The 86,338-nt window shown below is 61.1% G+C and carries 73 protein-coding genes and 2 other RNA genes (1 of these 75 running past the window's edge); 53 read left to right on the top strand and 22 right to left on the bottom strand.

The window, feature by feature from the left end; all coding sequences use genetic code 11:
• The 4 genes from ASD32_RS14760 to ASD32_RS14775 all read right to left on the bottom strand — a co-directional run.
• Positions 1-830: the 5' portion of a lytic murein transglycosylase gene (locus ASD32_RS14760; RefSeq protein ID WP_060638792.1), read on the bottom strand. Its footprint begins 388 nt before the window's first position; 830 of the gene's 1,218 nt are visible here — the first part of the coding sequence; it begins with the start codon at positions 828-830; its stop codon lies beyond the left edge, outside the window.
• Between the two features lie 132 nt (positions 831-962).
• Positions 963-1,763, bottom strand: coding sequence for a GH25 family lysozyme (locus ASD32_RS14765; RefSeq protein WP_060638793.1), 801 nt, complete (start codon positions 1,761-1,763; stop codon positions 963-965).
• Between the two features lie 219 nt (positions 1,764-1,982).
• Entirely contained in the window at positions 1,983-2,651 is a 669-nt protein-coding gene (locus ASD32_RS14770; RefSeq protein ID WP_060638794.1) for a class I SAM-dependent methyltransferase, read from the bottom strand.
• Complete coding sequence (locus ASD32_RS14775; protein ID WP_060638795.1) at positions 2,648-3,898, bottom strand: DUF3419 family protein; 1,251 nt, start codon at positions 3,896-3,898, stop codon at positions 2,648-2,650. The genes ASD32_RS14770 and ASD32_RS14775 overlap by 4 nt, the downstream gene beginning before the upstream one ends.
• A gap of 248 nt (positions 3,899-4,146) precedes the next feature.
• Here ASD32_RS14775 and ASD32_RS14780 point away from each other — a divergent pair, with 248 nt between their 5' ends.
• Positions 4,147-5,622, top strand: a complete 1,476-nt coding sequence (locus ASD32_RS14780; protein ID WP_162252670.1) for a bifunctional diguanylate cyclase/phosphodiesterase — start codon at positions 4,147-4,149, stop codon at positions 5,620-5,622.
• Positions 5,623-5,741: 119 nt separating this feature from the next.
• Complete coding sequence (locus tag ASD32_RS14785; protein WP_156383188.1) at positions 5,742-7,094, top strand: serine hydrolase; 1,353 nt, start codon at positions 5,742-5,744, stop codon at positions 7,092-7,094.
• Between the two features lie 56 nt (positions 7,095-7,150).
• Here the strand turns inward: ASD32_RS14785 and ASD32_RS14790 are convergent, their stop codons facing one another.
• The 3 genes from ASD32_RS14790 to ASD32_RS14800 form a co-directional block, all read right to left on the bottom strand.
• Positions 7,151-8,113, bottom strand: a complete 963-nt coding sequence (locus tag ASD32_RS14790) for a lytic transglycosylase domain-containing protein (RefSeq protein ID WP_060638798.1) — start codon at positions 8,111-8,113, stop codon at positions 7,151-7,153.
• A gap of 117 nt (positions 8,114-8,230) precedes the next feature.
• Positions 8,231-8,866 (bottom strand): LysE family translocator, encoded by a 636-nt coding sequence (locus ASD32_RS14795; RefSeq protein ID WP_060638799.1) that lies wholly within the window; start codon positions 8,864-8,866, stop codon positions 8,231-8,233.
• Between the two features lie 84 nt (positions 8,867-8,950).
• On the bottom strand, positions 8,951-10,165 hold the full coding sequence (locus ASD32_RS14800) for a pyrophosphate--fructose-6-phosphate 1-phosphotransferase (RefSeq protein ID WP_060638800.1): 1,215 nt from the start codon (positions 10,163-10,165) through the stop codon (positions 8,951-8,953).
• A gap of 470 nt (positions 10,166-10,635) precedes the next feature.
• Between ASD32_RS14800 and ASD32_RS14805 the strand changes: the two genes are divergently transcribed.
• The 17 genes from ASD32_RS14805 (at position 10,636) to murB (ending at position 29,003) form a co-directional block, all read left to right on the top strand.
• The gene (locus ASD32_RS14805; protein ID WP_060638898.1) at positions 10,636-11,343 is read left to right on the top strand and encodes a DnaJ family molecular chaperone; all 708 of its coding nucleotides are present in this window, start codon (positions 10,636-10,638) and stop codon (positions 11,341-11,343) included.
• Entirely contained in the window at positions 11,340-12,104 is a 765-nt protein-coding gene (locus ASD32_RS14810; RefSeq protein ID WP_060638801.1) for an N-acetylmuramoyl-L-alanine amidase, read from the top strand. Before ASD32_RS14805 ends, ASD32_RS14810 begins: the two co-directional genes overlap by 4 nt.
• Positions 12,105-12,332: 228 nt before the next feature.
• The gene (locus ASD32_RS14815) at positions 12,333-12,863 is read left to right on the top strand and encodes a lytic transglycosylase domain-containing protein (RefSeq protein WP_060638802.1); all 531 of its coding nucleotides are present in this window, start codon (positions 12,333-12,335) and stop codon (positions 12,861-12,863) included.
• A gap of 90 nt (positions 12,864-12,953) precedes the next feature.
• Positions 12,954-14,144: an FAD-dependent oxidoreductase gene (locus ASD32_RS14820; RefSeq protein WP_060638803.1), complete on the top strand. Its 1,191-nt coding sequence runs from the start codon at positions 12,954-12,956 to the stop codon at positions 14,142-14,144.
• A gap of 70 nt (positions 14,145-14,214) precedes the next feature.
• Positions 14,215-14,611: RNase P RNA component class A (rnpB, locus tag ASD32_RS14825), an RNA gene on the top strand.
• A 422-nt stretch (positions 14,612-15,033) separates the two neighbouring features.
• Positions 15,034-15,474, top strand: coding sequence for a division/cell wall cluster transcriptional repressor MraZ (gene mraZ / locus ASD32_RS14830; protein WP_060638804.1), 441 nt, complete (start codon positions 15,034-15,036; stop codon positions 15,472-15,474).
• Positions 15,475-15,488: 14 nt separating this feature from the next.
• On the top strand, positions 15,489-16,514 hold the full coding sequence (gene rsmH, locus ASD32_RS14835) for a 16S rRNA (cytosine(1402)-N(4))-methyltransferase RsmH (protein WP_060638805.1): 1,026 nt from the start codon (positions 15,489-15,491) through the stop codon (positions 16,512-16,514).
• Positions 16,515-16,517: 3 nt separating this feature from the next.
• A complete protein-coding gene (locus ASD32_RS14840; protein ID WP_060638806.1) occupies positions 16,518-16,934 on the top strand; it encodes a hypothetical protein in 417 nt (138 codons plus the stop codon).
• Positions 16,934-18,679, top strand: coding sequence for a penicillin-binding protein 2 (locus ASD32_RS14845; protein WP_060638807.1), 1,746 nt, complete (start codon positions 16,934-16,936; stop codon positions 18,677-18,679). The genes ASD32_RS14840 and ASD32_RS14845 overlap by 1 nt, the downstream gene beginning before the upstream one ends.
• Positions 18,680-18,742: 63 nt before the next feature.
• A complete protein-coding gene (locus tag ASD32_RS14850; protein WP_060638808.1) occupies positions 18,743-20,203 on the top strand; it encodes a UDP-N-acetylmuramoyl-L-alanyl-D-glutamate--2,6-diaminopimelate ligase in 1,461 nt (486 codons plus the stop codon).
• Between the two features lies 1 nt (position 20,204).
• A complete protein-coding gene (locus tag ASD32_RS14855) occupies positions 20,205-21,638 on the top strand; it encodes a UDP-N-acetylmuramoylalanyl-D-glutamyl-2,6-diaminopimelate--D-alanyl-D-alanine ligase (protein WP_060638809.1) in 1,434 nt (477 codons plus the stop codon).
• Positions 21,639-21,760: 122 nt separating this feature from the next.
• On the top strand, positions 21,761-22,861 hold the full coding sequence (gene mraY, locus ASD32_RS14860; RefSeq protein WP_060638810.1) for a phospho-N-acetylmuramoyl-pentapeptide-transferase: 1,101 nt from the start codon (positions 21,761-21,763) through the stop codon (positions 22,859-22,861).
• 6 nt (positions 22,862-22,867) lie between these two features.
• Positions 22,868-24,259: a UDP-N-acetylmuramoyl-L-alanine--D-glutamate ligase gene (gene murD / locus ASD32_RS14865; RefSeq protein ID WP_060638811.1), complete on the top strand. Its 1,392-nt coding sequence runs from the start codon at positions 22,868-22,870 to the stop codon at positions 24,257-24,259.
• A gap of 60 nt (positions 24,260-24,319) precedes the next feature.
• Complete coding sequence (gene ftsW, locus ASD32_RS14870) at positions 24,320-25,474, top strand: putative lipid II flippase FtsW (RefSeq protein WP_060638812.1); 1,155 nt, start codon at positions 24,320-24,322, stop codon at positions 25,472-25,474.
• Positions 25,475-25,495: 21 nt separating this feature from the next.
• Positions 25,496-26,620, top strand: a complete 1,125-nt coding sequence (murG, locus tag ASD32_RS14875; RefSeq protein WP_060638813.1) for an undecaprenyldiphospho-muramoylpentapeptide beta-N-acetylglucosaminyltransferase — start codon at positions 25,496-25,498, stop codon at positions 26,618-26,620.
• The gene (gene murC, locus ASD32_RS14880) at positions 26,617-28,032 is read left to right on the top strand and encodes a UDP-N-acetylmuramate--L-alanine ligase (protein WP_060638814.1); all 1,416 of its coding nucleotides are present in this window, start codon (positions 26,617-26,619) and stop codon (positions 28,030-28,032) included. Before murG ends, murC begins: the two co-directional genes overlap by 4 nt.
• A complete protein-coding gene (gene murB / locus ASD32_RS14885; RefSeq protein WP_060638815.1) occupies positions 28,029-29,003 on the top strand; it encodes a UDP-N-acetylmuramate dehydrogenase in 975 nt (324 codons plus the stop codon). The genes murC and murB overlap by 4 nt, the downstream gene beginning before the upstream one ends.
• Positions 29,004-29,080: 77 nt before the next feature.
• Here the strand turns inward: murB and ASD32_RS14890 are convergent, their stop codons facing one another.
• A complete protein-coding gene (locus ASD32_RS14890; protein WP_060638816.1) occupies positions 29,081-30,382 on the bottom strand; it encodes an MFS transporter in 1,302 nt (433 codons plus the stop codon).
• Between the two features lie 379 nt (positions 30,383-30,761).
• On the opposite strand from ASD32_RS14890, the gene aqpZ reads away from it, so the two are divergent.
• The 11 genes from aqpZ to ASD32_RS14945 all read left to right on the top strand — a co-directional run bounded on the left by aqpZ (position 30,762) and on the right by ASD32_RS14945 (position 44,954).
• On the top strand, positions 30,762-31,448 hold the full coding sequence (gene aqpZ / locus ASD32_RS14895) for an aquaporin Z (protein WP_060638817.1): 687 nt from the start codon (positions 30,762-30,764) through the stop codon (positions 31,446-31,448).
• A 315-nt stretch (positions 31,449-31,763) separates the two neighbouring features.
• Positions 31,764-32,690: a D-alanine--D-alanine ligase gene (locus tag ASD32_RS14900; RefSeq protein WP_156383194.1), complete on the top strand. Its 927-nt coding sequence runs from the start codon at positions 31,764-31,766 to the stop codon at positions 32,688-32,690.
• A complete protein-coding gene (locus tag ASD32_RS14905) occupies positions 32,678-33,610 on the top strand; it encodes a cell division protein FtsQ/DivIB (protein WP_060638818.1) in 933 nt (310 codons plus the stop codon). The genes ASD32_RS14900 and ASD32_RS14905 overlap by 13 nt, the downstream gene beginning before the upstream one ends.
• Positions 33,607-34,938 carry a cell division protein FtsA gene (ftsA, locus tag ASD32_RS14910; RefSeq protein WP_060638819.1) on the top strand — a complete coding sequence of 444 codons (1,332 nt, stop codon included), beginning with the start codon at positions 33,607-33,609 and terminating at the stop codon, positions 34,936-34,938. The genes ASD32_RS14905 and ftsA overlap by 4 nt, the downstream gene beginning before the upstream one ends.
• Positions 34,939-35,031: 93 nt before the next feature.
• A complete protein-coding gene (gene ftsZ / locus ASD32_RS14915; protein ID WP_060638820.1) occupies positions 35,032-36,807 on the top strand; it encodes a cell division protein FtsZ in 1,776 nt (591 codons plus the stop codon).
• Positions 36,808-37,152: 345 nt separating this feature from the next.
• On the top strand, positions 37,153-38,085 hold the full coding sequence (gene lpxC, locus ASD32_RS14920; RefSeq protein ID WP_060638900.1) for a UDP-3-O-acyl-N-acetylglucosamine deacetylase: 933 nt from the start codon (positions 37,153-37,155) through the stop codon (positions 38,083-38,085).
• Positions 38,086-38,286: 201 nt separating this feature from the next.
• Positions 38,287-39,153 carry an outer membrane protein assembly factor BamD gene (locus ASD32_RS14925; RefSeq protein ID WP_060638821.1) on the top strand — a complete coding sequence of 289 codons (867 nt, stop codon included), beginning with the start codon at positions 38,287-38,289 and terminating at the stop codon, positions 39,151-39,153.
• Positions 39,154-39,186: 33 nt separating this feature from the next.
• On the top strand, positions 39,187-40,860 hold the full coding sequence (gene recN / locus ASD32_RS14930) for a DNA repair protein RecN (protein ID WP_060638822.1): 1,674 nt from the start codon (positions 39,187-39,189) through the stop codon (positions 40,858-40,860).
• A gap of 182 nt (positions 40,861-41,042) precedes the next feature.
• Positions 41,043-43,202 carry an NAD-dependent DNA ligase LigA gene (gene ligA, locus ASD32_RS14935; protein WP_060638823.1) on the top strand — a complete coding sequence of 720 codons (2,160 nt, stop codon included), beginning with the start codon at positions 41,043-41,045 and terminating at the stop codon, positions 43,200-43,202.
• 106 nt (positions 43,203-43,308) lie between these two features.
• Entirely contained in the window at positions 43,309-43,953 is a 645-nt protein-coding gene (locus tag ASD32_RS14940) for a DUF47 family protein (protein ID WP_060638824.1), read from the top strand.
• Positions 43,953-44,954: an inorganic phosphate transporter gene (locus ASD32_RS14945; RefSeq protein ID WP_060638825.1), complete on the top strand. Its 1,002-nt coding sequence runs from the start codon at positions 43,953-43,955 to the stop codon at positions 44,952-44,954. Before ASD32_RS14940 ends, ASD32_RS14945 begins: the two co-directional genes overlap by 1 nt.
• Before the next feature lie 51 nt (positions 44,955-45,005).
• Here ASD32_RS14945 and ASD32_RS14950 read toward each other — a convergent pair whose 3' ends face one another.
• Positions 45,006-47,204 (bottom strand): EAL domain-containing protein, encoded by a 2,199-nt coding sequence (locus ASD32_RS14950; RefSeq protein ID WP_060638826.1) that lies wholly within the window; start codon positions 47,202-47,204, stop codon positions 45,006-45,008.
• Positions 47,205-47,600: 396 nt separating this feature from the next.
• Between ASD32_RS14950 and ASD32_RS14955 the strand changes: the two genes are divergently transcribed.
• The 5 genes from ASD32_RS14955 to ASD32_RS14975 all read left to right on the top strand — a co-directional run bounded on the left by ASD32_RS14955 (position 47,601) and on the right by ASD32_RS14975 (position 51,438).
• Positions 47,601-48,347, top strand: a complete 747-nt coding sequence (locus ASD32_RS14955) for a fumarylacetoacetate hydrolase family protein (protein WP_060638827.1) — start codon at positions 47,601-47,603, stop codon at positions 48,345-48,347.
• Between the two features lie 186 nt (positions 48,348-48,533).
• Positions 48,534-49,409, top strand: a complete 876-nt coding sequence (gene panC / locus ASD32_RS14960) for a pantoate--beta-alanine ligase (protein WP_060638828.1) — start codon at positions 48,534-48,536, stop codon at positions 49,407-49,409.
• Positions 49,410-49,411: 2 nt separating this feature from the next.
• Positions 49,412-50,239: a 3-methyl-2-oxobutanoate hydroxymethyltransferase gene (gene panB / locus ASD32_RS14965; protein WP_060638829.1), complete on the top strand. Its 828-nt coding sequence runs from the start codon at positions 49,412-49,414 to the stop codon at positions 50,237-50,239.
• A 168-nt stretch (positions 50,240-50,407) separates the two neighbouring features.
• The gene (locus ASD32_RS14970; protein WP_060638830.1) at positions 50,408-51,124 is read left to right on the top strand and encodes an AzlC family ABC transporter permease; all 717 of its coding nucleotides are present in this window, start codon (positions 50,408-50,410) and stop codon (positions 51,122-51,124) included.
• 2 nt (positions 51,125-51,126) lie between these two features.
• Complete coding sequence (locus tag ASD32_RS14975) at positions 51,127-51,438, top strand: AzlD family protein (protein ID WP_060638831.1); 312 nt, start codon at positions 51,127-51,129, stop codon at positions 51,436-51,438.
• Positions 51,439-51,474: 36 nt separating this feature from the next.
• Here the strand turns inward: ASD32_RS14975 and ASD32_RS14980 are convergent, their stop codons facing one another.
• The 5 genes from ASD32_RS14980 to ASD32_RS30280 form a co-directional block, all read right to left on the bottom strand.
• Positions 51,475-53,310, bottom strand: coding sequence for an aminopeptidase P family protein (locus tag ASD32_RS14980; RefSeq protein WP_060638832.1), 1,836 nt, complete (start codon positions 53,308-53,310; stop codon positions 51,475-51,477).
• Positions 53,311-53,818: 508 nt separating this feature from the next.
• A complete protein-coding gene (locus ASD32_RS14985; RefSeq protein ID WP_060638833.1) occupies positions 53,819-54,697 on the bottom strand; it encodes a 50S ribosomal protein L11 methyltransferase in 879 nt (292 codons plus the stop codon).
• A 74-nt stretch (positions 54,698-54,771) separates the two neighbouring features.
• Positions 54,772-55,902, bottom strand: a complete 1,131-nt coding sequence (locus tag ASD32_RS14990; RefSeq protein WP_060638834.1) for an NAD(P)/FAD-dependent oxidoreductase — start codon at positions 55,900-55,902, stop codon at positions 54,772-54,774.
• A gap of 20 nt (positions 55,903-55,922) precedes the next feature.
• Entirely contained in the window at positions 55,923-56,522 is a 600-nt protein-coding gene (locus ASD32_RS14995) for an SCO family protein (protein ID WP_060638835.1), read from the bottom strand.
• 104 nt (positions 56,523-56,626) lie between these two features.
• The gene (locus ASD32_RS30280) at positions 56,627-56,785 is read right to left on the bottom strand and encodes a hypothetical protein (protein ID WP_200953603.1); all 159 of its coding nucleotides are present in this window, start codon (positions 56,783-56,785) and stop codon (positions 56,627-56,629) included.
• A 229-nt stretch (positions 56,786-57,014) separates the two neighbouring features.
• Between ASD32_RS30280 and ASD32_RS15000 the strand changes: the two genes are divergently transcribed.
• Both ASD32_RS15000 and pncA read left to right on the top strand, forming a co-directional pair.
• A complete protein-coding gene (locus ASD32_RS15000) occupies positions 57,015-57,479 on the top strand; it encodes a chemotaxis protein CheW (RefSeq protein WP_060638836.1) in 465 nt (154 codons plus the stop codon).
• A 153-nt stretch (positions 57,480-57,632) separates the two neighbouring features.
• A complete protein-coding gene (pncA, locus tag ASD32_RS15005) occupies positions 57,633-58,301 on the top strand; it encodes a bifunctional nicotinamidase/pyrazinamidase (protein WP_060638837.1) in 669 nt (222 codons plus the stop codon).
• On the opposite strand, the gene ASD32_RS15010 is transcribed toward pncA, so the two are convergent.
• Entirely contained in the window at positions 58,273-58,770 is a 498-nt protein-coding gene (locus ASD32_RS15010; protein WP_060638838.1) for a CreA family protein, read from the bottom strand. The two genes, pncA and ASD32_RS15010, sit on opposite strands and share 29 nt — an antisense overlap.
• A gap of 82 nt (positions 58,771-58,852) precedes the next feature.
• Positions 58,853-60,094: a GGDEF domain-containing protein gene (locus tag ASD32_RS15015; RefSeq protein WP_060638839.1), complete on the bottom strand. Its 1,242-nt coding sequence runs from the start codon at positions 60,092-60,094 to the stop codon at positions 58,853-58,855.
• An 854-nt stretch (positions 60,095-60,948) separates the two neighbouring features.
• Here ASD32_RS15015 and ASD32_RS15020 point away from each other — a divergent pair.
• The 4 genes from ASD32_RS15020 (at position 60,949) to ASD32_RS15035 (ending at position 64,735) form a co-directional block, all read left to right on the top strand.
• Positions 60,949-62,028, top strand: a complete 1,080-nt coding sequence (locus tag ASD32_RS15020) for a DUF2778 domain-containing protein (protein WP_060638840.1) — start codon at positions 60,949-60,951, stop codon at positions 62,026-62,028.
• Positions 62,029-62,232: 204 nt separating this feature from the next.
• Positions 62,233-64,029 carry a diguanylate cyclase gene (locus ASD32_RS15025; protein WP_060638841.1) on the top strand — a complete coding sequence of 599 codons (1,797 nt, stop codon included), beginning with the start codon at positions 62,233-62,235 and terminating at the stop codon, positions 64,027-64,029.
• A 149-nt stretch (positions 64,030-64,178) separates the two neighbouring features.
• Positions 64,179-64,457 (top strand): CopG family ribbon-helix-helix protein, encoded by a 279-nt coding sequence (locus ASD32_RS15030; protein ID WP_060638901.1) that lies wholly within the window; start codon positions 64,179-64,181, stop codon positions 64,455-64,457.
• Entirely contained in the window at positions 64,445-64,735 is a 291-nt protein-coding gene (locus tag ASD32_RS15035) for a type II toxin-antitoxin system RelE/ParE family toxin (protein WP_060638842.1), read from the top strand. The genes ASD32_RS15030 and ASD32_RS15035 overlap by 13 nt, the downstream gene beginning before the upstream one ends.
• A gap of 27 nt (positions 64,736-64,762) precedes the next feature.
• Here ASD32_RS15035 and ASD32_RS15040 read toward each other — a convergent pair whose 3' ends face one another.
• Positions 64,763-67,234, bottom strand: a complete 2,472-nt coding sequence (locus ASD32_RS15040) for a UvrD-helicase domain-containing protein (RefSeq protein WP_060638902.1) — start codon at positions 67,232-67,234, stop codon at positions 64,763-64,765.
• Between the two features lie 103 nt (positions 67,235-67,337).
• A complete protein-coding gene (locus ASD32_RS15045) occupies positions 67,338-67,748 on the bottom strand; it encodes a carboxymuconolactone decarboxylase family protein (RefSeq protein ID WP_060638843.1) in 411 nt (136 codons plus the stop codon).
• 215 nt (positions 67,749-67,963) lie between these two features.
• Between ASD32_RS15045 and ASD32_RS15050 the strand changes: the two genes are divergently transcribed.
• From ASD32_RS15050 to ASD32_RS15065, 4 genes are all read left to right on the top strand, one after another.
• Complete coding sequence (locus ASD32_RS15050) at positions 67,964-69,178, top strand: efflux RND transporter periplasmic adaptor subunit (RefSeq protein ID WP_060638844.1); 1,215 nt, start codon at positions 67,964-67,966, stop codon at positions 69,176-69,178.
• The gene (locus ASD32_RS15055; protein WP_060638845.1) at positions 69,175-72,312 is read left to right on the top strand and encodes an efflux RND transporter permease subunit; all 3,138 of its coding nucleotides are present in this window, start codon (positions 69,175-69,177) and stop codon (positions 72,310-72,312) included. Before ASD32_RS15050 ends, ASD32_RS15055 begins: the two co-directional genes overlap by 4 nt.
• Before the next feature lie 222 nt (positions 72,313-72,534).
• A complete protein-coding gene (locus ASD32_RS15060; protein ID WP_060638846.1) occupies positions 72,535-73,944 on the top strand; it encodes an FAD-linked oxidase C-terminal domain-containing protein in 1,410 nt (469 codons plus the stop codon).
• 81 nt (positions 73,945-74,025) lie between these two features.
• Complete coding sequence (locus tag ASD32_RS15065; protein ID WP_082546779.1) at positions 74,026-77,835, top strand: AsmA-like C-terminal region-containing protein; 3,810 nt, start codon at positions 74,026-74,028, stop codon at positions 77,833-77,835.
• Between the two features lie 50 nt (positions 77,836-77,885).
• On the opposite strand, the gene ASD32_RS15070 is transcribed toward ASD32_RS15065, so the two are convergent.
• The 4 genes from ASD32_RS15070 to ssrA all read right to left on the bottom strand — a co-directional run bounded on the left by ASD32_RS15070 (position 77,886) and on the right by ssrA (position 79,496).
• A complete protein-coding gene (locus ASD32_RS15070) occupies positions 77,886-78,101 on the bottom strand; it encodes a ribbon-helix-helix domain-containing protein (RefSeq protein ID WP_060638847.1) in 216 nt (71 codons plus the stop codon).
• 104 nt (positions 78,102-78,205) lie between these two features.
• Positions 78,206-78,409: a DUF4169 family protein gene (locus ASD32_RS15075; RefSeq protein WP_060638848.1), complete on the bottom strand. Its 204-nt coding sequence runs from the start codon at positions 78,407-78,409 to the stop codon at positions 78,206-78,208.
• 25 nt (positions 78,410-78,434) lie between these two features.
• Entirely contained in the window at positions 78,435-78,965 is a 531-nt protein-coding gene (locus ASD32_RS15080) for an SspB family protein (RefSeq protein WP_060638849.1), read from the bottom strand.
• Between the two features lie 153 nt (positions 78,966-79,118).
• Positions 79,119-79,496, bottom strand: a transfer-messenger RNA (tmRNA) gene (gene ssrA, locus ASD32_RS15085).
• 196 nt (positions 79,497-79,692) lie between these two features.
• On the opposite strand from ssrA, the gene ASD32_RS15090 reads away from it, so the two are divergent.
• The 8 genes from ASD32_RS15090 to ASD32_RS15125 all read left to right on the top strand — a co-directional run bounded on the left by ASD32_RS15090 (position 79,693) and on the right by ASD32_RS15125 (position 86,154).
• The gene (locus tag ASD32_RS15090; protein ID WP_060638850.1) at positions 79,693-80,487 is read left to right on the top strand and encodes a thymidylate synthase; all 795 of its coding nucleotides are present in this window, start codon (positions 79,693-79,695) and stop codon (positions 80,485-80,487) included.
• Between the two features lie 62 nt (positions 80,488-80,549).
• Positions 80,550-81,155, top strand: coding sequence for a glutathione S-transferase family protein (locus ASD32_RS15095; RefSeq protein WP_060638851.1), 606 nt, complete (start codon positions 80,550-80,552; stop codon positions 81,153-81,155).
• Positions 81,148-81,663 carry a dihydrofolate reductase gene (locus ASD32_RS15100; RefSeq protein WP_060638904.1) on the top strand — a complete coding sequence of 172 codons (516 nt, stop codon included), beginning with the start codon at positions 81,148-81,150 and terminating at the stop codon, positions 81,661-81,663. Before ASD32_RS15095 ends, ASD32_RS15100 begins: the two co-directional genes overlap by 8 nt.
• Before the next feature lie 151 nt (positions 81,664-81,814).
• Positions 81,815-82,933, top strand: a complete 1,119-nt coding sequence (gene hflK / locus ASD32_RS15105; RefSeq protein WP_060638852.1) for an FtsH protease activity modulator HflK — start codon at positions 81,815-81,817, stop codon at positions 82,931-82,933.
• Positions 82,933-83,850, top strand: coding sequence for a protease modulator HflC (locus ASD32_RS15110; protein WP_060638853.1), 918 nt, complete (start codon positions 82,933-82,935; stop codon positions 83,848-83,850). Before hflK ends, ASD32_RS15110 begins: the two co-directional genes overlap by 1 nt.
• Positions 83,851-83,858: 8 nt before the next feature.
• Positions 83,859-84,044, top strand: coding sequence for a DUF2065 domain-containing protein (locus tag ASD32_RS15115; RefSeq protein ID WP_060638854.1), 186 nt, complete (start codon positions 83,859-83,861; stop codon positions 84,042-84,044).
• A gap of 3 nt (positions 84,045-84,047) precedes the next feature.
• Positions 84,048-84,434, top strand: coding sequence for an ACT domain-containing protein (locus ASD32_RS15120; RefSeq protein ID WP_060638855.1), 387 nt, complete (start codon positions 84,048-84,050; stop codon positions 84,432-84,434).
• 190 nt (positions 84,435-84,624) lie between these two features.
• The gene (locus ASD32_RS15125; RefSeq protein WP_060638905.1) at positions 84,625-86,154 is read left to right on the top strand and encodes a DegQ family serine endoprotease; all 1,530 of its coding nucleotides are present in this window, start codon (positions 84,625-84,627) and stop codon (positions 86,152-86,154) included.
• Positions 86,155-86,338: the final 184 nt, after the last annotated feature.

Raw genomic sequence — 86,338 nt, forward strand, 5'->3', positions numbered from 1 at the left:
ACGCCAAGCTTGAACCAGTCGCCTGCAGTCATGCCGGTCTGCAGGCCGGTCTTTTCCCAGGGCAGGTTTTCCGGCAGGTTGACTTCCTGGATCCAGGGCTGGCCGGCGGTGAAGCCGAGGCTCTTGATGAACTTGGCGGCTGTCAGGATGGCATCCGGCGCGCTCTGCTTCAGGTTGACGTGACCGTCGCCATCGCCGTCCATGCCCTGCGCGATAATGTCTTCCGGCAGCATCTGCACCTGGCCGATTTCGCCGGCCCATGCACCGGTCGTCGTTTCCGGATCGAGGTCGCCATGCTGGACCATCTCGATGGCCGAGATCAGCTGCGGGCGGAACATTTCCGGGCGGCGGCAATCATGCGCCAGCGTCACCAGGGCGTTGCGGGTGTTGAAATCGCCCTGAACGGCGCCGAAGTCGGTTTCCATCGCCCAGAAGGCGGTGATCACCGGAGCTGGAACGCCGAATTCCTTGTCGGCCCGATCAAAGATCGCGGCATATTCCTTCATCTTCTTTGCGCCGATATCCAGCCGCGCCTTGCTGACAGTGCGCTGCGAGAATTCGGTAAAACTCTGCTTGAAGACACCCTGGGCGCGGTCGCGGCTCAGCACTTTTTCGGAAATCGCAGCACCGGCAAGGGCGCGATCCGCCACATCGGCCGGGATGCCCTTGGCAACAGCCTCAGCCTTGACGCCCTGCAGGAAGGTGGCGAGATCGCCGCCGCAGGCTTGTGCCGGTGTGGCTGGTGCCGCCGCCTGCTGCGCAAGCGCCGTTGAGGTCAAAAGGGTGAGGAAGCCGATCGAAAGAACGGAGCGCAGTGTGCTGCGTGTCATCGCAAGTCCTTGTTGTAAGGCCGGAAACCGGCTGAAAGCAGCGGAAATACGGCTGCTCGTATCTGGCGGAAAATATGGCAGCGTCTTTCGCACGGCAATGGGGCGGAAAGAAGAAATGACGCTGCGTTTCTATCAGTTTTGCGCCATTGCCTTGGGCTTGGAAACGGCCGCCACCCAGCTCTTCCAGTTCTTGTGCGAGCCGGCAAACACATTGATATCGGTATTGCCGCTGATGCCGGGGATGACGCCGGTGCTGGTATATTGCCAGAAGGCCCAGCGGCGCTCGGTGTAGATTTCCGTCGGGTGGGCTGCGACCGAGCGGACCCAGAAATGATAGTCCTTGAACTGGCCGACGAGATTGTCGCGGTGGAAATCGACCGAGGTATAGATGATCGGGCGCTTGCCGTAATAGGCTTCCAGCCGGTCCATGAAGCGCTTCATTTCGCTTTGCACGGTCAGGGCCGAGGGCCTGTAGCGGCACGTCTTGGATTCGCCGTTCCATTCGACATCGAGAACCGGAGGCAGGTAGACGGCGCTCTTGGGCACATTGGCGATGAACCAATCGGCCTGCTGGTCGGCTGTCGAACAGAAATAGTAGAAATGATAGGGCGCATAGGGCAGGCCGGCGGCACGCGCCTCTTGCCAGTATTCGTTGAACTTGGCGTCGATCCGGTCCTTGCCTTCGGTCGCCTTGATGAAGGCGAAGGAGACGCCGGAGGTCTTCACCTTGGCCCAGTCGATATCGCCCTGCCATTTCGAGACGTCGATGCCGTGGACCGTGTGATGCTGCGGCGTCTTTGCGCCAAAATCCTGCGGGTCCTTGTCCTGGAACTTGGGCGGGATCGATGCCGTGGAGACGAGATCGTAATCTGTCGATGTGCAGGCGGAAAGAAGCGAGACAATAGGCAGAAGAGCCAGGAATAGCCGGCGCATGAGGTTTCCGTTCTGAAACGATCGACGTTGCTGCCTCACGCGATGATATCCGCTGATGTGAATCCCCCAGGAGGCATGAACCTCATTTTCACCATATCATCGTAAAAATTGAGTTAGTTTCAAGCGGCAATTGCGAAAGCGGCCCGGCTAACCGTTAACACGGCCTGTTTACCGGTGACAAATCATGAAGCACGATGATGTCGCGGGGCTTGTGCCGGATCAGCTGCCGGTGCGCCGATAGGTGAATAGCCAGGCGTAGCCGCGTCCGATGGGGCGGAATTCCAAAGTGTCGCCGCGGTCTGCAGCAATGCCTCTGAGCACGCTCTCCATCGACGGGCGCGGCGTGACGTGAAAGCGGCGCAGCCAGGCCTGCAATCCGCGTTTGAAGAATACTGGCAGGCGTTCCTGCTGGCCGAAATCGGCGATATGCAGCGATCCGCCGGGATTGAGTGCTGCGATGGCTGCGCCGATCGCCTTTTCCCAGTCCGGGATCATCGACAGGGCATAGGATATGACGATCCGGTCGAAACCGGCTTCTCCGAATTCGGCTGCCTTAAAATCGGAGGCATCGGCGACGCGCAGCACCGTCCCGGTACGGCCGGGCCTGCTCAATTTCGCTTCGGCGGACACCAGCATTTCTGCTGAGATATCCAGCCCGAACAGCCGCGCATGCGGGAAACGATTGCCGATCAGCGCCAGATTGCGGCCGGTGCCGCAGCCGACTTCCAGAACGCTGGCGCCAGCTGGAACGTCCAGCTCGCGGATCAGCGTGTCGCGGCCGAACAGATAATATTTGCGGGTCAGGTCGTAGAAATGCCGCTGGGTGCGATACATCCGGTCCATGCGCTCGGCATGGCTGCCGCCTGCACCGGTCTCGATCGCCGTCATGCCGTCTTCCTGTAGATGTGGAAGCCGCCATAGATGGCCGAGCGGTCCTTGAGATTGAGCGCCTGCGACTGCTCGCCATCATACTGCCATTGGCCAAGCACGTTTTCGGAGACGCGGCCCTCCAGAATGCTGGCTTCGGCGGCCGTGCGGAAGATGACCATGGCGCCCTCCGCCGATGTGCGGGTGATTTCGCTCCACAGGTCGTTCAGCTGCCGGTCGTTCATCCAGTCCTGCGCATCGAGCAGCACGTAGCGATCGACGGAGCCGGCGGCTTTCCTGGCCAGGAGTTCGGTGAAGCTTTCGTGATGAACATGCACGCGCCCGGCATTGTTGCGGATGGTCTCGTGGCGGCCGGCGTGCAGATAGTCCGGCAGGTCGCCTTCATGCGGCAGCGGGTAACGGCGGGCGAAGGCCTGCCAGGCGAAGTAGTTGTCCTTCAGCGGAAAATGGCAGCAGAGCTTTTCCAGCCGGTGGCGCAGGACGCCGGCGAGTGATTTTTCCGCGCTGAGGCTTGCCAGTTCGTCGAACTGCTGCGGCGGAATGCCAAGGCCGAACAGCGAGCTCTTGCGGCTGGTGATCCAGCGGATGACCGGGCGGTCGAACAGCGGGGAAAGCCGTTCGTCGAAGAACTGGCGCTGCTCGCGCATCGAGCGGGCATTGGCAAGTTCGCTCGGATCGACGCCGTGCAGGCGCGCCAGGAGATGACCAAGGCCGATGAAGCGGCCGAGCAGGCCGGTGCGGTAAATGTTCTTCCCAAAGACAGTGATGCGGCGCTGGCCGGTCAGGCTGCGGGCATTCCAGTATTGGCGGGTTGCATTGTCGAGCTTCGGCGCAATGAAGAGATCATAGGCCTGGACGTTGCTGGCATTATCATGCCGGGCGAGGAAGCGGACGATATCCGCATGGCCCGGAAGATGGCGGAACGCGGCGAGCTTCAAGCGGTTCAGCGCCACGTGATGCCGGTTGAGATCGACCACATCAATGCGCTCGGGGGCTGCCGAGAGATAGGCGAGCATGTTGCAGCCGCCCGATCCGATGGTGACGATATGATGTTCCGGGCGTAGCTGCATCGCCGCCATATCGACGGCCGGATCCTCCCAGATCTGGGGGTAGACGAGGCCGGTGAAGAGCAGGCCGAACAGACGTTCCGACAGGCCTTCCAAACTCAGCGCCTTGTGCTGGATCAGCGCGGTTTTCAGCTTGCGGTTCCGTTTGCCGTAGCCTGCATCGGGTGCGAGATCGGTCATGTCTGCCTGCCATCCGTTGACGTTGGATGGAGCTTCTAAGACGAGTCCGCTACATTTTGATGACGGCAAATTTCTATGAATTCTTACCCGTAAGAATTGATTAAACCTGTCTATGTTAGGTAGAATAAGTTTTTCGGGGCGCTAACATGATGTTAAAGGCTTTTCTGCCGAAGTCCGAGCAGCGGTATGCTGTGATGGGCGCGGCGATCGGGGCATTGTTTCCGGCAGTTGGTATTATTTATGATAGCATGAGCGGCAATGCTCACGGATTTTTGGGCAGCGGCACGCTGGCCGCATCGCATGTTTCACTCGTCCTGATGCCGCTTGTCTGCGGTCTGTTCTTTTACCAGCGCGGGCGCACGCAAAGCCGGCTGTTGGACGAGCTTGAGCTGCGCCGCAAGACGGAAGAAAACCTGTCGCATATCGTCCACACCGATCAGCTGACCGGCATGGCCAACCGGGTGGCGCTGGAGCGCGATCTTCGCGACATTCTTGCCACCGGGCCGGTGCCTGCGGGCCGTACCGCTCTTTTGATGCTGGACCTCGACCGTTTCAAATTCGTCAATGATTCCATGGGGCATGATGCCGGAGACGCCTTGCTCGTGGCGCTCGGCAGGCGGCTGATCCAGGCGATGTCGGGGATTGCTTCGGTCTACCGGATGGGGGGCGACGAGTTTGTCATCGTCGTCGCAGGGTCTCCCTCCGACGGCAAGCTTGACGATATCTGCGTGACCATCAAGGGGCTGTTTGCCGAACCGTTCCAGCTTGCGTCCGCGCAGTTCTGGACGGGCGGCAGCATCGGCGTTGCCTATGTGGAACCGGACGACCCGTCGATTTCCGCAGTGCTCAAACGCGCCGATCTCGCGCTCTACAAGGCCAAGGAAATTGCCGGCAACAGCCACGTGGTCTACGCGCCCGATATGGCCGAGGAGGCAACACGCAAGGGTGAGATCGAGTACGACCTGTCCCGCGCTCTGGCGGCCGGTGAATTCTACCTGGAGTATCAGCCGATCGTCGGGATCGAAAGCCGGGCTATCCGCGCCTTTGAAGCACTGATTCGCTGGCGCCACCCCGACAAGGGCATCATTCCGCCCGATCATTTCATCGCTTCTGCCGAAAAGACCGGGCTTATCTTGCCGATCGGCAACTGGGTTCTGCGGACCGCCTGCCTGGAGGCGGCGCGGTGGCCGGCCCCGACCGGCATTGCTGTCAATGTCGCCGGCGACCAGTTCAAGGATCGGGCTTTCGTTCCGCATGTGAAGGCATGCCTCGCTGAGGCGGGACTTGCGCCCGGCCGCCTGACCATCGAGGTCACCGAATCGATCTTTTACGTCGATGCGGCCATTATCAGCGACAGCCTGACGGAGCTTCGGGCGCACGGCGTGCGCATTGCGCTTGACGATTTCGGCATCGGCTTTTCGTCGATCAACAATCTCCGGCGCTTCCCGCTCGACCAGCTCAAGGTCGATCGCTCGTTCACGCAGGCAATGCTTGGCAATCAGCGGGATGCCGAAATCGTCGATATCATCCTGCAGCTGGGAAACACGTTCCAGGTCTCCACCACCATAGAGGGTATCGAAACCGAGGGGCAGATGGAATTCGTGCGCGCGCTCGGTGCTTCGGAAGCGCAGGGCTATCTGATTTCGCGGCCTGTGTCGGCGGAGGGGGCGATGGCCATCCTGAAGCGCGAACCGGAGCAGCTGGCGGCACGATCCATCGGTTAGGGCCTCATTTCCTGTATGAGGCTTCAGAAACATGTTTAGCGTCAATGTGATTGCCACAAAGCCTTCCTAAATGCGTGAAATCCTGTTTCTGTAAAATTAGCGAAGCAGGGGCGATGCGCATGCGGAAAAACAGGTGGTTCTGGCTCGCGGGCTCGGTCTCGGCAGCGTTGGCTGCCGTGGCGGGCTGGCTTGTCGTCGCCCCGCCGGACCTTCTGCGGATCGGTGACGGTTATGCGGCCAAGATTGTGTGCTCGAACGTTTTCATCGCAGACAGGGACGCCAATGCCGTTCTTGCCGATGATGTCCAGGCGCCGGGACACCCGCTTTTGCGGCTGGTGCGGATTTCCGTCGATGATACCCGAAAGACAGTGACGGCGCGCCTGTTCGGTTTTGCAGCGCCCGGCCGGGCGATCTATCGCGAGGGGCTCGGCTGCACCAATGTGACCGAGGGCGAATTTGCAGCCTTTCCGGGCAACAGGCAGCTGCGCCGCCGGCCGTCGCAATCGGACGAGGGCAAGCCCTGGCCGGATGGGAGCGGCACGGCGATCAACCCGGCAGTCCAGACACTTTTGACCGATCCGCAGCTGGTCGGCCCCGGCATGCGCGCCGTCGTCGTCGTCAAGGATGGCAGGATCGTTGCGGAAAATTACGGCGAAGGCTTCAACAGCGCGACGCCTTTGCTTGGCTGGTCGATGACCAAGTCGGTGACGGCTGCGCTGATTGGCCTTCGAATCCGCGACGGCCAGATGGCGCTTGATCGTACCGAGCTTCTGCCGCAATGGCGAAACGATCCGCGCAGCCAGATCAAGCTGGCCGATCTGATGGCCATGCAGAGCGGGCTTCAATTCAACGAGGGCTATGGCGACGTCGCCGACGTCACGCGCATGCTCTATCTGGAAGGCGACATGGCCAGTTTCTCGGCGTCCAAGCCGCTGGAGGCAAAGCCGGGCGAACGCTTCAGCTATTCCAGCGGCACGACCACCATCCTGTCGCGGCTCTGGATGGACACGTTCGGCAGCGTGCGCGAGGCGCTGACCTTTCCGCGCGCCGCGCTCTTCAGGCCGCTCGGCATGAACAGTGCGGTGTTGGAGCCGGACGCGCACGGAACCTTCGTCGGCTCTTCCTATATGTATGCGACGGCGCGTGACTGGGCGCGCTTCGGCCTCTTCCTGCTTCAGAATGGCAGCTGGAACGGTGAGCAATTGCTGCCGCAGGATTTCGTCAGCTATATGCGCACGCCGACCCAGGCCTCCGGCGGCCGCTATGGGGCAGGGCAGGTCTGGACCAAGTTCGGAAATGACGGCGGCCCGCCCTTGCCCGGCGATGCCTATTGGATGCAGGGGCATGACGGCCAAAGCGTCATGCTGGTACCCTCACATGGTCTTGCGGTCGTGCGTCTGGGATTGACGCCGTCCCGCAGCGGCTATGACGTGCGCCAGCTGCAGGCCAAAATAATAGAGGCGGTCAACTGACCGCCCCTGAAGTTAAAATTTCGAATTGAAATTCAAAAGACGAAGGCTTTGCGGCCTTACCGCATGCCGAGCGTGTCAAGCAGGCCCTTGCGCTTGGCGTGGTAATAATAGCCGCTGGCATAGAGCTTGACTGCGCCGTCGTTCTGGTTGTCGGCCACCATCCAGGCGCCGGCCAGATATTTCGTGGCATATTTCAGATTGGTTTCGGCATCGAACAGGCCTTCAGCCGGGCCTTCATAACCAAGACCCTTGGCCGTGTTGTAGCGGATCTGCATCAGGCCGTAATTGCCGGAGTGATAGGCGCGCGGATTGTAGGTGCTTTCGCGCTTCACGACGCGGTGAACCAGGTCTTCCGGGATATTGTTGAGCTTGGCGTAATAGGTGATGAGACGATCGAGTTCCGGGCGCGAGCTGGTCGGCTTCTGCGTGATGCCGAGGGACGCGGGGATCGATTTGGCCATGGCATAGGCGCTGGCACCAATCGACGGCTTGGCAACGGGAACGATCATGCGCTTGGCGACCAATGTTTCCAGGCCCATGGGTTCGCCGGTATCGAAATCCGATTCCATCGCGGCCATCATCATGCCTTCGGGAATCTGCGGCACGCGATCGGATTTTGCCGATGCTTGTGCGTTTGCGGTTTCCGGCACAATGGCAGCCGAAGCGGCCTGCGCGGCTGCGGATGTCTGGGGCGCCACCAGTGCATTGGCGGCCACCGCGGGAACCGCAGCCGGGTTGGCAGCCGCAGTAGTCTGTGCCGGTGCTGTTTCGCCGGGCTTCATCATCGCTGTTTCAGCTGCAAGCGCTGCCGCTGTGGCCGATGCTGCGCCGTCCGGGGCCGGCAAAGCGTAGGCCGTCATTTCCGTTCCGGGTTTTGGCAGCGGGGTGACCGTCTGCACTGCCATCAGCTGTTCCATCGGCGTTCGCTCGACGCTCGAACAACCGGTAACCAGCGATACCGAGATCAGGGCGCAGGCTGTAACAGCCGGTTTTGAAACGGAAAAACGGAAATTCGCCATGCTGTCACTTTCGTGCTGTCAGGCCCCACAGCCCTATGCAAATCAGCAGCCAGAGGCCACCATGCGCTGGATGTCATTAACCTATGAGACGCTGCACCGCAAGCGTGGGACGCTTTTTCAGGTGCCGGCGCGCCGCAAACCGGCCGTCAGAAGGCCCGCGCCGATCAAAAGCGACCCGCCCGCGCGGTTGACGATGGCCTGAACTTTGGGCTTTCGAATCGTCTGGCGCGCCGCCGAAGCCATCAGTGCGTAGAGCGTCGCATTCAGGGTCGCGAGCACCAGGAACGTGGTCTCGAAGATCATCATCTGGTTGAACAGTGGGCGGCTGAGATCGAGGAACTGCGGCAGGAAGGCCACGAAAAACACGATGCTTTTCGGGTTGAGCGCCGTGACCACGTAGGTGTGCAGGAAGATGCGCAAGGGGCGCTCTGCCGGGACCGACATCGTGCCGTCGGCAGCCTCGGTTGCGATCGACGCGCGCCAGAGCTTGATGCCGAGCCAGATGAGATAGGCGGCGCCCACCCATTTCAGGACGGTGAAAACCGCAGCCGATGTGGCGAGCAGCGCGCCAAGGCCGAGCATCGAGGCGGTCATTGCGGTGAAATCACCGAGGGCTACGCCGGCGACCGTGGCGGTCGCTACCTTGCGGCCGTGACCGAGCGCATAGGAGATGACGAGCAGGATCGTCGGGCCGGGAATGGCAAGCAGGATGGCGGAGGCGGCAACGAAGGCCAGCCAGTGTTCGATCGACATGAAAACGGCTCCGTTTGGGTGTGGCGTCCGATCGAGGAAGCCATGCGCAAACGAAGCCGTCAATAGGCGTTTATGAGCCAGATATCAGTTCGCCGGCAACCATTTTTGGCCGATCACGTCCATGACCTCGCCAAACCATTTGACCGAGGTGTCGAAGTGCTTGCCGCCGCGGATGCGCGGGAATTCGATCGTGCGCAGTTTGCCGCCCTGGTCCTCGTCGTGACCGGTGACGCCGGAGATCTTGTTCAACGCGCTTTCGACCGCGAGATCGACCATGCCCTGAATGAGGCGCAGGTCGTCGGCATTGGCCGGTGCCGAACGGGCATAGTAGCCGGACTTCTGCACCATCGAGCGTTCGGCACCCAGGAGCGCTGCGAACTGCTTGGAGAACCAGCCGCCGACATTGATCGTGTCGATCTTCACATGGCCGAAGGCGTCGCGCTTGACGGATTCACCGGCTGCTTCGCGCTCGGCAACGACGGCATCGAGGCAGGCGCCTTCCGAAACGAACAGCGTGACGAAGCCCGTCTTGTCCATGATGGCGCGCAGACGCTGGGATTCGGCTTCCAGATTGAACGCGGTCTCGGGCAGGTAGAGGCCGTCGATATTCTTCATCTGCCGGTTCATCATGAAGCCATCGACAAATTCGCGGTCGTCGATGTGCTGGATATAGGAGCGGGCGGTGGCCGCAGTCAGCCAGCCGCAATGGCGGCCCATGACTTCATGCACGACGAGCGTGCGCGGTGCGGCACTCTGTTCGTTGCTGACATTGTCGAAGAACTTGGCGCCGTATTCGGCTGCCGTCCAGGCGCCGAGCGACTGGCGGATCGGCACGACGTCGTTATCGACGGTCTTGGGCAGGCCGACGACGGTGAGGTCGTACCCGTTGGCGCCGAGATAGGCGGCAAGGTCTGCGGCAGTCGTGTTGGTGTCGTCGCCGCCGATCGTGTGCAGGATGGTGATGCCGTCGGCAGCCAGCCGTTCGGCCGCGACGCGCAACGGGTTCTGGCCTTCCTTGACCAGGCCACGCTTGATGCAATCGGCGGTGTTGGTGAGCTTTACCCGGCTGTTGCCGATCGGCGAGCCGCCATGGCGGTGCAGGATATGCGCCTTTTCGCGCATGTCGCGGGTGATTTCGATGCGGTCGGCCAGCAGAAGGCCCTGATAGCCGGAACGGTAGGCAACCAGTTCGATATCCGGCGCGATGTCGGTATAGCGCTCGATCAGGCCACCCACGGCGGAGGACAGACACGGCGCGAGCCCGCCTGCGGTCAGCATTGCAACTTTCTGTTTGGCCATGGAGTCCTCCTTGGAGATTGCGGCACGATCGTTCGCGGTTTCTCTAGCGCAATTCCCATGGAAGTTAAATGACATGCTGCAGGTATCACGGTGGATGGTGCAGCCAGGCCGGAAGATCAGGGCCGGGCGATTGCCTTTGGGCAAAAAAACGAACCGGAAACTTCAGCGGAACGGCCGGTCATCTACCCATGATAGGACCGGTTCTGCGTAAAATGTGTCGATGGGAATGGACGGTCACGGCAGCGCCTGCTACAATAATGAGGTGCCATCACAAATTCGTCATTTCGGCCAAATGCGCGGGTTTGCCGCCTTGCAATATGCCGCAACATCTGGTCATGCTGTTTGGTGAGCTGCACGAATACCGTGGCGGCACAGCCGTGCGAGCCACCCTGCATTTGCGCATGGACGCGCTGCCCGTGCCATACCACCGCAACGACGTGGATCAGCCAACAATGGGAAAGAACGTGCCTATGTCATTCTGGGATAGCATCCTCAGCATCGTCACCGCGACGGGCAATGCGCTCGCCGGTGTCATCGAAGCTGTGCGGACGCTGTTTGAAGGTGATCCGGAAACCCGCCGCAAGGTGGCGTTTTCCGTCGCCATGATCGCGCTGTCCGCCAAGATGGCAAAAGCCGACGGCATCGTCACCGAGGCTGAAGTGTCGGCGTTCCGCGATATTTTCAAGTTTCCCGATGACCAGGCGCAGAACGTCGCCCGGCTTTACAATCTCGCCCGTCAGGACGTTGCGGGCTATGAGGCCTATGCCGAAAAACTGGCGTCGCTTTGCGTGTCCTGCGATCAGAATTGCCCGGTGCTCGAAGATATTATCGACGGGCTCTTCCATATCGCCAAGTCCGACGGCGCTGTGCATGAGAAGGAATTGAACTTCCTGACGCGGGTTGCCGAGATTTTCCACATCAAGGAAGAGCGTTTCCAGGAGATCATGGCCCGCCACGTCCACAGCGCCGGTGCCGATCCCTACAAGATCCTCGGCGTTTCGCCGAAGGACGATTTCTCGATCATCCGCAAGCGGTACCGCGTGCTGGTATCGGAGAACCACCCCGACGTCTTGGTCGCCCGGGGCGTTCCCCAGGAATTGCAGGCGATCGCCAACGATCGCATGGCAGAATTGAACGCCGCCTATGAGGCGATCGAGAAAGAACGCCGCGCCGCATGACGGACTTCGCCTGTGACTATCCCGCCGCACGCTTCGTGCCGTCGCCCAACCATGGCGAAAGGGCAGGCGGGCTGAAGCCCGACATGATCATCCTGCATTATACCGGCATGCCGACAGCGGCGGCAGCGCTCGACTGGCTCTGCCGAGAGGAAAGCCAGGTCTCCAGCCACTATTTCGTTCACGAGGACGGACGCGTCGATCAGCTGGTCCCTGAGGACCGCCGCGCCTGGCATGCGGGCAAGAGCATCTGGAAGGGCGAGACCGACATCAATTCGCACTCGATCGGCATCGAAATCGCCAATGCCGGCCATCCCGGCGGGCTGCCTGATTTCCCGTCCGTGCAGATCGATGTGGTCGTCGAACTGTGTCGAAACTGCGGCAAACGCTGGTCGATCGCCCCTGAGCGGGTGCTGGCCCACAGCGATATCGCCCCTATTCGCAAGGTTGATCCGGGAGAAAAATTTCCCTGGGAACGGCTGCATGCCGGCGGTGTCGGGCATTGGGTTCCACCGGCGCCGATCGGCGGCGGCAGATTTTTCCAGCGCGGCGACCAGGGCCAGCCCGTCGAGGCCGTGCAGACGATGCTCTCGCTCTACGGCTACGGAATTGAAGTGACAGGTGTTTTCTGCGAGAAAACCGAGGGTGCTGTGGCGGCATTCCAGCGCCATTTCCGCCCTTCTCAGGTCGATGGCATCGCCGATATTTCGACGCTCGACACGCTGCACAGACTGCTGTCCGGCCTGCCGGATTTTAGCCGCTGACCCTCGCGTCCCGGCAGTGATTCCGCTGTCCGTTTCATGCCGTCTCCAGACTAATTTTGTGCACTGCCACATCATCACCATGATGCCGGGGTCTTTTGCGGCCGTACCGAACCGCAGGTAATTCTGGCCTCCAGCCCTTCCTGTTGATGACGAAAATCGGGATGCGAGACGGCAGGGCGGGGTGCGCCCTGAAAGCCGCGGCGCCTGAAAGTGGAGACTTCAAACTAAATGAGAATATCGCATCTTGCTGCGGCTGCGGCATGCTTCTGCATGCTGTTTTCCGGGGTTGAAACGTCGTATGCCGGGGGCACCGACAAGACCATCACATCCTCCATCAAGCCTGTCACCCGTACAACCGGTTATCCCGCACCGGGCGTCACCTCGCTCAAGACCTCCGCCTATAGCGGCCTGATCCAGACATATGCCAAGCAATATGGCGTGCCCGTCGATCTCGCCCATGCGGTGATCAAGGTCGAGAGCAATTTCAATCCGAAGGCACGCGGAAGTGCTGGTGAGGTGGGTCTCATGCAGATCAAGCCCGCCACGGCCCGGATGATGGGGTATTCCGGCGGCAAGCGCGGCCTGTTCGATCCCGAGACCAACATCAAGTTCGGCATGAAATATCTCGCCATGGCGCATGAACTGTCCGGCGGTTTCACCTGCGGCACGATCCTGCGCTACAATGCCGGGCACGGTGCCAAGAAGATGAACCCGGTGTCGCGCCGCTATTGCGGCAAGGTGCAGGCGATCATCGACTGAACTCTCCAAGACCGGAATTTTTTCCAGTTCGCGGGTGCCAGCCGGCCGATGCCATGATATTGCGCAAGGACCATTTTCCAAGGGTGCGATATGGCAGACACATTCGATTTCATCATTGTTGGCAAGGGCATGATGGGGGCAGCGGCTGCCCGGCACCTGGCACGCAGCGGCGCCAAGATCGCATTGATCGGGCCGGACGAGCCGGAAGACTGGGCAAGCCATGGCGGTGTCTTCAGCAGTCACTACGACAATGGCCGCATCACCCGCACGATCGATCCGGACCCGGTCTGGGCGCTTCTGGCGCAGCGGTCCATCGAACGCTACGCCGAGATCGCGGCAGAGAGCGGTGTCGAATTCTACAGCGAGGCCGGCTGCCTGATCGCCGCGCCCTTGCCGGGTGGGGCGGACCATACGCTCGACCATGTGATTGCCGCCCGCAACCGTCTCGGGGTGGAGGCGCCCTTCGTCAGCGAGCGGGATCTTGAAGGGCAGTTTCCCTGGTTCCGGTTTCCGGCGGGCTATGGCGGCGTGTTCGAGCCGCGCAATGCCGGCCACATCAATCCGCGCGCGCTGGTCAAGGCGCAGGTCATCCTGGCGGAAAAAGCCGGTGTGACGGTCGTGCGCTCCGAGGTTTCGGCCGTTGCCCGTGTCGGCAGCGCCGTCAATGTCGCGACGGTGGATGGCGCCATCTTCAGGGGTGGCCGCGCGATCATCGCTGCCGGGGGATTTTCGATTTCCGGGCCGCTTCTCGCCCGGCCGCTGGATCTGACCGTCAAGGCGCGCACCGTGCTGTTTGCCGAGGTGGGGGAGGCCGATCTGCAGCGGTTTGCGGCAATGCCGTCGCTGATCGGCTCGGCGCTCGAGCAGGACGAGAGCTATTATCTCCTGCCGCCGATTCTTTATCCCGACGGCAAGCATTATATCAAGATCGGTGGCGATCCCAGCGACGTCCATATCGGCTCCGAGCCTGAGGTTCGCGCCTGGTTCAGGGGCGAGGCCAACCGGTCCGCAGCCGATCATATGGCTGCCTTGCTGTCGCGCGTCATGCCGTCGTTTGTGCCGGCGTCGCTGAAGTGGAGCCCTTGCGTCACCACGTTCACGCGCCACGGTTATCCCTATATCGGCTTTGCCGATACGGATCGCATCGCCGTGTTGACCGGCGGCAACGGGACGGCGGCCAAGAGTTCGGACGAGATCGGCCGGCTCGGGGCGTCGCTGCTTCTCAATGGCGTGCTTGATGCCAGCGAATACGATAGCGATTTTGCCGTCTGCTTCCGGTAGGATGACGCCGTTGCCAGCTTTTTGCTTTTGCCGCTTTCAATTGGCTGGCACCTCGGCTATGCACCGCGTGCCAGTTGGCCGGGCAGCCGCGCTCCGCTAGGACCGAAAGGTTGCGGGGGGAGGAAAGTCCGGGCTCCACGGAAAAACGGTGCCGGATAACGTCCGGCGGGGGCGACCCCAGGGAAAGTGCCACAGAGAGAATACCGCCTGCCTTGGCAGGTAAGGGTGAAAGGGTGGGGTAAGAGCCCACCGCACGCATGGCAACATGGGTGGCAAGGCAAACCCCACCGGGAGCAAAACCGAATAGGGATGACGTGGTTCGCGCAAGCGTTCCGGCCTTTTCCGGGTCAGTCATCCGGGTGGGTTGCAGGAGGCAGCGCGCAAGCGTTGTCCCAGATGAATGGCTGCCACGTTCCGGCTTTCGGGCCGGAGCCATACAGAACCCGGCTTACAGGCCAACTGGCAATTTCCCTTATTTTTCAAGTTTACGGATGGCGGTTTTCAAAATCGCTTATCTGCTTGAATAGCCATATCAATTATAAATTACTTAAATAATATATATGGAATCACTGAAGCGGAATTCGCCGGTGAATCCAAAGTCTTGACTGTGCATTTGTAACCATTTGTTAAACTTAACAGACTATCAATATTTGCTGACGACGCGTGCCCAAATAGACCAATTCCCATTGACGCCCATATGGTCCCATGTTATCCCAGTCATGCACTGCACACGGGCTGATTCAAGCCTACTCACCGCAAGTTTCGGAGGTGCTCCGCAAGGGGTTTTCGAACGGGCATGTCGCCCGGCTGTGGGGTGTTGCGCGTCCTTTTGATGGTGTGTGTGGGCTGTTGGGGCTGGCGTGCCCACCGGGAACGGCTGTATCGTGTCATGAACCGCTTCCTTTCGCATGCGACAAACCGGATCGATTCCAAGGGGCGGGTTTCTGTTCCCTCGATGTTTCGTTCCGTCTTGTCGGCGCTCGATATCCGGGAGCTTTACTGCTTTCAGGATTTCGTCTTTCCGGCTATCAGCGCCGGCGGTCCGGATTTGCTGGACCGGTTCGAAAGGCAAATCAGCAGCGAGGATCCGTTCTCGCCGCAGGCCAATCAGATGTCGCTCCTGGTTCATGGGGGCGGGGTCTTCATGAAGCTCGACCAGGAAGGCCGGTTGATGGTCACGGATTTTATCCGCGATTTCACCGGCATCGACACGGAAGTCACTTTCGTGGGGCGGGCGGATCATTTTCAGCTGTGGGCGCCGCATGTTTTTGCGCAAACGCAGGCAGCGGCACGGGAAGAGCACAGATTGCGAGGTCTGCGTTCGGGCTAGAGTGGAGAGGCGGAATGATGACGGATCAAGGCACAGGTTTTACTGATGCCGAAGGCGGACCGGTCCGTCACATTCCGGTTCTTCTCCCCGAGGTTCTCGCCAGTCTGGATATTGCTCCAGGCAAGATCATTCTTGATGGCACGTTTGGCGCTGGCGGCTATACGTCGGCGATCCTTGCTGCCGGTGCCGATGTGATCGCGCTTGACCGCGATCCGGCCGCCATTCTCGGCGGTCAGCCGCTGGCGGAAGCCAGTGCCGGGCGCCTGACGCTTGTTCAGTCGCAGTTTTCCGATCTGGCGCAGCACGCCCCGGCCGATGGCCTGGATGGCATCGTGCTCGATATCGGCGTTTCCTCGATGCAGATCGACGAGGCGGATCGCGGTTTTTCCTTTCAGCGCAAGGGCCCGCTCGACATGCGCATGTCGTCTTCCGGTGTCTCTGCCGCCGATGTCGTCAACAGGGCCAAGGTCACCGATCTCACCCGGATTTTCGGCTTTCTCGGCGAGGAGCCGCAGTCGGGCCGCATCGCGCGCGCCATCGAAAAGCGGCGTCTCGAAGAGCCGTTCGTCACGACCCGTGATCTTGCCGGGCTGATCGAAGTGGTCACGCCGCGCAAGGCCAAGGACAAGATCCATCCCGCCACGCGCGTCTTCCAGGCGCTGCGCATCTTCGTGAATGACGAACTTGGTGAACTGGCCGGAGCGCTGTTTGCGGCCGAACGTGCGCTGAAGCCCGGCGGACGGCTGACGGTTGTCACGTTCCACTCGCTGGAAGACCGGATCGTCAAGAAATTCTTTCAGGACCGCGCCGGCAAGGCATCGGGCTCGCGGCATCTGCCGATTGCCCATGAACGCGCGGCAACCTTCGCACCAGTTGGCAAGTCTATGGTGGCGGCAAGCGAAGAAGAAGCGTCGCGCAATCCGCGCGCCCGGTCCGCCAAGATGCGGGTCGGTGCGCGTACAGAGGCCCCGCCCGAGGCAGATGACCTATCCATTTTCGATTTGCCGAACCTTGCAAGCCTTGGAAAGATGGGGGGCTGAGAGATGTTGCGTAGTTTTGACATCGTCCTGATCGTCGTCATGACAGCCGCTGCCACGGTCACCTACACGATCAAGCATCAGGCCGAAAACAAGCTTGAGGAAGTGCGCAAGCTCGAAGCAGGCATTAAGCTTGAGGAAGACACGATCGATCTCCTGCGGGCAGACTGGGCGCTGCTGACGCAGCCGAACCGGCTGGAGAAGCTGGTCGGCGTCTACCAGCAGGACCTGCAGCTTTCGCCCACCGATCCGACCCAGCTTTCCCGGCCCGAGGAATTGCCGATGCTGAGGGCGGACCTGCCGCCCCCGGCCGATGTTCTGGAGGCGATGGGGCTGGCGAAGGCCAAGACCAAGGGCAATGCCAAATCGAAGAAGCCGGTGGCTGACACCGACGATATCGCAACAGGTTCGGTGGAGCGCTGATGTCCTTTCTCTCCCGCATCATGGTCGTCAAGAGCAAGGCGCACTTCTCCGCTGGCGGCAACAATCATCCGGGCGATCTCGGCCGGCCGTTCGAGGGAACGCGCAAGCGGACCAGTAACCAGGCGAAAAGCCGCGTCGCCATCGTGATCGCCAGCTTCACGGCCGTCTACTGCATCATCGGCGGCCGCCTCGTGCAATATGGCTTGGCCCAGCCGGAGATGGTCTCCAGCATTGGCCGTGCCGATAATCTGATGGCATCGCGCCCGGATATTCTCGATCGCAACGGGGAAATCCTGGCGACCGATATCCGCACCGTGTCGCTCTATGCGGAGCCGCACAAGATTGTCGATGCCGACGAGGCCGTCGAGCAGCTTTCCACCGTTCTGCCGAGCCTCAACGTCGCTGATATCTACAACAAGCTGAAATCCCCATCGCGCTTCCAGTGGCTTCGCCGCCAGTTGACGCCGAAGCAGCAGAGCGAAATTCTGGCGCTCGGCATTCCCGGCATCGGCTTCCGGCCGGAAAAGCGCCGCTTCTATCCGGGCGGCGCCACCGCCTCGCATATTGTCGGCCATGTCAATGTCGACAATCGCGGCATTGCCGGCATGGAGCGCTGGATCGACAACCAGGGGCTTGCCGATCTCGCCGCCATCGGCATGACCAGCGATGCCAAGCTCGAGCCGGTCAAGCTGTCGATCGACCTGCGCGTCCAGAACATCCTGCGCGATGTCGTCGTCGATGCGATGACCAAGTTCCGCTCGATTGCCGCCGGTGGCGTGGTGATGGATGTGACAACCGGCGAAATTCTCGCCATGGTTTCCTATCCCGATTACGATCCGAACAAGCCGGCCGATGGCGCCAAGGAAGGCTGGATGAACCGCATGTCGAACGGCACGTTCGAGATGGGATCGACGTTCAAGTCGTTTACGACGGCGATGGCGCTTGATTCGGGTAAGGTAAAGCTGACCGATAGCTTCGATGCGACCAACCCGATCCGCATCGGCGGCTTCACCATCAAGGACTTCCACGGCAAGCGCCGGGTCCTGACTGTGCCGGAAATCTTCCAGTATTCGTCCAATATCGGCACCGCCAAGATGGCCGACCTTGTCGGCATCGAAGGTCACAAGGAATTCCTGACCCGTATCGGGCTGCTGACCAGAATGCAGACGGAACTGCCGGAAGTGAAGATGCCGAGCCAGCCGCGCGAATGGAAGAAGATCAATTCGATCACCATCTCGTTCGGCCACGGCGTCTCCACCACGCCGCTGCAAACGGCCGTGGCCGGGGCAGCGCTGCTGAACGGTGGCAATCTGATCGAGCCGACCTTCCTGCCGCGTACGCCCGAGCAGGCGCAGGCGGCCTCCACCAAGGTCATCAAGCAATCCACCAGCGACGACATGCGCTTCCTGTTCCGCTGGAACGGCGTCAACGGTTCGGGCCGCAATGCCCGCGTGCCCGGCTTCAATGTCGGCGGCAAGACCGGGACGGCCGACAAGGTCGTCAACGGCCGCTATTCGAACGATGCCAACTTCAACGCATTTCTCGCCGGCTTTCCGATCGACAAGCCGCGCTATGTGGTGCTGACCTTTATCGACGAGCCGAAGACCGACAAGGGCAATGGTGCGGCACTGGCAGGCAATACGGCAGCGCCGATGGTGCATGACATCATCAGCCGGTCGGCGCCGCTTCTCGGCGTAGAGCCGAAATTCGGCGAAGACGGTTCTGCCTTGCTTGTGTCTTATTGACCATGGAATGACAATCTTGAGGATTCGCCGCCCGGCGGGTCGGTATAACTGAAAAGTGCATCCATGAAGATCAAAGACCTGATCGGGAAGGATTTCCCGGAAATTGCGGCACAGCTGGACAATGCGGCCGGTGATATCGATATCGCCGCGATCACCGCCGACAGCCGGCAGGTTGCGCCGGGGTCTTTGTTCGTGGCCGTTGCAGGCAGCAAGGCCGACGGCAAGGGCTTTATCGACGAGGCGATCAGCCGGGGCGCCGCAGCCGTCGTCACAGGCGTGAAATCTGCGGGTGACACGCCGGTTCCGGTTCTCTCCGCCTTCACGCCGCGCCGCGTGCTCGCGATTGCCGCCGCCAACTTTTACAGCCGCCAGCCCGATACGATGGTTGCCGTCACCGGTACGGCGGGCAAGACCTCGGTTGCGTCCTTTGCCCGGCAGATCTGGGCGCATGCGGGTTTTGCAGCCGCGATGATCGGCACCACCGGCGTGATCGCGCCGGGCCGCAACGATTATGGCTCGCTGACGACGCCCGATCCTGTCTCCCTGCACAAGCTTCTGGCCGAACTTGCCGATTCAGGCGTCACCCATGCGGCGATGGAAGCCTCCAGCCATGGATTGGACCAGAACCGCCTCGATGGCGTACGCCTTGCCGCCGCCGGGTTCACCAACCTTGGCCGCGATCACATGGATTACCATCCGACCATCGAGGACTACATGGCCGCCAAGATGCGGCTGTTCGACGGAGTCCTGCCCAAGGGCTCGCCGGCCGTCATCTTTTCCGACGATGCCTGGTCGGGGCAGGCGATTGCTGCGGCACGGGCTGCCGGGCATCTGGTGCTGACCGTCGGCCGCAAGGGCGACTACCTGTCGCTGAAACGCGTCGAGCATTTCCGTCACAAGCAGATTGCCGAGATCCATGTCGGCGACGAAATTTTCGAAGTGCATGTGCCGCTGGCCGGCGATTTCCAGATCTCGAATGCTTTGGTTGCGGCCGGGCTTGCCATGTCGACCGGCGTCAGCGCCAGGGCGACCATGGCGGCGCTTGAAAAGCTGCAGGGTGCGTCCGGCCGCCTTGAACTGGTCGGGCACACCAAGGAGGGCGCGCTTGCCTATGTGGACTATGCCCACAAGCCGGACGCGCTGGAAAACGTCCTGACCTCGGTTCGCCCATTCACCACCGGCCGCGTCATCGTGGTGTTCGGCTGTGGCGGCGACCGGGACAAGGGAAAGCGCCCGATCATGGGCGAGATCGCCACGCGGCTGGCCGACGTCGTGATCGTGACCGACGACAATCCGCGCTCGGAAGTGCCATCCGTCATACGCAGTGAAATCATGGCTGCGGCCAAGGGCGCCACCGAGATCGCCGACCGCGCCGAAGCCATCCAGGCTGCCGTCGATATGCTGAAATCGGGCGACACGCTGATCGTTGCGGGCAAGGGACATGAGGAGGGGCAGACCATCGGCTCCGTCACCTTGCCGTTCTCCGATCACGCCGAACTGCGCAAGGCATTGGGAGGTCATTGATTTGAACTTTCTGTGGACCACAAGCGATCTGATGGCGGCCATGCATGGCCGTCCGATGGGCAATCTGCCTGCGGGCATCACCGGCATTTCCATCGACAGCCGGTCCATCGGCAAGGGCGAGGCCTTTTTCGCCATCAAGGGCGACCGGGTCGATGGTCATGACTATGCGGGTATCGCGATGGCCAATGGCGCAACGCTGCTGGTTGTCAGCGAAGCCAAGCTTCCGGCGCTCGGGCGGCTCAACGCGCCGATGATCGTCGTCGATGATGTGCTGGATGCCATGGTGCGGCTCGGTTGTGCTGCGCGCGATCGCAGTGCGGCCAAGATCATCGCCGTCACCGGATCGGTCGGCAAAACCACGACCAAGGAGATGCTGCGGCACATGCTGCAGCCATCCGGCCGGGTTCACGCCTCCGTCGCCTCGTTCAACAATCACTGGGGTGTGCCGCTCACCCTGTCGCGCATGCCGGAAAATACCGATTTCGGCATTTTCGAAATCGGCATGAACCATGCCGACGAAATCCGGCCGCTGGTCAAGATGGTGCGCCCGCATGTGGCCATCATCACCACGATCGCAGCCGCCCATCTCGGCAATTTCAAGGACCTTGAGGAAATCGCCGCAGCCAAGGCTGAAATCATGGAAGGCCTTGTCGATGACGGCCATGTGATCCTCAATCGCGACAACGATCAGTTTGCAGCACTCGAGAAAACCGCCAACGCGCTGGGCGTTGCCCATGTCCATAGTTTCGGCAGCAGCGCGAAAGCCGATTTCCGCATGGTCGAATATGCGGGCGGTTCCGAAGGTGGCGTGTTGTGGGCGGCGCTGGATGGCAGGACGCTGGAAATCCAGATGGGGGCTCCCGGGCGCCATATTGCCGAAAATGCCCTGGCGGCGCTTGGGGCTGTCAGCCTCGTCGGCGCGGATATGAATGCAGCACTTGCCGCGCTGACAACGCTTCAGCCTGAGAAAGGCCGCGGCGCCCGTCATCGGCTGTCCATCGGGCAGGGGACATTTGTCCTGATCGACGAAAGCTACAATGCCAATCCCGCCTCGATGCGGGCTGCGATCTCGCTTCTGCAGGATGCGGCTCTGCCGGACGGTGGCCGCAGGATCGCCATTCTCGGCGACATGCTGGAAATGGGCGCCTCTTCCAGTGCCGTTCATGCCGGGCTTGCCGCGCCGCTGGTCGAGGCCGGCATTACCGATATCTGGCTTGCGGGCGAAGACATGGCGCATCTGCGCGATGCTTTGCCCGAAGGCATGCGGGTCGAATACCGCCAGGCGGTCGATGAGTTGAAGGAATTTGCGCTTGACGCCATCGCCGCCGGGGATGTGGTGATGATCAAATCGTCGAAGGGTACGGGCTGCGGCAGGATCGTTTCGGCTCTTCTTGAGACATATCCGGCCTCTGCAAGTCCGGATCGCGCTGAATAAAGGCAGGACAAGGCATTCTTCGCCGCTGTTCTATGCTGACACTTTTGATAGGACGCAGTTATCCTTCCATCAGGTGATTCTGATGGATGAATCTGCAACGAACCTTTGGGGAAAGGTCCCTCATGCTCATCTGGCTTGTCGAACTGGCGGACCATTTTCAATTCTTCAACCTGTTCCGCTACATCACGTTCCGGACCGGCGCCGCCCTGTTCACCTCGGCATTGATCGTATTCCTGTTCGGACCGCGGATGATTTCGTCATTGCGCGTGCGCCAGGGACGCGGACAGCCGATCCGCGCGGATGGCCCGCAGACCCATTTCAAGAAGGCAGGCACGCCGACCATGGGCGGCCTGATGATCCTTGCGGGTATCGTCGGTAGCTCGCTGCTCTGGGCCGATCTTTCCAGCGTCTACGTCGTCTCGACGCTCCTGGTGACGCTCGGTTTCGGCGCCATCGGCTTTTACGACGATTATCTGAAGGTGACGAAACAGTCCGACAAGGGCTTTTCCGGCAAGGCGCGGCTCGGGATCGAATTCCTGGTCGCGGGCATCGCCGTGTACTTCATGATGCGCACGGCGCTTTCGGCCGGTGTCTCGGGCTCGACCTTCGGCTCATCGCTGACATTCCCGTTCCTGAAGGATTTCACGCTCAACCTCGGCTATTTCTTCATCCTGTTCGGCGGTTTCGTGATTGTCGGCGCCGGCAATGCCGTCAACCTGACCGACGGTCTCGACGGGCTTGCCATCGTGCCGGTGATGATCGCTGCCGCGTCCTTCGGCGTGATTGCCTATCTCGCCGGTAACGCCGTGTTTGCAAACTACCTGCAGATTCATTTCGTGCCGGGGACCGGTGAGCTCGCCGTGATTCTTGGGGCTGTCATCGGGGCCGGGCTTGGTTTCCTGTGGTTCAACGCACCGCCCGCCGCCATCTTCATGGGCGATACCGGTTCGCTGGCGCTCGGCGGCCTGATCGGTGCCGTGGCCGTCGCCACCAAGCATGAAATCGTCATGGTCATCATCGGCGGCCTGTTCGTGATGGAAACCCTGTCGGTGATCATCCAGGTCTTCTGGTTCAAGCGCACGGGAAAGCGCGTCTTCCTGATGGCGCCGATTCATCACCATTTCGAAAAGCTTGGCTGGACCGAAAGCCAGGTGGTGATCCGGTTCTGGATCATCGCGGTCATTCTGGCCATGGTCGGCCTTTCGACCCTGAAGCTGCGGTAAGAGACGATGATACCTGTCACCACATTCAGCGGCAAAAAGGTCGCCCTGTTCGGGCTCGGCGGTTCGGGCCTTGCGACCGCGCAGGCGCTGGTGGCCGGTGGCGCCGATGTCACGGCCTGGGACGACAATCCAGACAGCGTCGCCAAGGCATCTGCCGCCGGGATCGGCACTGGCGATCTCCGTCAGGCGAACTGGGCGGATTTCTCCGCCTTCGTTCTGTCGCCGGGCGTTCCCCTGACGCATCCGAAACCGCATTGGACCGCCGATCTCGCCCATTCCGCCGGTGTCGAGATCATCGGCGATGTGGAACTGTTCGTGCGCGAGCGGCGGGCGCATGCACCGGATTGCCCGTTCATCGCCATCACCGGCACCAACGGCAAATCGACCACCACGGCGCTGATTGCACATATCCTCAAATCCAGCGGCCGCGACACGCAGCTTGGCGGCAATATCGGCACTGCGGTTCTGACGCTCGATCCGCCGGCGGCTGACCGGTTCTATGTGGTCGAGTGCTCGTCCTACCAGATCGACCTTGCCCCCTCGCTCAACCCGTCTGCCGGCATCCTGCTCAACCTGACGCCCGATCATCTCGACCGGCACGGCAGCATGGAGCATTATGCAGACATCAAGGAACGGTTGATTGCAGGCAGCGATACGGCGATCGTTGGTGTCGATGACGTCTATACCGAGGCCATCGCCGACCGGGCGACGCTTTCCGGGCACCGCGTCATCCGCATCGCCCGCCATCGCGCCCTTGGCGAAGGACTTTATGCCGACGGCACGCGCGTCATGCGCGCCGAGGGTGGCCTGGCGTCAGCCGTTGCCGATCTCGACGGTATCGCGACCTTGCGCGGCAATCACAATGCGCAGAATGCGGCCGCCGCGATTGCGGCCTGCCTGTCGGTCGGCGTTTCCGAACGCGAAATTCTGGCCGGACTGTCGTCTTTTCCGGGATTGAAACACCGGATGCAGCCGGTTGGCCGCAAGGGCAATGTCGTCTTCGTCAATGACAGCAAGGCGACCAATGCCGATGCTGCGGCACCCGCCTTGTCGAGCTACGACCGCATCTACTGGATTGCCGGCGGCCTGCCCAAGGAGGGCGGGATCGCGTCGCTTGCGCCGTTCTTTGCAAGGATCGCCAAGGCCTACCTGATCGGCGAGGCCGCACCGGCTTTCGCAGCCACGCTTGGAAAAACTGTTCCCTTCGAAATTTCCGGGACTCTGGAGCGGGCGGTGGCCCATGCCGCAACGGACGCGGCCAGCGACGAGGCATCGCAATCGGCCGTCCTGTTGTCCCCGGCTTGCGCAAGCTTCGACCAGTATAAGAATTTTGAAGTGCGCGGCGATGCGTTCGTGAGCCATGTGGCTGCGATCGATGGCGTGACGATGCTGATTTGAGGGCGATGACCCTGACTTTGCGATAGTGGCGCCGGACGCGCCGTTGAAGGGGACGAAGAAATGGTAAGCCGTGCCGAACGTGGCCCCGTGGCCGACTGGTTCTGGACGATCGACAGGTTCTTCCTGGCGACCTTCATTCTGTTGATGGGCATCGGTTTCATGTTGTCCTTCGCGGCAAGCCCGGCTGTGGCCGAGCGGCTCAATCTCGACAGCTTCCATTTCGTCAAGCGGCATGCGGCCTTCCTTTTGCCGTCGCTCGCCGTGATGATCGGCATTTCCTTCATGTCGCCGCGCCAGGTGCGCCGCACCGCGATGATCCTGCTTCTGGCGTCGCTCGCCATGATGGTTCTGGCGCTGTTTTTCGGAGCGGAGGTCAAGGGATCGCGGCGCTGGATCTCGCTAGCCGGATTGTCGGTGCAGCCGTCGGAATTCATGAAGCCGGCCTTCGTCGTCGTCTGTGCCTGGCTGTTTTCCGAGCATGCCCGCCAACCGGAAATTCCCGGCAACCTGTTTGCCATCCTGCTGTTCGGCATTGTCGCCGCACTTCTGGTCGCGCAGCCCGACCTTGGCCAGACGATCCTCACCACCGCCGTCTGGGGCGGCATGTTCTTCATGGCCGGCATGCCGTGGCTGTGGATCGTGGTGCTCGGCGGCTCGGCTGTCGGCGGCCTGGTCGTTGCCTATACGGTTCTGCCGCACGTGGCTGGCCGTATCGACCGGTTCATGACCGGCGAGGGCGATACGTTTCAGGTGGATACGGCGCTGCAGGCGATCATCCGGGGCGACTGGTTCGGCCAGGGGCCGGGCGAGGGCATTGTCAAGCGGATCATACCCGACAGCCATACCGACTTCATCTTCTCGGTTGCGGCCGAGGAATTCGGCATCGTCTTTTGCATGGTCATCGTGCTGATCTTCGCGTTTCTCGTCATGCGGGGCCTCAGCCACGCCTTTCGCGAGCGCAACGATTTCAACCGTTTTGCCGTGGCTGGGCTTGTCCTGCAGATTGGCATCCAGTCGATGATCAATATCGGCGTCAATCTGCAGTTGCTGCCGGCCAAGGGCATGACCCTGCCGTTGATCTCCTACGGCGGTTCGTCCATGGTGGCGATCTGCGTGACGGCGGGGTTCATCCTGGCGTTGACCCGCCATCGTCCGGAAAAGCGCGCTGTCGAGCGCAGCCTGTTTCGCTCCGGCATGGGCGTTCCGGCCGAATAGGCCGGAGATTAAGGACTGAACATGACCAAAGGCATTATCATGCTCGCCGCCGGTGGTACCGGCGGCCATCTGTTTCCGGCGGAGGCGTTGGCGCACGAGTTGAAGGCGCTCGGCTATTCCATCCATCTGGTCACGGACAGCCGGGCGGAGCGCTTCGCCGGCAAGTTTCCGGCCGATGAAATCCATGTCGTGCCCTCAGCGACGATCGGCTCGAAGAACCCGCTGAAGGTGGCGTCGTCGCTGTGGATGCTCTGGTCCGGCATCCGTGTTGCCGGCCGTCTCATGAAAAAGGTGCGGCCGAAGGTGGTTGTCGGCTTCGGCGGTTATCCGACCATTCCGCCGCTGCTTGCGGCAGTGCGCGCCGGCATTCCCTCGATGATCCATGAGCAGAACGCCGTCATGGGCCGCGCCAACAAGGCGCTGGCCAACCGCGTCCGGGCAATTGCCGGCGGCTTTCTGCCGGAAACCAACGGCCCCTATGCGGCGAAGACTGTGACGACCGGCAATCCGGTGCGGCCGGCGGTTCTGGAGGCGGCAAAGGTGCCCTACCAGCCATCCGGCGAGGGTGAGGAATTCCGCCTTGTCGTGTTCGGCGGCAGCCAGGGCGCGCAATATTTCTCCAAGACCGTGCCAACAGCGATCAGCCTTCTCGACGACAGTTTGAGACGGCGCCTGAAGATCACACAGCAGGCGCGCGCCGAAGACATGCCGATGGTCGAGGGCTGCGTCGCCAGGCTTGAGATGAATGCCGATATCGCGCCGTTCTTTACCGATATGGCCGAGCGGATCGCGAGAGCCCATCTGGTCATCTGCCGTTCCGGCGCGTCCACGGTTTCGGAAATCGCCGTGATCGGCCGGCCGGCGGTCCTGGTGCCTTATCCCTATGCGCTCGATCATGATCAGGCGGCCAATGCCGCAGCGCTGGCGGCAACCGGGGGCGCCAAGGTGATCGTCCAGTCGGAATTGTCTGCGGAGAAACTCAGCAAGATCCTCACGGGCGCGATGACCAACCCGGAGAAGCTCGCCACGATGGCGGCCAATGCCAAACAGGCGGGTAAACCGGATGCGGCCCGCTTGCTTGCCGCCATGGTTGAAGCTATTGCCAGCGGTTCGACGATTGCACAGTTCAAGGAAACACGCTCATGAAAATGCCGCAGACGATCGGCCTGGTTCATTTCATCGGTATCGGTGGTATCGGCATGAGCGGTATTGCCGAGGTGCTGCACAATCTCGGTCATAAGGTCCAGGGTTCCGACCAGGCCGATAGCGCCAACGTCCAGCGCCTGCGCGACAAAGGCATCGAGGTCTTTGTCGGCCACAAGGCGGAGAATATCGGCGAGGCCGAAGTGGTCGTGGTGTCGACTGCCATCAAGAAGAGCAATCCGGAACTGATCGCGGCGCGTGAAAAGCTGCTGCCGGTGGTCCGCCGCGCCGAAATGCTCGCAGAACTTATGCGCTTCCGCAATGCGATCGCCATTGGCGGCACGCACGGCAAGACGACGACGACCTCGATGGTTGCCACACTTCTGGAAGCCGGTGGTCTCGATCCGACCGTCATCAATGGCGGCATCATCAATGCCTATGGCACCAATGCCCGCATGGGTGAGGGCGAGTGGATGGTGGTGGAGGCCGACGAATCCGACGGCACTTTCCTGAAACTGCCGGCCGACGTTGCCGTCGTCACCAATATCGATCCTGAACATCTCGATCACTACGGCAATTTCGATGCCGTGCGCGCCGCGTTCCGTCAGTTTGTCGAGAATGTGCCGTTCTACGGTTTCGGCGTCATGTGCCTCGATCATCCGGAAGTCCAGACGATGGTCTCCAAGATCGAAGACCGCAAGGTCATCACTTACGGCGAAAACCCGCAGGCCGACGTGCGCTTTTCCAACATCCGCATGGATGGCGCCACCTCCGTGTTCGATGTGGAGATCCGCCGCCGCCGCACCGGCAAGGTGATCCAGATGAAGGACCTGCGCCTGCCGATGCCGGGCCGCCACAATGTGTCCAATGCGACCGCCGCAATCGCCGTTGCCCAGCGCCTGGGCATTTCGCCGGAGGATATCGCCAAGGGACTGGCCGCCTTTGCCGGCGTCAAGCGCCGCTTCACCTTTACCGGCGAATGGAACAATGTCCGCGTCTACGACGACTATGGACATCACCCCGTCGAGATCAAGGCCGTGCTGAAAGCGGCGCGCGAAGCCTGCCAGGGCCGGGTCATCGCGGTGCACCAGCCGCACCGGTTCTCACGCCTGCACAGCCTGTTTGAGGATTTTTCCGCCTGCTTCAACGAGGCCGATACGATCCTTCTGGCGCCGGTCTATTCGGCCGGCGAAGATCCGATCGAGGGCATCAATTCACAGGAACTCGTTTCCCGCATCAAGGCCGGTGGCCATCGCGACGCGCGGTTCATCGAAGGTCCGGAAGCAATCGCTCCGATTGTATCAGCCATTGCACAACCGGGTGACTTTGTGGTTCTCTTGGGGGCTGGCAGCATCACCTATTGGGCTGCCGCACTTCCGAAGGAACTCGCAGGCATTTCAGGACATTCCGCATGAAACAGGTAAATGGTGAAAAGCTACTGGCCTCGCTCGGGGACAGCGTCAAGGAGTTGCGCGGACGTCTGACGCCGGATGCGCCGATGGACCGGGTGACCTGGTTTCGTGCCGGTGGTCTGGCCGAGCTGATGTTCCAGCCGCATGACGCCGGCGATCTCGTCGCCTTCCTGAAATTGCTGCCGGAAGACGTCCCCGTCATGGTCGCCGGTGTCGGCTCCAACCTCCTGGTGCGCGATGGCGGCATTCCGGGCGTTGTCATCCGGCTGTCTGCCAAGGGTTTTGGCGATGTGGAACTGATTTCAGAGACGCGCGTGAAAGCCGGAGCGATCTGCCCGGACAAGAATCTGGCGGCGATGACGCTCGATCACGGCATTGGCGGGTTTGCGTTCTACTACGGCATTCCCGGCACGATCGGCGGCGCGCTGCGTATGAACGCCGGGGCCAATGGCGGCGAGACGCGCGAGCGGGTCGTCGAGGTTCACGCGGTCGACCGCAGGGGCAATACGCATGTGCTGTCGAATGCGGACATGGGGTACAGCTACCGCCATTCCTCGGCGCCGAAGGACCTGATCTTCACCCATGCCGTTTTCGAGGGCTATCTCGAAGACAAGGCCAAGATCCGCGCCGACATGGATGCGGTGCGCCAGCATCGCGAGACCGTGCAGCCGATCCGCGAAAAGACCGGCGGCTCGACTTTCAAGAACCCGGACGGCCATTCCGCCTGGAAGCTGATCGACGAGGCCGGTTGCCGCGGCATGATGATCGGCGGCGCGCAGATGTCGCCGATGCATTGCAATTTCATGATCAATACCGGCCAGGCGAGCGGCTACGAACTCGAATATCTCGGCGAGACCGTGCGCCAGCGCGTGTTCGAGACCTCGGGCATTTCGCTCGAATGGGAAATCAAGCGCATCGGCACGTTCATGCCGGGCTACGAGGTCAAGGAATTCCTGGGTGAACTGACGGCATGAGCTGTCAATGCTCTGATATAACAAAGCCGCTGCGGAGCGATCCGCAGCGGCTTTTTGTGTTTGAGGCGTGCTGAAGCTTAGACTTCGTCCTTGCCGGAGAGCAGGATGCAGATCAGCGTGATGACGGCGGCGGCGCCGAGATAGTAGCCGACATAGGCCATGCCGTAGTTCACCTGCAGCCAGGTCGCTGCATAAGGTGCAAGCGAAGCTCCGAAAATACCTGCGAGGTTGAAGGTGATCGACGAGCCGGTGTAGCGCACGTTGGTCGGGAAGGGGGCGGCGAGCGCCGTGCCGATCAGGCCGTAGGTCATGCCCATCAGCGCCATGGCAATGATTGCAAAGACGAAGATTGCACCTTCGCCCGATGTCATCAGGACGTTCAGGAAGAACGAGAAGATGCCGATCAGGACTGTCGTTGCAATCAGCACCTCGCGGCGGCCGAAGCGTTCGGCCAGCTTGCCGGCGATCGGGATGAAGATGCCGAACAGGATCGAGCCGACGATCTGGATTTCCAGCGCATCGAGGAACGGGATGTTCAGGACCTTGACGTTGTAGGACAAAAGATAGGCCGAGCCGATATAGAACAGCACGAAGGTTGCCAGCGCAACGAACGTGCCGAGGAAGAGGCTGCGCTTGTGATGGCGAAACAGTTCCATCACCGGAACCTCGACGCGCTCGTGCTTGTCGATGGCCTTCTGGAAGGCCGGCGTTTCGGTGATCGACAGGCGAACCCAAAGGCCGACGGCAATGAGGACGATCGAGGCAACGAAGGGGATGCGCCAGCCCCAGCTGAGCAACTGCTCCTGGGTCATCAGATGGAGAAGCAGCCAGAAGGCGCCCGAGGAGAGGAACAGGCCGACGGGCGCGCCGAGCTGCGGGAACATGCCGTACCAGCTGCGCTTGCCTTCCGGCGCATTTTCCGTGGCCAGAAGGACGGCACCGCCCCATTCGCCGCCGAGACCAAAACCCTGGCCGAACCGGCACAGCGCCAGCAGCAGCGGTGCGATGACGCCGATCTGCTCGTAGGTTGGCAGCAGGCCGATGATGACGGTCGAGACGCCCATGGTCAAAAGAGCCGCAACCAGCGTGGTCTTGCGGCCGATGCGGTCGCCGAAATGGCCGAACACCACGGCACCGAGCGGGCGCGCGAAAAAGGCGATCGAGAAGGTGGCAAAGGAGGCCAGAAGTGCGGTGGTCGGATCGGTGTTCGGGAAGAACAGCACCGGGAACACCAGCACGGCGGCGGTGGCGTAGACGTAGAAGTCAAAGAATTCGATGGTCGTGCCGACCAGGCTTGCAAGCAGAACGCGGGCCGGCGAATTGAGCGGGCCCTTGTTCAACGGCGCTGCCGTCGGCGACTTGGAAACTGTGTCGCTCATTATCATGTATCCGTATTGGAATGGGTGTTGCCGTCTTGGATGGCAGCGGCCCGGCTTTAACGCAGACGCTGCAGCAATAAAACCCTTCATGCGCAACTATCGGCAAGTATTCGGGGTGATTCGATCACAAAACTGTCGCCAAAACAGCGATATCGCCTTTCATTTCAGCAGATTGACCAAAAATGCCACTTAAAGGCGTAGATTTTCGCGCAATCCTTGACCAGACTCAAATTGTGGCAAATCTTGAGTTGTGTATCCGGCGACCGGGTGCGGCAAACAGGCTGGGATGCGCATGCGTTTCCTTCAGGGGGTCTGATGGAGGCGCTGATCATGCGCATCAGGCACTTTAGGGGCATTTGCTTCGTGCGAAGGGGAAATCATGTTCAAGAAGCTTTCTGCTGAATTTTTAGGAACGTTCTGGCTGGTGTTTGGCGGTTGCGGCAGCGCGGTGCTGGCGGCAGCCTTTCCGGACGTTGGTATCGGCCTTCTCGGGGTCTCGTTTGCCTTTGGCCTGACGGTGCTGACCATGGCCTATGCCGTCGGCGGCATTTCGGGCGGCCATTTCAATCCGGCGGTGTCGGTGGGACTGACGGTTGCCGGCAAGTTTCCGGCCGCCTCGCTGCCGGGCTACATCATTGCGCAGGTGTTGGGCGGCATCGCTGCAGCGGCAGCCCTCTATCTGGTTGCAAGCGGCAAGGCTGATTTCCAGCTCGGCGGTTTTGCCGCCAATGGTTACGGCGAGCATTCGCCGGGCGGCTATTCGCTGACATCGGCTCTGGTCATCGAAGTGCTTTTGACCGGCTTCTTCATCTTCGTCATTCTGGGCGCCACCCATGGCCGCGTGCCTGTCGGCTTTGCGCCGATCGCCATCGGTCTCACCCTGACGCTCATTCACCTGATCTCGATCCCGGTCACCAATACGTCGGTCAATCCGGCCCGCTCCACCGGCCAGGCGCTGTTTGTGGGCGGTTGGGCGCTGCAGCAGTTGTGGCTGTTCTGGCTTGCCCCGATCGCCGGCGCCGCCATTGGCGCGATCGTCTGGAAAGTGGTCGGCGAAGACGACTAGGACACTGCCATTTGCCAGGCTTTTACGTTCGAAGGCCCTGCGCGGACAGCGCGGGGCCTTTGCCATTTTATCGGCCCCGTCACCGGCCTTTTTTCTTGCGCCGCAATTAACACTCTGATTCTAAGAGATGAATCGAAGCGCAATTTTGAGTCGGTGCGAAATATTTTACCGATCTCTTGGATAGAGTTAACCAAAGTAAACGGTTCATTAACCATAATGACGCTCTAGTGGGGATGTGCCTGACGGACGCGACTCGCGCCGGAAACAAGCTAGGCGCAAGCGGCGATTTGTAAGGCTGGCGTAATGTCGGGGGTTTTGATGAGCAAGCATGTGGCTGTCCTTATGGGCGGATTTTCTTCGGAGCGGCCGGTCAGCCTGTCTTCGGGGACTGCGTGCGCCGATGCGCTGGAAGCCGAAGGCTACCGCGTCACCCGAATCGATGTCGATCGTGATGTTGCGTCCGTTCTTTCGGCCCTGCGCCCGGATGTCGCCTTCAATGCCCTGCATGGCCCTTTCGGCGAGGATGGCACGATCCAGGGCATCCTCGAATATCTGCAAATTCCCTATACCCATTCCGGCGTGCTTGCCTCGGCGCTCGCCATGGACAAGGCGCAGGCCAAGCTTGTCGCCAGTGCCGCCGGCATTCCGGTGGCCGAGGCGCGCGTCATGGACCGCCATGATTTCGGCTCCGATCATCCGATGAAGCCGCCTTATGTGGTCAAGCCGGTTCGTGAGGGCTCCAGCTTCGGTGTGGTGATGGTCAAGGAAGACCAGTCGCATCCGCCGCAGATCGTCACCTCCAGCGAGTGGCGCTATGGCGACAGGGTGATGGTCGAGCGCTACGTCTATGGCCGCGAGTTCACCTGCGGCGTGATGGGCGATACGGCGCTTGGCGTCACGGAAGTGATACCCCAGGGACACGCCTTTTACGATTACGATTCAAAGTATGTGAAAGGCGGTTCAAAACACGTCATCCCGGCGGATATTTTACCGAATATTTACCAAAAAATACAAACACTCTCAGTCATGGCGCATCAGGCGATTGGATGCCGCGGCGTAAGCCGCTCCGACTTCCGCTTCGACGACCGTTTCTCTGCAGAAGGAGAGCTCATCTGGCTGGAGGTCAATACCCAGCCAGGCATGACTCCTACCTCTCTGGTTCCTGAAATGGCTGTTCATGCTGGCCATACGTTTGGTGAATTCCTCAAGTGGATCGTGGAGGACGCGTCGTGTTTGCGTTGAAGGGCAGGAAAGCAGGTCGAGGACGGGCTCCGCTGGAAGCGGCTGATCTTGATGGTCAGCGCGTTTTGCCGCGGCCGCTGCGCCGCGTCGTGCGTTTCCTCGTCAGCCTCGGAACGGGCCGCATTCACTTCGTGCCCCATACCGGAACGGCGTCCGCGCTGGCATTTTTTGCAGCGACCGGTTTCTATGGCATGTCGCTCGGCGGCCATAGCCAGGATTTTGCCCAGACCACCACGTCGGCCGTCGGCTTTGCGATCGAGGACGTCAAGGTGTCCGGCAATGACCAGACCTCGGAAATCGACATCCTGCAGCAGCTGGGCCTTGACGGCGCGACCTCGCTGGTTGCGCTTGATATCGGCATGGCGCGCAAGCTGATCAGCGAAATGCCCTGGGTCGAGGATGTTGCCGTGCGCAAGGTCTATCCGGGCACGATCGAGGTCAATCTCAAGGAGCGCAAGGCATTCGGCATCTGGCAGCACGGTTCCGACCTGTCGCTGATCGAAGCCAGCGGCAGCGTGATTGCGCCGCTGCGCGACAATAAATTCTCCGAGCTGCCGCTGTTCGTCGGCCGCGATGCCGAGACTACGGCTGCCGGTTTCTATGCCCGCTTCGAGCAATGGCCGGAAATCAGCAAGCGGGTCAAAGCCTATGTCCGCGTTGCTGGCCGCCGCTGGGACCTGATCCTCGACAACGGCATCAACATCAAGCTGCCCGAGCACGATCTCGACCGTGCCATGCAGGTGCTGTCGACGATGGAAGAGGGCCAGCAATTGCTCGAGCGTGATATTGCCGCGGTCGATCTGAGGCTGGAGGACCGCACCACGATCCAGTTGACCCCCGAAGCCGCGGCCCGCCGCCAGACCGTTCTGGAAGCCCGCACGAAGATGTTGAAGAAGCAGGAAAAGGAAGGCCGTACATGAGCATCTTCGGCTCCTCTAATTTTGGGCTGCCGCGTCTGAAGCCGCTTTCTTCGAAGCGGTCGCATGTCGTTTCCGTGCTCGATATCGGTTCTACCAAGGTTGTCTGCATGATCGGCCGGCTGACGCCGAAGGCCGAAAGCGCCATCCTGCCGGGCCGCACCCATTCGATCGAGATCATCGGCATCGGCCATCACAAGTCGCGCGGCATGAAGAACGGCGTGATCGCTGATCTCGATGCGGCCGAAAGTGTCGTCCGTCTCGCGGTCGATGCCGCCGAGCGTATGGCTGGGCTTACCATCGACAGCCTGATCGTCAATATTTCCGCCGGCCGTCTGCAGAGTGATATCTACACGGCCTCGATCGATCTGGGTGGCCAGGAAGTCGATGCCGCCGATCTGAAGAAGGTTCTGGCGGCTGCCGGTCAGCAGTCGCTGCGCCAGGACCGTGTCATCCTGCATTCGCTGCCAACGGGGTTTTCGCTCGACGGCGAGCGCGGCATCCGCGATCCGCTGGCGATGTTCGGCGATGCGCTTGGCGTCGATATGCATGTGCTGACGGCGGAACGCGCTGCCCTGAAAAACCTCGAACTGTGCATCAACCGCGCTCATCTGTCGGTCGAAGGCATCGTGGCGACACCGTATGCAAGCGGTCTTGCGGCGCTGGTCGATGACGAAGTCGAACTCGGTTGCGCCGCCATCGACATGGGCGGCGGCACCACGACGATCTCGGTCTTTGCCGAGGGCAAGCTGGTTCACGCAGACGCCATCAGCCTCGGCGGCCATCATGTCACCACGGATCTGGCGCGTGGTCTTTCGACCCGCATCGAGGATGCGGAGCGCCTGAAGGTCGTTCACGGCTCTGCACTGCCCAACAGCGCCGACGAGCGCGACATCGTATCTGTTCCGCCGATCGGCGAGGACGACCGCGATCAGCCGACGCATGTGCCGCGCGCGCTCGTTTCGCGCATCGTGCGGGCCCGCATCGAGGAAACACTGGAACTGATCCGCGACCGCATCCAGCGGTCCGGCTTCTCGCCGATCGTCGGCAAACGCGTCGTTCTGACGGGTGGGGCGGCCCAGCTGACCGGCCTGCCGGAATCGGCGCGCCGGATTCTGGCCCGCAACGTGCGCATCGGCCGTCCGCTCGGCGTCTCCGGACTGCCGGCGGCAGCCAAGGGCCCGGCCTTTTCGACGGCTGTCGGCCTGATGATCTATCCGCAGGTCGCGGACATGGAAACACATGCGGCGCAGGGCGGTCTGCTCTCGTCGCTTGCAGGAAACAACAGCCGTATCGCCCGCATGGGTCAATGGCTGAAGGAAAGCTTTTGAGCCCTTCGGCATCGTGCTGAACGGGTGCAATACGGGATTTAGTGATTTGGCCGGCTCGGCAAGGCGGCCAGAAACCAGGAAGGAACGGGTACAATGACGATCAACTTGCAAAAGCCGGATATCACCGAGCTGAAGCCCCGCATCACCGTCTTCGGTGTCGGCGGCGGCGGCGGCAATGCTGTCAACAACATGATCACCGCAGGCCTCGAAGGCGTCGATTTCGTCGTCGCCAATACCGATGCCCAGGCGCTGACCATGACCAAGGCGTCGCGCATCATCCAGATGGGTGTTGCCGTGACCGAAGGCCTGGGCGCCGGTTCGCAGCCGGAAGTCGGCCGCGCAGCCGCCGAAGAGTGCATCGATGAAATCATCGATCACCTCAACGGCACGCATATGTGCTTCGTCACCGCCGGCATGGGCGGCGGTACCGGTACCGGTGCTGCTCCAGTCGTTGCCCAGGCTGCCCGCAACAAGGGCATCCTGACGGTCGGCGTCGTCACCAAGCCGTTCCATTTTGAAGGCCAGCGCCGCATGCGCCTCGCCGACATGGGCATCCAGGAACTGCAGAAGTCCGTCGATACCCTGATCGTCATTCCGAACCAGAACCTGTTCCGGATCGCCAATGACCGCACCACGTTCGCCGATGCGTTCGCGATGGCCGACCAGGTTCTCTACTCCGGCGTTGCCTGCATCACCGACCTGATGGTCAAGGAAGGCCTGATCAATCTCGACTTCGCGGACGTTCGCTCCGTGATGCGCGAAATGGGCCGCGCCATGATGGGCACCGGCGAAGCATCCGGCGAAGGCCGCGCAATGGCTGCAGCCGAAGCTGCGATCGCCAACCCGCTGCTCGACGAAACCTCGATGAAGGGCGCGCAGGGCCTGCTGATCTCGATCACCGGTGGCCGCGACCTGACGCTGTTCGAAGTTGACGAAGCTGCGACCCGCATCCGCGAGGAAGTGGATCCGGACGCCAACATCATCCTCGGCGCAACGTTCGACGAAGAACTCGAAGGTCTCATCCGCGTTTCGGTCGTGGCAACGGGTATCGATCGCACAGCTGCGGAGGTGGCCGGCCGCAATGCTGACTTTCGTCCGGTAGCTGCCAAGCCGATCGTTCGTCCGTCCATCGCCATCCCGGCAGCGCCGGTGCAGCAGACGGTTGCCGTTCAGCAGCCGGCTCCGGTTGCCCAGCAGCCGGTAGTCCAGCCGCAGGCCGCCCAGCCGGTCCAGCAGACCAGCGATTCGATCGCCGAAGCCATCCGTGCCGCCGAACTGGAACGCGAACTGTTCCTGTCGATGCCGCGCGGTGGTGCACCGGCACCGGTTCAGCAGGCTCAGGACGATTTCCGTCCGCAGAGCAAGCTGTTTGCAGGTGCAGCACCGGCCGAACAGCAGCCGATCGTTCAGGCGGCTCCGGTTCAGCGCGCTGTCGAAGCGCCGGTCTACCAGCAGCCGGTCGCTCAGGCACCGGTTCGCCAGGAACCCGTCGCTCCGGTGATCCGTCAGCAGGCCGAACAGGTCCGCATGCCACGCGTCGAAGACTTCCCGCCGATGGTCAAGGCCGAAGCTGAGCACCGTGCACAGCCGGTCCAGCACGAAGAGCGCGGCCCGATGGGCCTGCTCAAGCGAATCACCAATTCGCTCGGCCGCCGCGAAGAAGAAAGCCATGATGTGGCTGCCGACATGACCGCCGGTGCGCCGGCTGCATCCTCGCAGCAGCGCCGTCCGTTGTCGCCCGAAGCCAGCGTTTACGCGCCGCGCCGGGCAGCTCCCCTCGATGACCGTGCCCGCGCTGCTTCGCAGCCGCGTGCCCATGAAGACGATCAGCTCGAAATCCCGGCGTTCCTGCGCCGTCAGTCGAACTGATTTTTTTGCCCACCTTCCTCCTTGCCGAAATGCCCGGGTTTGCGCCCGGGCATTTTTTATGAATTCCTGAATTTTTTCAAGGGCTAAGCACCCTGTGTGCAGTGCGTAACAAAGCGAAAGAAACAGTGATTTGGAATGACGGCCCACTGCAATTATCTTCACCATCAAGACTGATGGGTCAGCATTGCGATTCTAACCGCGAAAGCCTTGCAGATTGGACCGGATGGCGACGGCAAGCGTTGCTCTCCGACTGTGTAGTTTACGGCTTTTGACAGACGCGCGGCTTAGGCCCTAACGACATTCGGCGGCAACGCCACGTAGCATTTGAAGGCGATAAGCATGGGACTGGGAATTGGACTGCTGGGGTTTCAGACAACGATTGCACATTCTGTAACTCTGAGCGGCACGGGCGTACATTCTGGCGCCGAAGTAGCAATCACCTTTCATCCGGCGGAAGCAGATAGCGGCATCGTTTTCCAGCGTGTCGTCGGCGAGCAGACGATCAGCGAATTCAAGGCTGTTTCCTCGCAGGTCGGCAATACCGATCTCTGCACCATCCTCGGTTTTTCGCCAGCCACCTCGATCGCCACGATCGAGCATGTGATGGCGGCGATCTATGCGCTTGGCCTGGACAACCTCCTGATCGAAGTGCACGGCGCCGAAATGCCGATCATGGACGGCAGCTCCGCGCCGTTCATCGAGGCGATCGAGCAGACCGGCATCAAGGCGCTGTCCGTCAAGCGCCGCTCTATCCGTATCCTCAAGCCCGTCCGGATCGAATCGGGCGCTTCCTGGTCGGAATTTACGCCTTACGACGGCATGCGCTTCGAGGTGGAGATCGATTTCGATAGCCCGCTGATCGGCCGCCAGTCCTGGAAGGGCGATATCACGCCTTCGGTTTTCAAGACGGAATTGTCGCGTGCCCGGACGTTCGGCTTCATGCGCGATGTCGAGCGCATGTGGGCGGCCGGCCGTGGTCTCGGGTCGTCGCTGGAAAATTCGGTCGTTATTGCCGATGACAATACCGTCATCAACATGGAAGGCCTGCGTTACAAGGACGAGTTCGTTCGCCACAAGACGTTGGACGCCGTGGGTGACCTGGCGCTGGCCGGTGCGCCATTCATCGGCTGCTACCGTTCCTACCGGGGCGGACACAAGATGAACGCCAATGCGCTGAAGGCGCTGATGAGCGATCCGACGGCCTATGAAATCGTCGAAAGTGCACCGCAGCGCCAGCGCTCTGCACCCCGCGAAATGATTGCCGTCAACGCGCCGTGATCTGCAGCCTTTTGTTCCTGAAAGGGAAAATCTGGTCTGATGTTTGATGAGAGCCGGTCTTTTGACCGGCTTTTTCATGATAAGACTGCCACAAAATTGCGTTAATCAATCATCATGACATTGCGGTCTTGTTGCATCTTGATCTAAAACGCGGTTCATAGGCGGCGGTATTCTTACCGGCGCGGGAGTTGGGATTTACGAATGGTAATTGCAGGCCAGTTTGAATTGAAGAAGATGGCACGTGTTGTTGCCATTACGCTTGTGGCTACCGCGACCAGTGTGCTGGTGACCGCCTGCCAGAACGATCCCGACATCGATATCACCAAGCTGAGCGCTGAGACCGATCCACCGGAAGTGCTCTACAATCAGGGTCTCGCCAATCTGAACGCCGGCAAGACCACGGAAGCGGCGCGCAAGTTCGACGCGATCGACCAGCAGCATCCGTTCTCCGAATATGCCCGCAAGGCGCTGGTGATGCGCTCCTTCGTCAATTACCGCAACGGCCAGTATCAGGAAGCCATCAACGGCGCGACCCGGTACCTCAACCTCTATCCCGAATCCGAAGACGCAGCCTATGCGCAATACATTGTCGGTCTTGCCTATTCCAAGCAGATCCCGGCGGTGACGCAGGACCAGAAGCCGGCCTTCAAGACCATCGAGGCAATGCAGGCGGTCATTTCCAAATATCCCGATTCCGAATATGTCGAGGATGCGCAGGCCAAGATGCGGTTTGCCAAGGACCAGCTCGCCGGCAAGGAAATGCAGGTCGGCCGCTACTATCTGGAGCGCAAGGAATATCTGGCCGCGATCACACGCTTCCGCTCTGTGGTCGAAACCTATCCGAACACCAACCAGGTCGAAGAAGCGCTCGCACGTCTGGTCGAGACCTATTTCGCAATGGGCATCACCTCGGAAGCGCAGACGGCTGCCGCTGTTCTCGGGCATAACTATCCTGACAGCCAGTGGTATGCCGACAGCTACAAGCTCCTGCAGACCGGTGGTCTTGAGCCGCGTGAAAACGGTGGCTCCTGGATCTCGCGCGCCGGCAAGAAGCTTTTGGGCGCCTAGAATCAGGACCAAGACGAAGAGATTTGAACCGGGATGCTTTCACAGATTTCGATCCGCGATATCGTCCTGATCGAACGGCTTGATCTGTCCTTTGATGCCGGCCTGTCTGTGCTCACGGGGGAAACGGGTGCCGGAAAATCCATCCTGCTCGACAGTCTGTCGCTGGCGCTGGGTGGCCGGGGCGACGGTTCGCTGGTGCGCCACGGTGGCGACAAGGGGCAGGTGACGGCGGTTTTCGATGTCGGCATGGCCCATCCGGCCCGGCTGCTGGTGCGCGAAAACGGCATCGACGACGATGGCGATCTGATTTTCCGCCGGGTGCAGTCGGCCGATGGCCGCACCAAGGCCTATGTCAACGACCAGCCTGTTTCCGTTCAGCTGATGCGTCAGGCAGGCCAGCTCTTGGTCGAGATCCATGGCCAGCACGATGACCGCGCCCTGGTCGATACCCATGCCCATCGCACCCTTCTTGATGCCTTCGGTGGTCTGGCCGAGGAGGCGCAGTCTGTTTCCGGCCTTTACCGGATCTGGAAGGATGCCGAGCGGACGCTGAAAAAGCACCGCGACAAGGTCGAGGCCGCCGCCCGCGAGGCCGATTATCTGCGCGCCTCGGTCGAGGAACTGGAGGCTCTATCGCCGCAGGACGGCGAGGAAGACGATCTGGCAGAGCGCCGTTCGCGGATGATGAAGGCGGAGCGCATCGCCGTCGATATCAACGAGGCAAGCGAGTTCCTCAACGGCAACGGTTCGCCGGTGCCCCTGATAGCCTCGATGGTCCGGCGCTTGGAGCGCAAGAGCCATGAGGCGCCCGGTCTTCTCGAAGAGACCGTGGAACTGCTCGACGCCGCGCTCAACCAGCTGTCCGACGCACAGATGGCGGTCGAAGCGGCCTTGCGGAAAACCGAGTATGATCCGAAGGAGCTGGAACGGACGGAGGAGCGGCTGTTTGCGCTGCGTGCCGCCGCCCGCAAATATTCCGTCCCGGTGACGACGCTGCCGGCGCTGGCGGTCCGGATGATCTCCGATCTTGCCGATCTGGATGCGGGCGAAGAAAAGCTGAAACAGCTGGAAGCGCAGCTTGGCCTGACCAAGGGCGCCTTCGATGCGGCGGCGGTGGCGCTTTCGGCCAAGCGCCACAATACCGCAACGGCTCTGTCGCAAGCGGTCATGGCCGAACTCCCGGCGCTGAAGCTGGAACGTGCCCGCTTCATGGTCGAAGTGACCTCCGATGCGCAGGCCGCTGCTGCCGAAGGTATCGACATCGTCGAATTCCATGTCCAGACCAATCCCGGCACGCGGCCGGGCCCGATCATGAAGGTGGCGTCGGGGGGCGAGCTGTCGCGCTTCCTTCTGGCGCTGAAAGTGGCGCTTGCCGATCGCGGCTCGGCGCCGACGCTGGTTTTCGACGAAATCGACACCGGGGTCGGCGGCGCCGTTGCCGATGCCATCGGCCAGCGTCTCAAGCGGTTGTCAAAGACCGTCCAGGTTCTGTCCGTCACCCACGCGCCGCAGGTGGCAGCGCGCGCTGCAACGCATCTGTTGATTTCCAAGGGCCCTTCTGCGGAAAAATCCGAAACGATCGCCACCCGCGTCGCCCGCATGGACGACAAGGCCCGCACCGAAGAGATCGCCCGCATGCTCGCCGGTGCCTCCGTAACCGACGAGGCGAGGGCGGCTGCAGCGCGTCTGCTGGCGGGAAACGTCTAGTTTCTACCCTCCCCTTGAGGGGGAGGGTCGGCACGCAGTGCCGGGGTGGGGTGATCCCTATACACACCTGACGTCACCCCACCCGCGCGTTCCGCGCGGCCTCCCCCTCAAGGGGAGGTGGATACCCATCTTCCCATTCTTCGAAAATTCTCTAAAACGACTCTCAAAATCAGGAGTCCCGCATGTCGACCTTATCCGTTGCCGTTGAAGATCTGACGCTTGAAGATGCGGTTGTGGAGCTGGAACGGCTGGCTGGCGAACTGGCGCATCATGATGCGCTTTATCACGGCAAGGATCAGCCGGAGATCTCGGATGCCGACTATGATGCGCTGAAGCGGCGCAACGAGGAGATCGAGGCCCGGTTTCCGGAACTCGTGCGGTCCGACAGTCCCTCGCGCAAGGTCGGTGCGGCACCCTCCGGTATCTTCCAGCAGATCACCCATGCCCGGCCGATGCTGTCGCTCGACAACGTCTTTTCCGACGCGGACGTGCAGGACTTCATCGGCAGCGTCTATCGCTTCCTAGGCCTGTTGCCGGACAATTCGATCGCCTTTACGGCCGAGCCGAAGATCGACGGTCTGTCGATGTCGCTGCGCTATGAAAACGGCAAGCTTGTCAGCGCTGCGACCCGCGGGGACGGCACGACCGGCGAAAACGTCACGGCCAATATCCGCACGATCCAGGAAATCCCGCAGACCTTGCCGTCCGATGCCCCGGATGTCGTCGAGGTGCGTGGCGAGGTCTATATGGCCAAGAGCGACTTTTTGGCGCTGAACGCGCAGATGCTCGCTGAGGGCAGGCAGACCTATGTCAATCCACGCAACACTGCGGCCGGGTCGCTGCGCCAGCTCGATGCGGCGATCACGGCCAGCCGCAAGCTGAAATTCTTCGCCTATGCCTGGGGTGAGATTTCGCAAATGCCTGCCGATACCCAGTTCGGCATGGTCGAGGTCTTCAAGCGCTGGGGTTTTCCGGTCAATCCGCTGATGCAGCGGCTGTCGTCGATCGATGCGATCCTCGCGCACTACAACGCAATCGGCCTCAAGCGTCCCGATCTCGATTACGATATTGACGGCGTGGTCTACAAGGTGGACCGTCTCGACCTGCAGCAGCGCCTGGGCTTTCGCTCGCGTTCGCCGCGCTGGGCAACCGCGCACAAGTTTCCGGCCGAGCAGGCATTCACGACAGTCGAACATATCGACATCCAGGTTGGCCGCACCGGCGCGCTGACGCCGGTGGCGCGGCTGACGCCGGTCACGGTCGGAGGCGTCGTTGTGACCAATGCGACGCTGCACAATGCCGATTATATCGAAGGCATCGGCAATGGCGGCGAGCGCATCCGTGAGGAAGAACACGATATCCGCATCGGCGATACCGTTATCGTCCAGCGGGCAGGGGATGTGATCCCGCAGGTGCTGGATGTGGTGATGGAGAAGCGCTCGGCAACGGCTGAGCGCTATCCGTTCCCCAAAATATGCCCGGTCTGCGGCAGCCACGCGGTGCGGGAAAGAAATGAGAAGACGGGCAAGCTTGATTCCGTCACCCGCTGCACCGGCGGCTTCGTCTGCCGGGCGCAGGCGGTCGAGCATCTCAAGCACTTCGTCTCGCGCAATGCCTTCGACATCGAGGGGCTGGGGTCCAAGCAGATCGACTTCTTCTTCGAGGCCGAAGACCCGTCGCTGTCGATCAAGACGGCGCCCGATATTTTCACGCTGGAAAAGCGGCAGAATGCATCCACGCTCACCAAGCTCGAAAATATCGACGGCTTCGGCAAGGTCAGCGTCCGCAAGCTTTACGACGCGATCAACGACCGGCGCCAAGTCGCGCTGCACCGGCTGATCTACGCGCTCGGCATCCGCCATGTCGGCGAAACCACGGCCAAACTTCTGGCGCGCTCCTACGGAAGTTATAGCGCCTTTGCGGAAGCCATGAAGGCCGCCAGCGATATCACCTCGGAAGCCTGGAGCGACCTCAACACGATCGACGGCATCGGCGATGTCGTGGCCCGCGCGATCGTCGAGTTCTTCAAGGAACCGCGCAACATGGATGTGGTCTCGCGCCTCCTGGACGAGGTCACGCCGCAGGACGCGCAAGCGCCTGTCGCCAGCTCGAGCCCCGTCGCCGGCAAGACCGTCGTCTTCACCGGTTCGCTGGAAAAGATGACGCGCGACGAAGCCAAGGCCATGGCAGAGCGGCTGGGCGCGAAGGTTGCGGGCTCGGTGTCGAAGAAGACCGATCTTCTGGTTGCAGGCCCCGGCGCCGGCTCCAAACTGGAAAAAGCGCGCGAACTCGGCGTCGAAACCACCGACGAGGACGGCTGGTTTGTCCTAATCGGTGGGTAAGAGCCATTCCTTCGCCTTAAAAGCTTTCCCCGTTCCCCTGTCTTCTCTATGACGGCTGCCAGATTTGTGACAGTTTCGTGACAACGCGAAGATAGGTGGATGAACAATGCTGGGTTGGTTTCGCAAGCTTTTGCCGCGCGAAGACAAGTTCTTTGAGCTTTTCGAGGCGCATTCGCGCACGGTCGTCGGTGCGGCCGATGAATTGAAGGCGCTGCTTGCAGCAGAGGGCGATCTCGATGCACATTGCGACCGCATCGTCGCACTCGAAGACCAGGCCGACGCGATTACCCGCGACGTGCTGCAGGCGGTGCGCCTCAGCTTCATCACGCCGTTCGATCGCGGCGATATCAAGGACCTGATCCAGTCGATGGATGATGCCATCGACATGATGCACAAGACGGTCAAGACGATCCGCCTGTTCGAGCAGAAGAGTTTCGATCCCGGCATGCGCGAGATGGGCGTTCTTATCGCCGATTCCGCCAAGCTGGTGGCAGAAGCGATCCCGTTGCTCGACCGGATCGGCGCCAATGTGCCGCGCCTGACCGCGATTGCTGAAGCGGTCAACCGGCTGGAGGAGCGCTCCGACCAGTTGCACGACGAGGGCCTCCAGGATCTGTTCCTGCGCCACGGCAGCTCGAACCCGATGGCCTATATCATCGGCAGCGAGATCTATGGCGAACTCGAGAAGGTGGTCGACCGTTTCGAGGACGTCGTCAATGAAATCAGCGGCATCCTGATCGAGAACGTCTGATGGACGCGACACTCGCTTTGCCGCTGCTCATCGCCCTTATCGGCGTCGCGCTGTTCTTCGACTTTCTCAACGGCCTGCACGATGCCGCCAATTCGATCGCCACGATCGTCTCGACGCGGGTCCTGCGGCCGCAATATGCCGTCATGTGGGCGGCGTTCTTCAATTTCATCGCCTTCCTGTTCTTCGGCCTGCATGTGGCCGAGACGCTTGGGACCGGCATTATCGATCCCTCCATCGTCACGCCGCAGGTGATCTTTGCCGCCCTGATGGGAGCGATCATCTGGAACATCGTCACCTGGATTTTCGGCATCCCGTCAAGTTCGTCGCATGCGCTGGTGGGCGGACTGGTCGGGGCAGGGCTTGCCAAGACCGGCGGCGACGCCATCGTGCTGAGCGGCCTTTTGAAAACCGTGGCCGCGATCTTCATGTCGCCGATGATCGGTTTCATGCTGGCGCTGCTGCTCGTGCTGATCGTCTCCTGGGTTTGCCTGCGCCAGACGCCGTTTGCCGTCGATCGCAGCTTTCGCGGACTGCAGTTCATCTCGGCCTCGCTCTATTCGCTCGGCCATGGCGGCAATGACGCGCAAAAGACCATGGGCATCATCGCCGTGCTCCTGTTCAGCCAGGGCTATCTCGGAGAAACGTTCTACGTGCCGTTCTGGGTGGTCATCACCTGCCAGTCGGCCATGGCGCTCGGCACCCTGTTCGGCGGCTGGCGTATCGTGCACACGATGGGATCGAAGATCACCAAGCTCAATCCGATGCAGGGTTTCTGTGCCGAAACCGGCGGAGCGATCACGCTGTTTGCGGCGACGTGGCTCGGCATTCCCGTCTCGACCACACACACCATTACCGGCGCGATTATCGGCGTTGGCGCGGCACGGCGTGTCTCGGCCGTGCGCTGGGGGCTGGCGGGCAATATCCTGATCGCCTGGGTGGTGACGCTCCCGGCGGCAGCGCTGATCTCCGCTCTGTTCTATTTCGCGGCGGGACTGCTTTAGGCTCTAAAAACGTGAGGCGCGGCGAACTGCTCGAAACGGTTTTGCCGCGCCTCAATGCATCCGGATGGGGATCTGCCCGGCGAAGCCTCTCGCCAGGAGCACGGCGGTCTGCTCCGGCGGCAGCGCCTTGCCGTAGCGATAACCTTGGCCCGCCTGGCATCCAAGCCGCCGCAAGCTGATTTCCTGCTCCTCGGTCTCGATGCCTTCGGCGATGGTCTCCAGACCGAGTTCGTTGCTCATCATCAACATCGCCCTGGTGATGGCCGCATCATGCGGGTTTTCGGTCATCTCGGAGATGAATGCCCGGTCGATCTTCAATGTTGTCAGCGGAAACCGTTGCAGCGAGCTCAAGGACGCAAAGCCCGTCCCGAAATCGTCGAAGGCAATGCCGACGCCGAGATCGCGCAGGTGGTGCACGGCTTCAAAAGCGTTGTCGTCGTTGAGAAGCGCAATCGTTTCCGTCACCTCAAGGCCAAGTGCTGATGGGGGCAGGTTATGATCGGAAAGCGCGCTGGTGACATGCTGGACGAGCGTGGAGGCGCGATACTGGGCGGCGAAGAGATTGACGCTGACCTTGATCGGCGGCAGGCCGCTTGCCCGCCATTGCGCCGCCTGCCGGCAGGCCTCGCGCAGCACCCACCAGCCGACCGGCAGGGCGAGGGCACTTGATTCCAGCGCCGGCAGGAAATCGCCGGGATAGAGCAGGCCGTGCTGCGGATGCTGCCAGCGGATGAGCGCTTCCACGCCCAGAATATGCCCGTCATCGAGCGAGACCTGCGGCTGATAGTAGAGCACCAGTTCGCTATTCTTCAGAGCGCGCAGAAGCTCATCCTGGGTGGCGCGCCTCGCCAGCGAATCGTTGCGCATGTCAGGCTCGAACATCAGCATTTTACTGCCGCCGGCCTTTTTGGCGCGGTAGAGCGCAAAGTCTGCGCTGGCGAGCAGTTCCTCGGCATCGGTGCCATGCAGCGGCGCCAGCGCGACGCCAATGGTTGCCGCCAGCTGGAAAACATGGCCGCCGACATCGAACGGCGCCTCGAAGCCGGACAGAACCGCGCCTATGGCGGTCATCGCCTCGTCAGGTTGTAGGGTCCCAGGCAACAGGATGGCAAATTCATCGCCGCCGAACCGGGCCACCGTGACATCGGCCGACAGCACGGAGGGCAGCCGGACGGCGACGGCCTGCAGCAGGGCATCCCCGACCGCGTGTCCAAGGCTGTCGTTGACATCCTTGAAACCGTCGAGGTCGATGAGGGCGACGGTCACTGTCTTGTTCTCCGACAGTTCCTCCTGCAGCAGGTTTTCAAAGCGGTGACGGTTGCTCAATCCCGTCAGGGTGTCCTGGTTTGCCATCCGCAGCAGGCGCGCATCGCGCTCACGCCGTTCGGTAATGTCACGGATGACCGCTCCCATGCCGACCCCGCGCTCGTCGTTCCAGATGGACAGCGAAATTTCGATCGGTACCTCGGTCTGGTCGCGTTTGCGGGCGACCACTTCGACGGTCTTGCCGATCAGCCTCGTCGTGCCTCCTGCCAGAACCCGCGCAAGGCCCGCATGATGGGCGCCGCGAAACCGGTCGGGAATGATGATGTCGATCAGCTGGCCGATCATCTCGTCCTGTTGATAGCCGAACAGGGTCAAAGCGGCGCGATTGACGAATTCGATCCGCCCATTGGCGTCGATCGCGAAGAAGGCCAGCTCCGTTGCATCGGAAAAGTTCATCACCGTCGAGCGGATGATTTCGGTCCGGCGCAAGCGCATCTGTTCCATGACCAGAGCGCCGAGGCGTTCGAGCGTCTTGCGTTGTTCGTCGCCAAAGTCGTTACGCGGCACGGTGTCGAGAATGCACAGCGCTCCGATGCGCAAGCCTTCGTCGGTCGTCAGGGGCGTGCCGGCATAAAAGCGAAGAAAAGGTGCTCCGGTGACCAGCGGATTGCCGGCAAAGCGCGGATCTTCCAGCATATCATCGATGACCAGAACCGCGCCGCTTTCGATTGTATGGGTACAGACCGACATGCAACGGGGGATGTCCGGGAAATCGGCACCATGCATCGCCTTGAAGCGCTGCATATCCTTTTCAACCAGCGTGACGAAGGCCATCGGGGTGTGAAAAAGCTCTGCGGCAAGCTGCACGATCGTGTCGAACCGAGGCTCCGGCGGGGTGCCGGAAATCCATAAGTTCGCCAATGCCTGCAAACGGTTGCCTTCGGTATCGCCGTCCGTATCCGCTTCAGCCGTTTGCGTGTTCATTCGAAATCCCGATCTGGCCTTAAGGGTAGCCGCAGTATCTTTGCAGACAATGTCATGTTGCCACCCAGGATTTCCTCAAAATATTTGCAACCCGTTATCAAGCGCTGAAGAAAAGCTGTGAAATCTATTAGATATTACTTTTACGTGTGCAGGTCTACGGCGCCAGCCGGCGGCTTTCAACCTTCATCGGCTGCGGGGCGTCCGGCAATTGCACACGAAGCGAGTATCGGCCATGCTTGCTGAATGCAGAACGGGATATGGCCGATTTTGATGCACCCGGCGCTTCCCGCCCGCCCTGATAAATTCGGCGCGACACCTGCCGCCAAATAGTATCCTATGGGGGCAGGCGGTCAAAGAACTGCCGGTGTCAACCAGAACCCGAGGAACACGCAAGCGATGAAACTGGCTACTCTGAAAGACAGTACCCGCGACGGCAAACTCGTCGTCGTCTCCAAGGATCTGACCCGCTGCTCGGAAGTCGGCCATATTGCCCGCACGCTTCAGGCCGCGCTCGACGACTGGGCCCATGCCGGGCCGCGTCTCGCCCGTGTTGCCATCGGCGTCGAGACCGGTTCGCAGCCGACCATGCGGTTTCACGAGCATGATGCCGCGTCGCCGCTGCCGCGCGCCTTTTTCTGGGCTGGCGGCTCCGGCGGTTTTGCGGGTCCCCGCGATCCCATCTCGCTTTCGGGCGATGTTTCGGATGTGACAGCGACGGCCCAACTGGCTGTGATCGCCGATGATCTCGACGCGCAGGCAGGCGCCGACGCGGCAAGTAACGCGGTGCTGCTCGTTCTTCTCGCCAATGACGTCTCGGCGGATGGAGACGGTCTTGCTTCGTCCTTCTCTCCGGTCGCAGTCACGCCGGACGAGCTGGATGGTCTGTCGGGCCTCTCTCTGCTTGTTCGCCGTAACGGCAATCCGGTCGAGGGTGGCAAGGGTGCTGCGGTGGATAGCGCGAAAGCGGTGGCTGCTGCTGCGGACAAGCGTTCGCTTGTCGCCGGCAGTCTCGTCGCAACCGGTTCGTGCCGGGTGACCACGGCTCTTTCCTTGGGCGACGTGGTTCGCGTCGAGCTGAACGACGGCACAGGACATTCCATTTTTGGCGCGATCGAACAGACTGTGGAAACCCGCAGCAGGTGACGAGGCCGGGTTGCGGGGAAACCCGGAACCCGTTTCTCACACGGACAATTCCTGCCTTCAATTCTTGAATTGTCTTTTTGCACTGCACACGTTAGGACACTGCGCCGGGCGGATGCTTGCCGGAAAGCCCGGCGAGGCCAGCCGCCGTGGACAGGGCGGCATGCTTGCGGATTGGAGGATCCCGAGATGGAAACAATCACCACCATTGCCTTATTGCGCGCGCGGCTGAGCGCCCATCGCCGCGCCGGAAAGACCATCGGTCTCGTTCCGACCATGGGCTATCTGCATGTCGGCCATATGGAGCTGGTCGCCCGCGCGCGGGCGGCAAACGATATCGTTGTCGTCAGCCTGTTTGTGAACCCCTTGCAGTTCGGCGCCAACGAGGATCTGACGAAATATCCGCGCGATCTGGCCCGCGACCAGGCAATGCTGATCGAGGGCGGTGCCGACTATCTCTTTGCGCCTGGCGTTGACGATATGTATCCACGGCCGATGGAAACGGTGGTCGATGTGCCAACGCTCGGCAGCGAGCTTGAGGGCTCGGTGCGGCCCGGTCATTTCGCCGGGGTGGCGACCGTCGTTACCAAGCTGTTCAACATCGTCCAGCCGGACCGCGCCTATTTCGGAGAGAAGGATTTCCAGCAGTTGCAGATCATCCGCCGCATGGTGGAGGACATGGCACAGCCGGTCGATGTGGTCGGTGTCGCAACGGTGCGCGAAGCCGACGGGCTCGCCTGCTCGTCGCGCAATGTCTATCTGAGCGCTGCCGAGCGGTCGGCTGCGGCGATCGTTCCGAAGGCGCTCGATGAGGCCGGACGGTTGATCGCCGGCGGTATGACCGATGTCGCCGAGCTTGAAAAAGCGGTCACGGATTTCATTGCCGCCGAGCCCCTGGCAAGGCCCGAAGTGGTCGCACTGCGCGATCCCGAAACTCTGCAGGAATTGACGGAAATCGGCGAAAAACCGGTTCTTCTGTTGCTTATTATCCGCTTCGGGAGCACGAAGCTGCTCGATAACCGGGTTTTCAGCCCGAAAACGGCAAAATTTGCAAAGGTGGCATGAGCATGAGTGTACAGGCAGTAAAGCGGCGCCTGAGCCCCGGCAGCATCGAGGCATTGAAGGGCGAGCGCCCGATCGTCAGCCTGACGGCCTATACGACGCCGATCGCCCGGCTGCTCGATCCGCATGTGGATTTCATGCTGGTCGGCGATTCCCTCGGCATGGTGCTCTACGGTCTTGATTCGACCGTCGGCGTGACGCTCGACATGATGATCGCCCATGGCCAGGCTGTTATGCGCGGTTCTGAAAAAGCGTGTGTGGTCGTTGATCTGCCGTTCGGTTCCTATCAGGAATCCAAGGAGCAGGCCTTTAACAGTGCGGCGCGCATCCTCAAGGAAACCGGCTGCAGCGCGGTCAAGCTTGAAGGCGGCGCGGAGATGGCGGAAACCGTCGATTTCCTCACCCAGCGCGGCATTCCGGTGCTGGGTCATGTCGGTCTGATGCCGCAGCTCGTCAACACGATGGGCGGTTACCGCTCGCTCGGGCGCAGCGACAAGGAAGCCGCCAAGATCCGCCGCGATGCCAAGGCGATCGACGATGCCGGTGCGTTCGCGATTGTCGTCGAAGGCACGATCGAGCCGTTGGCCCGCGAAATTTCCGAGACGCTGCGGGCACCGACCATAGGTATCGGAGCCTCGCCGGCCTGCGATGGCCAGATCCTCGTTTCCGACGACATGCTTGGGATTTTCAGCGATTTCAAGCCGCGCTTCGTCAAGCATTTCGCCGAACTGGCACCGCAGATCTCCGCCGCTTTCGAGGCCTATGCCAATGAAGTCAGGGCGCGCACCTTTCCGGGCATCGAGCATACGTTTCAGGTGAAGCCGAAGGGTTAAAGCCCGATTGTTCAGCGATACGCAATGTGATCATAATTTTGGATCACTGCATCAATCTTATTGAATTGTCCGATACGCCCGGCGGGCCTATCTGTGCGTTTCATCACGAACGCATCGCCGCATCCGTGGCCCGGCCAATGGCCCCGTCACTCCGGAAAGTTTCCTTCAATGACAAAAGACGATTTCTGGCAGGGCGCGCGGGGCGGATTTCCCGTCATGGTGTCCGCAGCACCCTTCGGCGCTCTGTTTGGCGCACTTGCCGTCGACAACGGGTTCTCCGTTTTCGACGCCGTGTTCATGAGCGCTACGGTTTATGCCGGCGCCAGCCAGATGGTAGGTCTCGAGCTGTTTGGCCACAACGTCCAGCCCTGGCTGATCATCCTGTCGATTTTTGCCGTGAATTTCCGCCACATCCTCTATTCAGCGTCGATTGCCCGCCACATCCGCCATTTCTCTCCCGTGCAGAAGTTCTTCGCCTTCTTCCTGCTGGTCGATCCGCAATATGCAGAAACGGAAAAGCGGGCCGAGCGCGGCGAGCCGGTGACCTTTGCCTGGTATCTGGGGTTCGGACTGGTCATCTATCTGCCTTGGCAGCTGATGACGCTGCTCGGCGCGATCTTCGGGCAGATGATCGGAGATCCCAAGGCCATCGGTCTCGACGTGCTGCTGCCGATCTATTTCATGGGACTGGTTCTCGGCTTCCGCAAGCGCGACAACTGGCTGCCGGTGGTGGCGGTCAGTTCGCTGGCATCGATTGCCGCGATGCATTTCGTCGGCTCGCCCTGGCATGTCAGTATCGGCGCCATCGCAGGCATCCTGCTTGCCGCCTGCCTGCCGCTGCCCAAACAGCATGAAGAGCCGGTCACTCTGGAGCATGAGGTCTGATCATGGACAATGCACAACACATGCACCTGATCTACGTGATCCTGGCCGCCGCCGCCGCGACGTTCCTCACCCGCATCGGCGGCTATGTGATGATCACGCAGATGAAGCGGATCCCGCCGCGCATGGAGGCGGCATTGAATGCGGTGCCTGCCGCCGTGCTCTCGACGCTGGTTGCCCCCGCCTTCCTCTCCGGCGGCTGGGATGTGGCTGTCGCCATGCTCGTCGCGCTCGCCATCGGCCTGCGCTTTTCATCGCTCTGGATGCTTTTGGCCGGCTGGCTGGTGGTCATGGCGATCCGGCATCTCGTGATGTAGAATAAGGCCCGCTCCTTGCGAAGCGGGCCTTTTCATTCAGCGGCTGATCGGTGCCGCTGCCGCCTTCAGCCAGGAAAGTACCGCCTCGTCCGAAATCAGCGGCGACAGCTTTTCCTCTGTCTCGGCGTGATAGGCGTTCAGCCAGGACAGTTCCTCGTCAGTCAGAAGGGCGGGGACGATCAGGCGGCGATCGATCGGGCAGAAGGTCAGCGTTTGAAAGCCGAGCATCGGCAGGTCGCCGCCTTCGATTTCCGCAGCTTCCAGCACATGAACAAGGTTTTCGATGCGGATGCCGAAGGCGCCGGGGCGGTAGTAGCCCGGTTCGTTCGACAGGATCATGCCGGAGAGCAGTTCCTGCGTTGACGCACGGGAGATGCGCTGCGGGCCTTCATGCACCGACAGATAGGAGCCAACGCCGTGGCCGGTCCCATGGGCGAAATCGGCACCGGCCTTCCACAGCGCGATGCGGGCGAGCGGATCGAGATCGACGCCGCGCGAGCCCTTTGGAAAGCGTGCGGTGCTGATGGCGATCATGCCCTTGAGGACGAGGGTGAAAAAGCGGCGCTGATCGTCCGGCACGGTGCCGATCGCGACCGTGCGGGTAATGTCGGTGGTGCCGTTGATATATTGGCCGCCGGAATCGATCAGGAACATGGTGCCATCGGCGATGGCGAGGTCGCTTTCGGTCGTGACCCGGTAGTGCATGATTGCGGCATGCGCGCCGGCGCCCGAGATGGTGTCGAAGGAAATGTCCTTCAGCGGGTTCTGCATGCGCTGGCCGACTGCGGCACGGCAGGCTTCCAGCTTCTCGACGGCGGCAATTTCTGTGATCGTGCCGGGCTGTGTCTGGTCGAGCCAGGCCAGGAACTCGACCATGGCAGCGCCGTCCTGAAGGTGGGCCCGGGCCGAGCCTTCGATCTCCGCCGCATTCTTGCGGGCGCGGGGCAGGCGGGCGGGATCGATCGCCTCGATCACGGTACCGCCGCTCACACGGATGCGCTCGGCAAGGGCGAAGGGTGCGTGATCGGGATCGATCATGATTGCCTTGCCGGTTGCCGCAAGGGCTGCGACCTTGTCGTCGAAAGACGATGGCGCCTCGATACTTGCAAGCTGGGTAAGGTAGGCTTCCTGCTCGATCCCGGACTTGCGCTTGTCGAGAAACAATTGCGCGCTGCCATCGGCATGGACGATGGCGCGGGCAAGCGGGTGCGGCGTGTGCGGCACATCGCTGCCGCGGATGTTGAAGGTCCAGGCGATCGACGATGGATCGGTGAGCACCACCGCATCGGCGCCGGCCTTGGCGATCTCTGCCGCCATTGCCGTCAGCTTGTCCTTGGCAAGGATGCCGGAATGATCGAGCGGCTGAATCTTGACGCGGCCAAGCGGGGCGGCGGGGCGGTCCTTCCACTGGCGGTCGAGCGGATTGTGATCGAGAAAGACCAGCGCGCCGCCGAGCGCTTCAAGCGCCTTTTCCAGCTTGCGCACTTCGGCGCCGGTATGCAGCCACGGGTCGATGCCGAGGCGAAAGCCCTTTTTTCCATTGTGCTCCAGCCACAGGTGCGGGGGTTCGCCGACCAGATCGCCGCCGGTGAAAACTGTGGCATCGACCTGTTCCTTCAACTGGGTGACGTAGCGGCCATCCACAAAGACAATCGCCTGACCCTGCGTGATGAGTGCAATACCGGCCGATCCGGTAAAGCCTGTCAGCCAGGACAGGCGCTCGGCGGAGGCGGGGACATATTCGCCCTGGAACTCGTCGGCTCTGGGGACGAGGAAGCCATCGAGATTCAGGGCCGTTAGTGCCGCACGCAGCACGGTGACGCGCTCCTTGCCGAATTGCGGAGTGGAGGTGACTGCAAAAGACTGAAACATGGATTTTTCCTGCGATGGGGAGGAACCGGCGCCGGGATCGCGCTGTGCGATGCGGATCGATTCCTCAAGAGTGGAAACAGTCTAGCGGAAACTGCCGGCGCTGCGAAAGCCCGTCTTTCTGGCCTCTAGTTTGTTGAACGATCTTCCCGTGTTGTGGAACGTATGCATCATGCGCATGGCACCCATGCTGCATTGCGGCTGGACCGGATTTCAAAATAGTCTATAAACCCGCTCAACGAACACGGACGCACATCTGTTGTTCCTGCGAATGCCTTTTGGCACGAGCTGCACGGTCTGAACATGGTTGGTTATCCTTCTCCTCCTCCCTCCGGGTGGCCAATTTCAGACTGTGAAGAGTCCGCTTGAGCACTCCTCCTCCTCAAGCTCGCGGACATGACCGGCTTGCCGGTCAGCGGGCGATGCTTCGGCATCGCCTTTGTATTGAAAAACCCGCCTGTCCATGATGGACAGGCGGGTTTTCCTTTTTCAGGGCTTTAAAAATTCCCGCTTACGGGCGGTCGAGATGGATCGTCACCCAGCCGTTGCGCCAGATGGTGCGGACATGGCGCAGCTGCTGGCCGTTATAGGCCGAGAGTACCTTCCAGCGCTGCGAGGCCAGAATGCCGGAGAGAATCACCGAACCGCCGGGCGCCAGGTGGCTTGCAAGCTGCGGTGCCATCTTGATCAGCGGACGGGCAAGAATATTGGCGATGATCAGGTCGAACGGGCCATGCGCTGCAAAGGCCGGCGAGTGAAAGCCGGGCGCCGTGACCGTTGTAATGCCCGTGGCGATGCCGTTGCGTTTGACGTTCTCTGCCGCAACACGGGTGGCGATGGGGTCGATATCGGTTGCCAGAACCGGAACCGGCTTGAGTTTGCGTGCGGCGATGGCGAGCACGCCGCTGCCGGTGCCCAGATCCAGCGCATTGCGGACCTTGCGGGCGCGCATGACGGTTTCGATGACTTCCAGGCAGCCGGCCGTCGTGCCGTGATGGCCGGTGCCGAAGGCCTGGCCGGCGTCAATCTCGATGGCGATATCGTTGAGGCGCACCTTGTCGCGGTCATGCGAGCCATGGACGAGAAAACGCCCGGCGCGCACCGGAGACAGGCCCTCCAGCGACTTGGCGATCCAGTCGACATCCGGGATGATTTCGCGCTCGATCACGGCATCTGGAAACTGCGCGGCGACAACATCAGCGAAACGCGCCCGCATTCCGTCTTCCTCATCGAAGTCGATATAGAGCGAGGCTTCCCAGATATCCTTCTTCTCGTCCATTTCCATGGTGGCGATGGCATAGCCTTCGTCCTCGAAAGCATCGGTCATCAGGTCCAGAAGGACTTCGGAGAGCTTTTCGGTCGTGGTGATGAAGAGGCGCAGGTCGCTCAATGTCTTTGTCCTTGTCGGCACATGCTTGCCGCGCGGCTCTAGCACGCCGTCCGATGCAAGGTAAAGCGCAGCGCCTATTGGGCGCCGGGAATCCAGGGCGGCGGCGGGGTGTCCTGGCCTGCGGCATTGCGCAGAAAGGCGTTGGAGATTAGGGGAACATGGTTTGCCAGCGGCAGGAGCAGCGATCGAAGCCGTGTCAGAATGGGGTTTTTCAAGGTGATGAAGGCCGTGTTGCGCCGGGTATCCTTGAGCACGGTCCTGACGGCGGGTAATCTCAGAGCCGAATAGTCCTGTTCCCGACGTTCCGCTATCAGCCAAGCCAGCCAGCAGGCATCCTCGATGCCGAGATTCATGCCGCGCGCACCGGCCGGCGAATGCACATGGGCGGCGTCTCCGGCGAGATACACCTTGCCTCGGCTCATGGTCTCGACATGGCGGAAGCTGATGCGGAAATCCGAGGCCCATGTGCGCTCCAGCACCATGGCCGGATGTTCAATGCGGGTTTCGAAATCCGCATCGGTGGACAGGTAGCGCAGCGTATCCTCATTGACCGGCAGCCTTCCCAGCACGCCGGGATTGAGGAAATTCATCTCGATGAAGCCGGTATCGACCGGCTGTGCATAGCGGTAGTCGGCGAGGAAAAAGCGGCTCTCCAGCGCATTGCCGGGGAAGGTAAACCCGAAGGCCTGGCGAACGGCGGAATGGGCGCCGTCCGTGCCGATCAGCAGATCCGGCTCGACCGTTTCCGTCCGGCCATCGGCGTGTTGGAGGGTGACCACCGGCTTTTGCACATCGCCTGAGGCCGGGATGAGTTCGGCCGACCATTCCGGGGTGATGCCGAAGGCCAGAAGCCTCTGCAGCAAAAACCGTTCCGTTTGGCCCTGTGGCAGGATCTGGATCGGGCAATAGCGGCTGCGGAAGCTTTCTGTCTCGATGGTCAGCAGCGGTTTGCCTGAGGACGCGATCTTGAATTTCGTCAGGCGCCGGGCTTTTGCAAGAATCAGGGCGCTGACGCCGGATGCTTCCAAAAGCGTCAGGGTTCTGGCATTGACGCCGAGTGCCCGGCTTTCATGGAGGGGGGCGGGTCCGGCCGCCTTTGCCACAAGGCGGGATTTTATGCCGCGCCGCGCCAGTTCAAGCGCCAGTGCAAGTCCGGTCGGTCCGGCGCCAGCAATCAGAATGGATTTTTCACTGGTTTCACCCATCAGCCCCTCGCGACAATGGATTACCTTTTCGTCAGGTTTTCCAGTTTCTTGACTGCCGTCTCCGGATTTTCCTCGTAAGCGATCGTGCCGGTGAACTTGCCTTGCGAATCCAGCAGGAACACCGATGCAGTATGATCCATCGTGTAGTCGCCGTCAGGTTTCTTTTCGTCCAGCGGCACCTTCTTGGCATAGACCCTAAAGCCCTTGACCATCTCCATGACCTTGTCCGGCGGGCCGGAAATGCCGGTGATGCGCTTGGAGACGTTGGAGACGTATTGACCAAGGATTTCCGGGGTATCGCGTTCCGGATCGACGCTGATGAAATAGGCCTGCAGCTTGGTGCCGTCGGGATCGACCTTTTCCAGCCACCCGTTCAGCTCAAACAGCGTGGTCGGGCAGACTTCCGGGCAATGGGTAAAGCCGAAGAACAGGGCCGAGGGCTTGCCGACAAAGGCGGCTTGCGTGATCGGCTGGCCGGTCTGCGATACCAGCTCAAAGGGAACGCCGAACGGACCGGCGGCGATCTCCTCCTTGCCCGTGGTCATCTGGTAGCTGATCCAGCCCAGCGAGGCTGCGACAACGGCTACAGCCGCCCAAAGAACGATGCGAAGTGTTTTCATGTGATGTCCGCTCAAAACCTGCCCAATAGTGCAGCTGAGATAGCGGTTTGGGCGGGATGTTGCAAAACATTCACGCTGCCAGCGTCAAAATGCGGCAGCGTTCGTCAAAAGCACCAGGACATGCCGTTTTCAGCCATGGTCAGCAGCATCTCCGGCCCCTGAACGATCCATCCGAAAAAGGCGGCAAGGCACAGGAGCAGGAACACACCGCCAAGGGCGGTGATCGCCAGGTTCTGATTGTGCTTTCCGGCCTCGTTGTTCATGCGGCGATGATATCCTGCCCGCCGTTACTTTGAAAGCCGTTTTGCAGGGCACGGGTTTGCACGGGGCAGAGGCGGACGAGTGCGCACGCAAGAATCCGGTAAGCATTTTAGCAAAAGTTTAATGTGTGTTTGCCATGGTCTGACAACGCAAGGGGTGTTGGCGGGCGCCCCTGATCCGGCAAGTGCCGGAGGCATCGGGTTTCGCCGGAAACTGGGAAGAATTCTGATCATGACAAATGCCATCAAGCAGTCCGGCGCCTATCTGGAAATCGTATCGTTTCATCTGGGCGATCAGGAATTCTGCATCGATATCATGGCGATCCGCGAAATCCGTGGCTGGGCGCCCGTGACGCCGATGCCGCACACGCCGCCTTATGTGCTGGGGCTGATCAACCTGCGCGGCGCTGTCATCCCGGTCATCGACATGGCCTGCCGCCTCGGCATGAAGATGACGGAGCCGTCGGAACGTTCGGCGATCATCGTCACCGATATCGCCGGCAAGCTGGTCGGCCTTCTGGTCGAACAGGTGTCCGACATGATGACGATCAAGAGCGAAGCGCTGCAGCCAGCCCCGGAAATCATTCCGGAAGCACAGCGCGCCTTCTGCCGCGGCATCGTCGCGCTGGAAAAGACCATGGTCTGCTTCCTCAATCTCGACACCGTCATCGCCGACGAGCTGGCCCAGGCGGCTTAGTTACATCAATTGCCTTGAACGTCATGCAGACGCCATCCGGCAACCCGGGTGGCGTTTTTTGCGTTGAGTTTGAAGAGCCGTCCCGTTTGCTGCATTGTGCGGCGCAACAATTGCGCATAGCTTTTGCCGGAAAGCAGACCGAGGAGATTGCCCGTGAAATGCCTGTTGCTCGTCGATATCCAGAATGGGTTCTGCTCTGGCGGCAATCTTGCCGTGCCTGACGGCGAGGCGGTCGTTGCCGTCGCCAACCGGCTGATGGCGGAAGGCGGCTATGATCTGGTGGTTGCGTCGCTGGACTGGCATCCGGCCGATCACGGCAGCTTTGCCTCTCAGCATCCGGGCCGCCACCCATTCGAAATGGGAACGCTGCACGGCAAGCCGCAGATGCTCTGGCCGGATCATTGCGTCCAGGGTACAGCAGACGCCGAACTGCACCCGGCGCTCGACCAGAGCCGCATCGATTATCTCCAGCGCAAGGGCGAGGACCGGACCATAGACAGCTATTCGGCGTTTCGCGACAATGACCACGCGGCGCTGACCGAGCTGTCCGTCTATCTCGCAGACCGTGGCGTCGATCATCTCGATGTCTGCGGTCTGGCAACCGATTATTGCGTCAGGGATTCGGTCCTTGACGCAATCCAGCTCATTCCCGGAATTTTCGTGCGGCTCGTCATCGACGCCTGCCGGGGCATCGATCCGCAGGGTGTCGAGGTGGCACTGGCCACAATGGCGGCTGCAGGCGCCGAAATCGTCACATCTGCCGCCGTTATTGCTGAAGCCAAGGACGGTGCCGCTACTTCGGAGCGCCTTTCTCCCAGGTGACCGGCTGCTCGAACAGCGGAATGGTCGAGATCGACATCTTGGCGGAACCGTCGGTCAATTCGCGGGAATGGGCGAGATAGATCAGCGTGTTGTTTTTCTTGTCGTAGATGCGGGTGACCACAAGCTTCTTCCAGACGAGCGACAGCCCCTCGCGGAACACTTCCTCGCCGCCCTTATCAAGCTCGATATCGCCGATCGTCACCGGCCCGGTCTGGCGGCAGGAGATCGAGTTGTTCGACGGATCCTCGAACCAGTTGCCGTTCTTCAAGCGGTCAACCACGCTGCGGTCGAAATAGGTCACATGGCAGGTGACGCCCGAGATCTTGGGATCGCTGACGGCATCGATGGTGATGTCGTTGCCAAGCCAGTCCACGCCGACTTCGCCGACGGTTTCGGCCTGCGCGGAAAATCCGGCAAGGCTCGTCGCAAGAAGCGCGCAGGCGCTGATAAAACGGATGGGAAGCGGCATTGTGGGTTCTCCGGATGCAATGCCACAGACATAGGATCGGCGGCGGGTAATGCAAGCGGCGGGCAAGCGGCGGGCGCGGCGTTCAGCCTGTGCTGGAGAGTTTTTGCACCGGACCGGCGGCGGCGCGCATTTGGGCGGCGGCGCCGGCGAGGGCGCGGGCGCTGGCCACGGATGCGGCGTGAAGGCTGCCGGCGACGCTCAGTCTGTCCCGGCCCAAAGCCTTCGCCTCGTAGAGCGCCATGTCGGCCTGGACCATGGCGTCGGCCGGTGTGCCGCCGGGATCGGCCATGGCAATGCCGATGCTCAGCGTCAGGGCGATTTCAGTGCCCTGGTGTGCCGGTGCGGGTGTCATTCTGACGGCGGTGCAGATCGCGTCGGCGATATCAGCCACATCCAGCCGGCTGGCTCCGGCAAGGGCTATGCCGAATTCCTCGCCACCCAGCCGCCCAAGGATGCCTTTTCCTGCGAGCGTCCCGCGCACGGTGGCGGTGAAATGCACAAGTGCCGCATCGCCGCCGGCATGGCCATGCAGATCGTTGATCTGCTTGAAACGATCAAGGTCCAGCAGCATGAACGCCGTCTGCTCGCCGGAGGCCGAGGCGTTCTGGAACATCTGCTCGAATGCGGACATGAACGCGCGGCGTGACAGGGCGCCGGTTAGATCGTCATGGGCGATCATATGGCGCAGATTCGCAATCAGCCAGCCATGCAGCATGAGGATCACCCCCAGAAAGAACAGCGGCATGATCATCAGGCCTGTCACTATCAAAGCCGTCATCCAGATCGGCGGATCAAGGGCGTCGTGCAAACCGGTGGCGGCCGTGACGGCCTGAGCGGCATGAAGGATGGCGGCCAGGAACGCCATGACGCAGCAAAACAGCATATAGGGGGCGATGGCCCGCTCCTTCGGCCAATGGCGCAGGATGGTCGCACCGATCACGAAGCAGATCAGGCTGAGCAGTCCCGTGCGGGCCAGAACGTGTACCGCATGGCTGTCAGCGGCATCACCGAAGAGCAAAAGCACTGTCGCCACCGTCGCAAGAAGTACAACCGTTGGCCATGCGCTAAGCGGCGGGCGGGCGAGGAACTGCCGGAAGCCTCTCAGCAGCAAGAGGCCGGAAGCCGCAATCAGCGTGCCGCCGATGACCGTGTGAAACCACTGCGGGGCAATGCCGACGGTCAATGCCAGCGATGCGGCAAGCGCCGTCGTCAGGCAGGCGGCGCAGAAGCTTGCAATGCCGGGAACGCCGGTCTTGCGCAGCGATAAAAGCACGGGAAACATGACCAAAAGAGAAATAACTGCAATCGCGGAAAGAAAGCTCATAGGGGCGGATTCCTGCCGGGTGGCGCTCAAAAAAGAAGGGTCCGCCGATGCGGATAAGGCGAAATTCGTAATATCGCCGATTTAATTTTTTCAGCCGAAATTGCGTGCAATTTTAATGGATCGGGAGCTGTTTCGCAATTTCCACTTGTATGCAGTGGTGTGCCGGATCAAACTTGCGCGCGACCGGTGAAAGCGGTGGTGAGTTACACCTCTGCAAGCGACTTTGATCGCGGCCGCAAGGGTGATTCGCTACCATCTGACTGCAACAGGACCGGCGGATTAGACTGCAGATGGATCGGGAACTGAGAGCTGTCCAGCCGAGCGGCTAACCCATCGCGACGCGGGGTGATGCCGTGAAAAAACATGTCTCATCTCAGCATCTCCTTATTCTCGCCAAAAAATAGAGGTTTGAGACCGGACGCAAATACAGTTTTTCGAGCTTCAGGTTGACCGCCGGCGAAATGCGCAGTGGGTCAACGGATCTCCCGGCCATGATGTCCTAGGCGGGGAAGGTACCTTCTTTGCTTTTTTGCCTGCGGCAGGTGCCGCTCTCCTCTGCCCACCCTGCTCCCTGATTTCTTGGAGCCCGTGTAAAGGAATTGGTTACCATAATTTGTCATTCTTCCGATCGACCGGCAGGCCCCGGCAAGCGCGCAGTTCGGCGCATCGTGGGCTTTGGACCGGCCTCGGCGGCAATGCGTCCTGTTGCTCTCCGATTGAGTAATGCGTTTCGGGTAACGAGCATCATGGCGTTTGCAGCAGAAAAATGCAGTCATTCCGCGGCTTCGGGCAAGGCGCGCCACTATTGCGGTCCCCAAGGCCCCAAGACGAAAGGTTCAAGGCAATCCCAGCCGTTGGCGCGGTTGCTTGCCGGTGCCACTGTCGCCGGGATCGCCATCGCGGCCTCGGTCTGGATGGTCGCGACCTTTGCGGCGATGCAGAACATGGGGTCGTCGCTGCTGTCCAGCAAAGGTCCGCGCCTTGAGGCGTCATTGGGTCTCAACCCGATCCCGCATGCGGCCCCGCAGCAGCGCGTCGTACACCTGGCCAAATTTTCGCGGCTCACCGTCTTGCCGCGTATCAACCTTGTGGCAATGGCTGTGCCGCAAAAGAGCATGGCTGCAGTCGCCATGGTCAAGCCTGCCGTGGATTTTGCGGAAAAGACGCAGGTTGTCGCGCTTGCAAAAGCGGCTGCCGCCAAAGGCGATGCGGTCATAACCGGCTCGACGCCGGTGACAGCCAACGCGCTGGTGGAGACGGTATCGGTGCGTGAGCAGGGACTTGGCAAGCCGTTTAACTTGGTCATGCCGGAGCCCGCTTCGTCGCTGAACGGCATGTTGCCGGATCTGGGGCCTTTGCCCCTGTCCAAACCGCGCGGTTTTGCGGATGCGGCGCGCAAGCTTGATGACAAGGCCACCAAGCCCGCCGTCAAGGAACTGGCCTATGCCAAGCCTGATCTTCCCATGGATGATGACAACGAGGTTCGCCCGGCATTTAGGGGTAAAAGAGGGGTCGCCTATTACGATATCTCGGCCGGCGTGGTCTACATGCCGAATGGCGAGAAGCTGGAGGCGCATTCCGGCATCGGCAAGATGCGCGACAATCCGGACTATGTTCACGTCAAGATGAAGGGCCCGACGCCGCCCGGCACCTACAAGGTGACAATGCGGGAATCGCTCTTCCACGGGGTTGCCGCCGTGCGTCTGACGCCGGTGAACGGCGTGGCACCGCATGGCCGCGACGGCCTGCTCGCCCACAGCTATCTCCTGAGAAACCGGGGCGATTCCCATGGCTGCGTTGCCTTCGAGGAATATCCGCGCTTCCTGAAAGCGTTCAAGCGCGGCGAGATCACCCATATGGTCATCGTCAAGAGCATGAAGGGCTTCTCCGCGCCCAAGCGCACCTTCGCCTCGCTGTTTTCCAAGGGTGCATGACGGATATCCTTGAAAGGGCATAAGCCGGATCAAACCATCCCAGCACAGGGCGCGAAAGCTTGAGGGCTTCGCGCCCTGTGCTCGTTATGCCAGCCGGCTAGCCTGTTTAAGCCCTGCCAGCGGGCCGTTGATCGCGAGGATTGGGGAATTGCCACCGCCTGCGCTCTCCTCTAATCCCCTCTACAATCTTAGGGGACGGCGTTCATGCGAATCAGTGCAATTACGAACTGGGCCTATGGCGTAACCGTCGTCCTGACCGTGCTTTCCGGTGGCGCATTCATTCTGTCGGCCGATAGCGCCAACCAGGAGCGGCTGGCGGTCGAGGAGCACCTTGCCTTCGAGGCCCTGGCGCAGGACCTTGCCCTTGGCGCCGAGGAGCGAAGTGACGAAGCGCGCCTGTACGTGATGCGCGGCGACGAGCGTCATCTGATTGCGTTTCACGGCAGGGAAAACGAGGAGCACCGCCGCGAGGCGGCGATCAAGACGTTGAAGGCGCGCGGGGCATCGTCTGCTGAAACCGCCGCGCTCGAAGAGGTCGAGCAGGATGCCGAGGCGCTGGACCGGCTCGAGGTTGCGGCAATCACCGCCTATGGCAATGGCGAGCAGTCCAAAGCCCAGCAAATGCTGTTTGGCCCCGAGCACGAGCGCCTGCAGACGGATTTGCTGGAAACGGTCGGCCGCTTCCGCGATCTGGTCAATGCCCGCACCGGCAATGCGCTGAACGATGCGCGGTTGAGAAGCGACTGGTTCGGCCTTGTCGCCAAGACCATGCTGGCGCTGACGGCAGCGCTTTTTCTCGGCGTTCTCTATTGCGTTCTTCGCCGCCGCATCGCCATGCCGCTAGCGCATATGACCGGTATCGTCACCCGGCTCGCCAAGCAGGATTATGCCGTCGAGGTGCCGCTGGACCAGCGGCGCGACGAAATCGGCGAGATGAACGAAGCCATCCATATTTTTCGCGCCAATGGCCTGGAGCGCGACCGGCTGGATGCGGAGAGGCGGCTCGACCAGCAGACCAAGGATCTGATCCTGCAGATGATGCACCGGCTGCAGGCCTGCCAGACGCAGACCGAGCTCGCCGATGTCGTGGCGCGGTTTGCGCCGCAGATTTTCCCCAATCTTGCCGGGCATCTTTATGTTCTCAACGAAAGCCGCACCTTACTTTCGACGATCGGCAGCTGGCTTGATCCGCATCAATCGGCGGCATCCTTTGCCTCCAGCGCCTGCTGGGGGCTGCGGCGCGGGCGGCCGCATCTGAGCAATCGCGGCCAGAGCGACATTGCCTGCCAGCATCTGAACGAAAGCAATGTCACAGGACTTTGCGTGCCGCTGACGGCGCAGGGCGATACGATCGGGCTTCTCTATTTCGAGGAACGTTCGGATGTCGTGACCGATGTCGAAACCTCGCGTCTCTATCTGGAACTGATTGCCGAAAATATCGGCCTTGCGGTTGCCAATCTTCAGTTGCGCGAAAAACTCACCCATCTTGCCGTGCGCGATGCGCTGACGGGGTTGTTCAACCGGCGCTGGCTGGATGAAAGCCTCAACCGTCATGCACGCGAGGAAGCGGTCAATCCGCTGGTCTGCCTGATGATCGACATCGATCATTTCAAGCGCTTCAACGACGAATTCGGCCATGATGCCGGCGATGTCGTCATGCAATATGTGGCGCAGATCGTCATCGACATGGTTGGCGGCGCCGGCACGGCCTACCGGTTCGGCGGCGAGGAGTTCACGGTGCTTTTGCCCGGGATGACCGAGGCGGCCGGCTTCGAATTTGCCGAAGCGCTGCGCACCAAGATCGCGACCGCACCGCTCTCGCATCGCGGCCGTATCCTTGGTTCGGTGGCGGTGTCCATCGGCGTGGCATCGGCGCCCGCCGCAGGTACGGTGCCGACCTTGCTGACGCGGGCGGATGCCGCCCTTTTGAATGCCAAGGCCGGTGGCCGCAACATGACGGTCTCGGCCGCAAAGCTCATCCTCGGCGGTCTGCGGGATTAGCTTTAGCTGGGCGGGTGAACGGGCATGAGAGGCGGACCTTACTCCAAGGAGCGACCGTAGGACTTCCATTCTTCCGTCCGCTGGCTTTCAAAACTCGCGTTCTTCGTCTATGGTAGTGCAAGGTATTACCTTTTACCGGGGAATGGATGATGGCCGTTGCGACATCAGTCAAGCTTGAGAACGAGCTGAAGGTTCGGGTGCAGAACCTGGCTACCGCGCGCCGCCGCACGTCTCACTGGATCATGCATGAAGCCATCGCGCAATATGTCGAGCGCGAAGAGAAGCGTGAAGCCTTTCGTGAAGAGACCCTCAAGGCCTGGGAGGAATTTCAGCAGACCGGCCTGCAGGCCAGCGCTGAGGACGTTGAAAAATGGCTGTCGAGCTGGGGCTCTGAAAATGAGCTTCCGGCTCCCAAATGCCGGCCGTAATCTTTACTCCGAACGCGATCCGGGACCTTGAAAGACTGCGCCAATTCCTGAGGGCGAAGAACCCGCAGGCAGCACGGTCGGCCGGGGAGGCGATCCTTCAGGGTGTGCGCATTCTTGGCTCACAACCGCATATCGGCCGCCTCGTCGAGGGCCTGCCGGAAGAATTTCGGGAATGGCTGATTGATTTTGGCGATAGCGGCTATGTCACCCGTTACAGGTTTGACGGAGAGATGGTAACAATTTTGGCGCTACGGCATCAGCGGGAAGCCGGGTTTTAAGGTGTGGCTCGGCTTCATGGCCCCCGCCTAAACCTTCTCCACAAACCCATCCAGCACCCGCTTCTGTCCGGCCCGGTCGAAATCGATCGTCAGCTTGTTGCCCTCGATACCGGCGATATTCCCGTTGCCGAACTTGATATGGAACACCCGGTCGCCGACGGTGAATTTTGAAGGTTCGTCGATCTTGGACTTGGCGATCAGTTCGCCGTCGATGGTGCGCGCTTTCGGGCCGCTTTCGCCGTAGCCGATGCGTTCGATCGAGACGCCGGAGCGGTTGCCCCAGTTATCGCGGGTGGCGTCGGTCTTGTTGGCCTGGGCGCGTTTCCAGCCGGGGGTGGAATAGGTGTTGGCGAAGGGTTCTTGCTTGTCGAAGCGGGATTGGCCGTAGCCGCCGCGATTATAGCCGCCATAGGATTGCTCGGCTTCCGAGACTTCGACATGGGCGGTCGGCAGTTCGTCGAGGAAGCGCGAGGGGAGCGTCGATTGCCACAGGCCGTGGATGCGGCGGTTGGAGACGAACCAGATGTGGCAGCGGCGTTTTGCCCGCGTCAGGCCGACATAGGCAAGGCGTCGCTCTTCCTCCAGGCCTGAGCGGCCGCCTTCGTCCAGCGCGCGCTGGTGCGGAAACAGGCCTTCCTCCCAGCCGGGCAGGAAAACGGTCTCGAATTCCAGCCCCTTAGCCGAATGCAGCGTCATGATCGAGACGGCGTCGAGCTCGGCATTCTGCTCGACATCCATTACCAGGGCGATATGTTCGAGGAAGCCGCGCATGCTTTCGAACTGTTCCATCGAGCGGATCAGTTCCTTCAGGTTTTCCAGCCGGCCCGGCGCTTCCGCCGATTTGTCGTTCTTCCACATATCCGTATATCCGGACTCTTCGAGAATGGTCTCGGCAAGCTCGGTATGCGGCGTGTTTTCAAGCAGGCCCTGCCAGCGCTGGAACATCGTCACGACGTCATAGAGCGACTTGCGCGGCTTCGGCTTCATCTCGTCGGTTTCGATGATATCGCCTGATGCTGCCAGCATCGGGATATCGCGCTTGCGGGCATAGTCGTGCAGGGCACGCACGGTGGTATCGCCAAGGCCGCGTTTCGGCGTATTGACGATGCGCTCGAAGGCGAGGTCATCGGCCGGCTGGCATACGAGGCGGAAATAGGCCAGCGCATCGCGGATCTCCAGGCGCTCGTAAAAGCGCGGGCCGCCGATGACGCGGTAATTGAGGCCAAGCGTGACGAAACGGTCTTCGAACTCGCGCATCTGGAAGGAGGCGCGCACCAGGATGGCCATGTTGTTCAGCGGGTGGTCGGTGCGCTGCAGCTGCTCGATCTCCTCGCCGACGGCGCGGGCTTCCTCCTCGGAATCCCAGGCGGCATGCACCTGCACCTTGTCGTCATTGGGATCGACGCGGTCGGTAAACAGCGTCTTGCCGAGGCGGCCCTCATTATGAGCGATGAGATGGCCGGCGGCGCCGAGGATATGTTCGGTGGAGCGGTAGTTGCGCTCGAGCTTGATGACCTTGGCGCCTGGAAAATCCTTCTCGAAGCGCAGGATATTATCCACCTCGGCACCGCGCCAGCCGTAGATCGACTGGTCGTCGTCGCCGACGCAGCAGACGTTCTGCGGCACGCCCTTCGGCCGCTGGGCAAGCAGCCTCAGCCACATATACTGGGCGGTGTTGGTATCCTGATACTCGTCAACGAGGATGAAGCGGAACTTGTCGTGATATTCGCGAAGCACATCCGGATTGGTGCGGAACATGCGGATCGGATGCAACAACAGATCGCCAAAATCGCAGGCGTTCAGCGTCATCAGCCGGGCCTGATAGGCAGCGTAGAGTTCGCGGCCCTTGCCGTTGGCAAACGAGCGGGCGTCGCCTTCTGGAATGTCGGCGGGCGAAAGGCCCTTGTTCTTCCAGCCGTCGATCATCTGGGCAAATTGCTTGGCCGGCCAGCGCTTGTCGTCAATGCCGTCGGCCTGGATCAACTGCTTGATCAGGCGCACGACATCGTCGGTATCCAGGATGGTGAAAGAGGATTTCAGGCCCACCAGTTCGGCATGGCGGCGCAAAAGCTTCACGCCGATCGAATGGAACGTACCCATCCACGGCATGCCTTCGACAGCCCCTCCGACGAGGACGCCGACGCGCTCCTTCATCTCGCGGGCCGCCTTGTTGGTGAAGGTGACGGCGAGGATTTGCGAAGGGAAGGCGCGGCCGGAGGCAAGGATATGGGCGATGCGGGTGGTGAGCACGCGGGTCTTGCCGGTGCCGGCGCCGGCCAGCACCAGAACCGGGCCGTCGAGTGCTTCCACCGCTTCGCGCTGCTCGGGATTGAGGCCGGAGAGATAGTCTGGAACACGATGCTGATCGCGCGCTTGCATGGCGCGGGCTGCGATGCCGCTTGCGGGTGCCGGCGGTACCGCCTGCGGGCTCACGCCTCGCTGCGGGCGCGGCGCCGGCTCCTCGTCGAAGAAGGGGATATCGTCAAAACCATTGCTCATGCGGCTCAATGTAGTGATTCGGAGCCGAAAGGCCAGAATTCCGTTCTGCTTTTATTCCAAAATGTCCAGCTTCTCTGTGGAGACAACCGCTTTTTGGCCGCGATCAGGGGAGATGATCGGCATCGAAGACGGGATCGACGGGAAGCTGCAGGGCTGTCGCCAGCTGGTTGGTCTTGGCCGCAAGGGCGATGACGCGCAGGAGATCGGCATGCTGCGCAGCCGTCATGCCCTTGGCCTTTGCGGCCGCCGTATGCGAATGGGCGCAGTAGCCGCAGCCATTGGTGACGGACACGGCGATATAGAGCATTTCCTTGACCAGCGGATCCAGCGCCGACGGCGTCGCCATCACGGCTTTAACCTCGGCCCAGGTCTTTTCGAGCAGGCCGCTGTCAAACGCGAGATAGTGCCACATATTGTTGACGAAATCGGATTTGCGTGTGGCCCTTATGTCGTCGAAGACGGCTTTGACACGGGGATCGGATTCCGGATCAGGATGTTTTGCTGTCGTGCTCATGGCGGGCCTCCGTTGCCATCGAGGCTAAGGCGCGGCCCGTCTTGTGTCGAGTGGCTGAGATAAAGATCGTGGAACCCAAAAAGAGCTTTTGTTACAATTGCGTAATGATGGCATTTTAGCGTTGCCTGTATACGGCAAACATGAATAGTTGCCGCAAATACTGCGGTTTTTGTGCCTCAATGGCCGAAACAAGCTTGATTTAATTGGAGTTTTGCATGCGGCTTTGGAAGCAGCTTTTGATCTGCCTGGTCATTCTTGTGGTCGGCCTTGGCGTCTGGGTTCGCTTCGTGCCGGGTGCAGCGGCAATCCTTGCCAAGGTTGGCGTGCCCGAGACAGTTCTGGCCTATGCCGCAAAACCGGTGGATGCGGCCAAACAGGGCGGCGCACGGGTGCAGGGCGGCCAGAACCAGGGCGGCGGCAATCAGGCTGGCGGCACGCCGCTTGTCGTGACGCAGCCGGCCGATACCGCTGTTGTCAATGACAGGCTGAATGCGATCGGCAGCGGCGAGGCCATCCTGTCGGTCAGCGTCACGCCGCTTGCGACCGGCAATCTCTCCGACATCCTGGTCAAATCCGGCGACCGCATCGAAAAGGGGCAGGTGATTGCCACGCTCGACAGCGACGAGCAGAAGATCGCAGCCGCGCAGGCCAAGGTCGCCGTCGATAGTGCCGGCGAAAAGGTCGAGCGCAACCGCAAGCTCGGCAACGCCGTCTCGGTGGCCATCCTGCGCGAAGCCGAATTTGCCATGCAGGCTGCACAACTGGCGCTGCAGACGGCGGAACTGGATTTGAAGCGGCGCGATATCGCAGCGCCCTCCGGCGGCATCGTCGGCATCATCACGGCGCATCCGGGAGATTATGTCACGACTTCGACGTCGATCGCCGTGGTGGATGACCGCTCGCAGATCCTTGTCGATTTCTGGGTGCCGGAGCGGTTTTCGACCATGGTTTCCGTCGGCCAGCCGGTTTCGGCAACCGCAATCGCGATGCCGACCTCTGAACTGTCCGGCGTCATCGACGCGATCGACAACCGCGTGGATCAGGCGAGCCGGACGTTGCGGGTGCGGGCGCGGATCGACAATCCCGACGATACGCTGCGGGCCGGCATGTCGTTTTCCGTTTCTGTACGCTTCCCCGGAGACACCTATCCGACGGTCAACCCGCTGGCGATCCAGTGGAGCGCCGATGGCTCGTTCGTCTGGCGTGTTCAGGATGAGAAGTCGCAGCGGGTTCCCGTGAAAATCATCCAGCGCAATTCCGACAAGGTGCTGGTCGACGCAAAGCTCGCCAAGGGCGATGCCCTGGTGATCGAGGGCGTGCAGCGGCTGCGCGATGGCGGTGCGGTTCGCATCGCCGGAGAACCGCTGCAGCAGAAGCCGGCACAAGACAATCAGGAACAGAAGGTTTCCGAGGCGGAGGCGCCGAAATGAGCGGCGGTTCCGGGCACAAGGGAGCTGGCACCGCAGGCTTTACGGCGCTGTTCATTCGCAGGCCGATCTTTGCGCTTGTCGTCAATACGCTGATCATCGTTGCAGGTCTTGCGGCGCTGAACGGCATTGAAATCCGCGAATTGCCGCAGGTGGATCAGCCGGTGGTGTCGGTCAATACCCAGTTCGACGGTGCTTCGCCCGAAACGGTGGACCGCGAACTGACCTCGGTGATCGAGGGTGCCGTTTCGCGCGTGCAGGGCATCAAGGACATTTCCTCGACCTCGCAATATGCGCAGAGCCGCGTCACGCTGCAGTTTTCCGATACGACCGATATCGGCCAGGCGTCCAATGATATCCGCGATGCGCTCGGACGCGTCAGCAACCAGTTGCCGGAGGATGCCGACGAGCCGCGCATCGTCAAGGCCGATGCCGACAGTCAGCCGATCATGCGCCTGGCGCTGACATCCGACACGCTGTCGATGGAGGACCTGACGCTTCTGGCCGAAAACGAGATCACCGACAGGCTGGCAGCCGTGGAGGGCGTCGCCGACGTGCAGATCAACGGCGACCAGGAAAAGATCTTCCGCATCGATATCAACCAGTCAAAGCTTGCCAGCCGTGGCCTGACGGTTGCCAATCTGCGCACAAGCCTTGCCACCGCCTCGCTCGACGTACCGGCGGGCTCGCTGACCAGCGTCAACCAGGATATTTCGGTGCGCGCCACCGCCGATCTGCAGACGCCGGAACAGTTTGAAAACCTCCTGCTTGGCGACAATGTCCGGCTTGGCGATATTGCCACGGTGACGCTCGGTCCGGATATCGGCACGTCCTCGCTGCGCTCGGATGGACGCCAGGGCATCGGCCTTGGCATCATCCGCCAGGCGCAGTCCAATACGCTGGATATTTCCGAGGGCGTGAAGACGGCGGTGACCACCATTGCCGAAATCCTGCCGAAGGGCACGCAGCTCAAGGTGACCAGCGATGACGCCGTGTTCATCGAAGGTGCCATCCACGAGGTTGAAATCGCGCTGATCGCCTCGGTGATCATCGTTACCCTGGTGATCTATATGTTCCTGCTCGACTGGCGGGCAACGCTCATTCCGACGCTGACCATGCCGATCGCCCTGATCGGCACCTGTGCTGCGATCTACATGGCCGGCTTTTCCATCAATATTTTGACGCTTCTCGCTATCGTTCTGGCAACGGGACTGGTGGTGGACGATGCGATCGTGGTCCTGGAAAACATCGTGCGGCGGCGCGGCGAGGGCATGGGGCCGCGCGCTGCGGCAGTGCTCGGTACGCTCGAAGTGTTCTTCGCCGTCATCGCGACGACCGCGACGCTTGCCGCTGTCTTCGTGCCCTTGTCCTTCCTGCCGGGGCAGACCGGCGGCTTGTTCCGCGAGTTCGGCTTCGTGCTGGCCTTTGCCATTCTGCTTTCCGCCTTCGTGTCTTTGACGCTGTGTCCGATGCTGGCCTCGCGCATGCTGAAACCGCATGCCGAAAACCATGGCCATACCGGCTTCATGGGCCGGATCGGTGCGTTTGCGGCGGCCTTCTACAGGCGCACGCTGGGTGCCTGCCTCAATTCACCGCTGATCGTCTTCATGGTCGCCATCATGGTGACGGCTGCCGGTGGCGGCGCCTTCACGCTGCTCAAATCGGAGCTGACGCCGACGGAGGACCGCTCGCGCATCATGGTGCGTATCCAGGCGCCGCAGGGCGTGTCGCTGGAATATACCCAGGCGCAGATGCGCCGGGTCGAGGATGGCCTGAAGCCGCTGGTTGATAATGGCGAGATCGCCAATGTCTTTTCCGTGTCCGGCCAGGGCGGCGCGGTCAATACGGGGTTCATGGTGCTGACGCTGGCGCCTTGGAGCGACCGCGACCGCACGCAGCAGCAGATTTCGGCGGATATTACCAAGATCACCTCGAATATCCCTTCGATCCGCGCTTTCCCGATCCAGCCGAACAGCCTTGGCATTCGCGGTGCGGGCAACGGCCTGCAGGTGGCGCTGGTCGGCAATGATTATGCCAAGCTCGGCGATGCCGCATCCAAACTGGTGCGGCAGATGGAAGACAGCGGCAGTTTCGAAAATGTCCGCCTGAACTATGAGGCCAATCAGGCGCAGCTCTCCGTGACGATCGACCGCGACCGCGCATCCGATCTGGGCATCGATATTGTCGGCCTGTCGGCGGCGCTGCAGGCGATGCTCGATGGCAATAGCGTGCTCGATGTGTATGTCGAGGGCGAATCCTATCCGGTCAAGCTGTTGTCGACCACCAATCCGGTCAACGACCCGACGGACCTGCAGAACATCTTTCTGAAAACCGGTGACGGCAAGATCGTGCCGATGTCGACCATCGCATCGGTCGAGGAAAAAGCCGTTGCGCCGCAATTGTCGCGCGAGCAGCAGCTCCGGTCGGTGTCGCTGTCTGGCGGGCTCACGTCCGGCATTGCGCTCGGCGATGCCCTGGCCATGGTCCAGCAGATGGCCGAACCGCTCCTGCCGCCGGGCTCGCGCGTCGTGCCGCTGGCCGAAGCCGCGACGCTCGACGAAAATGCCAACGGCATGTTTGTCACCTTCGGCTTTGCGCTGGTCATCATCTTCCTGGTGCTGGCGGCGCAGTTCGAAAGCCTGATCAGCGGCCTGATCATCATGTCGACCGTGCCGCTCGGCCTTGCCTGCGCCGTGTTTGCCATGCTGCTGACCGGCAACACGCTCAACATCTACAGCCAGATCGGACTGGTGCTGCTGGTCGGCATCATGGCGAAGAACGGCATCCTGATCGTCGAATTTGCCAACCAGCTGCGCGACCGTGGCGAGGACCTGCGCTCGGCGATCGAGAATGCGGCCAATATCCGCCTGCGCCCAGTGATGATGACGATGATCGCCACCATTGTAGGTGCGGTGCCGCTTGTCATGGCAAGCGGGGCGGGTGCCGAAGCGCGCGTCGCGCTCGGCTGGGTGCTGGTCGGCGGCCTTGGCCTTGCCACTATCGTCACGCTTTACCTGACCCCAGTTGCCTATCTGGTCATCGGCCGGTTTACCAAGCCGCATGTGGACGAGGAGCGGCGGCTGCAGACCGAGATGCGGCATGCCGAGACGCTGCAATTGGCGGAAGCTGCGGAATAGGAGTGGGGCGGACCAGAGGTTCGCTGTCCTTTTCCGCTTTGCGCCTGTTTGGCTGCACAGGCTATTTCTCCCCTGTGTCCGGACTGTCTCAGTTTGTCGCAATTCTTTGCTAAACCCGTCACTTACCAGATGAGGTTCTGGACAAAGTGATTCCGATTTGCACAGTAGAGCGTTGAAATCTAAGAATTTCCGCAGAACGAGGCGGAAGTTCGGGGGAGAGGCATGGCACTGAAGGCGATCAAGGCGGGCAGCCGCAACGAAACCGGCATTACAGCCGCATTGCAGCTGTTGAATGCGCGGTTCGGCGATCGATTCCAGACCGGCGAGGCCATTCGTGCCCAGCATGCCCATTCGACCACCTACATCCCGGCGCAACTGCCGGACGGCGTGGTTTTTCCTGATAGCGCGCAGGAGGTCGAGGCCATCGTCGCGATTGCCAGCGAACACGGTGTTCCGCTGATCGCCTTTGGCACCGGCTCGTCGCTGGAAGGTCATATCAACGCACCGCATGGCGGCATCAGCGTTGACATGAGCCGCATGGACAAGGTGCTGGAGGTCAACGCCAGCGACTTCGATTGCACGGTGGAGCCGGGTATCACCCGCGAAGCGCTGAACGTCTATCTGCGCGATACCGGTCTGTTCTTTCCGATCGATCCTGGCGCCAATGCCTCGATCGGCGGCATGGCCTCCACCCGAGCGTCCGGCACCAATGCCGTGCGCTATGGCACGATGAAGGACAATGTTCTGGCCGTGACGGCGGTAACAGCCGGGGGCAGGCAAATCCGCACCGCGCACCGCGCCAAGAAATCATCGGCCGGTTACGATCTGACCCGCCTGTTCGTCGGGGCGGAGGGCACGCTGGGTATCCTGACCTCGGTCACGTTGAAGCTGCAGGGCATTCCCGAAATGATCGCCGGCGGCGTCTGCGCGTTTCCCTCGGTTGGCGATGCCTGCAATACGGTAATCCTCACCATCCAGTCGGGCATTCCGGTGGCGCGTATCGAACTGCTCGATGCCTTGCAGATGAAGGCGAGCAACGCCTATTCGGGGCTTTCCTTTGCTGAAGCTCCGACATTGTTCGTCGAGTTTCACGGTAATGCCGAGAGCGTCGCCCTGCAGTCCAGGCAATTCGCCGAGATCGCGGCGGAATTCGGCAGTTCGCCATTCCAATGGACGGCCAATACCGAGGAACGCAATGCGCTGTGGAAGGCGCGGCACGATGCCTATTGGGCACAAAAGAGTTTGGCACCGGGGCTGGCCATTCTCTCCACCGATGTCTGCGTGCCGATTTCGCGGCTCGCCGATTGCGTCGAGGAAACGCATGAGGACATCGCCGCGCACAACCTGATCGCCCCGATCGTCGGCCATGCGGGCGACGGAAATTTTCATGTCGGTCTATTGTTCGACGACAAGAACAATGCCGATATTGCGACGGCGGAAGCCTTTGTGGAGCGGCTGAATGCGCGGGCACTGGCCATGGACGGCACCTGCACCGGCGAGCATGGCATCGGCCAGGGCAAGATGCCGTTTCTGCAGGCCGAGCTTGGGGACACGCTGGATCTGATGCGCCAGATCAAGCGCGCGCTCGATCCCGGCAATATCTTCAATCCCGGCAAGATTTTTAACATGTGAAAATGGTGGGTGGGTGTTAAGGAGTGGTAGGGCCGATAATGGTGCTGTCTTCCCCGTTCGAATGGATAGGATTTCCAACTGGTGCTTTCGCGAATTCTGGTCTTTGTCGGTGGTCTCCTGGTCGTGGCGCTGTTTGCCGCGCTTATTGCGCCACTGTTCGTGGATTGGACCGATTTCCGCAAAGATTTCGAGCGTGAGGCGACCCGGATCATGGGCAAGCCTGTGGTCGTCCATGGCAGCGTCGATGCCCGGCTCATTCCCTTTCCCTCGGTGACGCTCAACGATGTGCGCGTCGGCCAGTCCGAAACCGGTGAGCCGCTGATCCAGGTCGAGCATTTTTCGATGGATGCCGAGCTTGCACCTTTCCTGTCCGGCGAAGCCCTGATCTTCGACATGCGGCTGGAGCAGCCCAAGGCGAAGATCCGGCTTCTGCCCGACGGTACGCTCGACTGGGCGCGTGGCCGCAGGGCCTCCATCCCGGCAAAAACTGTCATTTTGGAAAATGTCGCCATCACCGGCGGCCAGATCGATTTCATCGACGAGCAGACGGGCCGCACCCGGCGCGTTACCGGGCTTGAGGCCGATCTGTCGGCGCGCTCGCTCGCCGGTCCCTGGAAGATGGAAGGCCGTGCAGCGCTGGATGGCGAAGCCGGTAGCTTTGCCTTTTCCAGCAGCGAAGCCGATGAGACCGGCACACTCGGCCTACGCTCGCGGCTAACACCCGACAAGCGGCCCTTCGGCGTCGAACTCGACGGCGACCTGAAGATCGTCGATTTCAAGCCGGTCTATCAGGGCAAGTTCACGTTGACGGAAACCAGGCCGGCGGAAGCGCAGAAGCCGCAGGACAATTCGGCCGCATTGCGGGTGACCGGCGGGTTCGAGCTCACCAATGAACGCATTCGTGTTCCCGATTACCGCCTCGAGATCGGCCCCAAGGACGATCCGTATCTGGTGACGGGCGAGGCGACGCTCGATACCGGCAAGGACCAGGAATTTCTACTTCTGGCCGATGGCCAGCAGATCGACGTCAGCCGCATCGGCAATGCCGGGGCTGCCGGCAAGACCGGCCGCGATCCGGCCATCTCGGTGCGCCAGCGGCTTGCGGCGATCATGGCGATCGCAGCCGATATTCCGATACCGCAGGTGCCGGGGCGGGCAAGCCTGAAACTGCCAGCCATCGTCATCGGCGACACGACGGTGCGCGACGTGCGTCTGGACCTGCGGCCCGACGGTGTTGGATGGATGGTGGACAACGCGGTGGCACAATTGCCCGGCCGCACGCAATTTGAAGCCAAGGGGCGGTTGCAGCTGACGGGTCTTCGCGCGTTTCGCGGCGAGATGCTGGTGGCCTCCAACCAGCCTTCGGGGCTGGCCACCTGGCTTGCAGGCTCCGTCGATCCGGCCATCCGCAAATTGAAGACCGCCGGCTTTTCGGCAACGGTCAACCTCACGGATAGTTTGCAGCAGTTCGAGCGGCTGGAAGTGGCGGCCGGTCCTGCGGTGCTGCGCGGCCGTATCGAACGGCAGGCGCTGGAGGGCTCGCCGCCCAACCTGTCTTTGCAGCTCAATGGCAACAGCATCGATCTGGAAGCGCTGCAGGCGCTGGCAGGCCTGGTGGCCGGCGACGCTTCCACCGGGACGCTTCTGTCGCACACGATCGCGGCCGACCTTTCGGCAGACAAGTTTTCCGCGTTCGGCGAGGATGCGAGCGACGTTCAGCTGGTGGCCACACTGAAGAACGGCCAGTTGCAGGCCGAGCGCGTGTCGATCGGCGACATCGCCGGTACGCAGCTGGCGCTGTCCGGCCGCATGGGGGGCGACATGACCGCGCCCGTCATCTCGGCCAAGATGAAGCTGGCATCGCCGGATCTCACGCCTTTCCTCAAAATGATCGAGCGCCATGCCGAAGCGCATCCGGCGCTGGAACGGCTGGTGAAAAGCGCCCCCTATTACAGCAATGCGGCGCTGGACCTGACCCTGTCTTCCGGCAGCCAGGACGGCAAGGCTCCGGTGACATTCGGCATTATCGGCTCGGCCAACGGCACCAAGATCGCTGCCAATTATCAGGCGCCTGATATTACGCAGGCTCTTGCGGGGCAGGGCATTCTCCTGGAAGCGACGATGGAAAATCCGTCGGCGCCGGTTCTGCTCGGCCAGGTCGGTTTCGACCCCTTGCCGTTCGATGCCGACGAGAACGCCATCCTGTCGGTCAAGCTGCAAGGCACCGATGGCCAGAAGGCCAATGCCGGGCTGACATTCACGACGGCGCGCACGGCGTTTTCGGCCAATGGCGATATCGATCTGTCGCGGGATCATTTTCTGTCCGGTCAATCGAAGATTTCGCTGGAAAGCCAGGATTTCGAGCCGTTCCTTCTCCTGCAGGGGATCGGCCTGCCGCAGATGGGCACGGGCCTGCCGCTGGCGCTCAAGGCAGATGTCGTCACGACGCCGGATGCGGTGACCCTTTCGGCAATCGATGGAAGGGCTGATGGAAACGCATTTTCGGGCAGCTTTGCGATCGACCGGAAAACGCCGGGCAAGGCGACCGGCCAGATCGCACTCGACGCACTCGATATGGCATGGGTGGGCGAGGGTATCCTCGGCACCGTGCAGGATGGAGCAAGCGGCGATCTGTCATCCTCGCCCGTGGTCCAGCCGGCCTGGAGCGGGTTCGATATTGCCGTTGATGTCTCCGCCAAGCGTTTCTGGCCCGGCGTTTACGGGGCCGTTTCCGATATGTCGGGCAAGCTTTTATGGAAAGGCGACCAGGTCTCGATCGATACGCTCTCGGGCAATTGGCTGGGCGGAAAGATCGATGGGCGCCTTTTGCTCGGCAATGGCGATGGCTCCGGCTTCTTCCAGACGCGGCTGAACCTTAAGGACGGAGATCTGGCGGCGGCGGTATGGAAAACCGGTGGCGCGGCGGTCGCAGAGGGAAAATTCGACCTGACGATCGCCATCGAGGCATCCGGAAAGACGGCAAAGGCGATGGCGGAATCGGCAAGCGGCTCGGGGAACGCCACCTTGCGCGATACCGTCGTGCATGGGCTGAACAGCGCTGCGCTACCGGACATCATGGCGGCTGCGGATGGCATCCAGGGCGATATTACGCCTGCCTCCGTGACGCCATTGGCCGAGAACTCCGTCTTTTCAGGGCAGACGCCCTTGGGAGCCGTGACGGTGCCGTTCAGCATTGCCGGCGGAACGTTGCGGGCTCAGAACATTACCTCGGGGGACGGTGCTGCCAATTTCTCGGGAAATCTGGAGGTCAGCTTTCCCGACGAACGGATGACAGGCGACCTCACGGTCGATTTTCTGCCCGGTGAAAATGCGCTGACGGGTGCGGAGGCGCAGGTCAATCTTGAATTTGCCGGGCTCCTGCATTCGCCCGGCCTGACATTCGATGCCACCGACCTGTCGAACTTCCTGTCGCTCAGGGCCTTCGAGCGCGAGCGCCGCCGGGTCGAGACGCTGCAGGCAAATGTTTTGGAAAAGCAGCGGCTGCGGCGCGAAGTGGCGCTCTACAAGGCCAATGCCACGGAGCGCGAAGCCGCACGCCTGCGCGCTGTCGAGGAGCAGCGCCGGCGCGAGATGGCGGCGCGTGAGGCCGCGCGGCAAAAGGCAGAGGCTGATGCCAAGGCGCAGGCCGACAAGAAGGCCGCTGAAGACGCGGCCGCCGCAAAAGCTGCCCAGGACGCGGCAAAAAGAGCCGAAGAACAGAAAAGCCGGAGCCTTTTGCCGTTCGATCCAAACGGCGGAGCGATTGGCGGCGAGGAATTCACCGCACCACAGGGCGGCACCCAACAGCAGCCAGCCGGGCAGCCGCCTTCTATCCAGACCCCGCAGCAGGGTCTGAATTTCGAAGCCTTGCCGGGTGTGCGGCCGCAATAGGGTTTTGGAGCGTCACGCACAAAGCGGCGCCAGCGATAGGTGCTGAAGGCTCACGTCCGCTCAGTCTTGATCCAGGCCAGAACATGCAGCCGCAGCGCCGAGGAGAGGTTGCTGTCTGTGGGCCGCATGTCGTCGATCTCGGCAATGAGTTGCGCAAGCGGGATCTGCCTCACCTCGGCGATCACTTTCAATTCCTGCCAGAACGGCTCTTCCAGCGAAAAACTGGTGCGGTGGCCATGCAGGGTCGCCGAATGCTTGCGGATCACACCATGCCTCAGAAATTGATTCAGCTTTGTCTGAAAGTGAGTCCGGAAATTCCGCTTATCTGTTGATTTTAACAGAAATTACCGTTTGCCCGACAGAGATGCGATCACTCGCCTTTGTCCGGTCCAACGGGTTTCTCGCGCTTTCCCTGATCAAGCGCCTTGCTGGCCTTGTCGTTCAGCGTCTGCGTCAGCTGTTTTTCGGCTTTCGTCCGGCCGAAGGAAATCCGGTTCTGATCGGCCGTCCTGTCCTTCTCCGTCCGCGCCTTCTGCTTGCGGAACTGACGGAGATTGACGACGTCGCCGGTCATGATGAGCCTGTCCGAATTTAGGTTTTCAGTTCTTCTTGCGGAAAGAGTCCAGCGACACCACGGAGCCGCCTTCCTTCTTGCCGTCATCGCCAGTCTTGCCATTGTCCGCCGTCAGGACTTCGCTGTCCTGCTCAGCCGATTTTTCCACGGCAGCGACCGGATAGGCGGTAATCTCGGCGGTTTCTTCCTCGTCGAAGGCCGCAACGTCGAATTCAAGCTCGAAATTGACGGACGGATCGTAAAAGCCGCGGATCGCGTTGAACGGGATAACCAGCTTTTCCGGCGTGTCGGAGAAGGACAGGCCGATCTCGAACAGGGTTTCGGTGACCTTCAGATCCCAGAACTGATGCTGAACGACGATCGTCATCTGCTCGGCATATTTTGCCTTCAAATGCTGGGAAATGCGCACGCCGGGCGCGCCGGTGAGGAATGTGATGAAGAAATGATGATCTCCGGGAAGGGCGCCGGTGGCTGCGACTTCGATCAGGACCTTGCGAATGACGCTGCGAAGCGCATCCTGTGCCAGAATGTCGTAGCGGATATGGTCTTGGCCCATAAGATCCCCGTCTTTCTTGTAACTCAACTCAGTCACACTTATGCCATTTGCTCTGTACGCAGAAAAGTCCTGCCATACGAGTCATTTGCATCTTCTATAGACCATTTCAAGGCAACCGAGAAGGCGGGACGATGCGGGGGGAGAGTGGAGAGAAGTGGAGGTTTCTGTTGCCAGGTACCTCCGAACCCCGCCTTACGGTGCGAACCGGAAGGACTTGATTTGAAGTGTCACACTGCGATTAAGCAGCGAGACGAGCTTCCGCATAGTTGTCGTTTGCAACTACAATTTTAGCCCGATAACGGTGGTACAATGCCGAGCAAAAAGTCGATCTTTACGCCCTTGTCGATCCTATTTCGCCCCCATCAAAAACCGGTCTTTGATATCTGACATTCTCATGCCAGACCGGTTTTTGGTGGAGGCGCCGGGTACCGCCCCCGGGTCCAATAGGTTTATTTCATCGCCTGTTTATCGCCATAGCCGCCCGAAGACGGCAACTGTCATATAGGTCTTAAACTGCGACAAGAAAAGGGCCTTTTCGAAAATACAGTCGCGCCTGTCCAAGCGCCGGGGCCAGGCGGCTTGGGACATGCCTATCAGGCGCCGGAAACCAGTGGCGTTCAAAACCCGCGCCGCTTTGGAAAGGGACTGGGGAAACCGAGGAATTACCGATTGGTTCGCTGCCGCCTTGCGCTTATTTTACCGCGAAACGAATCGGCGGCGGACCCTCATGAAACAGTATCTCGACCTCTTGCGTCATGTGATGGAGACGGGCTCAGACCGTGGCGATCGCACCGGCACTGGGACACGCTCGGTCTTCGGCTATCAGATGCGTTTTGATCTGGCCGACGGCTTCCCGGTGCTGACCACCAAGAAGCTGCATCTGAAATCCATCATCCATGAGCTGCTCTGGTTCCTGAAGGGCGATACCAATATTGCCTATCTGAAGGAAAACGGCGTCAACATTTGGGACGAATGGGCCGATGCCAACGGTGATCTCGGGCCGGTCTACGGCTATCAATGGCGCTCCTGGCCAACCCATGACGGCCGTCACCTCGACCAGATCGTTGACCTCATCGAAGGACTGAAGAAAAACCCGAATTCGCGCCGCCATATCGTTTCGGCCTGGAATCCGGCGCTGATTGCGGAGATGGCGCTGCCGCCCTGCCACTGCCTGTTCCAGTTCTACGTGTCGGACGGCAAGCTCTCCTGCCAGCTCTATCAGCGGTCCGGCGACGTGTTCCTCGGGGTGCCCTTCAACATTGCCTCCTACGCGCTTTTGACGCTGATGGTGGCGCAGGTCTGCGGTCTTCAGCCTGGCGATTTCGTGCATACGTTCGGCGATACACATATCTATCACAACCATTTCGACCAGGTGCGCGAGCAACTGGCGCGCACGCCCAAGGCCTTGCCGAAGATGGTCATCAATCCGGATGTAAAGGATCTGTTTTCCTTTCGATTTGAAGACTTTGAGCTTGTTGGCTACCAGCCTGATTCACATATTAAGGCGCCGGTTGCTGTCTAACCGCAATGATGACACTGTGCGGGCACAGGATGACCTGAGGTTGAACGGTCGAGGAGGACCCCATGCTGACGTTGATCCATGCACCACAATCGCGTTCGTCGCGCATCATCTGGCTGCTTGAGGAACTGGGGGCGGAATACGATATCCGCTATGTCTCCATCCGCCGCTGGGATGGCTCCGGCGGGCCGGACGAGAACAATCCGCATCCGCACAAACAGGTGCCGGCGCTTTTGCACAATGGGGCTCTGATCACCGAATCAACGGCAGTCGTGCAATATCTGGCCGAACTCTATCCGCAGTCGGAACTCGGCCGTCCGCCGGGTCATCCGGAACGGGGCGCCTATCTGTCATGGCTTGCCTATTATGCCGGCGTGATCGAGCCGGGCGGCAGCGCCTTCCTGTCCGGCGTTGCAGCCAAACATCCCCCGCTTTTGAAGGTCTACGAGGACATGTGCACGCATGTAATCGAGACGCTGACGAAGCAGCCCTTTCTGCTCGGCAATACGGCGAGCGCGGTCGATCTCCTGCTCGTCAGCGCGCTGACATGGATGCGCAAGCTGTTGCCGGATAGTCCTGTGGTCGATGAGTATATTCAGTCGATGACGTCACGCCCGGCGCTTGCCCGGGCACGTGCCATCGACGTCAAGCCGGATGGATTTCATGACTGAACCGACTATCAGCATCGTCGTTGCGGTGTCCGCCAATGGCGTGATCGGCCGCGACGGCGGCCTGCCGTGGCATCTGCCGAGCGATCTCAAGCGTTTCAAGGCACTGACGCTCGGCAAGCCGGTGATCATGGGGCGCAAGACCTGGGCCTCGATCGGACGGCCGCTTCCGGGGCGCCCCAATATCGTCATCAGCCGCGACGCGGATTTTGCAGCGCAGGGTGCCATTGCAGTCCAGTCGCTGGAAGCGGCGCTTGCCGAAGCGCGCAGACGTGCGGCTGATCTCGGCGTCGATGAGGTCTGCGTGATCGGCGGTGGCGAGATCTACCGTCAGGCAATCGATCTTGCCGATATCCTGCATATCACGACGGTCGCTGCGGAGGTCGAAGGCGATACCCGGTTTCCGGCAATCGACCCCTCTGTTTTCGAAAAGATCGTCGATGAACCGCTGCCGCAGGGGGAAAAGGACAGTCATGCCATGCATTTCTCCACCTGGAGGCGGAAAAGCTGAGCAATGCTAACTATTTTGCCGGATTTACGGTGAAGTTGGATGCATCGCGTTGAAAGCCGTTCTGGACATACCTATAACGGGTTCACATCATGGCTCGCGGCAGGTCTTGCGGAGCATTGATCACGGAATTTTTTCTATAGAAGAGGTATGAATGCCCTGGAGCAATCAGAACGGCGGCGGCGGTGGTCCTTGGGGCGGCGGCGGCGGTGGAAACAAGGGTCCCTGGGGCCAGGGGCCGAACCGGCCGCGTGGCGGCGGCGGCGGTGGCCGTGGCAATGGCGGCCCTCCGGATCTCGAGGAAATTTTCCGCCGGGGGCAGGACCAGCTGAAAAGCGTGGTTCCGGGCGGTTTTAACGGCGGTGTCGTCGCGATCATCGGCCTTTTGATTGTCGGTTTCGTGCTGATGAATTCGATCTACACCGTCCAACCGGACGAGCGTGGCGTCGAAATGCGCTTCGGCAAGCCGAAGGACGAGATTTCCATGCCGGGCCTGCACTATCATTTCTGGCCGCTTGAAACGGTCGAGATGGTCAAGATTACCGAGCAGCAGCAGAATATCGGCAGCCGGGCAGGCGCGGGCGACCAGGCCGGCAGCGGCCTGATGCTTTCGGGCGACCAGAACATCGTCAATGTTCAGTTCTCCGTGCTGTTTTCCGTGACCGATCCCAAGGCTTATCTCTTCAACGTCGAAGATCCGTCCGACACGCTGATGCAGGTCGCCGAAAGCGCCATGCGCGAAGTCGTCGGCCGCCGTCCGGCGCAGGACATCTTCCGCGACAACCGTCAGGCGATTGCCGCCGACGTGAAGACGACGATCCAGGCGACGATGGACACCTATGGTGCCGGCGTCTCCGTCAATACGGTCGCCATCGAAGACGCAGCACCGCCGCGTGAAGTGGCTGATGCGTTCGACGAAGTGCAGCGTGCCGAGCAGGACGAAGACCGCTTCGTTGAAGAAGCCAACCAGTACGCCAACCAGGTTCTCGGCCGGGCGCGTGGTCAGTCGGCACAGTTGCGCGAAGAAGCGGCCGCCTACAAGGACCGCGTCGTCAAGGAGGCACAGGGTGAGGCGCAGCGCTTCGTCTCCGTCTATGACGCCTATTCGAAAGCGCCGGACGTGACCCGCAAGCGGCTTTATCTCGAAACCATGCAGGGCGTTCTCGGCAAGTCCAAGAAGGTCATTCTCGATGACAAGAACGGCCAGGGCGTCATGCCTTATCTGCCGCTCACCGAAATCGGCAAGCCCGTTCAGTCGGGAGGGGCCCAGTAATGACCAATCGTCTTCCCTATATTCTCATCGGCCTGGCACTGGTGCTGATGGCGGTTTATTCCTCCGTGTTCATCGTCAACCAGCGCCAGCAGGCCATCGTCGTGCGCTTCGGTCAGATCAAGGACGTCAAGACCGAGCCCGGCCTGTACTTCAAGCTGCCGTTCGCCTTCATGGACGCCGACCGCGTTCAGTACGTCGAAAAGCAGGCTCTGCGCTTCGACCTCGACAATATCCGCGTTCAGGTTTCCGGCGGCAAGTTCTATGAAGTCGATGCCTTCGTGATCTACAAGATCGCCGATGCCCGCCGCTTCCGCGAAACGGTTTCGGGCGATCGCGCCTCGGCCGAATCGCGCCTTCGCACCCGTCTCGACGCCTCGCTGCGCCGGGTCTACGGTCTGCGCGGCTTTGAATCGGCCCTGTCGGAAGAGCGTGCATCGATGATGCGCGAAGTCCGCGCCGATCTGAAGACCGACGCCGAATCGCTCGGCCTCAACATCGAGGACGTCCGCATTCAGCGCACGGACCTGACGCAGGAAGTCTCGCAGCAGACTTACGAGCGGATGAAGGCAGAACGTCTGGCGGAAGCCGAACTGATCCGCGCCCGTGGTAACGAAAAGGGCCAGACCCGCCGCGCCGTTGCCGACCGTCAGGTTGTCGAGTTCGTTGCCGAAGCGCAGCGTGATTCGGAAATCCTGCGCGGTGAGGGCGAAGCCGAACGGACCGCCGTGTTTGCCGATGCGTTTTCGCGTGATCCGCAGTTCTTCGAGTTCTACCGCTCAATGACCGCCTATGATCAGGCGATCGGCAGCCCGGACACGACACTCGTCCTATCGCCGGACTCGGAATTCTTCCGTTATTTCAACAACTCCAGTGGTGTGCCCACGCCATCGGCCGCTCAGCCTGCTGCAGGAAACTGATTGGCAAAATGAGTGACTTTCTGACGGGAATTGCTTTTTTCCTGATCATCGAGGGGCTAGTGTACGCACTGGCCCCTTTGGTTTTGGTGGAAATGGCGAAGCGTTTGCCCCATATACCAGAGCAACAGTTACGGCTGTTCGGGCTCGTTTCCGTCGGTATCGGCGTCGCACTTGTCTGGATGGTGCGAGGATAAGACATGACACAAAAGCTGCTCATTCGACTGGTGGACGCGGAATATGCGATCACAAGGCTCAATATCGGAACGCCATTGCCGGACTGGCTGCCGGGCGCCGGCTTCTGGGCCGTCTCCAGTTCGCGCGAGGAGATGACGCTGGTCTGCCGTGCAGCCCGCATTCCCTCCAGCGTCCAGTCCTCTGGCGGCTGGCGCTGTTTCCGCATCGAGCAGCATTTTACCTTCGATGTTCCCGGCATCCTGGCCTCGGTGCTCAATCCTCTTTCCGAGGCCGGCGTCGGCATCTTTGCCAACTCCACCTTCAGCACAGATTACATCTTCATCATCGGTTCCGACCTGGACAAGGCCGTTGCGGCGTTGGAAGCCTATGGTCACGAATTGATGAATTGACGGCCGGGTGACGCAAGCCTGATGGCGCTAACGAAAAGATGACTGGACGCGTCCCAAATCCGCCTTATCTTCGCACAGATTATACGCCACCTATGAACGGCATCGAGAGGGTTTAAAGACAACCTGAAGGTGTGATCGTTCCTAGGGAGACTTTTTGCCTGCCTTCCCAAATCGAGAGGACCCCATGGGCTTGTCCATCCGCGCTTCCTTCTTCCGGTCCGTCACGCTCGCCGCCAGTGCTGCCCTGCTGATGACTTCCGTGCCCGTCCTGTCCGTCGCGCATGCGCAGACCAAGGCGCCGGTACCGACAGCGCAGGGCCCAGAATCGGTTGCCGATCTCGCCGCCGGCCTGCTCGATGCGGTCGTCAATATCTCCACCTCGCAGAAGGTGAAGAATGACGACCAGGCGCCGATGCCGCAGGTTCCCGAGGGATCGCCGTTCCAGGATTTCTTCGACGAGTTCTTCAAGGGCCAGGGCGGCGAGGGCGGTGGCCGCCAGCGCACCGTCGATTCGCTCGGCTCCGGCTTCGTCATCGATCCCTCCGGCATCATCGTCACCAACAATCACGTGATCGAGGGCGCCGACGATATCGAGGTCAATTTCGCCAACGGCTCCAAGCTCAAGGCCAAGCTGATCGGCACCGACACCAAGACCGACCTTGCCGTCTTGAAGGTCGAACCGGTACGTCCTTTAACGGCGGTTCCGATCGGGGATTCCAAGCAGATGCGGATCGGCGACTGGGTGATGGCGATCGGCAATCCGTTTGGGCTGGGCGGCACGGTGACGGTCGGCATCATCTCGGCGCGCGGGCGTAACATCAATGCCGGCCCCTATGACAATTTCATTCAGACCGATGCGGCGATCAACAAGGGTAATTCCGGCGGCCCGCTCTTCAATATGAAGGGTGAGGTCATCGGCATCAACACGGCGATCATTTCGCCGACCGGCGGCTCGATCGGTATCGGTTTCTCGGTTCCGACCGAACTTGCCAGCAATGTCATTTCGCAGTTGCGCGAGTTCGGCGAAACCCATCGCGGCTGGCTTGGCGTCCGCATCCAGCCGGTCACGGCCGATATTGCCGAAAGCCTGAAGATGGAAACGCCGAAGGGCGCGCTTGTGGCCGGGATCATCCAGGGCGGCCCCGTCGCCAATGGCGAGATCAAGTCGGGCGATGTGATCCTGAAATTCGATGGCCGCGATGTCGTCGAGATGCGCGATCTGCCGCGCGCCGTTGCCGAAAGCCCGGTGGGCAAGGCAGTCGATGTGGTCATCGTGCGCGATGGCAAGGAGATGACCGTCAAGGTGACGCTCGGCCGTCTGGAAGATGGCGAGAACCTGGCCGAGGCGGAAACAGCCAAGCCCGCGCAATCCGACGAGGGCACGGACCAGGCCGAACCGCCAGCGGCCGAGCTTCCGGCGTCCGACGTGGTGCTCGGCATGAAGCTTGCGCTTCTCGATACCGATAGCCGCAAGACCTATGGCATTTCCGAGGATGTCGAGGGTGTCGTCATTGCCGACGTCCAGCCGCAATCGGCCGCCGCCGAACGGCGCATTGCCTCCGGCGACGTGATCGTCGAGATCGGCCAGGAAGCGATGAAGACGCCGGAAGACGTTTCGGCGCGGATCGAGGAGTTGAAGGCGGATGGGCGCCGCAATGCGCTGCTGATGATCGCCAACAAGACCGGCGAATTGCGGTTTGTCACCGTACGGATGGAATAGGGTTTACGGAATTGGAAGGCGGGAAAGGTACGCCAGACTGCTGACGACGTCATTTTTGTCGGCTTTTTGCAGTTCATTTTGGACATATGCGGTTCGCAAACTCTCCGTCATTCCTGTGCTTGTCACAGGAATCCAGCCAGCTCAAGTCCTTGAGCTGAAAGAGTCTTTTGACCCGACGGACGTC

Origin of the sequence: Rhizobium sp. Root483D2 (assembly GCF_001426685.1) — a bacterium.
In the GTDB taxonomy this organism is placed as follows: Bacteria; Pseudomonadota; Alphaproteobacteria; order Rhizobiales; family Rhizobiaceae; genus Pararhizobium; species Pararhizobium qamdonense.

What these genes read in the sequence shown, in the direction of transcription:
- ASD32_RS14950 (WP_060638826.1), bottom strand. Translation starts at nt 47,204, where the DNA reads ATGAACACGCAAACGGCTGAAGCGGATACGGACGGCGATACCGAAGGC.
- ASD32_RS14980 (WP_060638832.1), bottom strand. Translation starts at nt 53,310, where the DNA reads ATGTTTCAGTCTTTTGCAGTCACCTCCACTCCGCAATTCGGCAAGGAG.
- ASD32_RS15075 (WP_060638848.1), bottom strand. Translation starts at nt 78,409, where the DNA reads ATGACCGGCGACGTCGTCAATCTCCGTCAGTTCCGCAAGCAGAAGGCG.
- rsmH (WP_060638805.1), top strand. Translation starts at nt 15,489, where the DNA reads ATGATGACGGATCAAGGCACAGGTTTTACTGATGCCGAAGGCGGACCG.
- ASD32_RS14850 (WP_060638808.1), top strand. Translation starts at nt 18,743, where the DNA reads ATGAAGATCAAAGACCTGATCGGGAAGGATTTCCCGGAAATTGCGGCA.
- ASD32_RS15120 (WP_060638855.1), top strand. Translation starts at nt 84,048, where the DNA reads ATGACACAAAAGCTGCTCATTCGACTGGTGGACGCGGAATATGCGATC.
- mraY (WP_060638810.1), top strand. Translation starts at nt 21,761, where the DNA reads ATGCTCATCTGGCTTGTCGAACTGGCGGACCATTTTCAATTCTTCAAC.
- ASD32_RS14785 (WP_156383188.1), top strand. Translation starts at nt 5,742, where the DNA reads ATGCGGAAAAACAGGTGGTTCTGGCTCGCGGGCTCGGTCTCGGCAGCG.
- ASD32_RS15110 (WP_060638853.1), top strand. Translation starts at nt 82,933, where the DNA reads ATGACCAATCGTCTTCCCTATATTCTCATCGGCCTGGCACTGGTGCTG.
- ASD32_RS15010 (WP_060638838.1), bottom strand. Translation starts at nt 58,770, where the DNA reads ATGCCGCTTCCCATCCGTTTTATCAGCGCCTGCGCGCTTCTTGCGACG.
- ASD32_RS15025 (WP_060638841.1), top strand. Translation starts at nt 62,233, where the DNA reads ATGCGAATCAGTGCAATTACGAACTGGGCCTATGGCGTAACCGTCGTC.
- ASD32_RS14975 (WP_060638831.1), top strand. Translation starts at nt 51,127, where the DNA reads ATGGACAATGCACAACACATGCACCTGATCTACGTGATCCTGGCCGCC.
- ASD32_RS15090 (WP_060638850.1), top strand. Translation starts at nt 79,693, where the DNA reads ATGAAACAGTATCTCGACCTCTTGCGTCATGTGATGGAGACGGGCTCA.
- ASD32_RS14810 (WP_060638801.1), top strand. Translation starts at nt 11,340, where the DNA reads ATGACGGACTTCGCCTGTGACTATCCCGCCGCACGCTTCGTGCCGTCG.
- hflK (WP_060638852.1), top strand. Translation starts at nt 81,815, where the DNA reads ATGCCCTGGAGCAATCAGAACGGCGGCGGCGGTGGTCCTTGGGGCGGC.
- ftsA (WP_060638819.1), top strand. Translation starts at nt 33,607, where the DNA reads ATGAGCATCTTCGGCTCCTCTAATTTTGGGCTGCCGCGTCTGAAGCCG.
- ASD32_RS15030 (WP_060638901.1), top strand. Translation starts at nt 64,179, where the DNA reads ATGGCCGTTGCGACATCAGTCAAGCTTGAGAACGAGCTGAAGGTTCGG.
- ASD32_RS14840 (WP_060638806.1), top strand. Translation starts at nt 16,518, where the DNA reads ATGTTGCGTAGTTTTGACATCGTCCTGATCGTCGTCATGACAGCCGCT.
- ASD32_RS14780 (WP_162252670.1), top strand. Translation starts at nt 4,147, where the DNA reads ATGAGCGGCAATGCTCACGGATTTTTGGGCAGCGGCACGCTGGCCGCA.
- ASD32_RS14995 (WP_060638835.1), bottom strand. Translation starts at nt 56,522, where the DNA reads ATGAAAACACTTCGCATCGTTCTTTGGGCGGCTGTAGCCGTTGTCGCA.
- ASD32_RS14940 (WP_060638824.1), top strand. Translation starts at nt 43,309, where the DNA reads ATGCTGGGTTGGTTTCGCAAGCTTTTGCCGCGCGAAGACAAGTTCTTT.
- ASD32_RS14765 (WP_060638793.1), bottom strand. Translation starts at nt 1,763, where the DNA reads ATGCGCCGGCTATTCCTGGCTCTTCTGCCTATTGTCTCGCTTCTTTCC.
- ASD32_RS15055 (WP_060638845.1), top strand. Translation starts at nt 69,175, where the DNA reads ATGAGCGGCGGTTCCGGGCACAAGGGAGCTGGCACCGCAGGCTTTACG.
- aqpZ (WP_060638817.1), top strand. Translation starts at nt 30,762, where the DNA reads ATGTTCAAGAAGCTTTCTGCTGAATTTTTAGGAACGTTCTGGCTGGTG.
- ASD32_RS30280 (WP_200953603.1), bottom strand. Translation starts at nt 56,785, where the DNA reads ATGAACAACGAGGCCGGAAAGCACAATCAGAACCTGGCGATCACCGCC.
- ASD32_RS14775 (WP_060638795.1), bottom strand. Translation starts at nt 3,898, where the DNA reads ATGACCGATCTCGCACCCGATGCAGGCTACGGCAAACGGAACCGCAAG.
- ftsW (WP_060638812.1), top strand. Translation starts at nt 24,320, where the DNA reads ATGGTAAGCCGTGCCGAACGTGGCCCCGTGGCCGACTGGTTCTGGACG.
- panC (WP_060638828.1), top strand. Translation starts at nt 48,534, where the DNA reads ATGGAAACAATCACCACCATTGCCTTATTGCGCGCGCGGCTGAGCGCC.
- ASD32_RS15095 (WP_060638851.1), top strand. Translation starts at nt 80,550, where the DNA reads ATGCTGACGTTGATCCATGCACCACAATCGCGTTCGTCGCGCATCATC.
- ASD32_RS14795 (WP_060638799.1), bottom strand. Translation starts at nt 8,866, where the DNA reads ATGTCGATCGAACACTGGCTGGCCTTCGTTGCCGCCTCCGCCATCCTG.
- ASD32_RS14970 (WP_060638830.1), top strand. Translation starts at nt 50,408, where the DNA reads ATGACAAAAGACGATTTCTGGCAGGGCGCGCGGGGCGGATTTCCCGTC.
- ASD32_RS15115 (WP_060638854.1), top strand. Translation starts at nt 83,859, where the DNA reads ATGAGTGACTTTCTGACGGGAATTGCTTTTTTCCTGATCATCGAGGGG.
- murB (WP_060638815.1), top strand. Translation starts at nt 28,029, where the DNA reads ATGAAACAGGTAAATGGTGAAAAGCTACTGGCCTCGCTCGGGGACAGC.
- ASD32_RS14805 (WP_060638898.1), top strand. Translation starts at nt 10,636, where the DNA reads ATGTCATTCTGGGATAGCATCCTCAGCATCGTCACCGCGACGGGCAAT.
- ASD32_RS14820 (WP_060638803.1), top strand. Translation starts at nt 12,954, where the DNA reads ATGGCAGACACATTCGATTTCATCATTGTTGGCAAGGGCATGATGGGG.
- ASD32_RS14990 (WP_060638834.1), bottom strand. Translation starts at nt 55,902, where the DNA reads ATGGGTGAAACCAGTGAAAAATCCATTCTGATTGCTGGCGCCGGACCG.
- ASD32_RS15080 (WP_060638849.1), bottom strand. Translation starts at nt 78,965, where the DNA reads ATGGGCCAAGACCATATCCGCTACGACATTCTGGCACAGGATGCGCTT.
- murC (WP_060638814.1), top strand. Translation starts at nt 26,617, where the DNA reads ATGAAAATGCCGCAGACGATCGGCCTGGTTCATTTCATCGGTATCGGT.
- ASD32_RS14770 (WP_060638794.1), bottom strand. Translation starts at nt 2,651, where the DNA reads ATGACGGCGATCGAGACCGGTGCAGGCGGCAGCCATGCCGAGCGCATG.
- ASD32_RS14800 (WP_060638800.1), bottom strand. Translation starts at nt 10,165, where the DNA reads ATGGCCAAACAGAAAGTTGCAATGCTGACCGCAGGCGGGCTCGCGCCG.
- ASD32_RS15000 (WP_060638836.1), top strand. Translation starts at nt 57,015, where the DNA reads ATGACAAATGCCATCAAGCAGTCCGGCGCCTATCTGGAAATCGTATCG.
- recN (WP_060638822.1), top strand. Translation starts at nt 39,187, where the DNA reads ATGCTTTCACAGATTTCGATCCGCGATATCGTCCTGATCGAACGGCTT.
- ASD32_RS15100 (WP_060638904.1), top strand. Translation starts at nt 81,148, where the DNA reads ATGACTGAACCGACTATCAGCATCGTCGTTGCGGTGTCCGCCAATGGC.
- mraZ (WP_060638804.1), top strand. Translation starts at nt 15,034, where the DNA reads ATGAACCGCTTCCTTTCGCATGCGACAAACCGGATCGATTCCAAGGGG.
- ASD32_RS15015 (WP_060638839.1), bottom strand. Translation starts at nt 60,094, where the DNA reads ATGAGCTTTCTTTCCGCGATTGCAGTTATTTCTCTTTTGGTCATGTTT.
- ASD32_RS15035 (WP_060638842.1), top strand. Translation starts at nt 64,445, where the DNA reads ATGCCGGCCGTAATCTTTACTCCGAACGCGATCCGGGACCTTGAAAGA.
- ligA (WP_060638823.1), top strand. Translation starts at nt 41,043, where the DNA reads ATGTCGACCTTATCCGTTGCCGTTGAAGATCTGACGCTTGAAGATGCG.
- ASD32_RS14955 (WP_060638827.1), top strand. Translation starts at nt 47,601, where the DNA reads ATGAAACTGGCTACTCTGAAAGACAGTACCCGCGACGGCAAACTCGTC.
- ASD32_RS14890 (WP_060638816.1), bottom strand. Translation starts at nt 30,382, where the DNA reads ATGAGCGACACAGTTTCCAAGTCGCCGACGGCAGCGCCGTTGAACAAG.
- ASD32_RS15060 (WP_060638846.1), top strand. Translation starts at nt 72,535, where the DNA reads ATGGCACTGAAGGCGATCAAGGCGGGCAGCCGCAACGAAACCGGCATT.
- ASD32_RS14945 (WP_060638825.1), top strand. Translation starts at nt 43,953, where the DNA reads ATGGACGCGACACTCGCTTTGCCGCTGCTCATCGCCCTTATCGGCGTC.
- ftsZ (WP_060638820.1), top strand. Translation starts at nt 35,032, where the DNA reads ATGACGATCAACTTGCAAAAGCCGGATATCACCGAGCTGAAGCCCCGC.
- ASD32_RS14845 (WP_060638807.1), top strand. Translation starts at nt 16,934, where the DNA reads ATGTCCTTTCTCTCCCGCATCATGGTCGTCAAGAGCAAGGCGCACTTC.
- ASD32_RS15040 (WP_060638902.1), bottom strand. Translation starts at nt 67,234, where the DNA reads ATGAGCAATGGTTTTGACGATATCCCCTTCTTCGACGAGGAGCCGGCG.
- ASD32_RS15045 (WP_060638843.1), bottom strand. Translation starts at nt 67,748, where the DNA reads ATGAGCACGACAGCAAAACATCCTGATCCGGAATCCGATCCCCGTGTC.
- panB (WP_060638829.1), top strand. Translation starts at nt 49,412, where the DNA reads ATGAGTGTACAGGCAGTAAAGCGGCGCCTGAGCCCCGGCAGCATCGAG.
- ASD32_RS15050 (WP_060638844.1), top strand. Translation starts at nt 67,964, where the DNA reads ATGCGGCTTTGGAAGCAGCTTTTGATCTGCCTGGTCATTCTTGTGGTC.
- ASD32_RS14925 (WP_060638821.1), top strand. Translation starts at nt 38,287, where the DNA reads ATGGTAATTGCAGGCCAGTTTGAATTGAAGAAGATGGCACGTGTTGTT.
- murG (WP_060638813.1), top strand. Translation starts at nt 25,496, where the DNA reads ATGACCAAAGGCATTATCATGCTCGCCGCCGGTGGTACCGGCGGCCAT.
- ASD32_RS14790 (WP_060638798.1), bottom strand. Translation starts at nt 8,113, where the DNA reads ATGGCGAATTTCCGTTTTTCCGTTTCAAAACCGGCTGTTACAGCCTGC.
- murD (WP_060638811.1), top strand. Translation starts at nt 22,868, where the DNA reads ATGATACCTGTCACCACATTCAGCGGCAAAAAGGTCGCCCTGTTCGGG.
- ASD32_RS14815 (WP_060638802.1), top strand. Translation starts at nt 12,333, where the DNA reads ATGAGAATATCGCATCTTGCTGCGGCTGCGGCATGCTTCTGCATGCTG.